This is a genomic window from Pseudoalteromonas sp. Of11M-6, from assembly GCF_022347905.1.
In the GTDB taxonomy this organism is placed as follows: Bacteria; Pseudomonadota; Gammaproteobacteria; order Enterobacterales; family Alteromonadaceae; genus Pseudoalteromonas.
Genome location: NZ_JAKRFW010000005.1, coordinates 1 through 115,343, shown reverse-complemented (window position 1 = coordinate 115,343; position 115,343 = coordinate 1). Strand labels below are relative to the sequence as shown.

Below are 115,343 nucleotides of genomic sequence, written 5' to 3'. Positions count from 1 at the left end.
TTTACTGGGATCCTAAATCTAAGAATAATACTACAATTATTGGTGCTAATTTGGCAAAACATGTTTTGCCGACAGATCATCTCAATAAATAACCTGAGCTTCGGATAATTAATGCCTTCCTAGTAGCCAGTTTTAGCGCTAACTGCGTAAATTCGCCTTGTTTTCCCTAAAACTCTCTGGCTAGACAAGGAAAAAACCAAGTTATTCTTTAGAAGCAATGAGTTGGAACATTCCTTATCCAAACCTCAGGTTAAATTAAGTTGTGCGTTAACAGCAATGAGTTAACTCATTCCTTTTCCAAACCTCAGGTGAAATAGATTTATAGTTATTTGTCTCGAAAGGGGTGCTGATTTACTTTGAAGTCGCTCTGAGTGGTCCCCAAGCTCGTTACTTTCCTCCAAAGAAAAATCTATTTTATTGCTTTTTATTTCAATGCAATAGCATATTTCGTCAATGTTTTCATAAAAAGTGTTTGCTTTTTAGTCTGTAATGTTAAAAAGTAACAGTGTAATCTTTAGTTTTTGTTAGTAAGTAACATGTGATGTGTTAGGGGCGTTTAGAGCACGTCACTGTGTGGTAGGTTTTTGGGCTGTGGTGCTAGAGATGGCATTGCTGGCTTTTTCACTGGTTTTTAAAAAGAAGAAAGGAACAAAAAAATGTCAAAACTAGTCACCGGTATTGGTAAACATAACCCTAAACGAAGCAAACTGAGCCTTGTGGTTTCATCTGTACTTCTTGGGTTTTCTCCACTTTGGGTTGCCGCCGAAACTGTGGGTCAAAATGACAGCGATGTCAAATCTGCGACTGAGAACGAAGCGGTTGAAGTCATTGAAGTTCGTGGGATCCGAGGCAGTATCAATAGTGCCCAAAACATCAAGCGCTTCGCTGATACGGTCAAAGACGTGATCACGGCGTCAGATATCGGGGCATTACCAGACAAATCGGTGACTGAAGCGCTGCAACGTGTACCGGGTGTTACGATTGAGCGATTTGCATCGTCCGATGACCCTAAACATTATGCTGATGAAGGTACAGGCGTGTTGGTTCGTGGCCTAGACAGGGTTCGCTCTGAGGTGAATGGCAGAGACGCTTTTAGTGCAAATCCGTCAGGCGGTCTGAGCTATGAAGACTTTCCTGCTGAATTGCTAGGTGCGGTGGAAGTGGTTAAAAACCAAACTGCGGATCTTATTTCAGGCGGTATATCTGGCACGGTGAACCTTATCACCCGCAAACCATTCGACTCTGATGAGCGGCTTATCTCGTTCAATGCGAAGGCCAACTATGGCGACTTTAGAGAAGAAGTGACGCCTTCGTTTTCTGCATTGTTTTCCGACAGTTGGGAAACCAGTGCAGGTAAGTTCGGATTTTTAATTGCAGCTTCTTCATCAGAATATCAGACTCGAGGAGATGGTGTTGGCCTTGGCAACTTCCACTCTCGAGGCGATTCCTTTATTCCTACCTTGGATCAATGGGGTGGCATAACCGGTGTTGATCCATCATCGCCTGTGGATGGCCCCGCTTTACCAGGGCAACCAGCTGGCAGTGTATGGCATGTGCCTGTCGCTATCCATATGAGCACGGCAACTAATGACCGTGAACGTACCGGCTTAACCTCTTCACTGCAGTGGGCAAATGCCGATGAGACCATAGTTGCGACATTAGAGCACATTCGCTCAGAAGCGTCTCTTGAGTGGAACGAGCGGCAAATAGGACAAGCTGCTCAAGGCTTTAAAGGTTTTATGGGGTCTTCACAAAATTGGACTGAAAGTACGGAAAGTGGCCATCCTCTCACTACAGATGATGGCTTTGTGACTTCCGGTATTGCACTTGGCGTGAGCCCAGAAACGCCATTCTTTTATCGTAGCCGCTGGAATTACAACGAAAATACCGTGAAGGACACTTCATTTAAGCTAACGTTAAAACCAATAGATAGGTTGACTGTCGATTTTGATTACCAGCGGATCGACTCCGACAAAGAGGTGCAAAACTACAGTATGTCGGGTCAAACACGGGGAAACCATGTCCATGTTGTCTCGCCTTATTTCCTCGATATGCGTGGCTCAAGGCCGACAGTAGAGTTTCTCAGTGACAATATTCTAACGGCAGGTTGGTCACCCAATGAAGATTGGAATGGACCTGTGCCTAACCTATTTTTGGGCAGCGGTATGGAGCAGGTTGAGCGCAATACGGCAGAATCAGACAGCGTTAAACTGGATTTTAAGTATGAGCTAGACGGTCATTTCACGAGTGTCAGTTCCGGTTTTTATATGTCAGATAAAGATTTAACGGTACGAGATACCGCTTACGAGGGCTGGTCTGCAATTGGCACCCCTTGGATCCAAGATGACCGAAATGCCGCCGCGGCGGTAAATCGTCCAGAATTATTTGAGCGCGTTGATTTTTCAGATTATTACAATGGTCAGGTATTACAGGGGCCAGTCAATAACTTCTTGTTCCCAAGTATGGATCTGGTGAAAAACTACGCCGACTCTTTGCGCCAAGGTTGTCGTGATGGTTGGCACAATGCCACCAACAGTGCGGCAAACAACGGTACATGCTCTGGCACTTATGTACCTTATGCAGACAAACCCAATCGCGTTGAAGGCCCATTCGCCGCACACAATATAAGTTCGACCAACGAGAAGCGTACTGAATTTTACATTCGCGGTGATTTTGACTTCGAGTTTCAAGACATTCCAGTGGTGGGTAACGTTGGCCTGCGCTATGTAAACTATCAACTAGAGTCTACGGGCGCTTTGGTGCAACCCGCCCTCATCAAACGTGGTGAAGAGGGGACATCACTTAATAATGTGATGCAGCAGGCAGAATATAAGCGATATTATGACATTGCAGGGGGAGAGTCCGAACTCAGTACCGTTGATGGCACAGATTATAGCACTTTGCTTCCGAGCTTAAATTTGAGTTTTGGTGTATCAGAAGACGTAGTGGTGCGATTTGGTGCATCAAAAGCGTTGTATTACCCAAGTTTAGTTGATGCCAGAAATATCAGTATTCTTAACTTGGATTACACTCGCGTGCTACAAACTCCCGGCGCTGATTACGACGAGGCAACTAACCCCGTTGTTGGGCTAGACGATATCAGTCTAACGGCGCTTTCTGGGAATCCATATTTAGAGCCTGAAGAAGCAATTAATACTGATTTAACTACCGAATGGTATTTCGCGTCCGCAGGTTATGTGACGGTAGGACTATTTCACAAAAAGCTAGATAATATAATCCGTAGCCGCGCCTTTGATCTTGATGTTTCTTATGGCGGCGAAGATTATGATGTCTCTGCTTATGGCCCTGCTAACACTGGCTCTGGCACCATTCGTGGGATGGAGTTTTCCTACTCACAATTCTACGACATGTTACCGGGTGCATGGAGCGGTTTAGGTTTGCAACTTAACTTTACCTATATCGATCAAGATGGACTTGAAGATCCAAATGAAGTCTCTAAAGGCACGCTTGGTTTCGATGAAAATGGAAACCCGCTAACCGATAATCGGAATACCTTCCGAGTGTTTGGAGGTTTGCCGCTACAAGGTTACTCTGACCAAAACTTTAATATCATTGGTATGTATGAGTACGAGGATATTTCTTTTCGTCTTGCATACACTTGGCGCTCTGAGTATTTGCTCACACTTAGGGAATCTGAAGAGTACGTCCCTGCCTATGCAGAGGCGTCAGGTATGATGGATGCAAGCTTGTATTACACCATCAACGACCATTGGAAAGTGGGTTTTGAAGCCAGCAATTTATTGGATACGGAAACCAAAACCAAGTATCAGATGGACCAAGCTGGGACAAAAACGCAGGCACTTAACTTTACCACGGATAGACGTTTTGCATTGAGCGTCCGTGCGACTTTCTAACGTCAGCAAAGGCCAAGTGCAGCTTGGCCTGATACCAATCGCAGTAAGTCAATGCGCTATTTTGACGTGGAGAATTAATGTTTAAACTCAAGGATTTGAATAAACGATGACAATATTAGCGAAAGGCACTGGCGACCCACTGCAACTAGAAGATAGCGGCTGGGATATTCTCGCAGAGCAGGTCAGTTTGCCAGTTGCAGTGATAAAGCAAGACGCCATCAACCACAACGCGAATTGGATGGCGAATTTTGCAAAGGAAAGCCAAGTATTATTGGCACCCCACGGCAAGACGACGATGTCTCCAGCGCTATTTACACTACAGCTTGAACATGGCGCATGGGCCATCACGGTAGCGACCGTACCACAAGTTTCCGTAGCCATAGTTGCGGGCGCAAAACGAGTGATCTTAGCGAATCAACTTGTTGGCGAATATCATATGAAGCAAGTTGCTAGCATGCTTACTGATACTGACGTTGAGCTCTATTGTTTTGTTGACTCTATTGCAAATGCCCATGCCTTAGGCACATTTTTTACTCAGCATTCGCTGTGTATTTCCATTTTACTCGAGGTGGGGGTTGAAGGTGGTCGTGCTGGTTGGCGCAATCTTGCAACGATAGTGCAGCTAGTCAATGTATGCCAACAGTATGCTAGTTTAGAGGTAGCTGGCATTGGGTTTTATGAAGGCGTGATCTACGGCCATAACGCCGAGCAAAGGATTGCCACATTCGTTGACTCAGTAATAAAAACGGCGGCAGATTTACGACAAAAAAACGTGTTTTCAAAGGTGTTACCTATTATCACGGGGGCGGGGTCTGCTTGGTACGATGTTGTGACAAAGACACTAAACAAAAGTGAACAGGCTCAGCAATTTCGATTTGTGATCCGTCCCGGTTGCTATCTTATTCACGATACCGGGATCTATCAGGATGCGCAGCAAGCTGTGTTATCACGGAGCAGCCTCGCTTGCGGTTTGGGGGAAAGTTTGGTGTCGAGCTTAAGTATATGGGCTTACGTGCTTTCGACTCCAGAGCCGGGCGTCGCGATAGTTGGTATGGGTAAAAGGGATGTCGCATTTGATGCTGGCATGCCCACACCAGAGCTGATTTACTCTCCGCCGTCAAAGCAGCTGTGCTCATTAGGCGGCGCGGTAAAGGTCGAAACAATCATGGATCAACATGCTATGGTAAGTATTGCATCTGGGTGCGAGGTACAGATTGGCGATATGATCTGCTTTTCGACTTCTCATCCTTGTTTGACCTTTGATAAGTGGCGACAAATTGGTGTTGTCGAGCGAGATTGGGTGATCACCCAAACCATTTCTACCTATTTTTAATTGAGGCGAAGCTGTGGACATTATTAGCAAAATTAAGGAAGGTTTGGGGCACTTTAGCCCTGCGGAAGAAAAAGTCGCTCGGCTTATTTTGGCTGAGCTTAACTTTGCCGCAAGCGCATCCATTAGTGAGTTAGCTGAAAAAGCACAGGTCAGTCATGCCAGCATCACACGGTTAGCGCGTAGCTTAGGCTGTACCAATGTACGTGACCTTAAGTTTCAGCTGACACAATCAGCCGCAATTGGTGAGCGTTTTACAAATCCTGAGCCAATTGAAAAAGAAAAGATTTCTCATGTTTATACCTCTATTCAGGAGATCCTTACGCTCAATGCGGGACTCATCGATGAAGCGGTTGTGGAGCAGGCGAGTGAAGTGATTTGCGCCACACGTCATTGCTTAATTTTTGGGGTTGGTGGTGGTAGCAGCCTGATGGCACAAGAATGTCAAAATCGCTTATTTCGCTTGGACGTACTTAGTAATGCTCACTCCGATCCTATGATGATGCGCATGGTTGCCGCAACGGTGAACAAAGGGGATGTGGTGATTTGCCTCTCGCTTAGTGGTGTTTCTCCTGATGTGAAAGCGGCGGCGCTTATCGCCAAAGAGTATGGTGCTGAGGTTATTGCTATTTGCCCAGTGAGCGACTTGGCGGACATTGCCGATCACCACTTAGCCATCAAAACTCAAGAAAGTGATTACATCTTTAAGCCCAGCGCTGCACGCTATGCCATGATGGCGGCAGTGGATATCTTGTCGAGCGAAGTTGCTATCCGCAATCAAAAGCGCTCAAGAGAAAAGCTTCGACGGCTTAAAACCCAGTTAGATCAGCATCGAGATAAAAACAGCAATATGCCACCTGCCGATAAACGCTTTCCGCTGGGGGATTAATGCTGAGCTCATCTCCTTATGTTGATACCCTCATTCAAGGCGCGACGGTGTATTTTGAACCAGATTCTGAAGCGCAAGTGGTGGATGTCGCGATTAGCAAAGACAAAATTGTTGCACTTGGCAACTGCAGCCATTTGCAAGCACAGCAATGCATCGATGCCACGGGATTAGTGCTCGCGCCGGGTTTTATTGACGTACATACCCATGATGACCTTGAAGTGTTGCGAGGCCCACATATGCTGAGCAAAGTGAGTCAAGGTGTCACCACCGTCATTGCCGGTAATTGTGGCATTAGTGCAGTGCCTTACTGTACAAATCAAGCGCCGCTCGACCCCATTAACTTACTCGGGGAGCAATCAGAATTCGCCTATCGTGAACTACAGGATTATCAACATGCCTTTAATAAGGCCGCTCCGAGTGTCAATTTAGCCATGTTAGTTGGTCATACAACGCTCAGAGCGCAGGTCATGACGGATTTATCTCAAGCCGCCAATGCGCAAGAGCTTGAACAGATGAAAACCTTGCTGCACCAAGCGATGGTGCAAGGGGCGATAGGCTTTAGTACAGGCCTTGCTTATTACAATGCGAAGGGGGCAAGTCAAGCTGAAGTGAATGCGTTGGCCGAGGTTGTTACACCATTTGATGGTATCTATACCACACATTTACGCACAGAATTTCAAGGAGTCATCCGAGCCATGGACGAAGCCTTTGCAACGGCAGAGCATGCCAAACTGCCGCTGGTTATTTCACATATAAAATGTGCAGGTAGAGAGAATTGGGGCAGGGCACCAGAGGTATTAGCGCATTTTGAACAGCATAGGCAAACACACCTAGTGAGCTGCGATTGCTATCCTTACGCCGCGAGTTCAAGCACCTTAGATCTTAATCAAGTGACGGAGGAGACGGACATTTTTATTACTTGGTCGGAGCCTCATCCAGAACTTGCACAGCAAAGCTTGGCAGACATTGCTACACAATGGCAAGTGTTTCAGCGTGAAGCGGCAAAGCGCTTGCAGCCAGCGGGCGCTGTGTATCACTGTATGCTGGAAGATGATGTGCAGCGGTTTTTAAGTTATGAACACAGCATGGTGGGATCCGATGGCTTGCCGTGCGATCCGCATCCGCATCCGAGACTGTGGGGGACATTTCCGCGGGTGCTTGGACATTACTGTAGAGAACAACAATCGCTGCCGCTGGCATTGGCTATCCACAAAATGACAGCGCTGCCAGCGGCGCGCTTTAAGCTGCGGCAACGTGGCAATATTCAAATTGGTTATTTCGCCGATCTGGTGTTATTCGACCCCAACCGGGTGTTAGACCAAGCAAGTTACAGTAATCCAAAACAACTTGCCTCAGGCATTGTGAAGGTTTGGGTGAATGGCAAGCTCAGCTATGTTGAGGGCGCGAATGCAGACACCATTGTCGATTTCGGCCGAGCAGGACGATTTTTAACGCGTCAAAACTAATAAAAATCAAAAATCATCAAGAGGTTAACATGACAATAAGAAGAATAGGTGCTGAGGGCGGCACGGGCACTGGTGGACAACACTTACCCTTTGCACGAGCGGTTGAAGCTGGCGGTTGGTTAAAGGTCTCGGGGCAAACGCCAATGCGAAATGGTGAAGTGGTTGAGGGTGGCATTGTAGAGCAGTCGCGTCTGGCCATAGAAAACTGTATCGCGATTATGACCGAGGCAGGTTATGGCCTTGAGCATGTTACACATGTCTCTGTGGTATTAACTGACGCAAGATATTTTCAGTCCTTTAATAAGGTTTTTGCAGAGTATTTTTCAGCGCATCCTCCTGCGCGAATTTGCATGGTTGCCGACTTAGTCGTGGACTGTAAAGTAGAGGTTGATGTCACCTGTTACAAAGGCGAATAGACGTTATACGAACAACAATGTTCACAGGAGGAGAAGCATGACGGATAGTCAGCAAGTGTATTTGCTTATTTTTCTGTTGTATTTGTCTGCCATGATAACGGTGAGTTGGCTGGCATCTCGGTGGCAACGGTCAAATTGTGACTATTTATTAGCTGGGCGAAAAGTACCGTTGATGCTGACACTAGGCACCACCGTTGCCACTATGGTTGGCACTGGCTCGTCGATGGGAGCGGTAGGCTTTGCCTATCAACACGGTTGGGCGGGCACGCTTTATGGCATTGGCGGCGCGCTAGGTATTTTATTGCTAGCTTGGTTGTTTGCACCGGTTAGGGCTGAGCGCTTTGCGACAATGAGCGAAGAGTTAGCAAGCTATGTAGGCAATCATCAAGTCGTTAAAAAACTCTTAGCGATATTGATTTACGCGGCAAGTGTCGGCTGGCTTGGCGCACATTTGATTGGCGGGGGCATGTATTTAGCTTGGCTCACTGGGCTAGATGAGACCAGCGCTAAACTGATTATTGGACTGGGACTTGCGGTATATGTGACCTTAGGCGGATATTCGGCGGTAGTCTGGACGGATGCTATTCAGGCCGTTATTTTGTTTTCGGGCTTTTTGTTGTTGACCTACTTTGTAGTCGAGGTGGTCGGTGGTTGGCAAACGCTAACCAGCGCTTCGGTTGCAGCGGGAGCTGGGCTCTTTTCATATCAAAATATTGGTTTGTTGCCTGCTATTTCAATGGCGCTGGCGGTGCTGGTGGGCGTATTGGCAACACCATCGTTTAGGCAGCGGATCTACTCCGCCAAAAGCATAAGCAGTATTCGTACGTCGTTTATTATCTCGGGATTACTTTATTTAGGGTTTTCATGTATTCCTGCTGTGATTGGTATTGGTGCTTATGCAGTTAACTCGAGTTTAGACAACCCTTCATTTGCTTTTCCCTATTTGGCGTTAACGGCGATGCCGGTGTTGATTGGCGGCTTTATTTTATTGGCGGGTATTTCCGCAACGCTTTCTAGTGCCAGCTCCGACGCTATTGCTGGAGTCAGTGTGTTGGTTGCTGATATTTATCTGACTTGGTGTAAGGGAAATATTGCGCCACACAATCCGCTTTTGGTCTCTCGTATTGCCATGTTGACTACCGTATCGCTGGCATTATTTATGGCGGTGCTGTCGAGCGACATTATCAGCTATATCACCAAAATGATTTCCGTTGTATTAGCGGGGCTTTGTGTGATGGGGTTATTGGGGCGCTTTTGGCAAGGTTATACTTGGCAAGGCAGTTTAGTCACCTTGATGGCAGGTTCAGTGGCTGCTCTGCTCGTTGGTATGAACGACGATTGGCTGGCTTATTTTGGTAACCCGATTATTCCTGCGCTGATCAGTGCTTTGGTGTTTGGTGTATTGACGAGTGTGGTGACAAAACCCAGTGTTACCGCATCGTCCGAAAAAACGGAAGTGACATCATGAAAGGCGCAATAAAACAGTTGCTGTGCTTTGGTGAATGCATGGTGGAGCATAGAGCAGATGGCACTAGCTCGTTTGGCGGTGATACTTTTAACACGGCTTGGTACATGGCTCAGTTACTCAAGCAAAGCAACGATAACCACATCGCAGTCAGTTTTGCCAGCGCCATCGGTACGGATAAGGCCAGCACAAACTTGCTTGATATGTTATCAAACACCAACATCAGACAAGACTATATTTCGCTTGAACCACATAGCGCGCTTGGCGAGTACTGGATTACGCTCGATGAGAAAGGAGAGCGACGCTTTACCTTTGCCCGTGAGCACAGCCCTGTAAGGCATTATTTTAAGCGTGATGAGACGTTAACTCAGGCACTTCACAACAAGCTTATTGATGCGATTTATCTCTCTGGAATAAGCCTTGCTATCTTATGTGAGTCGCAGAGAAAGCACTTATTTGAGGCGTTAGCTGCGTTTAAAAACAGAGGTGGGCTCATATTTTTTGATAACAACTATCGCCAAACCCTTTGGCGTATCGATAACCCAAAATTGAGTTATCAGGCTGTAATGGCGTTGGCGGACATCGCATTTTTAACCGACGAGGACGAATATGCAGTGTATGGCACCGCAAATGTGGACGAAATAATCGCAGAGCATCAAAAGCAAAGCTCACAACTCTTAGTTATTCGCCAAGGCGCTCAGCCATGTGTGATCGCGCCAGCTGACGATTCTTCACCTATTTATATCGCGGCGCAAAACGTAGCGCCGCAACTTATCTTAGATACCTGTGGTGCGGGCGATGCGTTTGCGGCGGGGTTTCTAGCGCATTGGCTGAAAGGTCGCGATTTGCAAACGGCTGCGTGCTTTGCACACCAAGTTGCCGCCGAGGCTATTCAGCATCACGGCGCGCTGATATCCGCCGACTTTCTGCCAAAGCTTGTTACTCAGGAATAGTGTAATGATGAGAATGTACTTTAGTGTTTTTTTATTCACCGTGTTGTTGCCGATTTTAACTGCAAAGGCAACACCACTGTCGCTTATGCCCATGCCGCAACAAGTGAGTATGACCGAAGGCTCGCTAGTATTTGATAACGAAATCAAGGTTGCGATACACGGCTTTAGTGCGCAGAGGCAGGCATTTCTGCTCGCCAGAATGCAGCAATACATTGAGCGCATTACTGGAAAACCTATTCCGATACGGGTAGTAAAGCGTGGCAAAGCGGACTTAACCATTCGCGTAGAAAATATCGAAACCGAGCTACAGTTTCCTCAGCTGAATATGCCAGAAGACTACCAGCTTCATATTGATAAGGGTGGAATAGTGCTTAGCGCAACCTCCGTTTTCGGCGCGCAGCACGGTCTTGCTAGCCTATTACAACTAGCTCAGAGCAAGGTCTTGGGTCAGTTAACACTCCCTTACACGGCTATCAGCGATGGTCCCCGTTTCCCTTGGCGTGGGCTACTTATTGATAGTGTTCGCCACTTTATGCCAATTGCGACAATAAAGCGCCAACTCGATGGTATGGCCGCGGCAAAGCTAAACGTTTTGCACTGGCACTTAACTGATGACCAAGGCTGGCGAATGGAAAGTAAGGTGTTTCCTAAGCTGACTCAACTGGCCTCAGACGGATTGTATTATCGTCAATCAGAAGTGAAAGAAGTGGTTGAGTATGCAAGCCTTTTAGGGATCCGCGTGGTGCCTGAATTTGGAATGCCGGGGCATGCAAGCGCGATTGCCGTCGCTTATCCAGAGCTGATGACTAAAGCGCAACCTTATGAGATGGAGCGTCATTGGGGAGTATTTAAGCCACTGCTCAATATCGCAAGTCCTGATGTGTACGCCTTTATCGACGATTTACTGGCTGAGATGACGAGTCTATTTCCAGACGGCTACCTGCATATTGGGGGTGACGAGGTAGAGCCTGAGCATTGGTTGGAAAGCCCTGAAATACAGGAGTTAATGGCAAAACATGCGTTGAAAGACGGTCACGACCTGCAAAATTACTTTAATACTCGTGTACAAAAGCTTATTGCTAAGCACCAACGTGTGATGATGGGATGGGATGAAATTTTTCATCCGGCGTTGCCTACGGATACTGTCGTGCAGTCTTGGCGTGGTCATGATTCATTAACTGCAATTGCAGAAGCAGGTTATCAAGGCATTTTATCAACCGGGTTTTATATTGATCAGCCGCAGTATTCATCATTTCATTACCGTAACGACCCACATCCGGTGCTACCGACAGTGGATCTCACTCAACCGCGAGTATTAAGCTTAGCCTTTACGATCCCACGCCTAAAAGGCAGCGCAGTCAAAGGCGAGCTTGTGGTGTTGGGCGAACAAGTGCTTATAAAGCTTAATAACAACCGCCATCAGCTAGCACAAACAGATAAGCCAATTACTAGCAAGACTCAGCAATTTACCGCAGCCATGGATAGTTGGATGGGACCGTTACAGTTTGAGTTTAATACAGCGCAGCAACAAGGCGCGGCAATGATTGGTAATAGCCGTTATCCGCTCACACTTGAGGCGCTTGAAAAACCACAGCCTGTCGAGGTTTCAACACCGTTAAGCCAAGTAAACGACGGGCGTATTTTAGGTGGTGAGGCGACCATTTGGAGCGAAATGGTCACCGAACATAATCTTGATATCAGAATATGGCCGCGACTTTTTGTGATTGCCGAGCGTTTATGGTCTGCTAAAACGCTTACGGATAGCAAGCAGATGTACGCGCGATTGGATCATATAAGCGATTTTGCACATAACGTCATTGGCTTAGGTCATAAAACGCAGCAACAAGCGGGTTTTAGTAGGCTTATCAGCACAACCTTGGATGAGCCAAAGCGCAAGGCTACGCTTGAATTACTCACTCATCTTGCAGAGCTTGTAGAGCCAAGTCACTATTACACGCGTCACCATATTAAGTTCTTAAACGACGAGTATCACCAGTTTGCAGCGCTTGATAAATTTGTCGACTATGTTGCGGTTGAAAGCCGTCAGGTGAGGCTACTTGAGGAGCGAGTCGCAAGCTATATCGCTGGTGATAACACTGCGTTAGCGCACATTGGCGCGATATTGCAACGTTGGCAAGCGGGGCTTGAGGCGTTAACACTGTTACAGCAAAGTCCCAAACTTACAGAAGCACACTCAACGGCGTTAAAGGTGACGCAGTTTATTGAATTGAGTCAGCAAGTGCTTAAGGTTTGTAAAGGGGTTTTACAGGCTCCGCACCTAGATAGCCATCTGCTAGCGCTGCAAAATTTAACGGATGAAGTGGTCATAACTGGAATATATCCAGTTCGAGCGCTTTACCTTCATTGTAAATAGGAAAAACATGAGAAAAGTTATATTCAGTTTATTTTTGCTACAGAGCAGTGGTTATGTAGCTGCCAACACGGTTGTAGATACACAAGATTGGATAACGGATGGGTTTTTCACGCAAGGTATTGAGGGACCTGCGGTGGATGCTGCTGGCGTGTTATATGCGGTTAACCATCAACAGCAAGGCACTATTGGTAAAGTGCCTGCGCAAGGCAGAGCGGAAACCCTGCTGACGTTAAAAAATGGCTCTATTGGTAACGGTATTCGCTTTGATAAGCAAGGAAATATGTATATAGCCGATTACGTCAATCATAACGTGCTCAAAGTCACCAAAGCAGCTCTTGCACAAGGTGGTGATTTGTCACAATCCGTGTCGGTATTTGCTCACGATAATCGCATGGATCAACCTAATGACCTTGCGATCATGGACAACGGAATTCTTTTCGCCAGCGATCCTAATTGGCAAGCCAGTAGCGGTAAACTTTGGCGTATAAATACAAACGGAGCAGTAACCCTATTAGAAACGGATATGGGCACCACCAATGGCATTGAAATTAGCCCTGACAATAAAACACTTTATGTGAATGAAAGCGTGCAGCGTAAAGTATGGCGCTATGAGTTAGACGAACAAGGCAATATTAGTAACAAACAATTATTTATCTCGTTTACCGATTTTGGCTTAGATGGTATGCGCACGGACAACCAAGGCAATCTTTATATCGCCCGTTATGGCGCTGGTGTGGTCGCTGTGGTTTCACCTCAGGGCAAGCTAATTAAAGAAATTAAACTGAAAGGCAAGTACCCGACCAATGTGGCTTTTGGCGGCGAGGAAGGTAAACGCTTATTTATTACCATGCAAAAACGCGGCGCTATCGAGATGGTAGAATTACCTAATGGTGTTTAATTGATATTTATACTTCGAGAAGTATAAATATCAAATCATAAATTTGAAATATGCGCTTTTTGATACTTTAATTACATCATTAAAGTTACAAGGAGTTACATTGTGTCATTGCTAAACCCTAAAGTAGGTCCTGTTATTGGTGTTACTACAGAGCAAACGGTTCGAGTTATGTGTGGTATTCAGTCTGCGGGAAAGGACGCTAAACCTAATTGCGGGTGGATTAGGATAAAACCGGCAGATGGAGATTGGGAGCAGCCAAAGCAGTTCAGGTTTAATCAAAACTTTTTTTATACGGGAGTGATAGAGCTTACCGGTTTAAGGCCAAATACTACTTATTGTTATCAAGTCGGTTATAATCCAACCTTTTCTGAACAGCGCATTGAAAGTGAGTCTAATTGGGCTGATTTACCTGAATATTCTTTCTCAACTCTAGGTAGAGAGGGATTCCGGTTTTGCTTTGGTTCGTGTCTTAGAAATAACGGTGATGAACGTTTTGGAAAAGCGCTTAGAGTAGTGAAAGCCTTTAATGAAGAAAAGCCGTTGGATATGATGCTTTGGTTAGGGGATCAAGTATATAACGACATGTATCTAGGTTTAACAATAAATAACTCAAGTACCAAGGACTTTAAGCGACTTTATCGTAAGTTTTTTGATAATCAATATGTTAAAGATATCTTATGTGCCATGCCTAATTACATGGTTATGGATGATCACGAAGTAGAAGATAGTTTTAAACACGGAGCTATTGACTACCAAGATACTAAAGTCAACTGGTTGACTAAAGATAAAGATAGGCTCATTAACAGCATTAATGCTTTCTATTCTTATCAGGCGTCACATGGGCCAATTTTTGATGTTATACCAAGTGATGTGCCGGGGGTCTCTTACGTTAAAGGGCAGGAGCACAATCAAGTACCTGTTCGCCATTATGCAGCGGTAGATTTTGGCAGCATTGGTCTATTTTTAATGGACTCTCGCAAAGAGCGAAGCTCTCAAGGGCTTATATCAAGAGCTCAAGAAAATGCCCTATTGGATTTTCTTAACTCTCATTATAAAGTTAAGCTAATAGGGACTTCTGTCACTTTTTTGGCTGATAATTATTCCAATGCAGACGCGGCGGATAATTGGAAAAAAGCTGCAGAGCAACGGAAAAGAATTTTAGATCACATGACGAAGAAAAATATTACAAATGTGTTCTTTTTATCTGGAGATGTTCACTCTCACTTCGCTTGTCGGCTTAACTATGAAGGAAAGCCCACTTCAATCCATCAATTAGTTTCTGGCTCATTATTCTGGCCAACTAGCTTTATAATTAACTCTATTCGTTGGTTTAAAGATGATGTTAGGTTTAGCAAAGCCATATATGGAGCCAGTAGATACTCGATATCAGAACCATTATCGACAACAGAATACGACTTTTATGCGAGCAATGGTGTCGCTTATGTTGAAGTTAAAGAGTCCGAGCTTATATTCGAAATAAGAGATACTAAGGGAAACGTGATCATTAGTAATGTGTTTCCCCTTGAGTGATATCTGTAGTGTTTTAAGAAGGTATAGTCCAGATGCCCTCCAAAATCTTGTGGAGGGTACATGATGATATTTTTGCTGTGTCGCAATTTTATCTTATATTTTCCGCATTGTGTCATGCCGAGTTTTATCTTAAAGTCAAAAGGAATCATACAATTGCGCTGCTTTAAAGCTATTTAACCTGAATTCGGGAAAGAAGTTAGTTAAGCTACCAAAATACCAAAGTTTAAAAGTGTAATATCACTCTAGCCAGAAGTTATCCCGAGTTCAGGTTATTTAGTCGACTTTCCTGCAAAATAAGTATCTTTTAGCTTGGTAATGACTTCGGTGCTTACCCAATAAATGTTTGATACATCACCGGGTTCATTATATCTGCCAAAAAACAGGTATTTACCATCGGGTGTAATTCTTGGAACGGTTTCTGAGTAACGGGTATTAACCCCTTCACCTAAATTAATAGGACTAGACCAAGTGCCATCATGCTCCTTAAAATAGACATATAGGTCGTTGTCTTTTCTACTATCATCGCCTCTGTGACGACTATTAACCAATAGGTAATCGTTAGCGGGCGAAATAAAGCCATGAAATCCAAAGTCAATGTCAATGGCTTTGGGAGTCGTAAACGCGCCGTTTTTATTTTCAGCGGTATACATTTTGCGTTCTGACATATTGGAGAAAACAGGTTTGCCATTTGCGCTTTGGTTGAAGTCTGAAAACTTACCCGTATTTATTGCCGAATCGAATCTTTTGGCCTCACTCCAGCCATTTTTGCTACGGGTAACGTACCAAATTCCAGACTCCTTGGGGTCATCTGAACGCGCAGTAAAGTAAATCCGGTTGTCGTTTAAGCTAACGTGGGGAACCAGTTCATAACTCATTCTTCCACGGGTGAAATCTGCGGTTTGAGGTTGAGTCCACTGTCCATTTTCTACCTTTGAATACATGATTTGTGGGCTTGAGTCTACAGTTTCTTGCTCTTTAAAGGCAGTAAAATACACTTCTGTAAGGTCTGGAGAGAACGACACGCCGAATTCATAACGACCATTAATGGAGATGATATTAGGAGCAAAGAGCTGTGCGGTTGACCCTGGTGGTGTCTGACCGAGCCAAGGTCCTTTTAGCCTAGGAAAGGCTTCATTAGCATGGACATCATTGGTGAGCATGATGACTGCAAAAAGCAAAGAGGTGGCGGGCTTTATAAAATTCATCCTGTTCTCCTTAGGCACTTGATAAACCTGCTCACAGTCGCAGGGGGGTTAGCGCTTTACATTATTATTTTGAACAGCGAACACTGTATCATCTTTGAACTAACTCCGTGTCTAAAAAAAAGCTAAGTTGGTTTAAGGACCTCAGGGCCTTTTTTGTAATGGTTATAACAGCCATTGTGTTTGTCGTCAGATTATTGCATTTTCAACCACAAGCTACCTAAGTCCAGCGCTAGTGCACCAGACTTTTTGCTAGGTTTTCAATCAGTAAGAATTGTTTGGCTATGTCTTCGGCCCAGCTGGGATCGTATTCTTTTTGTAGCTTTTTAGGGCTAAATAGGTTGGCTCCATAGTTAAGAGAGATCAGTATATCGCTACCTTCTATAAACATTTGGGCTTTTACTTCGGGGATTTTTAACCCTTTTGGTAGGTGACTGGATGAGAAGAACGTTTTGACTTGCGACAATTGCGCCATATATTCTGGCGTGAGTACTTCGCGGCAGGTTTCTTCATCTTTAGCATAGACTTGATACTCTTTTTCAAAGTCTTTTTGTTCAAATTTAACTCGCTGTAATCCTTTTAAAGATTGACGTCGATTTATCAGCATGTTCCAAAGCCCCGCATCTTGTAACACTACGATTGGAGTATCTACAGGTTCAGGCATACTCAGTTTTATAACTGCACCATTAAACAAACGTTTGCTGTCATTGTTCTGGTGATGCGTGCGTATATGCACTTCAGTAAAGTAAAAGGGAATGCCATTTACTTCGCCGTTAAATCCATCTTCAGCCACAGCTCGGCCTCCTTTGGCTAATATACCTGCACTGATAGCTTCCTCGCAGATAAGTAAATTACCGCCGACTGAATATTCTAAGTTAAGTGCTGAAGCAATTGGCGCCATCATATAAGCTCTAGTTAACACACCCTTAGTGAAAGACTTAAGAGAATGTTTTAACAAAAAGTAAATAGGAATTATTGAGATTAAGAGAAAAGGCGCAAGAAATAGTAAGGGGATTGCAATACCAACCGCCCACCATTTATAGCGCTTAAACGACTTCAATTTATTGTCAAGATCGCTATCAAAGCTGGATGTGGTTTTATCTAAATTGTAATAGGCCTCTTTTAACTGCATCTCAACGCCAGCTAGGCGTGGATCAATATGATGCAGAGACCTCTGTTCTAATAATGGCATAACTTTTCCTTGTAAGTCGCAATGGAGATTGAGAAAAAATTGTACCTTGTAATACTTTATAAAGTAAGTGATAAGAGTGGTGAATATAATAAAAGGCGAGTTCAACTTTTTACGTGACGTCTTTCACTAGGGCGTTTTGACCTTTGCTGTTTGATTTTTATTCTTCTGAGTGTGTTTTGGTCACGACACTCGACTTGCAGGGCATAAACCAGTTCGTACGCAAGCTTTGGCCTATTTAACTCAAACCCATGTCGAACATAAATTGAGTATCCGAATACCTGAGTGTTGTTTACTATCGTCTCGTCAATAAAACCTCGGGATTCCCCGTTGCTTTTAATGGCTTGTTCGCGATAGGAAATGGGACGGTATCAAGATGAATGACGCAAATTTTTCTGGATGCTTAATCCCTTTTTATTATTATCAGTGGTCAAGTGAGGTTTGATTTGGCACTTCGACACAGGCAGCGAAATCTATGATCACAAAAGTATCTGAAAAAGTCATCATCTCACATTGGCATATGGTTCTAAGGTCGTTATTTTCCTTGCCTATTGTTGTTAAAAACACTCTATGGTCAATCTACACCTTATAGAAGCGTCATGGTAAAGGGCCAAAATTTCATAAGGAAATATTAAAAACCCGCATAACTTTAGATGCGTCGGGCTTTTAGTTTATTTATATAAATTGGATAAGATTAAAAATGATAACTGACAAATACCGCGATGTTACTAATACTACTTTTGAAACAAACTAATGGTTGTAGTCAACACTCAAGGCGATAGTGTCGCTCAAATGCCAGTAGGCTATTACTAAAACAATGCACAGCATCCCACCTTGGCTTAGATACACGACTTATTTAACCTCTGGCCTATTGCAACAAATTTAACGCAGTAGAAAGGGATAACAGCTGCTAGAAAACATATTGTTATCCCGAGTTCAGGTTATTTATCAAGGCTGGCAGTCAAATTACCGCTTATTATACAGGTGCATACAGTCTTTTAGTTTGGGTAGTCGTGACTATGGATAACTAACTCATTTATAGCAGCCTGTTTCGGCGCCAACAGCTGAAATTGGTATAACACCTCAGATTTGGTACCTAGACTTTGGCAGGACACGAGAGCGAAACTATCCCTAAAACTCTCTAGTAAAATAAGGAATGCTCTAACTCTTTCCTTATGCAAATCTCTGGTTGAAAATTGTATTTTTTGGAATTTCTTATTGAGAATGATTTTTATTAGTGTTAACTTCTTAGGGAACATAACTCAGAATTTGTTTTTATCGTTTTTCATTTGTTAATATTTTGTTGTTCTGATGCGGTTAATAATGGGTGATGTAATAGATAGCTATATACGACTGAATAACTAAAAGTGAAATTCATTCTTATCTGACTTGTTGATATGGTGAAACATCCGGCTGTTCCCGGTAACTTACATGTTTCTCTAAAGGAAGTATTAGCTACAGATGCCTGAGTGATACGGGGATTGGAAGGGGGGTTAAAAATGACTATGTGTAGTGACATTGAAATAAGTACAGCGAATAAACAGCAGTATATTGATAATGTGGTTGGGCAGAATTTTGTGCAGTTGATGCCAGGGCTTTCTGTGAGCCTATCTTCAGCGCAGGATTTGGGGGCGGCAGATACTAAACATGTATTTCCTGGCGATGACCAATATATTCACATTAACAATGTTCTTGCGGGGAAGTTTGAAGCGACGGTCGGTAATACGCTTTTACAATGTGAGTGCGGAGACTTTAATATTGGTTTTTCGGGTGGGGAGAATTTTTGTGCTTACCATAGTAATGATTTTAGTAACTTAGAGATCATGATAAAACCCGAAGTGCTTAATGAGCTTGCTGGTGAAGAGCTCAGTGGGGTAGATCTAGGGAAAAGTATGTCATTCTTTGTGAAGCAAAGTGGCCCCAGTAGAAAAGTCAGCACATGTGCGAACCGTATTCATAAGTTGATAAAAGATCAAGAAGCCAACCCTCTGCTGCTGCATTCCGCTACGTTAGACTATCTATATTGGCATCTCACTGCACTGAAATCAGTTGACACGAGCAACCAACTCCCGCTTCGAGAGAAAAAGCAGCTTATTGCAGCTAGAGATTTTCTATTATCCGATCTTAGTTGCCCACCTACCATTTCAGATGTGGCTAAGGTGGTTGGATTAAACCAGTGTAAGCTAAAAAAAGGCTTCAAGGTGCTATTTAACAATACGGTTTATGGTTGTTTCCAAGAAGAAAGAATGCACAAAGCAATGAACCTATTAAAAGACAATAATGTAACCGAAACAGCCGTCTCGCTGGGTTATAGCAATGTAAGTCATTTTAGCGTGGCTTTTAGAAAACAATTTGGGGTGTTGCCTAAAGAAGCGAGACTGAACCTCGCTCCCAGTATTGTTTGTGGTTAATCATTTTTGAGTGTGTGCCCTGCGGGCTTTGCCCGCAACACATAAATCCATTCTCCGTCGTCTTTTTCTGTTAACCAACGGCCTGAAGCGTTAGCGTTTTACTCAAAGTGATGTCAACAACACCTTCACCTTTAAAGTTCCAAGTTATGTTCAAATTACTCTGACTGGCTAAAAAGGCTAGTGCTTCTTGCTCCATTTCTCTCACCATGTCTGCAAGCTCAGGGCAACCGAGCTCTTTAAACATAGCAGCATACGCACAGTCGGTGATAGAAATGCAAATCGTTGTGGGGTCAGCCTGTGATTCGCTTAGTGTAAATAGGCCAAGTTTGGCGTAGTTTCTAAGCCAAGTGAGCCAGTATTCTAAAATCACATCCTCTTTGTTTTCGAACATATTAAAGGATTCAGGATTAGGCCATAGCCAGCGCATTTCCATTTTGCCTGTCTCTAGAAACATGTCACGATATAATCGGTAGGCTTTATCCTGTCCTAGTAGTTTCCTCGCGTTGCCATAACCTGAGCTAAACATACTCATATCTTTAGTGATGGACTTCCAGATTTCGGTATATTCTCCTTGGTGTCTATCGCGCCAGTGCTGTAAGCCTTTATTATCTCGACGCCATGCTAACAGCGTAGAAATTACAAACTTTGCAAAGCTATACCTACTGGTGGCCTCTTTAAGTGCTCGCCATATCTCTGATTTATAGAGATATTCTTGTTGCCTTTTTGCCATTTTTGGATGTTGCTTTGTTACTGTATACCAATTTAACCCCAAATTTCTGAGACTATTGATGTCTGATGATACGCTGTCTACCCAGCCAAACTCTTGATCTGCTCGATGTGTGTTCTGGGTGTTTGCAGGTTTTGCCGTGACACCATTTAAAACCAATGTTTGCAGTAGCTTTTGGCGCGTTTTATAAGACAAATGCTCTACGGCTTTGACGCCATAGCTGTCAAAGAACACATTGTTTAGCCAACACTCAACCACAACACATGCCATCTTGGCGGTAAGTTCATAAGAAGAAATAACCCCATGTAACATTAGCCCTGATTGCGGATTATTGTCTGGGTAAACCCATAAACAAGTATCGGGATCTGACTCTTTTTTGGTTTTGAGCTTTTGCCCATTATTAAAAAACATCTTGGAGAAAAATGTATTTTTACGTTCGCCTAAGCGATATTTACTCATAAACTTTGCAAATCCAAGCGTTAGGTGTTGGATGTGATAACGACTATCTAGGTGCTTTATGTCTAGGTCTTCAGCAACATACTCACAACCAAGCCCAGCGACTTCAGGTGTTGCAAATGGAATTAGGTCGGCTGGTTTTTTCAATGCTGGAAAAGTAAATTGATGTTGTGCGTCCTGCCAAGGCGTCTCAACCTGCTTGCGAGTCCCTTCTCGCCAGCAGGTTAAGTGATTGGTAAAGCTTGCTAAAATCGCTTGTGGACTGGTCTCGCCGCCACCATAGGCTGCGCCCATATACAAACGACATTGATAATAGCCCGTTGCAGATGCTTTTTTATGCGCAAGCTCAGTTAACAGTAATGTTGAAATACCAGGGGAGAAGCCCATACCTGTGAGTAGCAAGCGTTGTTTTGATTGGGCCTCAGTATTCAGTGCGTGTATTTGATCTGCAGCCTGTAGGCTGTCATTAATGTCGAGGGCATCTATATTCGCGTTCAAGCACAGTTGATGCGCCTGTAGGGCAAATTTATCCATTGGACCCAAAGCAATCACAGCTAAGTCGAACTTTTTGAGTGTTTCAATGCTTTTGGCTTTGTCATTTATATCAAAAGGAACAAAGTTAATATGCTCTGGCAATATGCCCGCTTTTGGTGTTCGCCGTGCCGCACAGCTTATTTTTAAATCTGAGAGGCGTTCACTGAGTAAGTTGATAATGCGCCTGCCCGACTCACCTGTACCTCCCAAGACGATGATATTTTTACTCATGCAGCCTCCTGCTTAGTGTTGTTGTCTGATTTAGAAAGAATAAGCCCTGCAACGACACCTGCTTGTTCGAGATCTTTTATAAAATGATTGGCATCAACAGCTTCATGTAGCATCATTGGACCTGTTTTGGTGATTTGATTGTTTAATAATTGCTTAGCCGTTATGCCGATGATAAAGCCTGTAGCCTGATAGGTATCTTCTAGAATGATTTGGCCATGGTGTACGCGGTTGTCAGCACATTTAATTTGGGCATCGACGGCGTAAATTGGGTCGAGCTTACGCATATCTTTAGCTGAGGCCTTACATAACCATCGCGCTGCACGAGCGATAGTTTTATGGTTTTTGTACATCTTGAATATCTTCGCAATCATGCAAACAAACATAGCGCGGGGCCCTAGATTAGCACCGTAGACTTTAGCTGTTTGTATGTCATGTTCGTTGGCGAGTTGCACAATTTCTTCTGCATAAATCAACATAGTAGATGCGGTGCCTATGGGAGCAGGAAAGTGTGCTTTAGTACCAGCTTTTGAGAACTTTTCACGTTTAACTTGCTGGTTTTCCAAGTAGCAAAAGCCACGTTCGTGACCAAAGTCTCCTAACCCATTTATAATGTCCCATGCCGAATTGTAGCTCCAAGCGTCTCGGCCAACGTATTGCACTTCTAAGGATTTGATGTCCGCTCCACGGCTACATTGTTGAATAAGATAGGCGGGGAATACGCCTGATAAGCCCGGTAGCAAACCGACGTTGATGATGAGCGGTACTTCACTACTGTGCTTCTTTTCATGCTCGTGGAGAGACGCGTATACTGGATCGTAGCCACCAGCATCAATAATTGGTACGCCTAACTCTTTACAGGCCAATACTATTTGATCGCCAATAATGCCTGAGGGGCCAACACAGGCGACGACCAGATCTGTATTCTTTAACTGAGTTTTTAAATCGTCGGTGTTTTGGACATCAAGTTGTACTGTATTTATTCGGTCTTGATGTTGCGAAATTGCACTGGGTAATGAGGCTTTTCTACGTGAAGCAAACGTAAGTGCGGCTTGTGTATGCTCAAGTAAATACTCAGCTGCTTTTAAGCCTACTTGACCTGTACCACCGAGCAATAACACGGATTGAGCTTGCATGGTAACTCCCTTAATAAGCGTATCAACGCATTGATATTATTTATACAACGTCACGGTGGCGCTTAGTGCGTGCGCCACTTTCCACTCGTCATTGGTTTAGAAATTAGTACCTACAGTGAGGCCTATGGTTCTCGGGTTTCCTGCTTCTGCCGTGACACCGAAACCAAAGTTAAATGCAACTTTTGAGTAATATTCATCAAGCGCATTCTTCACCCATAAGTGCGCGTACCAGCTTTCGCTTTCAAGTCCCACTTTGGCATTTAAAAGGTGATATGCAGGTTGCTTCATTTGGTTACCTGCATCAAAGTAGTGATCGCCCATATAAATGTTTTCTAACTGCGTGAATAAGGTGAAGTCGCTGTTGAGTTCTGTACGATTGCTAATGGACAGGTTGGCACTGATCTTAGGCGTGTTTGGTAAACGATTATCGGAATAATCTTCTATTACACCAGTTGCAAAGTTCACACTTTCATACTCGCTATAAGTGGCGTCAACATAACTACTTGAGAAGCCAATGGTCCAATCCGGGTGAGGCTGGTAGCGCGACTCAAATTCAACACCCCGGCTGGTACTTTCGCCAGCGTTATCAGTGATAATGGTGGTGTTTTCTAACATCTGTTGCACTTGTTGGTCGTCTAAAGAAACGTAAAATGCAGTGATTGAAAAGCTCAGTTGGTTTTCTAGCGCTAGTGCTTTATAGGCGATTTCATAGTTATTACTGTATTCAGGCTCAAAGCTAGGCTTGCTTAAGTTGGGATATAATGTGTCAAATCCTCCTGCTCGGTAACCTTTACTCCAAGACGCGTAAACAAGGTCATTATTGGCAGTTTGATAAGAGAGGGCTAATTTGGGTAGAACTTCGCTGAATTCTTCCTTGCCACCGTGTTGCGAGGTTACTCCAGTGGACTGAGAGTCGATGTTAATATCGGCTTCTCGCTGTTCTTTATGGTAGCGTAACCCTGCAATGACGGTAATATCCTGAGTGATTGCGTAGTCAACCTGGCCAAATACTGCCCAAGCTTGGTCATCTTTCCCGATAATCGAACGATCAACCATGGGTCCACTACCTGGGTACATAGAGGAGAAGTTTAGATCATTTCTTGTCGTACTCTGGGTATCTGATTGATAGGCATAGAACCCGACTAGCCAATGGTAGTCTTCAGTATTTTTAGAGCTCCAACGCATTTCATGGGAGAGCTGATCAAAGTCGTCCTCAGAGTGACTATGGAACTGATATCCTGCGTCATTGCCTGTATCTTGATCCGCGGTGTTCAGGTTATCCCAGTCACGCCAGCTTGTGATCGAGATGAAGTTTACATTGTCACCGCTATAATCCAGTGTAACCGAAGCCCCAAGTGCATCACGATCGTCAACTCCTTCAAAATCATGTTCTATGTGATCTGGGTTGGCTTTGATACGCTCAAGTTGTCCCATCGCATACGAATCGCCACGAAAACGTTCATAATCCACCACAAAATTGGCTTCAAGATTGTCTGACGCGATCCATCTAAGTTTAGCTCTTGCACTCAGATCGTCGCGTGCACCAAAGTCTTTATCTAAGTAGGTATTTTCAAGATGTCCATCGGTGTTGTATGCCGAAGCTGATAAGCCGAGAAATAGATTATCCGCAGTCAAGGGGGTATTCACACCTAATCTAACCCGCTTTGAGCCAAAGTTATCTGCAGAAAAGGCACCTTTGAACTCCGGCATTTCGTCTGGTTGTTTGGTGATGATATTAATAACACCAGCCAGAGAATTGCCCCCATATAGTGTGCCTTGAGGGCCCCTTAGGACCTCAATACGCTCTATATCCACAAGGTCCAAATCAAAAATACTATTGCTACTATAATTCACGCCATCGACGTAAAAACCTATGGTGGGTTCGGTGAATAAACCCGGGCCTATGCCACGAATAAATACATTACTGTCTCTTCGGCCACCCCAGCTATAAACGTGAACACTCGGGATCGCTTGTCCAAGATCTGTGATTGAATAGGCTTCAGAGTCGACTAGTTCTTGTCCAAAAATAGCCGTTACGCTAGAAGCAACTTCCATAATATTCACGGTACGCTTTTCAGAAGTAACCTCAATTCGTTCCAAGTCGATATGTTTGGCTTGATCATCAGCAAATACTGCTGAAGAGAAAACGCCTAAACTCATTGCTAACAAGGTACGCGAAATGTGATAGTTGAGTTTAGAAGTGGAGAAGAGAGGTTTGGCCGCAGACGTCAGCTTATAACGAAACATAGTAAATTAGCTCCTAGTAACAACGAATAGTAGAGTAGTTGGGCATTGAGTTATGCTGCGCTAGAAATGGGTTTTTAGGCTTACTTCTCGTCAGCGTTGACCATTTGGTCGGCCCTGTTTTTATTGCCCGTTATTGTCTGAATAAGCAAGGAGAGCCACTACCCGAAAACGGCCATTACCCCTCTGTGCGGTTTTTTTTAAAGGTAGCGAACAAGGCTGATAGTAATTAGGGCGCTTATGTGGCAGCCCTAATCGTTTGTAATGGGGGTTTACAGAGATAGATTTTGCACTTTTGCGTCATGTAGCGTCATTTGGTGAAATAATATATCTAGTTGTTTTTCATGTTTAGGCTGATTTACGGCTTGCAACAGCTTCAGGTACAAGTGTTGTGCCGATATGGGCTGTGAAGCGCTCTGCACTCGATAATGTGCTAGGGTATCATTGATCACATTGCTAAATTGCTCATTATCAATGAGCTGTGACACTTCATAAACAATAAGCTGCGATTTACTTTTGGCGTATGGTTGGTGCGTCAATGCTAAGGCGTTTTTCTCCACACCGGACTCTTTAGTACGTGCTAATAAGTAGTCATTTTTAATGCTAGCCAATAGTTGTTGTGTTGCTTTGCTACTCAATCTTGATTTGGTCAGCGCAAACCAAGTTGGCACCCCCTCAGACAGTATGGGGTAACCTGCGGTGTTTGCGATTGCGATATTCTGCCACCAAACCTGAGCAACTGCATCGTGTACGGTGTATTCTAACCAGTCGGAACTGGATGGATCATGATAATTGTTTTGCCAAGCGGACATTTCGGGGATAAGCACTAAATTTGCGCTAACCGTTTGTTCTCCCATACCCTGAGGTAACGCTGCTATTTTTAAGCTGTTGTATGGGTAGGTTCCAAATATTGCTTCGCCTTGTTCAAGTGCATGTTTTGCTCGTTGTATCATGGAATTTAGGATGGCTTCATCGGCGTTAAGGTAAAACAGGTCTATGGGAATATCTTGTCCGGTTTTTGCGCTTGTCCATGTAGACTGGTGAATTTTGTATCCGGCGCTCACTATGACAGGATCCCAATGACTCGCAGTCATTGTTTGAAATTCATAGCTGTGGCGCTGTCCTTGTGTTTGGTGTTTCTGCAGATCCCCCGGCGCCACAACTACTTGATTGTTGGGGACGTCAATTTTTAGTTTATAGGTGAGCAGATCGGCGTCGTCGTGTTGGTACAAGTCTAGTGTTTGTGATTGGCTGAAAAAGTCTGGTGCCAGCGGGTCGAGGTTAAACTTCTCTCGTAACACGTTGTCTTTGATGATGTTGTTTTTCTCGAACCCAATGGAGGGCCAAAAACTTGCATCAATATAGCTGGCATTTTTTGTCACTTTGCCAATGTAATCAGTTGCGTGATTACTATAGCCTTGATATTTGACTGAAGCCGTAAAACTGAGCTGACTTTGTTGCTCATGAATGAGAGGCGTACTCAAGCCCCAAACCGAGGCATGATGCGCTTTGTCTAAAGCGAGCAGTGAAAGCGCTTGACCAGAAAGTAAGATTTCATCAAAAGCGGTATAGTTGTTGGTGTTGAGTAGCAACTGCTCGATTGCATTCTGGTGTGAATTAACCAGCGTTAAGTTGGCCGTGTATTGTATAGCGCGCTGATTTGGGTGTAGCGATATGGCAATTTCAGCGTGGCGAATTTTAGGCTGCGGTTGTGTATCGAATTGCCGGTATTGGTTTTCGTAGTCGGCTTGCACAGCATAACCATCGGCTTGTGTTTCAAATTGACCGTTAATGATCATCTCTTGATGAATTGAATAGGCTTGATAGCCAAAAACAGTGCCTGACAACAGCATAATAGCCAGTGATCGCGGTGTAACCTTTTGTGGTAAAGCTATTAATCTTTCTTTAAAAGGTGCAAGCACACCTCGTGTCCACAGCCAGCTACTTAATACTAGCAATACACAATAAAAACTGAGCCAGTAGAGCATAAGATTGAGATCTCTGATGATAAATTGCTCTGTAGATGCAATTTCGGAAAGTTGAGCAATAGATGGCCATGCCCATAAATACATAAAGTTCTCTATCGCGTGAGTTTCATTGAATATCGCAGGAGAAATACAGAGCACCACGGCACATACCTGTGCGGCAACTTTAGACTGCAATAGCCCGTAACTAATGATGGCTATAAACACGTAAGCGAGCATTAATGGCAGCAAAACAAGCATACTCAAATGCAATAAACTTTGCCAATCGGGGTCAAGATAACCTTGTATAAATTGTGTACCCAATAAGCCTGAAATAGGCACTAGCATTAATACGAACGCAATAAGAACAGCGCAGATTATATGGCTTAAAGGAGCTTGCCAATCGGGCGTTGGGCACACAGCGACCAGCTGTGCGGTATTTAGCTGGTGGTCTTTGTGGCACTGATCAACTATAAAAAAAGCGGCGGCAAGCATGGTAAAAATCAAACTGGGATAAATTAACACGGGAAGCCGCGTGTGCGTTCTTGGCAAAATAGCTGCGCTGCCCTCCATGCCCGGCAAACGGTAGCTTAACCCGGCGATGATCAGCATCAACGAAAGCGTCAACATTGATAGGTAAAACGCCTTATTAGTAATGATTTGGCGAGCTTGAAGATAACCGGAGTAGGCGCTGAATTTAAGCCAGTAGACTGTGGCTTTATTGGTTATCAAGGTTAATGGGTTCATATTTAGTTTGCTTGAACTGTGCGTGTGTTGTTGCGCTTTTGCAACGGGTTTTGCTGAGGCTTTTTTGTTGTTACTGGTTCTAAATTTCGTTAAATCGAAGCGCCACCATGAAAATACCAGCAAAGCTAATGCTAGTGCTAAATAAAGCAAACGATTGTAAAGTAATGCGCTCTCTAAGTTCAAAAACTGGGTCATTCTTTGCTGTGCCGTCCAGTAAAAGATTTGTCCTTCAACTGTGACCTTACCCAATGGATCAACAACTTGCAGCCAAGGGGCTTGTGGTGCGCCGTCACCAAACAAAGCGGTGATAATGACAAACGAGCCAACGGCTATCATCATCGCTGCATAAGCTGGTGTAGCGCGTCCAGTGAGTGCCGTGAGCGCAAACGGAATAGCGGTATAAACAATGCAAGCTGGGAGTACCCAAAGCAGTATAGCGTGTAAAATATGGGGCCATGAAGTTGCTATAAAATCACTATCTGGGTAGAGTCCAAAGAGGCTTGAGATCAGAGGTAAAGTCACCATGGCGATGACAACTGAGCTCATGACTAACAGCACAATAGCTAAACTCGCTAAATATTTACCGATAAAATAGTGTTTGCTATTGATATCAAAACTATATAAATAGTCTGCAGTTTTAGAATTAAGATCCCTGAGTAATGTTGGGACTACCAGTGCGCTACCCACCGTGGCAGCCCAAAATGTGTAGTACATAAACAAGTAATAGATTGCATATGGCGAGTTGCGTGCAACCCTGCCACTTTGCATGAGAGTATCCCATTCACCGCCTAACATTTCTCGGTAGCCCATGGCTATCATGGCTATTAAACAACCCCAAGTGGCTACGGAGCGTAGTCGATATTTTAACTCAAACAAAAAACTGGTGAACATACATGCTCCTTAAACCGCAAGTTCAGGGACGTAGCTGAAGTAAAAGTCTTCTAGGTCCGCAGTGCTTTGAATAAAGTTTGCGGTGGGTGCGGTGTCGCTTTGGATAGTGGCTTGGATGTTGCCTTTAACAATACGTGTCGAAATCACTTTGTAATTGTCTCGTAGTGTTTTCAACTCATTTCTTGATACTGATTTGTGCCAAATCTGGTGCTCTATTGAGGCGACGAGCTCATCGGGCTTGCCGCGTGCCAGTAGAGTTCCTCGGTTGAGGATCCCCATATCATCACAAAGGTTGGTGACGTCTCCTACAATATGTGTGGAGAGGATCACAATGGCACTGTCAGTGAGTTGGTGCAAAATACTATAAAAGCGGTTGCGCTCTGCAGGGTCTAGTCCTGCGGTTGGTTCATCAACAATGATGATCTTAGGGTTGGTCAATAAAACTTGCGCTATACCAAACCGCTGGCGCATGCCACCTGAGTATGTATCTACCGCTTTATGACAATGCTCTGTGAGGTTAACCAGCTCCAACAATTCATTAATTCGACTTTTTCGTTCCTTGGCATTGTGAATACCCTTTAAACGAGCGAAATAGTCCAGCATATCGGTGGCGGATGCATTTGCATAAACACCAAAATCCTGAGGCAAGTAGCCCAGTTGACGACGGAACTCAGCAGGGTTTGTGAAGATATCTTGCCCATCAAAATATATTTTGCCACTGTCGGGCGTTTGTAGGGTGGCAATGGTGCGCATAATACTGCTTTTACCAGCTCCGTTGGGACCAAGCAGGCCGAACATGCCCTTGCTTATGGTTAAATTGATATCTTTTAGTGCGTGAACACCGTTTGCATACGTTTTTGATACGTCACGAATTTCTAATTCCATTTCATTAGCTTCTGTTGTTGATTTTAGATTGCGACACTGCGCAGTGGCGCCGCTGAATTAGAGGTAAATTGATCCTCTGTTCCAAGTGGCAAGCACAGCGGCTTAGTTATCTGGCCATAGCACTGAGACACAATAGCAACATCAATGTTGAACAGCCGTTTAATGATTTGCTCTGTGACGACTTGTTGCGGTGTGCCATCAGCTATTATCGAGCCATTGTTAAGAGCGATAATTCGGTCACTGAATTGACTGGCTTGATTGATATCGTGTAGCACCATCACAATGGTTTTGTGTTCATGAATTTGTAACTGCTTAAGTAATTCTAAAAGCTGAAATTGATGACCTAAGTCTAGATAAGTCGTGGGTTCGTCTAGGAGTAAAATTTCAGATTGCTGTGCCAAGGCCATTGCTAACCATGCTCTTTGGCGCTCACCACCAGATAAATGCTGTAACGGCTTATGTTGCAACGCGTCAAGTTTGGTCTTTTTGAGCGCCCAAGTAATGGCATCCTGATCATGTTGCGATAATGTCTTGAACATTCCTAAATAGGGAAACCGACCATGACCAACAAGCTGTTTAACGAGCATACCACTTGGAGCTTGTGGACTTTGGCCAAGTAATGCGAGTTTCTTTGCTAGCGTTTTAGGGGGCCATTGGTGAAGCGGCTGTTGCTCCAAAGAGATAGTCCCTTGCTGCGGTTGAATGAGTCCGCCAAGTAGTTTAAGTAAGGTGGACTTACCACTGCCATTTGGACCGACAATTGCCGTGATCTGATGACGTGCAATAGAGACCGACAAGTCTTTTAGCACCGGCCTATGTTGATAATGTAAGGTTATTTGATCTGCATTTAACATGATAAATCCTAATTTTGGCGGCGGATCAATAACAGCAAGATGGGAATGCCCATCAAGGTGGTTAGCGTGCCTGTGGGGATTTCCAAAGGAGAGATGAGCGTTCGGCTTGCAATGTCTGCCGCCAGCGTTAATGAAGCCCCAGCTAACATACAGACCACCATCAGGTGGGGGAGGCTGGTACCTAAGCCGAGTCGGTTAAGTAGCACTTTGGCAAAGTGTGGCACAATTAAACCAACGAACCCGAGTGGACCCGTGATTGCGGTGGCACTGGCCGCCAGTGCTACCGCAATCAATAAGCTAATTAAACGCCACCTAGTGACGTTTAGCCCTAAAGTTCGTGCGGCATCGCTATCTAATTGCAGTATCGACAAATACTTTAATAATGCGAAGCAACTAAGCACGCCAACAAATGTCCAAGGAAGAAGCAAAAACAATTGACTAAAGTCCCTGCCATACAGGCTACCTGCTAACCAAATCAAACTGGTTTCTGTACGATTCCCTCCCCATGCCAAAATGGCCCACATAACTAAAGCATTTAACACCGCGCCTATCGCGACCCCGTTAAGCGCCAATTGATTAGGCTGTAGTTGCTGTCGCCAACTAAGTTTCAACACCAAAGCCGTGGCTAGCACCCCACCGAGCAATGCTACAGCGGGAAGCCAAGCAAAGTTAAAATTGAAATCACTGAAGCCGAATACATGAAGTTGAATATAATCCACCACAAGTAAACAAAGTACGATAGCTAAACTCGCGCCACCATTGACTCCTAAGATACTAGGGTCGGCAAGTGGGTTGCGGATCACGGCCTGTAAAATTAGTCCTGCCAGCGCAAAATGGATCCCAACCAACATGGCTAACAATGAGCGAGGTAAACGCAGCTGCCAAAGAATATTCGAATCACTATTTTGTGGTATTGAGGAAATCAGTATCTGCCAAACAGATTGCATCGACAGTGGTACAGACCCCATACTTAGCGCGGTAAAAAATAAGCAAATAAGTAGCGCGATGAGTGAGATTAATAAACCATAGAAAGGCCAAGGCTTAATTTCTCGGCAAGCGGATATAGTCATTGTTCGATTCATATAGACGCCTGCTGATAGCGAGATTGGATGAGCCAAACTAAGCTTGGTCCGCCAAACAGCACGCATAGTATACCCACAGGGATCTCCTGATAATTTGCCAGTAAGTCGGACAGACTGACAAGCACAGCACCGCTTAGCGCGCTGCCAAATAAGACATAGCGGTACTCATAAGCCAAGTGCTTGGGCAGTAAAGTGCGGCACAAGTGAGGAGCAACCAGCCCCACAAAAGCGATGGGGCCCGTAACAGCCACGGTGGCAGATGTTAGCACAACGGCAACGGTGAGCGTTTGAATACGCCAGCGTTTTACACTTCCCCCAATACTGTTTACGACATCGCTATCGAGTTGTAAAACGGTGAGCGGACGGGCTAACAGTGCACATAAAATAAGACCGAGTAATGCGATAGGAGCTAATAACGACACATGTTGCCAAGTGCGATTTGCAACGCTGCCAAGCAACCAATAAAACAACCCTCTAGTGTCAGTGCTTACCGAGATTAGTAGCAAAGTTGTTGCGGCGGCGCAAAACAGAGAAACGCATAAACCAGATAGAATAAGATTCACAGGCTCTAGTTTTTGCTTCCAAGAAAGCCATAGTGTGACTGACATCGCCAAAGCACCGCCAAATATACCCGCTATAAATTGGAAGTAGGTACTTAAACCGGTAAAAGTGAGGACCAGTACAATAGCCAATGCGGCTCCAGAAGAGACGCCGACGAGGCTTGGGGATGCGAGCTCATTTTGTGTTACTGCCTGAATAATGGCTCCTGCTATGCCAAGTGTTGTACCTGCAATGATAGCCAATGTTAGACGAGGTAGTCTCAGCTCCCAAACGACAAAACTAGCTTGTGACTTTGACGGGTTAATAAGTACTGACCAAACTTCTTTTAATGTGAGCTGATAGTCGCCGATTGTTAAAGACAGCAGTAGGCTGAGTAGTAACATACATACGCCGATTAGATATAAGCCAGTGGGCGTTGTAGCGAAGCGAGGTCTCTCTGAGTTAATCATAGCGTGCTTACATTACCTGCTATAAATGACCAAATTGCATTGGTGTGGCCCGTGCTTTATTAGCTAGGTCGCTTGGTGGGGCAAATTGGTCAGGGTGCAATAGGTGCGCTAATTCTTGTAAGACGAGCCTTCTAGCAATTGGGCCGTGGGGCATCACGTAATGGTCTGCGACTCGGTAGGCGCGGCCATTGGTAACGGCTTTGAGCTGCTTCCAAACTGGATGTGATTTAAAGGGCCCAGGTTCGCCTTTGAAGGAAATAATTACATCAGGGTTAAGCTTTAACAACGACTCCATCGAAATCGGGGCGGAATCAAGCTTTTTTAAGTCCGGCTGTGGAGAGGTGCCGACGCTATTTTTACCTTTGAGGGTCGCCATCATTTCAACGGTAAAATGATGGTCGTAAAATGCATAAGGTACATCTGACCAATGCCACAAAAACACCACAGATTGTGCTTTTAGAGGTGCAGTTGCAAAATGCTTGAGCTGCTCTGCAAATACTCGATTTAATTCAGCACCTTTTGCTTCCTTGCCCAGCGCTTTAGCCGCAGAGATTATAGCCCGATCTGAGTCGGATTTGGTGACCAAGTCATAAGCTAAAAAGGGACTGATCTCCTCAAATTTGGCTTCAAATGGTTCGGTGTAGGTACGCAGCCCGATGGTGAGATCGGGTTGTAGCGCAGTCAACACTTCCAAGTTCGTCTCATGAATTTCACCAAGATCTAGCATATGTTTAGTTTGCTCACCGAGGTAGGGTGACATCTGATGATTGAGTGTTGAGATCGCTGCAGCTTGCATACCTAGAGCACTGAGTAAATCAGCACCAAATACGGAGACAGCGGCGACCTTTTTGGGTGAAGTGTTAATAGTAACAAGTTTGTCGCGGTCATCTTTCACTACGACAGGAAACTGAGCATTAACGCTGAGAGACGATAATGTTGATAAACATGCACAAAATAGCAATATGAAGCGACGCATTAGCGTTTCCTTGCGAATAATTGAGTTGGTTTAATAGGTACATTTTGCAATGCTTAAAAACCCAGCACTACCCACATCGGATTTGTAATCCCCAAAAGAGATAATTTTAACAGCGCTGGAAGAAGGAGCTGTGGGGCAGCTCCTAGTTTGAACAAACTTTACTCTCAAGGGGGATTAGTTACTAAGGTGCACACAACCATGTTTTTTGCACTGGGAACAGCGTCCCCAAATGGGTCAAAATAGCCTCAACATGATTGGCTAAATAGAAATGGCCACCTTCATAGACCTCAATGTTGATGGGCTGACTACTCACTTGTTGCCAGGCTTGGGCTTCTTCGTAGGTGAGCTCGGTATCAGTTGACCCGAGCATCACGGTGATTGGAAGCTGCAATTTTGGTGCATTAAGGTTTGGTTGATAAGTCTCAATTAACTGGTAATCATTGCGCAGCAACGGCAACATCATCTCTAGTAGCTCTGGAAGGGCATTGAGATCAACCTCCGTACCATTAAGACGTTTAAGCTCATTAAGCATGACTTCATCGGGGGCTTTGTGTACTTCGGTCGCATGGTGGCAACTAGGTCCTTCAACAGCAGACACCACCAGTTGAGTTGGAGGCGGATAGCGATAGGCCTGAATGCGCTCGGCAAGTTCGTAAGCGATACCGCCGCCCATACTATGTCCAAACAAGATATAAGGCTTGTTGAGTATTGCTTTAAGTCCTGTGGCCAAGTTGCCGACCAAACGATCCATGTCCGAAATCAAAGGCTCAGCCATGCGGTTTTCACGACCTGGATATTGTACAACCACGACTTCTAAATCTGAGTCGGCGATATTAGCCCAGTGACGAAAGTAGCTTGCACTGCCCCCTGCATGAGGCAAAATGATTAACCGTTTAGAGGCATTGGGGCGTGCTTTAAAAATGCGGTAACACGCACTGTTGTTGGTGTATGTGGTATTAAGCATTGTTGTACTTCTGTGTAAGTGGCTTGAGGTAATCGCGGCTGACCGCAAAGTTTGGGAGACTGAATTGGGCCAATATGGATTTTAGGTTATCTGTGGCGTATTGGTGGTGACCACCTGAGTCCATACCTTGCTTGAAGTAAAGCTCAACAAAGCTGCGCACAAAGTTGTCATTGAGTTTGTCTTTCCATGTTATAAAATCAATTGGTTGAATATCGCAACCGAGTTCGTTAAACCAATTATAGATCTGTGCAACATCGGTACTTTGGTCTGACACTAAGTGGAAGTTACTGTTTTGGCCCGTCGCACCTTTCACTATGGCCGTGATGCAGGTTGCCACATAGTCTACGGGAACAATGTTTACCGCCAGCTCGGACGCAGGATAGGCGTGAATATTCAAGCAAGCACGATAAAATTTTAAGAATGCATCATCATTAATAAAGGGTGTTTCTGTGGTTGCCCAAGTGATGGTTCCGGGACGTAAAATATTGACTGGTACGCCGTGTCTTCTTGCTTCAGTAAATAAGGTTTCAGCCATAATTTTTGACTGCTCATACGTTAACTCCACTTCACGCCATGGCACCACTTGGGTATGTTCTACCACGGGCTGAGGTACATCACTTGGTAACGCGTGGTGTACTCCGATAGTAGAAATATAATGCACTGGCTTCACTTGATGCGAGCTTGCTAAGCGGATAATTTCACGGGCGCCTTCGACGTTGGTTGGGTAAAGAGCAGAAAGCGGATCCATGAGGTTAATGATCGATGCATTGTGAACTATCACATCCACTTGTGCACTTAGAGCTTGATAGTCTGTATTGCTTAAACCAAAGTAAGGCTCGGACATCGTACCGCTGATTATCTGAATACGCTCGTGAGGTATAGTTGTCGGTAGGCCTTTTTCTGCTGCGGCCTGCTCCAAGCGCGAGAATCCATGCTGAATATCATCACAGCGCATCAAGCATAGAATACGATAATCCGTAGTATCCAATATTTCGCGCAAAACATAGCTACCCAAATACCCCGTGCTGCCAGTCAATAATAGGGTTTTTGGCTCGGAATTCGAATCATACGGTAGGGCATCAGCAAGGCCTTCGAGTGCTTCAGTAGCCATGCTGTTTAAATCAATGCTCTCAAGCCATGCTTGTTTTGCTTCATTTGCTTTTGCCAGTGCTTCGGACATTTCGCTGAATACGGCGTGATTGAAAATCAGGTCAATATCTGCATCAAAGCCTGCTGCTAGAAATGCGCTTAGCAGGTTGATGGCATTTAAGCTGGTACCACCAAGTTGGAAAAAATCATCGTGGCGCGATACCTCCGTCACGTTGAGTAAATCACGCCAGATTTGCGCCACAGTTCGCTTAACATGATTGTCAAATGGTGCTTCATATTGTGTTGTCAGTTGCTGCTGTAATTGCGTCAATTGTACTTTAAGCTGTTTTCTATCAACTTTACTGTTCTGACTAAGAGGAAGTGTGTCTAAGGTAAAGAAATGCGTCGGTAACATGTATTTAGGCAACTTGTCATTAAGTAAGGTGCCCAACTCACTGAAGATGATTTCGCTATCGGTTACTTCTTTGACAACCAGTGCCGCAGCTAAGTTACCATCAGTAGATAGATTGACCACCGCGACGTCTTTTACAGCTGGGTGTGCGGCAATAGTTGACTCTATTTCACCCAACTCAATACGATGACCATTGATTTTGACTTGGCCATCTTCGCGCCCTTGAATGGCAATGATGCCGTCATCCATAATGCAGCCTAAATCGCCAGAGCGATAAAGCCTTTCACCTGTTTGTGGATGTTTAATAAATAGCTCAGCAGTTTTTTGTTTATCGTTTAAATACCCTAATGCCAAACCATCACCTGCAATATACATTTCGCCGGTGACCCAAGTTGGGCAAGGCTCTAGTCGGTCATTTAAAATGTGAATTTGGTGGTTTGCTAGTGGCTTACCATATGGTACTGAAGCAGCATCATCCGCGATGTCTTTGACAGTGTGCTGGACACACCAAATCGCAGTTTCTGTAGGGCCACCTTGGCTGTTCAGGTCAATATGAGGCAGTTGTTGGATTACTTGCTTTGCAAGTTGGACAGGGATCCAATCGCCAGAAAGCATGGCCAGCCTAAGTGTACTGAGCGTCTGATCTTCCGCCCATGGCAAACTGGTCATCAGCATTTGCATTTGCGCAGGCACCGAATTCCACAGACTGACCTGATGCTTGGCTATCACTTGATGCCAGTGGTTTGGATCTCCTCGCAGCTCTTGAGCTGGTAATACCAAAGTCGCCCCTGCTGAGAGTGTACCAAAGATATCCCAAACTGAGAGATCAAAGCCGTAGCTCACCAGTCCTAAGGTTTTATCTTTCGGGTTGATATCATACAGGCGATTAATTTCCAGCACGGTATTCAGTGCTGCGCCGTGCGATAGCTGCACCCCTTTTGGCTGACCTGTCGTACCGGAGGTGTATATTACATAAGCTGGGGCTTTGACAAAAATTTGCTGCTGTCGACGTTGCGTGAATATTTCCAATAAACCTTGAAGGTCCTGCTGCGGAATAGCCGGTAGTAATTGATCTAATGCAATAACAGTGACATCAGAGCCAAAGTCTAGGTTAGCATATTGCAACTCTGTGAGTACGATTTTGGCACCTGAGTTAGCGATGATTGATTGCTGACGAGCAAGCGGGTGTTTTGCCTCAATAGGTACATACACACAATCGGCAAACAATACAGCAAACACTGCTGCAATTTGTTGTGTGCTTTTGTCTGATACGATTGCAATATGGTCGTTCGGTTTTACCGAGTCGACAAAGGTGAGCCTGATTTGAAGTGCCAACTGTGCAAGTTGTTGGTAAGTCATTTCGCCGTTTTGGTCGATCACCGCAATTTGATCTGGGGTATCTAGAACATGTCGTGCAAATCCAGAGTGCAAATATCCTTTAGCTTGTTCTGTTTTGGTGTCGTTTAGCGCGGTGATGTGTACTTGCGTTTGCTTTGGCAAACTCACCGGGCTGGTGGACTGCCATAGTGCTTCATTATTAGCCAGCCCGTGTAATAGTTCACAAAATGCTTGATGTGCTTGCTCAATCACACCGGCTTGGAAAATCCCTTGACGGATATCCCAATCTACGATCAGCTCTCCACTGCGCTCCGTTGCTTGACAATCAAGCCAGACTTGCGGCGTTTGAGTAATTCCGTAACGCAACTGTGCATCATGCATAAATTGGTTGCTGTCTAACTCATCACCTGACAAACCAAGGGTGCTAGTGTAGACAATTGGTACTATGGTATTGCTTTGCTGTATTTGGTTCATAGCTCGTAATACTTCAACGCCAGTAAAGTCGCTGTGTTCCAAATCACGCCAAAGTTGTTGCTGTAACTGACTTGCCCGCTTGGCGAAACCCGCTTGCGGATCTGGCGATACCCCTAACACGTTTACTGCGATAAAGTCGCCAACCACGCCACGGACATCTGGGTGCACATTGGCGCGATTCAACATAGTGAGGTTTAAACAAAAATTAGGATGGCGAGACCAGCGTCCAATTACCTCTGTAAATGCGGCTAATACAAGGCTAGAAGGTGTTAGTTTATGCCTTGCCGCTCGCTCGCCAAGGCGCTGCCAAAGGGTGGGGTCTAACTTAAAATGTAAGCGAGAAAACGCGACGCTTTCCTCGTTGCCTGTACTTTTTGCTCTTGGTATCTCGGGAGGAGCTGGCAGCGTTTTAATGCGTTCTAGCCAATAGGCTTTGTGCTGTTCATAGCGCTGTGCTGTTTTAGGATGTTCTAACAAGGCTTTGCGCGCGATAACAATATCTCGGTACGAAACCCCCAGAGGCGCAAGAGCACGCTCTGGATGGTTATATAATTCACCGAGCTCGGCGAGCATAATTTGAATGCTAGCAAAATCGGCGATAAGCAAGTCGATAGAAAAATGTAGAATTGACCCTTCACCGGTTTGGCTAAGGTGTAAGTCATATTGTGGCCATTTATCCGGTTGATAGTGGCGGTGAGCCAACTGTTCACGCAGGCCTAATAGTTTTTGCTGACGAGTTTGCTGATCAAGCGCTGCAAATTCATGCACGCGGATCGCTTTTGGCGTAACCTGTGCGATAATTTGTTGAGTACCATCAAGGTTGATAATAGCGCGTAGCATATCGTGGCGCTCAACTAACTTGTGCCAAGCCGTTTGCAGGCGTTTTGCATCAACATTCGGTAGGTCTAATTCAATGTAACTATGACAGCCAACACCGCCATACTCAACGGCATTATTACGGCCAACTAAGTAAGCGACCTGTAAATCGGTTAGTGGAAACGGCTGATAGCGGTCTGCATAATTAGGCTCTATAGCTGCCATTACAGGGTCGCTTAAATAGTCGATAAGCGCTGCTTTGTTGTCTTGTAATTGTGTTTTTAGTGCTGCTGTCATTACTCCAGCAGGGGCCTTAAATTTTAAGTTGCCTTGATCGGCCCACAGGTAAACGCCGCGGCTTTCGAAGTCAGCGATAATACTGGCGATTGTCATAATGTACCCTCTTCAAATAGTTCATCTGTGTCAGAGGTTGTGCCGCTTAGGTCACGCCAAGCTTGTGTTATGGCATTAGCGAAGCTGGCAATACTTGGGGCGCTAAATAGTGCTGTAAGTGACACAGATGTTGGAATAATGTGTTGTTGTTGCAGTGTTTGGATAAGCTGTGTTGCGCTCAAGCTATCACCACCTATGGCAAAAAAGTCGTCGTGGCGAGAGAGCTGAGGGCGTTTTAAAAGTGATTGCCAGATTTTTGCAAGCTGTTCTTCAAGCTCACCTTCAGGCGCCTCGAACTCAGCTTGCTTTAGCTCCAATGCCATAAATTCATTGAGCAATTGCTTTCGGTCAATTTTACCGTTGGCGCTTAGCGGTAATGTCTCAAGTTCTAATAAATGGCTGGGCACCATGTATTCTGGAAGTTGCTGTTCCAGTTGTGCAGTAATTACCTGTGTATCTAGCGTGGCTTGGGCTTCCTTAACAAAGGCAGCAACCAGCTTTTTCGGCTCACCAATTGTTAGTGCAACACCGCGACTTAAGCCTTTAACCTGAGCCAAGGCGGCGTCGATTTCACCGAGCTCAATGCGATGTCCGCGCACCTTAACTTGGTGATCAATTCGGCCTAAGAACTCGAGGTTGCCATCCGGCCAGTAACGACCGCGGTCACCAGTGCGGTACCAACGCTTACCATCGGCCATCACAAAGCGCTGATCCGTTAATTTTTTATCTCCTCGATAGGCAGTGGCAAGGCCCACGCCTCCGATCCATAGTTCACCTGCAACCCAATCTGGACAATCACGGCCACATGGGTCTACTACACGATATGTTTGGTTCGGGAGCGGTTTACCGTATGGAATAGATGACCAATGTTCTGGCAGCTCACCTTTTACCTCACAGCTGTTTGACCAAATGGCTGCTTCAGTGGCACCACCCATGGCAATTAATGGGATCTGTGAGTGAGTCTTGGCTTGTAATCTTGGCGGTAAATCTAGGCCAATCCAATCACCCGATAGCATCACTTGCGAAAATGGTAGTGGGCGTGCATCGTTTTCAGCGACGACCAGTAGCATGTCGAGCAATATCGGCACTGAATTCCAAGTAGTGACATGATGTTGATGCACTAGTTCAAGCCACGTAGCTGCGTCTCTACGGCTTGCCTCATTGAGTAATACAACACTGCCGCCAACGCTTAACAAGCCAAATAGATCGTATACCGAGAGATCAAAATCCAATGCAGAAACAGCAAGTACTCGGCTATTGCTGTTGATAGCATAGTGTCGATTTAGCTGGTCAATGGTATTTGCAGTCGCTTGATGACACATTTCGACCCCTTTGGGTTCACCGGTAGAACCTGAGGTAAAGATCACATATGCGGGTGCATCTGTTGCTACTGTCAAGGGGGTTGCCAGTGGCGTAAAGTCCTCTGCATCCGTTACATTGAGGCGAGTGACACCCTGCTCAACGTCTTGGTTGATGTGTGCTTCGTTCGTAAGTATCCAACGGATCCCCGCAGTGCGATGAATTTTCGCTTGACGGCTGGTGGGTTGATGAATACCAATTGGCACATAGCAGCCTCCAGCGGCCATAATGCCAAATACGGCAGCAACCTGATCTACCCCTCTTGGCAAGCTCACTGCCACCGCTTCACTCAGCGATAGTCCTCGTTGAGTAAGTAAGTGGGCGATACGCAGTGCTTTGTCAGCCAATTGGCCATAGGTTACTATTTGCTCATCAGCTATCAGCGCAACGGTATCGGGGTGCTGACGGGCATAGTCAAACATCGCTTGGTGCAAAGTACGAGGCGTTTGTTCAGCGTAGGTGTTGTTTACTCGGTCTCGCACCAACTGTTGAGATTTGGGTAATGCGTGGCTAAATGCTGTATCCGTTGAAATAGATACTTCGTCCAGTAATGTTAAGAAACGGCTAAACATATTGTCTAGCAACTCAGCTGGAAACAGTGCATCGACGGCATCCCAAGATAGAATTAGCTCACCTCTGAACTCATACATTTGATGATCAAGCCAAACCTGTGGGGTTGCTGACAATCCGCCATCGGTAAATTGCGGTAAATCTTCATTGAAAGAGTCTGCCAGTAAGTCGTCAGCCATCCCTAACGTACTGGTAAAGACAATGGGCAATGCAGCTGCGGTGCGCCCCATAGTTCGGCTACGCTCTCTTTGCACCCACACTGATGAAACTGCTCGGTGATCAAGTACATCAGCAAGTTGCTCTTGTAGTTGCTTTGCATGTTGAGCAATTGTGATGTGCTCATCAGGGTGGTAAGCAAGGGGGGCCAGAGACGTAAAATCACCAACAATACTGCCAACTTCTGGATGTACATTTTGACGATCAAATAGAGTTAAATTTAAGGTATGTGCATGGCCACCACTGTACTGACTGAGTACTTCCGCATAGGCACTCAGCACTAAAATACTTGGTGTTACATTTTGCGAGCGAGCCGCTTGTTTAATGGCTTGCCACTTGGCTTTTGGCAATCTTGCACTGCGGCGAGAGAATTCGCTGTGTTCAATTTGCAGTGGATCTTGTGCCAGTGGTAGTGCCGCAGCATCCGGCAAGGTAGGTAAACGTTCTTGCCAGTATGCTTGGGCTTCATCTGTGGCTTGCTGGCTATGTTGAACTTGGGTGACATAGTCTCTAAAGGTTAAGGAAAGTGGCGTTAGTTCAGTATCTGGCGCTTGGTATAAAGCAGCGAATTCGCGCAATAACAACATGATGCTATAGCCGTCTAGTGTCATGTAGTTAAACATCAAAGCAAGACGCGTACGCTCAGTTTCACCCGCTTGATATCTTGCAACTTTAATCGTTATCGCATCATGTAAATGTTGGCTATTTTTAGTTTGCCACCATGCGTGAATTTGCGTTCGTGCTTGCTCTAAACAGGTGTAAGTCATTGGATCGATATCCAATTTTGGTATGCCGCTTTGCTGCAACACAACCTGTTGGTTATTATCGCTCACTTGGGCGCGCAACATATCATGGCGTGCATACAGCTTTTTCCATGCGAGCATCATTCGCTCGGTATCAAGCGTTAAACTATCGAGTTCGAGTAAGTAGTGAGTGCCGCAATTAAGCGGGAAGCCCGGGGTTTGGCCTAACCAATAAGCACTTTGTACTTCAGTCAGTGCAAATAGTTCAAACTGATGTTCGGGTCTAGCTACAATTTGCTTGCACTGTGTGGCTTCATGCATCTCAAGTGTTGCTGCAAATGCACCAAGCGTTGGGTTGGCAAACAAAGTGCGTAAAGGTTGCTTGGTCGACAACCCACGGTGGGCGAGCTGAGTCAGGAATTGGGTCGCCAGGAGCGAATCGCCACCGAGTGCAAAAAAGCTGCTTTCTAGGCCAACATTGGCAACCCCCAGTAAGTCTTTCCAAAGCTGTGCAACTTGAAGTTCGTTATCTGTTTGTGGCGCTGTGACAGCCACTTCAACGCTAAGTTGGTCGTCAAACTGGGTAGCAAGTTGTTTTCTATCTACTTTCCCATTAGCGCTTAGTGGCAGTGCATTTAAGGCTAAAAAGTGACTCGGTACCATATAATCGGGCAAAGAAAGAGCAAGTTCTGTTTTTACTGCATCGAGATCCAGTTTCGTGCTTTCATCCATTACCAGTGCAGCAACCAACATTTTAGGCTCGCTAATGGTTAATGCCACTCCACGAGAAATGCCTTTAATACGGGCGAGAGCCGTATCAATTTCACCCAGTTCAATACGATGACCGCGTACTTTCACTTGGTGATCTATACGCCCTAAGAACTCAAGGTTGCCATCTGGCCAGTATCTACCTCTATCGCCGGTACGATACCAACGAGTACCTTCGTGGTTGACAAAGCGCTCAGCTGTGAGCTTTTTATCTCCCCGATACGCACTAGCAAGGCCTGCGCCACCTATCCATAGCTCACCAGCAACCCAATCTGGGCAGTCGCGTCCGTAGGCATCGACGACACGGTAGGTTTGGTTCGGTAGTGGTTTACCGTAAGGAATGGAGCTCCAGTGAGCTGGAATGTCGTCTCTTACCTCACAGAAATTCGACCAAATAGCTGCTTCTGTTGCGCCACCCATAGCGATAAGTGGAACTTCGGCTTTATTTTTGGCTTGTAAACGCGGTGGAATATCTAGGCCAATCCAATCACCTGACAACATCACTTGTTTGAAAGGCAGTTGCCTGTCATCTTGCTCTGCAACGATGAGCAACATATCCAGCAGGACGGGTACAGAGTTCCAGACAGTGATATTATGTTGGTGCACGAGCTGTAACCATTCGCTGGCATCGCGGCGGTTTTCATCACTGAGCAACACAACTTGGCCCCCCACACCGAGTAAGCCAAAGATATCGTATACCGACAAGTCGAAATCCACTGCAGACACTGCTAATACACAGCTATGTTTATCAATTTTATAGAGTTGATTGATTTGATCTATGGTGTTTGCGGTTGCCTGATGGCACATTTCCACCCCTTTTGGTTCACCAGTCGAGCCCGAGGTAAAAATAATGTATGCAGGTTGTTCTGGTGATACTTCTATAGGCATTGCTTGTGGTGTACTTGCTGTAGCCACGTCCAACCTTATCACTGACTCGATGGATTCGACTTCAAAGTGATCACTGTCAGTAAGAACTAATCGGATCCCTGCTATACGATGTATTTTTGCCTGACGACTCGCAGGCTGATGGATCCCGATTGGCACGTAACAGCCGCCCGCAGCCATAACTCCCAAAATAGCAGCAATTTGATTTATGCCACGTGGCAAAGTGACTGCAACAGGTTCTGCTGGTTCGAGCTGATGTTGCTGCAATAGCGCTGCAATACAGAGCGCTTGCTCACATAGCTGTGCATAACTGACATGCGAGTTTTCAAATACCAGTGCCGTGTCGCAGGGATTTTGCTGTGCGTGCGCAAAAATAGCATGGTGCAAAGTGCGTGGTGTTTGTGGGCGTTCGGTGTGATTTACCGCGAGACGTGTATGCGCTTGTGCATCAGGTAATGGTAAGGACAACGCCTCTTCCCAGCTGCTATGACACAGCTTTTCAAGCGCACCAACATAGCTGTTGAACATGTCATCAATCATACCGGCTGGGAAAAGTGCATCCACCGCATCCCAAGATAGAATAAGTGAACCATCAAATTCGTATAATTGATGGTCGAGCCAAACTTGCGGTGTTTGTGATAAACCTCCAGGTACAATCTTGGGGAAATCGCCGTTTGAGTTTTCAAATAAGCCGCCACCAAGACCCAAGGTGCTGGTAAATACCACAGGCAGCGCTGCTGATGTGAGTGTGCTATGGCGAGCTTGTTCGCGCTGGATCCAAATTGATGAAATTGCTTTGTGTTCAATAGCCTGTGCAATTTGCAGCTGCGCTTCCTGCGCTTGTGCCAATAATGAGTCACCAACATTTTTACGAAATGCGATGGGGGCTAATGTGGTGAAGTCACCAAACACTTTATTGATATCCTCGTGCACGTCTTGGCGGTCAAACAGGGTTAAATTGAGCGTGTGATCACCTTCGCTCCAGCGCCTCAGCACATTGCTGTAGGCCGTTAATAGTAGTACTGAAGGGGTAATGCCATAGGATCTCGCTTTATTTTTAAGTGCTTGCCAAGTAGTCGCATCTAGTTGTGCTTCGCGGCGCACAAATTCAGGTTTAGTAATATTTTGTGGGTCTTGTACCAGTGGTAATTGTGGCGCAGGTGGTAAGGTATTAATCTGTTCTCGCCAGTATGCTTGTGCAGCTATACGCTCTGCATCATTGTGTTGCACTTGGATCACGTAGTCTCTAAACGAAACACTAATCTCCGGCAAGTGATAAGCGGGATCGTTATAACGGCTTGCAAGCTGATCTAGCAGCAATTTAATACTAAATCCATCGAGCGTTAAGTAATCAAAAATGATCCCTAAACGGGTCTTATTAGTACCATAATTTACGGCGCAAATACGGTGATTAGGTAACGTCACTGACTCATTTTGGTCGTGGCTTTGTAGCGCTTGTTCACAAATTCTACGCCAAAACTGGTGGAGATGATCCCGAGCAGCATTGGCGTGATTATTGGTTTCTGATTTCAAGCTCACTTGTGCAATAGACACCGCAGGTAAATGAGACAGCAGTTGTTGCTGACCGTCTGGTGTGATCACTGCTCGCAGCATCTCATGGTGCTCAACCAGTTGGTCCCAAGCTTTTGCCATACGTTGAATATCGACATTTTCTCCCTCCAACTCTAGCAAATACAAAGTGCTGCAGTTAAGCGGCAATCCCGGTGTTTGGCCCATCCAATAAGCACGTTGTACCTCGGTGAGAGGGAATGGTGCATAACGATTATCTAGATCTGCCACTATTTCGAGTTTTGTTATCGGCGCGATGCTTTCTAAACGCGCTGCGTAGGCGCTTAATTGAGGAGATGAGAATAAGTCGGGCAGTGGTTTTGGAGATGCCAAACCTTGTTGTTTGAGCTTTGCAATAAGCTGAGTCGCAATTAAGCTATCTCCACCTAACTCGAAGAAATGGCTTTGCTGACCGATTTGCTCAACCCCCAGTAAAGACCGCCATATATTGGCAAGGCATTTTTCGTTGTCTGTTTGCGGCGCGGTTAAACTCAACGCACACTGCTGCTGCGTGGCAGCCAGCTGGTTGACAAGTGCTTTTCGGTCTATTTTACCATTGCCACTGAGTGGCAGCTGCGGTGCAAATTCGATATGGCTTGGCACCATATAATCTGGCAGTAGCTTGTGTAATTGGCGTTGTATGGCGGCGCTGTCTAACGTGCTTTGAGCAGCTAAAACCACAACACTCGCTAGGCTCTTAGGCTCGCCAATGGTCACGGTAACAGCGCGCTGAACACCATTAATATTGGCAAGGGCTGTATCAATTTCACCCAACTCAATACGATGCCCGCGTATTTTAACTTGATGATCGATGCGTCCTAAAAACTCGAGGTTGCCATCAGGCCAGTAACGACCTTGGTCGCCAGTGCGATACCAACGCTCGCCATGTTGTTCAACGAAGCGTGCCGCCGTTTGCGTGCTATCACCACGATAACAAGTTGCTAGACCAATACCGCCGATCCATAGCTCACCAGGAACCCAATCTGGGCAATCTTGACCGTGCTTATCAACAACGCGATACTTTTGGTTTGGCAGAGGTTTACCGTATGGGATTGAGTGCCAATGCAGTGGCAGTGGTGAGCGAACTTCACACCGGTTTGACCAAATAGCTGCTTCTGTTGCGCCACCCATTGCAATAATAGGTGGATTGGTGGCGCTGATATGTTGTAGCCGAGGAGGAAGGTCTAAGCCTATCCAATCACCAGACAACATCACCTGCTCAAAGTGCAGTTGGCGGCTATCTTGTTCCGCCGTGGTCAAAAGCATATCTAGCAATATCGGAACAGAGTTCCAAATAGTTACCTTGTGTTGATGTACCAGCTCAAGCCATGCTTGTGCATCACGGCGCTGCTGCTCATCAATAACGACTAGCTGTCCGCCAACACTTAACAAACCAAAAATATCATATATAGAAAGGTCAAAATCAAGCGCTGAAACCCCGAGCGCACAGCTATCTTGGCCAATTTGATAGTCTTTATTGAGCTGATAAATGGTATTGGCAGTGGCCTGATGACTCATTTCAACCCCTTTGGGTTCACCTGTAGAGCCCGATGTGAATATGATATAGGCGGGATTTGCAGGGTCTGTGATAACAGCTGATTCTAGTGGCTCAGCTAAAAGCGCTTGTTGAATATCAATACATTTTACTGCTGGGTCATGTTCTGGATCGTCACCAATAGCAATTGCTAGCTTGACCTCTGCGGTGCGATGGATCTTTTCTCGCCGTGATTGAGGCTGGTGAGGTCCTATAGGCACATAACAGCCACCAGCTGCCAGTATTCCAAGTATCGCTATGATCTGCTCAGCGCTTCTGGGTAATGTTACGGCTACAGGTTCTGCACTATTCAGCCCTTGTTGCTTCAAATAAGCGGCTATGCGTAGCGCTTTTTCAGCGACGGTGCGATAGCTTAACCGTTCGGTGTTGAATATTAATGCAGTCTTATCTGGGTGTACCTGAGCACCTCTAAAAAATGCTTCATGCAATGTATGTGGGGTATAAGGTGCATGGGTGTTATTGGCTGCTTTGCGTTGGATTTGCTGATACTCTGGCAGGTCAATAAGATGTAATGCGTGCCATGCACTGCTATTTGCCGCTAGGTTTTCAAGTAATGCAACATAGCTTGCAAACATAGTATCAATTAGCGACTCTGGGAAAATCTCATCCACAGCATCCCATGCCAGCATCAAACCTTCATCGACTTCATACACTTGATGGTCTAACCACACTTGCGGCGTTTGCGAGATCATATAGTTAAATTGACCTAATACCGTGTCTTGTTGCGACAGAAGTGGGGTGCCTAAGTTACAGGCAAATACGATAGGTGCGCTCACACCCTGTGCATAACCGTGTTTTACTAAATCGCGTTGGATTTGAACTGCGGAATAATCACTGTGTGCAACGTTTTGGTGAAATTGGCTTTGTATTGCTTTTGTATGATCAATAAAACCTTTAGCTTCACTAAAATCACAATCTAAAAGCAATAGATTGGTGAAGTCGGCAACCACGTTTTCAATGCCTGGGTGCTGAGTCTTGCGATCAAAAAGTGGTAAGTTCAGCGTGAATTTCTGCTCGGTACTAAATTTGGCAAGTACGTACGCATAACTAGTGACGAGCAACATAGCGGGCGTCACTTGATGCTGTTGTGCGGTATTTTTAAGCGTCTTCCACTGGTACTGGCTCAAGGTGTGCAAACGGCGAGAAAATGTTGGTCGAGTGATCGCTCGAGGGTCGCAACGAAGGGGAAGCTGTGGGCCCGAAGGTAGAGTTGCTAAACGCGTTTGCCAATAAGCTTTGTCTGCTTCAAACTTATCTTTATTTTGTGCATTTTCAAACGCTAGATACTTTGCGAAGCTCCAGTGTGGATCCGTGTTGAGTGTACCGCCATGATAAAGCACCGCAAGATCTTTTAATAAGATATTTAAGCTCTGCACGTCAGCGATCAGTAGGTCTACATCAAAGTGGATCCGACATTTTCCTTCGGGAAGTAAACTCAATTCCAGCCCAAGGGTTTGACCATACTCAATACCTAATTTTCGGTGTGATAGACGGCTGCGGATTTGTTCTGCCGCTTTAGTTGCCTCATCAAGAGTTAGTGACCTAAAGTCGTTAATTGCAAGCCCCGGAGTGGGAAGCTGTGAATGCACTTGCTGGGTACCTGATTCAGTAAACTGCGCACGTAGCATGGGATGATAGTGATAAAGTGCATGCCAAGCTTGTTCGAGCCTAATTGGGTCGATGTCTTGATTGTCTATTTCCAGATAGGCGTGACAACCGACGCCACCAAGCTCTTGCTCATCTTGGCGACCAATCCAATAGGCATATTGCACGTCAGTGAGCTCAAACTCTGCGTAGGGATCTATATCGGGTAGTTTAGGGGCTTCAGTAACTTCGACATCAGTATCTGTTTGCGTGCATAAAAGTGTTATCCAGTCGCTAAGAACTGGTTGTTCAATCAGTTTTGAAAAGGTCACTTTTGTGCCTTGTTTTCGCCACTGATTGACCAAACGCATCATATGCATTGAGTCTAAGCCAAGTTCAATAAGGTTGGCATCTAGCTTGTCTTCAAGCGGTGTTTGCACAAACGCTTGTACATGTTTTAACAGCTGTTTCTTATTTAGGGGGGACTTTACCTGTGCCATGTGTTAGCTCTGCGCCTCTTCTAACGTTTTTTCATCAATTAGGTAGTTGGCGATGCAACTGAGTTTTTCGATGGTTTCTGTCAATTCACGCTCAGGCTTAGATTGGTCAATGACACCAGCGCCAGCTTGTAGCCATGTACTGTTATTGGCGCGATAAATTGAACGCAGCACTAAAGCTGAGTCCATAAACCCGTCATTATCTACAATCATTACACAGCCGCTGTACCAATCTCTGCTATTTGGTTCAAGGCGCAATATGGCTTCTATGGCCTCACGTTTTGGGATCCCTGACGCCGTAACCGCAGGGAAGAGCGCTTGAAATGCATGCCATGGGTTTTTACCATTACTTAGTTGACCGCAGACGCGAGAGGCTAGGTGTTGTACACTGCCGCGACGGCGCACAGCCATAAATTCACTTACCGAAATTGAACTGGGTTCACATATTTGCTCCAATTCTTCTTGGGCTAATTTTACTGATACAGCGTGCTCGGCTATTTCTTTGGTGTCGTTAAGAAGTTCTTCTCGCAGCTGCTGCTCTTCTTGTGGCGAGTTACCTAGTGAGCGAGTACCAGCTAGGGGCTGTGTGCTGATATATCCCTTATTGCTGGCTTCAAGTAGGGTTTCTGGGCTGAAACCTGCAATTGAAAAGTCGTTTAGCTGGTAGAGGAATGAGCGTGCAGGGGAATTATGTAAACGGCCGTAGCGGAAGCTCTTATTCAAGCAAATGCTGTCCGATACATGAATACGGCGAGACAAGATCACTTTTTGATATTGCCTGTTGCAAATTTCTTCAATGGCTTTAGCAACCGATGTTTTATATTCATCTTTATATTGCGTGTTGATCTGTGGTGTTTTTAGAGGCTTAAAGGCAGCCGTACTTTCCGTTTGTACGCATGATGTATCTGCTTTTAACACTAATGTTTCAAGCGCTTTGAGGTCAGCCTCAGTCAACGCGCGCAATATCGCTTTATTTGCTTCAAGGCGTACCTCTAGTTTTGGCACAAATAATTGTAAAGACTTTTCATGCTCAGTGCGTGTTTGAATACCGTGAAATACGCTGGCTAGTTCAAACTTAGCTACGCCATATAAGCGCCAGTTTTCGAATTGAATACTTTGCAGGGCCTGCGCCATCAGCTCGGGAAAAGGCTTGCCATTAAAGTGTTTTGTCTTTTCACCTTGTTGTAAGGTTATTTCGTTGCCGTTAGAGTGCAGTTCAGCTACTTTGCCAAGGCCAACAGACCAAGCAGATTTACACTCGTATACGGCTTTAAATGGATGATTACTGAGCTCAGAAATACTCGGGGCTAACTGCGCTAAAGTTGACTGGACAGAGATGGTTTTTTCAACATAGGGTATTGGTTTTAACTGATTCATGGTGGTCTCTACATACTCATCTTCAGCACGTTTTATTAGTGCTTTTTTATTTATCTTTCCTATAGCAGTGAGTGGCCAAAAGCTGAGCGAAATGATTTGATCTGGATATTTAAAGCGCGCAACCTGCTGTTCTTGCAGTAGTTGATAAACCTCACTGAGGGAAACAGGCTGACTAGAAATAATGCAAGCACAGCTACGTTCGCTAAGATATGCGTCTGGTACGGGCACTAGTATGGCTTCATCAATATAGGGGTGGGAGAGCAGGCGTTGTTCTATTTCTGCGACAGCGATTTTTTCTCCTGCGCGGTTAATCTGTTCTTTGATCCGCCCTTCAACAATTAGGTTGCCAGCTGGGTTCATACGAACCAAATCACCCGTACGGTAAAAGCCGTCAGTGGTAAAGGTTGTTTGGTTATGTGCTTGTGCTTTGTAGTAACCCGCGATGGTATAAGGACCTTTGGTTTGCAGCTCACCAACACTACCTCGAGCGACGGGGTTGTCTTGTTCGTCAACAATGCGTATTTGATCGAGGTCGCAAAGTGGGCGGCCTTGGGTATGCATCACTTCATTTAACGGATCATCCAGGCGGGTGAAGCACAGTAATCCCTCGGCCATACCAAACACTTGTTGCAGTTGACAACCAAGTACATCAGGCACTTGTGTCGCTTGCTCGGCAGTGAATTTAGCACCACCCACTTGCAGCAGTTGCAGGCTACTTATATCGGTGTCATCCCATTGTTTAGCCTCAAGCCATAGTTTCGTTAAAGCGGGTACCAAAGCGGTGTGAGTAACTTTGTGTTGTTCTATAAGTGGAAACGCTTCGTCTGGCCCAGGTGTTGGACACAGCACCACTGTTCCACCCTGACAAAGCGTGCCAATGATCCCGGGACATGCCAAAGGGAAATTATGGGCGATTGGTAAAACCGCTAAATAAGTGGTTTGCTCATCAAATTGACATAGCTTGGCAGAAGCTTTGGCATTGAAGTAATAGTCATTGTGACTGCGTGGAATAAGTTTAGGGGTACCTGTAGTACCACCAGAAAGCAACATGAGTGCCGTGGATGTTGGATCAATATTAGAAACCTGCATGGGCTCGGTGCTGTCTAACTGAGAAAGGGATGTATACGGGGTATCGCTTGGTGTATCACTCGTGACCAAGACATGCTCAATACTTGAACATTTGGACACAATACGTTGGGCCATGGCAATATAATCGTGACCCAAATAACTGCTTGGCACTACGTATGCTACAGGGTTACTGAGTTCACACAACGCTACAATATCGGACTCACGCTGCGCGGGCATGGCCAAAATTGGGATGACACCTAATTGGAACATTGCGAAGCAACTAATTACAAAATCGAGAGAATTAGGCAATTGCATCATCACGTGGTCGCCGGCTTTTAAGCCTAAATTGCAAAATCCAGCACGGCGCGCTACCACGCGTTGCTCAAATTGAGTGTAAGTGAGCTCAGTTTCACCTTCAATCAGGGCGACGTTATCTGAAAATTGAGACCGCCAATCGGCGACAAGGGAACCAAGACTTTGTTGCTGCCAAATATTTTTTTCAATATAGAGGTCTTGCTCAGCCTTCGGTCGGACTGGCGTATCAGTTGTTGTTTTCACTATTGTTCTCCGGTTATGAAGCACGGTCGCGGTTTATTTTTTGAGTCGAGGCAACTGCGAGTGTTATTTGTCATGAAGTTTTCTTGCCCAAAAAATATGTTTTTGGACAATTTGTTCCCACCCCAAAAAGTTGTTGTATGCCCCAATCGGTAATTTTTTCGGGAAAATTTGCGTGGATATCAGAGAACTTATACTTATTTCCGATCTGGGGGATATTGAACTGATAAGGGGAGCGTTGTCAGGGTTGCTGCAATAGGCTTAGCGCTATTTTTTATTGTGCTTAGATAAATCACGGTGTGGTAAAAGTGGCAGCATAAACCAGAGATACAAACTAGGTATTTGTTCTAGTATTTAATGATTGACTCTGCTGTTCAAGTTGCACGTTTGGTTGATATAAACCTGATATCTCTAAAAGCTATGGGATCGGCAAGAGCATATTTGCGTTGTTGCACGATTTTAATACCGCTTAGGGTTAGTTTATACGACAGATTTTTAACCGCATTTAAAGGAGTAGGTATATGCGTGTTGAATCGCATGAAACCGAGGGACATTGCAGTCCCTGGTCAATTATTTTTGCTATCTGTGCACCTTATAAAGGCAAAATGTTGATAGCTTTTAGCCTAATGGTGCTTGTCACTTTGCTTGAAATCGTGCCTGTGTATTTGTTATTTCTTTCTATTCAAGCCTTACTTAATCCTTTATCGGCTTCGATTGAACAATTGTTATGGATTGCTGCAGGGATTTGTGGCGCGATTTTATTGAAATCAGGGTGTGCTATGGGCGCCTATTACTTCAGCCACCAAGTCTCTTTTAAGGCGCTCACTAAAGTTAGAATGACACTCGCAACCCAATTGGCAAATATGTCGTTGCTATGGCTCAGTGCTCAAAACCCCGCCGTTTTAAAACAAAATATATTGCAAGATGTTGAGCATATTGAAAACTTTATAGCCCATCAAAGTGTTGAGTTGTTTAACGCAATCCTTACACCTTGTGTCGTCTTTACGGTGATCGCATTTATAGATTGGCGGCTTGCACTCAGTGCGGTTGTTGTTGTGCCGCTAGCATTTTTTGTTAGTGGTTTATTTATGCATAAAACAGCAGGTCAGTACGAGCGGTTTAGCCTTGTGTCAGAGGATTTGACCACGACACTAAGTGACTACGTTAAAAATATGCCGTTGATGAAGCTATATAATTTAGACAGTAAACGATTTGCCGTTTTAAATCGAAAGTTGGATCAATACCAAAAGTTGGTACTCGAACTCACCGGCCAAACGGTACCTGGCTGGACGTTATACACCGCATTGCTGAGTGGATCTTTTGTTTGCTTGCTACCCGCAGCGATTAGTTTACATAGTGCGCAAAGTGTCACTACTGAGCAGGTTATTTTAAGTATATTACTGGCTGTTGGCATGCTTAACCCAATCATCAAAGTGAGTCGTTTTTTTATGGAAGCAAACGAGTTACTAGCTGGCGTTAAACGGATCACGCCTATCTACATGGCGCGCTTTTCTAATTCAGCTAGCACACCTGTTAAAGTTGATAAAAGGTTGCCGCTGATGCAGTTTCATCACGTGGATTTTGCTTACCAATCTCATCAGGTTTTGGCGGGCGTGCACTTTAAGCTAGTACCCAATTCATTGAATGTTATAGTCGGTGCATCTGGTAATGGTAAATCCACGCTTGCGATGTTGGCATGTGGTTTATTGTCTCCTTCATCAGGTAAAGTGCAACTATTCGGGCAGGATGTGTGTTTAATGAGTGACAGTGTCCGATCACACTTTATGAGTGTGGTGACGCAAGAGTGTTATTTATTTGAGGGTACCCTACGAGACAATATTTTGTTTGGCCGTAACCATATTAGCTCCGATGCGATAGAGCGCGCCATTATGGTCGCTCAACTAAAGCTTTGGATAAGTCAATTGCCTGATGGCCTCGAAACCCAGGTACAAGTACGCGGACAAAATTTGTCTGGGGGAGAAAAACAACGTATTGCTATTGCACGTGCTTTGGTGGCCGAGCCCCCTTTGGTGATTTTAGATGAAGCTGCGGCCGCAATGGATAATGTGACACAATCTAAATTCTATCAGGCTATTCAAACGTACTATCCAAACACCACTTTCTTGGTGATCACCCACAAGTATTTAGGTCTTGAAAATATCGGTCAGATCCTTGTCTTGAAAGAGGGGAAAATTGTCTCACAGGGAACTCATGGCGAATTGTTGTCGAATTGTGATTATTATCGTCACAGCTGGTTGCTACAACAAAGCGAAGGAGAGCAACAAAGTCCGATGAAAGACTCGTCAAATTTCCAACCTATACATTATGAGATTTAAATGGACAGACAAGCATTATTGAGTATTGGTCGTGTGATAGAGCATGCAAGCTCTGGCAAGTGGCGCTTTTATACTGGCGTTGTTTTTCGAGTATTGGAACGCAGTGTGGCAATTACACCGTTGCTGTTATGTTTCCACTGGCTACAACAGCAGTTTTTAACCACGCCAAAAATGATGCCTTGGCTTTCAACACCAATGGATTATTTGATGGCGCTAGGTGGTTGCTTTGTGATGCAACTGATATGTGCATATATAGGCCAATACCAAAGCTTTGTAGGCAGTTATCAGGTTGTTCATGCGTATCGTATTAAATTGATTAATCATGTACGACATCTGCCTCTTGGTCGTGTGCGACGCACCCATAGCAGTGAGTTTTTAGAAATGCTCACTGAGGATATAAAGAAAATTGAAGGTATTTTTTCCCATATCGCTCCCGATCTGATTTCTGCTTTGGTGACACCTGTGATTGGTCTAGTGGTGATGTTATTTATCAATCCTATTTATGCCCTTAGTGCATTGATACTATTGCCTTTAGCATTTTGGGTAATGGAGGTGTCGAAACGAAAGTTTGTGCAAGTCGCTAGCGCTAAGCAGCAATCATATCGCCAAAGTGCCAGCACTATTACCGATTATATTGAAGCGTTAAAAACCCTCAAGTTATATGACCAAGCACAAACATGTTTGTCCCATCTTGCCAAGCAGCTAGAGAAAACAAAGCAGCATAGCCTACAAGTGGAAATGTGGGGAGCCGGCCCCGTATTAACCTATCGTATAGTGCTAAATATGGTGCTCAGTATGTTTGTGATAATGCTAGCCATAACCTTACCCGAGCAGCGTTTTTCAGGCGTAGATTTTACCACTATTCTATTTGCCCTGCTGCTAATCAAACTACTTGAACCCCTTCAAGAAGTTGGCGAATATCTAACGGTTTTACGTCTGGCTATGCAGTCTGAGCGCAAGCTTGAGGTTATTCTAAATGAGCCTGTGTTGGTAGAGCCAGATAGCCCCCAATTACCAAGCAATTTTGATATAGAGTTTGAGCGAGTATCGTTTCAACACGGGGCTAAAAAGGTCATAGATGATGTGAGTTTTTGTGTGCCACAAGGCACGACAATGGCCATTGTAGGTGCATCTGGTAGTGGCAAGTCTACATTATTAAATTTGTGTGCCCGCTTTTTTGACCCTAATTCAGGTTGTGTGAAAATCGGTGGTCTAGATCTTAAAGATATTGGCTCCAAGGGCGTGCATCAGTTAGTTAGTATGGTGTTTCAAGATATTCAGTTAATCGATGCCAGTATTGTTGAAAACATTCGTATTGGTCGGCTAGATGCCAGTGATGAAGAAGTAAAAGACGCGTGCAAAACGGCTAACTGCTTAGAGTTTGTTGATACGTTACCAAATGGCATAAATACCCGAGTAGGCGATGGTGGTTTATTGCTATCTGGCGGTCAAAGACAGCGTATTGCAATTGCCCGAGCACTATTAAAAGATGCACCTATTGTACTGCTTGATGAAGCCACAGCCTCACTTGATCCTATTACTCAATCAGAGGTAATCATCGCCATGAATAACCTGTTGCAAAATCGTACCGTGGTGACCATTGCACATCGGCTTTCTAGTATAGAGGGTGCTGATCACATTATTGTACTTGAGCAAGGTAAAGTAGTGGAGTCGGGTTGTCACCATCGCCTGTTAGCGCAGAGGGGACACTATACATATCTTTGGAATACACAGGCTATGCAATTTGTGTAAAAGGAATTTGTATTGCCATCATCAAAAGGAAACCAAATGACCAATTTAGTCAACAATGAGGGGATGCCAGAGGCGGTTGATGCATTTAGTCTGAAGCCGCTGATGTTTGAGACATTTGTTTGTACTATGGCTGTGATGGGGTTTACTGCGTTAGCAGGTCCTATTGCTCATGTGATTGGGCTCAAAGCATGGCAAATTGGCACGGCGATGACCGTTGCTGGAATTGCTTGGGTTATTATGGCACGGTTCTGGGGAAGCCTTAGTGACCGAAAAGGTCGGCGCCCGGTGATACTCTTTGGGCTTACAGGTTTTGTCATTAGCTATGCATTTTTAGCAGTCTTTATCGACTTTGCGATGCAGACCGCATTAGTGCCCGTGCTTGCATTTTCAGGCATAGTGGTTGGACGTGGATTCGCTGGGATGTTTTATGCTGCGGTACCTGCGACTTGCGCCGCTTTAGTCGCGGATCATGTTGTGCCTAAACAACGCGCGGCAGCGATGGCGGGGATTGGTGCGTCAAGTGCGGCTGGTATGGTGATTGGTCCTGGGTTTGTTGGACTACTTGGGCCTTTTAGCTTAAGTATGCCTTTGTATATTTCCGCAATGTTGCCCCTTATTGCCCTGATTGTTCTTTGGCGGGTACTGCCAAGGTACGAACGACATGCAAAACCCAGCAACAATCGCGTTCGTTTAACGGATGTAAGGCTACGTCGACCTGTTACCGTGGCTTTTATAGCAGCTTTTAGTGTGGCTGTTGCGCAGATCACAGTTGGCTTTTTTGTCCTTGATAGGCTTAAGCTTGACCCTGCTGACACTGCACGTGCTGCAGGGATTGCACTTGCGACTGTTGGTGTGGCACTGATTATCGCGCAAGTAGCACTCCAGAAGCTTGAATGGCAGCCTGCGCGACTAATCCAATTCGGCGGAGTCATCGCTGCCACTGGATTTGTGTCTGCGATTTTTGCATCAGCGCCTATCTTGCTCTGGGTTTGCTATGGTGTCGCTGGCTTTGGTATGGGATGGATATATCCGTCTGTCTCTGCTTTGGCTGCCAATTCGGTGGAGGCTGATGAGCAAGGCGCGGCTGCCGGAACGATATCAGCGGCGCAAGGACTGGGTATTGTAATTGGCCCGATTATTGGAACTGTTATTTATGAAATAGAGATTGGGTTGCCGTATGGACTAATAGCAGGAATGCTATTATTAGTCGCTCTGATCCCAGCTCGCACTCGCGCTTAATCACTCAAAACTTGGGATGGTAACTTGCTCTTTAGCCGTTGATATCCCTTAGGGTAGCGTCCTTCAACTTCTATATGCCTTGAATACACGCACATAGGTCAGCAGGTGTGCGTATGATAAGAGTTTTAAGATGAAGCGCGGGGCAAAGTCAGAGTGAATTTAGCACCGCCGAGTTCGGAGAATCCAACATGGCAAGTGCCGCGATGCCAAGTGGCGATTTTGCGTACGATAGCCAGCCCTAGGCCATAACCACCGTTATCTTTGCTGCGACTTTCATCTAAGCGTGAGAAGGGAATAAAAACCGATTCCCACTGAGATTTAGGGATCCCATCGCCATCATCCTCAATATGAAGATAAGCGTTGCTTTTGTCACATTCAAGACTAATTTCGATATTTGAGCGACCGTATTTATCGGCGTTTTGCACAATATTTTGAATGGCTCGAGAGAGGTAGTGAGCGTTACCTGAGACGATAACCTGTGTGCTCTTTTTATTAAGAGTTATTTGTTTATCGGTGAGCTTACGGAGTTTGTTTATCTGGTCGTCGACAAGCGCGCAAAGATCCAGTGGTGTTACTTCAAGTTTATCTACTTCAAATTCAAGCCGTGCGTAGGCCAGCATTTCATCTATCATGGCTTCCATTTCGACCACATCATCCGCCATATCGTTTGCTTGCTCACGGCTTTGCTCTGGTAACATGGCTAAAGCAAATTTGAGTCTGGCAAGTGGGGTTCGCAGGTCGTGAGAAACCGCATTAACGAGTAGTTTTTGATTTTCAATTAGCCTTGCGACTTGAGATGCCAAATCGCGGATCTGCTCGGTTAAATTTGAAATAGCAGAAAACCGGGAATGTCGGGTCGCTTTGGGCAGTTGACCTTGAGTGAGATTTTCGGTGATATACCTCAGTTGCAATAAATCAAGCCACAAGGGCCGTATCCACAGCATAAGTAAAAATGCGAGCACGGCATAAGAAAGCAATTTGATGACCCATTGTTTATTGGCAGCTGAAGCGGCTGGTGCTAATGGCCCTAGCTGCATCAGTAATGTTGAATCAGGTACTTTGAAAGTCAGCCATGCGCTACCTTCATCGTCAAAGCTCGTTAAAATACCACCTTGAACTAAAGTGCCGGCTTGCTCTGGAAGCCAAGCGACATCGTCCATGTTGAGTATTTTCACGGTTTCCGACTCTTGGGGTAAGTTGTGTGAGGAAATACTCGCTTTGAGCGTATTAGCAACTGCTTTTGCGTGTCGTAACTCATCGGGCGCGGAGTGCACCCAATGAGACCAAATAGCTTCGCTCACTTGGTTAATAACGACAATGCTGGTAAACACAGCCAAATAGAGGCTGAGCAATAGTTTTAGCACAAATACACTAGCCCCAAGCAGACTTAGAGCAGAGGTAGCCCTTGCCCCACACGGTAATAAGCCTTGCAGGTTGCTCTAGATTGTCGCCAAGTTTTTTACGTAAACGGCTAATACGTACATCAACGCTTCTATCTAATCCGTCATATTCGCGGCCAACAACATGTTTATAGATATAGTCTCGACTCAGCGTTTCGCCCGCATGGCCTGCCAATGTCTTTAGTAAATCAAATTCATAACTGGTTAGTTCAACTTCGTCACCTGCCAAGTAGACCTTACGGTCCGATTTATCTATTTGTAATTCCCCTAAGGTAATGGAGTCAGACTGAACTTCATCATTTTGTGTGCGTCTTAATAGCGCATTCAAGCGGGCGAGTAGCACATATGGCTCAACGGGCTTGATAATGTAATCATCAGCACCGATTTCAAGTCCTTTTACATGGTCGAAGTCGCTATCTTTGGCGGTAAGAAATAAAACCGGCCCTTTAAAATCACCGCGTGCAGCTTTGCAAATAGAAAAACCATCAAGGCTTGGAAGCATAATATCTAAAATTAAAATATCTGGTTTTTCGGCTTCTATCGCTTTAATGGCGTTAATACCATTGTGTAATTGAACGACTTCAAAGCCATTATGGATTAAGAACTTTGCGGTTAACTCCGCTAGTTTTACATCATCTTCGACAAGTAATACCTTGGCCATTAAAACACACTCCAATCGCTTCTGAGTTTGCGTCTATATTGTTGGTTGACGCTTGTGTGTACTTCAATATTTTGTTTTGCAACAACGTTATTTTTAGCATCTTTTAGGGTAAAGAGCATGGACTTTGAGAGGTGGATAATTTGTGTTGATTTTGCCTCCTTGGCCTGCTCCCAGCATTGTAATTTTTGTTTTTCCTGAAATAAACAGAGGTCCATTTTAGCGGGCGATTGCCAAGCAATTTTTGCCGTCATTTCGCAGCGTTGCCCTGCTTGTTTCACCATACATGTAATAGGTTTTATTTCTAATTTAATGCCATTGTTGGGTTTGGTTAAAGCTTTACTTGGTGCGCTGAAAATTATAATTGTGATTAAGTACAGCCTAAAATTCATATTTTCCCCCGACAAAAACCGTCGCGGTATAGCTATCCTCGACTATCGGGCTATCTGTCGTTGTGCTATCAAGTTGCTGATATTTAGCGTTAAATTTGAAGGTCCAAGACTCACTTACGGGATAAGAGTAGGCAAAGCTAACATAAGGCTGGAAGCTTGAACTGCCTTTATACCATAGCTCACTATTCGGTGTATCCGCTTTGTCTATGCCGTAGTAATAGTCCACCAGTTGTCGACTTTTCCATTTTAGCCCTGCTTTAATAAACACATAAGTGTTAGGTGAATTATTGAACCTAAAACGATAGCTAACCCCAACATCGGCATTATAACCTTGATAAGTGTTGGTGATATCGGTGAGCCATGATGCGCTGATTTTTACGCTATCACTTATTATCCAGTGGGCTAAAACGCCGCCATCTATGGCCCATTTTCTCGATTCGATATCGTCTAAGGAGATAGCGGTTTGCTCTGCGGCAAATTCACCGCCAGGTAGCTCATTGCTGGCATCAAACCCCATTTTTTGCACGAATATATTACTAGGGTGAAATTTTTCGAAATAGGCCTGCTCGGTATTAAACGTGCCGATCAAGCTAAGATCAAATTTATCAGTGTAGTGAAAGGTATAGCCCAAAGTCCCATTATCAAGAAAGAGGTGTTCACCGTAATAACTAATATAGGGCACAACAACCAAGGGAATATTTTCACCGTCATGGAGTGGGTTGGAGATCACGCCGCCGCCAAGCGCAATGCCAAATCGCCATTCATCGACTGGCGTACACTCGCTGTCATTGGCGTCACATGGCACCACCGTGGCATTTACCTGAGTGGTAACCAGCAAGGTTAAGGCCATTAATAACTTATTCAACTTGGAACTCCAGTTCTGAATTTGGGCTTTGCACTGGCTTTTTAGAGGTGTCAATCAAAGCGCATTATTACTACCAGTGTAATTTACCAGTCGCTGTACAAATTACCAGAAAGGGTAACATTAAATAACAAAACAAGTTGCCAAGATAACAGAAATTTTAGTGTGAAAGTTTAGGCTTACGTTGGCACTTAACTTACAAGGAAACATATCATGAGATGCAAAATTTGGCTCAGTCTTCCGCTTGCCGCTAGCCTTTGCGCATGTGGTGGTAGTAACGACAATGATGAAGATAAATTACCAGAACTTAACGCGCTTAATAATAGCTCTGCGCCGTTGAAGTCAGCTTCATCAGCTCAGTTTAGTCAGTTTATCAAAAACGGCATTTTCGTTGCCAGCGGTGGGTTGAATAATGGCGATGATTTAGAAAATCCATCAGCAACCACAGATAATGCACCCTACTCAGGCACCAATCAACTGGTTGAAGGGGTATCAGAAAGCGACCGGATTAAATTCGATGGCCGTTACTTATTTATCGGCGGCTCGACCAGCGTTGCATACACGGATACAGACAGCAAAACCTTCGTTAGGATCTTGGATACTGAGGCTACGGATGTCCCTACACAAGTTAATGAATTAGCGGTATCAGATTCAGAGTTTGCAAGCCAAAATCTTTACCTTAAAAACAATCAACTCATCAGCGTATTAATGGACTATGAGTATGACTTTGCTGATGGTATGTCTGAACTGGATGTTCAACCTGAAGTAAATTATCAAGGCGTGATTGAGCTTGCTTTTAGTAACGTATCCCTACCCGCACAGGCTGAGGTCGAAAAACGCTTTCAAATTGATGGTTCATTAGTTGGCAGCAGATTAATCGGTGACAAACTCTATGTTATCGCCGACCACACTATACGCTACAATGGTTTTAATAGCGCTGACAAAGTAGCAAGCTACAATCGCTTAATGGATACTAACATTAACGATTTATTACCCCAATTTAGAAATTTAAAGCAAGGAAGTGTAGCGCCACTGGTTGCCGCAGATGGCTGTTATTTGCCAGCAGATGCTACCACGCAAGATGGATATAATGGCTTAACAACAGTCACGGAAATTGACATTCGCAATCCTGATGAGGTGAAAACAACTTGCGTCAGCACGCGCACCTTTGGTTTTTATATGTCTGCAACAGCAGTGTATCTTTACAATTACTCGTTTAATGGCAGTGATGGTGATGTCAACACATCAATCTGGGATCCATCAGGCATAGTATTACATAAGTTATTGTTAACGGACGAAGGGGTGACATACCAAGCAACAGGTGAGGTGGAAGGTCAACTTGCTCGTGTCAGCGAGACGATGGCTGCGACTCGATTTGATGAAAAAGATGGCGTTCTGCGCGTAGTAACGAGTCAGTATGATACAGATATCGGTAATAGCCATAAGTTGTATATGCTCAAACCAGAAGGGAATGAACTCAACACTGTGGCGACGCTACCAAATAGCCAAAATCCAACCCCTATTGGCAAGGTTAATCCGGATACGGGGCTTGTGGATGAAGATATTTATGCGGTTAGATATTTTAACGATACAGCTTATATCGTGACCTTTAGACAAATAGATCCTCTCTACGTTCTGGACTTATCTGACGCATCACAGCCTAAAATCGCGGGAAGTATAGAGATCCCCGGTTTCTCTTCTTATTTGCACCCTGTTGGTGACGGTTTGCTTCTTGGGGTAGGTCAGCACCTTGGAGACCCTGATGGAAACGTGCAGCCCGGCACCAAAGTGAGTTTGTTTGATGTTGCAAATCCTGCTGAACCCAAGCTATTAAAAGATCATACATTTGCAGGGGGGTTTACACCGCTGGAATATGATTATCGCGCTTTGGCCATGCTAAAAGACAATGCCTCAGTAACTCGGTTCACTTTGCCGATTGTTTACTGGAATACAGAACAAGTGAATGAAAGTAGTTATAACTGGTATAGCCAAAACGATCTCGCCGCATTTGAAATTATCCACGGCGTGGACTCAACACTCAGTTATCGCGGGAGTAGCCGTGCCGAGGTAGCAACGCCCATAGCGAGTGACAAAGCACTCGGATATACCGAAGCAGATAGAGGGCTTATTCAGGCGGATAAACTGCTTTATATCCATGGCAACTACGTGTGGCAGAGTAATTGGCAAACGCCTGCAGACAACAGTGGACCACATTAACCTAACTCCCTTTGAATATTAGGTTGTTGTACACTGTTCCGTTGCCAAGCGGTGAACTGTAGCACTGCTTACCACAGCTTCAGAGTTAACGTTACTTTTGCTGAGTCTGTATCAGCGAAACAGTGATTTTGGCCCCGCCCAGCGCGGGGCTTTTTTGAATTACGATGGTACCACCAAAACGAGTGACTATACGTTGCACAAAGGCCAAGCCAATTCCATACCCTGATTGTGATTGAGAACTGTCGCGATAAAATGGTAGTAACACTTTGTCTCGAACCTCGTTACTTATACCTATCCCGTCGTCTTCAATAATAAACTTAACCTTGTCATTATCGACTCGGGTTTCTAGTGATATTTTACCGTTGGCATATTTTATCGCGTTAGATAATAAGTTATTGATTAGCATGCGTAAGTACTGACCTTCACCGATTATCCAGCAAGGTTTTGACGAAAGTTTTAGTGTTAAGTCATGATGGTGGGCGTTATTGGCTAACTGGTGAGCCATAGCATTCAAGTCAACAGGCTGAAGTTCCACGTCGTCAAGGCGGTGCTGCAATCTTGCGTAATCTAAAATAGCATCAATCACTTGCTCCATTTCATCAAGGTTTTGGTTGATCCTATCTTCGTACTGTGCCCGCAGCTCATCATCATGAGTTTCAACCAGTGTGTCTAGCCCCATTCTTACCCTTGCAAGTGGCGTACGTAGTTCATGAGAAAGTCCGCTGCTTAATAGCTTCATGTCAGTCATTAACCCGGCTATTTGTCGTACCATTTGATTAAACGCTTGCTCAATATCCTTTAAGTACCATACCGTACCGACTTGCACGCGGGCGTTGAGTTCGCCTTTACCCAGCTGATGTGCGGCATTTTTGAGCTTTAACAGCCTAGCAATAAATGGGGATAAAAAGGCGACGACAACAATCAGAACGATAGTGTAAAACAACAAGGTCATGAGCAGGCCATATTTAGTCTGAAATTGCTTCGGCATTGTCAGGATGTATATGTTATCTTGGCTTGTAAGTATGCAAGCGCTTACTGATGATTCGCTTTCGAGGTAAATAAGTCGCTGTTGTGAGAGTGTGCTGCTTAAGCTCGCAGGGAGTGGATAGTCGGCCCTTGGTATAAGTTGAGCGGTTATTGTTTGGTGCAGTGGAAGCGCAGTAATTTGTGACTCAGGTATGTTGTCTTTAGCCATTGCGGCAATAATTGGTGCGGTTGTGCTAAGTGGATCGTAATGCGCTTCATTACTCTCGGAGGATGCGGCGATAAGCTTATCAAACACCTGACCTGTGATAACGCTTGTAAGCGTTAAGATGGTCAGTAAAGCAAACACAAAGCGCCACATTACCACACGTCCTTCGCCAACTGATATCCTTTACCCCATACCGTTTTTATTTTAAATGGGTCTTGGCCATCGTCACCTAGCTTCTTTCTCAAGCGCGAAATACGCAAATCTATAGAGCGGTCAAACCCATCATAATCAAATCCTCTGAGTGCTTTAGTAAGCTCATCTCGGGTAACAATTTGTCCGGCTTTACTGGCAAGTACCCAAAGCGCATCAAACTCATTGCTGGATAAGTTAACTGGCTGCTTTGCAAGGGTAACGTTCCTATCTTCTTTATTAATGTAGAGTGTGCCAAACTCAAGTGTTGCTTTGGGCGCTTGGTGTTGAGGTTGATGACGCCTTAATAGCGCTTTGATACGAGTTTCTAATAACCGGCCTCTTACAGGTTTTTTGAGGTAGTCGTCAGCCCCCATTTCTAAGCCGATAATTTCGTCAATTTCCTCATCCCGTGCGGTGAGCATCAAAATTGGGATGCTGAGCGACAGACGCAGTTGCTTGCAGACTTCAAAGCCATCTAAACTTGGCAGCATACCATCTAAAATCACCAAGTCGGGGGGAGAGGCTAAAACGTGCTCCAGCCCGTCTTGACCATCATGATATAGCCGCACTGAAAATCCTTTGGTAGAGAGGTAATCACTCAGCCACTGGGCCAACTCTTTATCGTCTTCTATTAGGACTAACTCGGCTACCACAACTACTCCTAGAAAAGTCGCCAACGCACGGCGTTACTTTTTTGTTGTTTAAACACCCAAGCATATTGCAGAGCATAGCTTGCGAGAATATCCTTGTTATCTTCTAAGGTAATGAGCAAATCTTTCTCAACTAAAATCTCGCCTTGCCAACTCGCGGTTTTTTGCTGCTGCCAACAAACCAGCTCTTTTTCATCGGCATGGAGACAAAAGTTACCGGTCACAGAGGTTTGCCAGGTCACTGAGAGGTCGATAAAACATTGCTGACCTTGTTCGAGCGCAACACATTGCCCTGGTTTTACGGTCCATACGGGGACCTTAATTTCTTCTTTCGCTTGAGTTTGCATTGCGAGTAGGGCTAAGCCAAATAGTCGTTTTTTCATATTTAGCTCCTTAAAATACGTAGCTAAGTGACAAGCCAATGCTTTCACCGTGCTCAATTCTATCGTTAAAACTGACAATTGCTTTAGTGATAGGGCTATCCATAATACCTGATGCATATTTGGTGTAGCTGACGTGGCCATCGACTATCCAATTTTCTGTTAAAGCGCGTGAAAATCCGAGCTTTACCCCAAGATTAGCCCCACCTTTGGCATCGTAATCTTTAAATGGTGCGCCACCGTAGTAATAATCTAACATGGCCGAGTTTCGGTATTGTGCACCGACTGCGCTATAAAAGTGCCAGTTTTTGTATTGCCAAGGCTTAGAGATCCATAATGAAGCGTAGCGACCATCTGAATAATCTGAGTTAATCACTTTTGGTGCAACAATAGCTCTAATTTGTAAGCCAAATACATTCCCTGTAGCTCTTACCCCAAGATAAGACGAAGTGTTTAGCTCATAGCGAGTCCCGCCAAAACGGTAATTTATTCGCCCATGAGCGGTTGAGAGTAGGGCATCAAATTCCCAATTTTCTGTTTCATAAAACTGATAACCGAGTGCAAGTGCTGGGTCATACTTCTCAGCGCGGCCTGGAAACTCGACAAATAGACCATTACTAAAATAGTAGGCGCCATGTACAGTGGGCGAAAGCGAGGTCTCGGCATTATTGTAAATATCGCTGTTGTAATTTATCCCGTAACCAATGGCCAAATAGCCGTGACCTTCTTTTTTTGCGTCAGTGCTTTTGGCCTGCGCTGCACTTGCGGCCATAAGTGAGGCTGCAATCAATAAATGTGTTTTCATAGCAATTTCTATTAGTTATTAATTTGCTAGTTACTGTAGTGAGTGTAAGCGAGTATAGCTGTATCGACTTTCTGCAAGTTGTATCGAATTGTATCAAGCTTGTTCTGGCCTTCCATAATTAATGGTCTGACATTATGCATGAAAATAAAGGAAGTCGTTACTGTTTGATACATTTTGAAAAAGTCAGAGACAGCATGGCGTACATACCTTAGTTATTGTTTTATCACTTAAACGAAACGAGGTATTTCTCATGAGAACACTAAAACTGGTCACATTATTGTGTGGTGGACTGTCATTATTTGGCTGTAATGATAGTCAATCGACGTCTAACCCTAAACCGAGCCCTGTCTCTCCTCCCGTAGCCGAAGTTGATTTTCAAGCGATGCTCGAACAAAGTGTTGAAGCGGGTATCCCTGGTATTGTGCTCTATATTGATTCGCCTACGCTTCAATTTTATGGTGCTGCCGGGTTAGCAGATAAAGAAAATACGATACCCATGACCACGGACGCTAGGATCCCAAATGGCAGTGCGGGGAAAAAAGTAACTGCGCTCTTAATGGCGATGTTGCATGAACAACAGTTATTAGATCTAGATGCACCGATAAGTGATTATTTGTCTGACGAACTTTTACAACAGATAGAAAACAGTGACGAAATGTATGTTCGGCAGTTACTCAATCATACGGCTGGATTATATGATTATCTCAATGATGCTAACGGTGAATTTTTTGCTGCAGTATTACAACAGCCAGACTTAATAAAAACGGACAGCTTTGCACTGCAGTTTGCCCTCAATCAAGACGCCAATTTCAAACCCGGAGCTGCGTGGAAATATTCTAATACCGGGTATTTATTGGCGGGCCTAATTATGGATAAAGTTTTAGGGGTGCATCACTCAAAGGCGATGCGTGAGTATATCTTTGAACCATTTGGCTTAAGTAGTATGAGTTATGGAGGAATCGAAAAGGCATTTGGTGAAATTGCATCAGGGTACTTTGTTGATGGTGAGGGTAATGAAATTAATACGCAACCTTACTATGCCAATATTGGTGTGGCTGATGCGCCGATTGTATCGACGGCTAAGGATCTTGTTGACTTATTTAAAATCATGATAACGAGCCCAGATATTCCCGCTAATGTGCGTGAGCAATTGCTAGGAGAATCCGTATGGGTGGATACTGATGTCACCGGACAGCAATACAGCATGGGTATCTTTAGTGAGCACGTCGGAAATGAACCTGTTTATCATCATAACGGTGCTGAGATTGGGTATGCGACGTTAAATTGGTATCTGCCGTCAAAAAACATGGTTATGAGTGCAATTATTAATTGCCAAGGCTACAACCAATGCAATGCAGAGATTGACAAAATCTCAGATAAGTTACGCGATACACTTTTTGGTTTGTAAAGATAAGGGGCTACTCAGTGGTAGCCCCTTGGATCAATGCAGAAGTCTAAAACTGGTATTTTGCTCCAATAAACGCAAAACGGCCAACACCTGAGCCATAGGCGCTATCAAAATTACCTGTACCGCCGACGATGAACGGACCTTTTTCGTCGAACAGGTTATTCACACCACCATAAACAGAGAGAGTGCGGTTATCGCCTAGCTCCATGCTGTAGTTTACCGTTAAGCTATGAGTCGTTACTGATGGCAGCGCACCTTGCCAGAGCGGCTCTGGATCTGCGATACAGCTTGTCTCACCAGCTGTACAGCGCTCGTTATTTTTGGCGATTGCAGCTTGCCAGTCTTCATATCTCGAACGGCTGGCTTCCACTGCACCTTTATATTTTGTGCTAAAGCGTACACGCCAGTCATTCTTATACCAAGTTAGTGAAATAGCGCCTTTGTCTTCAAAGATATCGGTGCTGAGGTAGCCTTCATAAAGGTCTTCGTATTGTCCATCAGGACCCGTACTGGTGATTGAGTATTCAATAACGTGTGTCCAATCGGCTTTCACCTTAAAGCTACCGTAATCGCTAGCGTCATACACATATTCTAGTGCGATGTCGTAACCTTTAGTGCGGATCTCATCGGTATTAATGACACGTTGATTAACTTCATAAATCTGGCCTTCTTCATCGCGTTTAACATCACGACAAAACTCGTTACCGTCACCGAATTCCATTGATGATGCATAACAGAACTTAATGATGTCTTCGTTAGCAAGTGAGCTTACCGCATCATCAATTTGAATGTCGTAGTAATCTAGCGCAATTCTAAAATCCGGTGCAAAGGAAGGCGCTAAAGATAAGCCAATGGTGATAGTATCTGCGGTTTCCTCAAACAGCTCGCTATTTCCTGAATTAGGTGAGTAGCCGTTATTTTCGTCTTCAAAAGTACCTTCAGCGGCGATAGCGGCTTGTATTCCCGCATCTTTGCGGCAGTTGTCGTGGCCTGCATCTGTTGACGTCGCGGTAACACCATCACAGATATCATCAAAGCTATCATAGTCTCCACGAGGTGGTGACATTAGCTCTGTTATTGTTGGAGCTCTCATTGCTCGAGCCCAATTAGCACGAATAGAGTAGCCTTCGATTGGTTCGTAAATGAAACCTGCTTTGTAGCTTTGGATTAATCCTGTGTTTGCCCAGCTGTAATCTGCGATACGTGCAGAAACCTCGGCGCTAAGTGACTTGGCCATCGGTGCGTCTTTTAATAGTGGCAGTGACAACTCACCGAAGATTTCACGAACACTCACATCGCCTTCAAATGTAGGAACATAGTTAAATGTTACGCCACCATTTGGCACGTTAGTTGATACGCTCTGCGTGTCTTTTCGATATTCAAAGCCAAATGCCGAGCCAACAGAGCCCGCTGGAAGTTCAAATAAATCACCAGTAATAAAGCCAGAAATAGTCACTTGGTCTATATCAGTCGTAATAGCGGGATTAGCGCGAATATAATCCGCCGCTTCAGGTGTGATCGAGCCTTCGCCGAAAAGGTTGATTGGTACACAGCCTTGGCTACGTGCTTGCTCATCTTTACACTGAACCGTACCATCATCAAGGCGTTCAGCATTTAGCGCTTGTTTGACTCGTGCAACGTAAATTTCGTTACTGCGGGTTTGCTCTTGCTTAAATTTGCCGTAGCCAACAGAAACGTCCCACTCCCAGTCATTCCAAATATAACCACGTAACCCACCCCAAGATCTGATAGTTGTTCTCTCATTACTAGTGATTATATTTCCCACTTCGGTGAATAGCCGATCCCACTTCACGCCTTTGGAGCTAGCCTCTGCACGAATTGCTTCTGGCATATAGGGGTTATCATACGGAATCCGACCCATACAGTCTGAGCCAAATTGACTGCTATTTGGATCATAGGTAACAATCGCATCACATTCATCCTCGCTTTCAGGCGACTTTACGTTGCGCGAGGTATTTCGGCTGTATTGCATTTGAAAGTAAGCTTCAGTACCCGAGTCAAACTCATACTCTGTTTTTACTGCCGCAGAGAGGTCTTTGTCCGGTACTCTCAACATAGTGAACTGGTTGATGTGGATACCATGGAGCTCTTCTTGCCAATCGTCGCGTAAGGTTGTGCCATCATACCAAAAACCTGAGTTTGGCTTAGTGCTACTTGACTCATCAAATACACCACCAGGGATAGAGTCGCTCAAACTAGTCCATTGTGATTTATCAATATCTTTCATGCAACGGTAAGCGCTTTTGGTATCTGGATCGTAGTTTGCTGTGAGCATTACATTGCACATACGATCATCATCATAATCCCAGCTATCTTGTTGCTGAGCACGTTTCCTGTCCCAGTAGCTCAATCCTTTTTCTTCGTCGTATGAGGTACTAATGAAAAGGTAGCCTCTGCCATCATGGTAAGTTGTGCCGTAGTCCGCACTTATTGTGTATTCCTGAGCGCCACCTTCGGTACTTTCACCGCCTCGGGCACTAAATGTTGCCCCTTCCTGGTCTTGTTGAGTAATAATATTAACGACACCTGCAATGGCATCGGAGCCATACGCTGCAGAAGCGCCTCCAGTGATAATTTCAACTCGCTCAACCATACCTTTAGGGATGGTTGATAGGCTGACATAGTTACCCGAATAGCTGTTGGATACGACTCTTCTTCCGTCGATCAAAGTCAGTGTTCGGCTAACACCCAATTCGCGCAAGTCGATAGTTGAAAGTCCGGTATTTTGCACACTGCTTTGCGAGTTACCATTACCGGTCCCCTCACTCACTTGGGGCATTTCTTCAAAAAGAATATCTGAAAGCGAACCTAAACCTGCATCATTTAGCGACTCGGCTCCCATTGTGGCGATAGGGGTTGACACTGAAAAGCTATCACGTTTGATGCGGGAACCGGTGACGACGATCTTTTCTAGTGATTTATCTTCATTTTGTGCTTTAACTACCGCATTATTTTGTTCAACTTGCTGACGGTCGATTTGTTGCTCTTCGGCAGTTGCCATATTGCTGCAGGCGAGCGCGATAGATAGGGCGAGTAATTTAATATTATTGTTAGGTGACACGGGAGTCCCTCTTTTTAATTTCTGATTGTTGTTTATTTTTGGGGCTTGAAGAAAGAAGTACGTATCTTATTGTGCTGATTAAACTACAAAAAACTACGGCTTCTCATTTTATCCATTGTGACTATCGCTAATGTTCACGCAATAAATTCGACATCTATTCTTTGACGTTTTTATCTCTATTTAATATCTATTGAAAAATAAGTATTAAATTCAATTGTTTATATTGTTTTTTGAGGGTGGGAGTGAATTTCTATCATGATGTTTATCGCGTTAATTTTGTCTTTTGGTCGCTAATTTAGGTATGATTTACATCGTGTTTACTCATGGTTGGAAAAATGCAGCACAGCGCGACTTATCAGTTACTACATGTCAATATTGATCCGGTTGGACATATACTATCCAGTAAAGGACAGGTATGTTGCGTGCAACCAAAATTTATTGAAGTGCTGACGGTACTAGCGCGTGCTTATCCGAACGTTGTTGCGAGAGAAGAAATAATAAAAGAGGTTTGGGGAGGGAATCTATTTGTTGGAGAGAAAGCACTTACCAATGCCATTTGGCATCTTCGCAAAACTTTCAAAGCACTGAGTAGCGCCAGCGAAGATGGGAGTGACAAGGAAGATTACGAAATAATAGAAACGATAAGAAAGTCTGGATATAGATTAAAGATTGAACCCATTTTTATAGAAGCCTGCGATACACCCACTAGGCAAAGCTCGACTTTATCGACGCAAGCAGTTGGTGTTGTGGCAATATTATTGATTGTATTTATTGCCTTTCTTTATTTTCAAGTTTTCCAGCCTAAGCAACAACTTGAAGAAGTAACAGACTTTCCAGGTCGTGAGTTATTTCCTAGCACCTCTCCGGATGAACGATACTTGGCATTTGCGTGGCGTAAGTTTGGGAGCCATGCAGGGTTATATTTAAAGAACTTACTGAAACCAGAAGCCCCTCTCAAGGCGCTAACTGATGGTCCTGAAAATGCATCCGTGTCAGTATGGAGCCGAGATAATCAAACTTTATTTTATATAGAGAAACATGCAGGGAAATGTACCATCAAGTCGTTACATGTAGTGACGGGTAAAAAGTCAAAAATAGCAAGCTGTGTTGCAGACATAACAACCGTTTTAACTTATTCCGCAGAGAAAAACCTCCTTGGATTTATCGCCAAGCAGCCAGCTGGTAACCCAAAAGTAACCTTATTGAATTTAAATGATAAAACAGCAACTGAGTTGGGCTGTGAGTTAGATTGTCAGGGGAGTGAGCTTGAGAGCATAGCTCTTTCACCCGACGCCAAGCAAATAGTGATTAGTCGAAACCTACCCAATGGGCTTGAGAATTTATATTTAAAAAGTCTAGAGACTGGGAAGGAAGTTACTCTACTAAGCGGGCATGACGATTTACGGGGAATAAGCTGGCATCCAACTGATGATTATTTAGTTGTATCATCAATTGAACATGGTGCTCGTACGGCATATAAACTGGCGCTCGATGGTAAAGTGTTAGGGACGCTACCATTTGATGGCCTAAGTTACCCAAGCTTTAGTCGTTCTGGATATTTGTATTTTCATGATTGGAATATTAATACCTCCATTATGAAGCTTGACCTTAATGCGCAAGTTGCCAGTTCACCCTTTCCACTACTACAGTCACAAACTAGTTTTCGTTATCCCAGTTACTCATCGGTATCGGAGCGTTTACTTTTCGTGTCCAATCAATCAGGATTTGATGAAATCTGGGTTTCTAATTTGGAAGGTGATCAACGAAAACAGCTGACTGCGCTTGGGCTACAGGCAATGCATCCTGCTTGGTCCCCGGATGGTACTAAAGCGATTTTCACGACAAAGTCACATAAAGGAAGTCAACTTCAACTTTTGGACATGGTTACTCAACAAGTGACACGGTTAGAAACAGGGCTTAAATATCACGGTAAACCCAGTTGGTCTCAAGATGGCAGCTCAATTTATATTTCTGATGGTAATAATGTATTTCGCGTTTTTGTTGATTCAAAAAGCGAACCCGTGAAGTTAACGGCGGGCACCACCGTAGTTGAACATAATGGGGTGTTGTATGTATATAAAAGCGAACCGCAAGAAATGTGGCGTATGGAGATTACAACTGGAGACAAAACGCTTTTATTTAAAAATGCACATTTGGCCTCAAGTGCAAGTTGGTCTGTTTCTGATTCAGGGCTCTATTATTTGTATGTTCAGCGTGGTGATTTTCGTATTAGCTATTTTGACTTTGCCAATAATGCGCACAAAGATATTATCCGAGTTCCAGAGCGCAGCTTTAGCCGAAGTCGCGGTCTTACATACATAGCAGAAAAACAATGGCTGCTATTTACCGGTTATGAAATCCCGCAAGTGGATATAAAACGAATCCAAATGTAGCACTAATAGTGACTTTTGGTTAAGTAACAAAATATAGGCATTTAGCCCTAATTTTAAGGACGTAAACAATGATTGAAGTTGGAAAAAAATTACCACATGCAGAGCTGAGCGAGCTCACCTCTGACGGTATGATTCATCATGAAGTAACGACACTTTTTTCAGGTAAGAAAGTTGTACTTTTCGCAGTTCCTGGTGCCTTTACACCAACTTGCTCAGCATCTCATTTACCTGGTTTTGTCGTGAATGCAGATAAGTTTTTTGAAAAAGGTGTTGATATTATCGCATGTATATCAGTAAACGATGCCTTCGTAATGAAAGCTTGGGGTGATGCACAAAATGCAGAAGCAATTATGATGCTTGGAGACGGCGATGCAAGCTTTACCAAGGCGTTGGGGCTCGAAATGGATACCGCAGCATTTGGCGGTGTGCGTTCGCAGCGTTACGCTATGATTATTGAAGATGGTGTTGTGACAAAGCTCAATGTAGAACAACCTAAGCAATTTGAAGTAAGTAAGGCTGAAGTCATTTTAGACGCGCTGTGATTGCAAAATTTAAAAGCTAGAGTCAAACAGCGAAGCAATCAGCCTGCAATCCGTAAATGATGCTTTAAAACTATATGCTCTAAGGTTGAAGCCAATTGTTTCATGACTCTTGCAACAACATTACCTTGTTTATATCACCAGATAAACCCCATGATATATGATGTTGGTAATCCAAACCTCAGGTTAAACACACTCCATAAATGGAAGAGTACGATATGAGGCAAAATGAAATTGGTTTAGTTATCGGAGAGTTTTCTGCAATGTCAGAGGTCGATAAGTGATGGGAAAGTCGGTTCATAATTTTGATGAGTGTGGTTACGTTCTAAAACCCAAGTTTATATCCTCCACTGAGCTTAATAAGATAAAGCAGGTTGTTTTAGCATTCCATCGAGCCTGGCAGAATGATAATAGTGACTTTTATCAAAATAAGGCAGTCAATTCTGCTTATCTTACCGCACCAAAGTATCTAGACGAACAGCAAAGGCTTGTCCTTTTTAAATTTATTGCCTCTGCTTCACTCTTTAAGCTCGCGTCAACGATATTCACGCGTGAGTTTGGGTTTATGAATACTCAACTATTCTTTAATCCCGTGAATGCAAGCCAACTAAATTATTGGCATCGAGATCCTCAATATCATTTAACCATTGAGGAGCAAAAACAAGCATTGTTGTTGGGGCCTGAAGTTGTTCATTTTCGGTTAGCATTGGAAGATGAACCAGGAATAGAGCTGATCCCGGGTACTCATAAACGTTGGGACTTACCTCAAGAGCTAAATGTCAGGTTAGAACAGGCAGGGTATCGAAACCATAACAATCTACCTAACAGTGAGGTTATAGCGCTAAAGGCCGGAGATCTTCTTGTATTTTCAGCCAATATGATACATCGAGGTGTGTATGGAAAAAATCGTTTAGCATTGGATGTGTTGCTATGTGAGAAGCGCCCAGAACTAATGACTTTTATGAGAAATGATTGCCTGCCAAATAGTATGCAGCTTGCTGAAGTAGATTACCCCAATTTATTTTCTTAGTTTGGTAAATAAAAATGAAGCTTTATATGAATGCAAAGCTTCATTTTTATCCATTGACACTATCTAGAACGATTTCCAGTTCCATACAAAGCTTGTGCGCATTCGTTAGTGTCTTTCCAAGTTCCATCTTTGTATAAAACTCGGGTTACGCAAGCTCTAGCATCTCTGAAACTACTCGAGTCTCTACCGTTATCTTTAAACTGACAGTATTGTGTTGTACCACAATCCCAAACGCCTGTAGCGGACGCACTGTAGTTCCATCTAACCTGCTCAATCGGTTTTGTCGATTGAAAACGGAAGCTTACAGTAGGCTTTGGTGACATAACATCATGAGTTACACACATATCTTGCCACTCTTGTGGGGTACTCGTAGGGCTAATTACACATTGTACACTTTCTGAGCTTGAGGCGTAGCCTGAAAAGACAGAAGTCGTGAGAAATACCAAGGCTGATATTGAAAATTTCATACGCATAACCCCTTAGAATGGATTGCTTGACTGCTTTGAGTAATGCCCATTAGCGCAATGGTTTGTATTTTCCCACGTCCCATCTTTATAAAGTACTTTTGTTACACAGGCCGAAGCATTGTAGAACAAATCGTTATTTTGTCTGCCATTATCGCGGAAGCTACAGTATGTACTGCTACCACAGTTCCAGCTCCCTGTAGCGGATGCACTATATGACCAAACCACATCTGCAACATCTTTGTCTGCGATGAATCTAAATGCAACGGAGGGACGGTCTGTGTTAGCCATCGCTGAACAGAAGTCGGGTTCAAAAAACTGTTGTGTACTAGTTCCACCGATCAGGCACTCAACGTGTGCTGCTTCAGCTTGCTGTGAGTAGGTAGTTGTAGCGAGTAAAAGTAGTGTGCTTGAAATTATCGTTTTTTTCATTTTTATATTCCTTATAATTCAAATTATTATTGGTTTGTGATGAACTCTAGAACCTAGAACCTAGAACCTAGAACTTAAGTTATAAATCGCAGTTGCGCATTCGTTCATACTTTTCCATGTGCCATCTTTGTAAAGTACTCTGGTGACACACGCTGTTGCATCTCTCAAAGGTGAGCTGTCGAGCCCATCATCATAAAAAACACACTCAGTGCTTGGACCACAGTCCCATCTACCAGATAATGGTGTGCTGAAACGCCACGTCACATGCTCTACAAGTTTGGATGGTTCAAATTGAAAGCTTACGTAGGGTCTCGAGGATGTTACTCTTTGGCTCCCACAAAAATCGGGTTTCATTTCCTGAGGGGTGCTAGTAGGGCTTACAGCGCACAGCACTTGATCTGCTAGTGCATTAGTCGAACAAATTGCTAATCCGAATAGAGCGGAAGTAAGTAATAACTGTTTTATCATTTTTTCTCTCCTTGTTTTTGTTTTGTTACATTTATTTTATTTTGTGTGCGATTGTCAATTTAACTTTAATTACATAAATTTGATTGGGTTGGTTTTTGTACTGAAAAGCGGGACTCTAGATTGAAAAATAGCCAGTTTAAAGATGGAGATAAATTTTATTGTGCTTCTTATTTAAATAGTAAATGATTGTAAATGGTCAAAGTTTTTTAACGATCAAGAGATGGCCTTAATGAAAGTGATTAGCTCGGGTTACTAATACTTGCCAAGCAAACAGCTTTAGTGCGTTTACTTTCAACTGCTCGTTTACTGTATGTAATGTGATTGTATCGATTTCTCTGATTTAAATATCAGTATGCTAGGCGTTTTCTAAGTGCTCTGGCTAGACAAAGATAAATTATGGGCCCGTTGCGTAGGCCCATATTTGAATTAAGCTGACGTTAGAAGTCGCATTCGTAGGATTGGGTAAGGCTTTCCCATATCGTCAGTTGGTGAGCGCTCATACACTTCAAAACCTTTAGCTTCATAAAAGCCGACGGCTTCGGGGTTTTGCTCATTGACATCGACGAACTGCACATTTTGTGTTTCAAGCGCAAAGCGAAGTAACTCAGTACCGACACCTTGTCCTCTGCTCTTATCGAGTACAAATAACATTTCGATTTTTCGGTCATGTACACCGATAAAACCGACAATATTCGAGTCGCTATTTTTTACACAGTGCAGCGTAACGTTTGGAAATGCCTGTTCAACAATAATAGGTTTAAAATAAGCGATATCCGCCTCAGTGATAAAATCATGAGTGGCTCGCACAGAGTCTTCCCAAACAGCCAATAGTTCTTGGTGATCGCTTGGTGTAACTGGACTTATCATCATTTTTCCTTTTGTCTAATAAAACAGTCCAAATGGGCAAAGCGATAAACAAAAGGAAGATTGGCCAGCGGGACGAGCATAACATACCCGATGCATTAAGGGTACAACGGGTATATTCAGATAAATTACTTGTATGTGGTTGTATAGATAGTGCGCCCTTAACTATTCATCTAGTTGAAAAAATGCAACTTGATCGGTAAGTAGTTTGGCTTGATTTTCCATATTTCTACCTGAACGAGATGTTGTTTCAACCAGAGTAACGTTCTGCTGAGTAATATTATCCATTTGCGCGATGGTGGTGGAAACCGCAGCTATCCCTTCAGCTTGCTCTTTCCCAGCGTTATCTATGTCAGCCACCATTTTGCTCACCTCGGCAATTGATTGCATTAGCTCATCGAAAGTCGTGCCAGACTCGTATACAAGTTTGCTGCCTTGCGCCACAGCATCAACGCTATTTTTGATCAATGCTTTGATTTCACGTGCCGCTGATGCACTACGTTGAGCAAGGTTTCTTACCTCTCCGGCAACCACGGCAAATCCGCGTCCAGCCTCACCAGCCCGGGCTGCTTCAACGGAAGCATTGAGTGCTAAGAGGTTGGTTTGGAAAGCGATTTCGTCAATGACACTGATAATGTCAGAGATTTTCGTGCTGTAAGATTCGATTTTACCTACTGCTGAAATGGCATCATCAATCGATGCTTTACCTGAGTGTGCTTTTTCTCTAACAATAGTCGCTTTCTCTGCGGCATTACTTGCGCTACTCGCATTCTTTTTAACCGTAGCGGTAAGCTCTTCCATAGTGGCGGCGGTTTCTTCTAAGCTCGCCGCTTGATTTTCAATGCGGCTATTGAGTTCTTCGTTGTTATTCGCGATTTGTTTAGCCACATCAAACACTTGCTCTGCACCGTTGTTTATGGTGTTAACTAAGTCGCTTAATTTATCGAATAAGCCGTTCATCGCTTGTTGCAGCACCGAGAACTCGCCACCTAAGTGGTGGGTGATCCTATGTCTTAAATCACCTTGTTCCATTGCCAAGATAGCATTTTTAATATGTTCAACCGCTTGTTTTTGTTCTGTGATATCCGTTGCATATTTAACGACTTTAAAGGGACGGCCTTGTTGATCGAGGATAGGGTTATAAGACGCTTGGATCCATACCTCTCGACCTTGTTTTGCCAATCTTAAGTATTGTCCTGAGTCGAACTCTCCTCGGTTGAGCTTTTGCCAAAATTGCTGGTATTCAGAGCTAGTGGCCTGTTCGTGTGTAGCAAAAATACGGTGATGTTTACCTTTGATTTCGTCAAGTGAGTACCCCATCGTATCTAGGAATGACTCATTGGCCCATAAAATAGTACCATCCATTGCAAACTCAATGACGGCTTGTGACTTACGAATGGCTTGAAGCTGACCATCAAAATCAGCAGCAGTGGCCTTTTGCTCGGTAATGTCCGTTGCGAACTTAACAACTTTTATCGGCTTGCCTTGCTCGTCTAAAATGGGGTTGTAGGTGGCACTAATCCAGATTGCTTTGCCACCTTTGCCGAAACGGTGAAACTCTCCGGCTTCAAATTGGCCCTGTTTTAAACGCTGCCAGAATGCTTTGTATTCACTGCTTTGCGCGTAAAAGCTGTCGACGAACATGCTGTGATGCTTGCCAATGATTTCTTCTTTCTTGTAGCCCATAACAGACAGGAAGTTTTCATTTGCTTTTAAAATATTACCTTGCAAATCAAACTCGATAACAGCTTGCGAGCGATTGATGGCTTTGAGTTGTCCGGCAAAGTCGAAAGACGCCAGTTTTGCTTGAGTAATATCCGAGGCATATTTGACGATTTTGTCCAACTGGCCATTTTCGTCATAGATGGGAGTATAGGCTGCTTGGATCCACAGAGTGTTTCCTGATTTGGTTAGACGTTTAAACTCACCTGATTGATGTTTACCTTGTCGTAAAGCGTGCCAAAAGTCTTGATATTCGCTGCTCTCAGCTTCTTCTTGTGCCACAAAGAGTCGATGGTGTTGACCTTGTATTTCACTTAATGTGTAGCCAACCGCATTTAAAAATAGCCTGTTTGCAGTCTTTACGTTGCCGTAAGGGTCAAACTCAATAACGGCTTGAGTTTGTTTGATGGCATCAACTTGCCCTTGAAAGTCAGCGGCTTTTGATTTTTGTGCGGTGATATCTGAGGCATATTTTACGACTTTAATAGGTCTATTGTGTTCATCAAAAATAGGGTTATAGGTGGCTTGGATCCATATCGTTTTACCCGATTTTGTTTGCCTTGCGAATTCACCTTCAAAAAATTCGCCATTATTTAAGCGTTGCCAAAATGCTTGATATTCCTCACTGGCTGCGTAGTCATCCTTAACAAACAGACTGTGATGCTTGTCTTGTATTTCTTCTAAGCTGTATCCCATAACGGACAAAAAGTTGTCATTCGCGCTCAGCACTTTACCGTGCATGTCGAACTCAATAATCGCAAAGGACGCTGATAAAGCTTGTAAATTTGCACTCATGTTGGCAATGTTGGTGAGGTAATGACCGATGTCAGTCGCAATAACTAAAATTCTGCCTTCTTGAGTACGTGATAGCTCCAGTAACAACTTCTTCGGTTTGTTGTCATTCGCTGTATTGAAAGAGAGCTCAACTTTTGCATGTGCTTGGTGCTCAAGTTTAGCGAGTCCACGCTTAAGTACGGCGGCATCGGTTGAGGTGTGACATATAAAAGCGAGAGATTTCAGCTCGTGGGTAACTGGGTATCCGAGTAAACGGTTAAAGGCCGAACTCACCTGAAAAATATCTGTTTGATAATCCACTTCTAAGTAAGGGGTTGTTGCCTTAAAGTGTTGAAATAGCGCTGTATCTTGTCCATCTTGCTTTTTTGCTTTTCCCAAGCCGAACGTAATCATATATAAGCCACCCGTAGCGGTAAATTTTAACAATATTAACTATAGTAAAGTTGCTTAGGTCCGCCACAAAATAGCCACAAAACAAGCATATAATCGTGTGACTTAAAGCAAATTACCATCACGGATAATAAGGGTATAGCCGTAACTCAAATGTCTTGGTAAAATCTTCGCCAATTTTTATAAAAACGAGCATTAAGATGGGCAGAGCATTTGAAGTCCGCAAAAACGCCATGGCAAAAACGGCGGCGGCAAAAACAAAAGTAAACTCAAAATACGGAAAAGAGATTTACGTTGTTGCTAAAAATGGCGGCGCAGATCCTGAAACGAACTTGTCACTACGTCGTTTAATCGACAAGGCAAAGAAAGATCAAGTTCCTGCACACGTTATTGATAAAGCAATCGAAAAAGCGGCAGGCGGTGCAGGTGAAGATTACACGCCAGCGCGTTACGAGGGTTACGGTCCTGGCAACAGCATGATCATCGTTGACTGTTTAACAGACAACATGAACCGTACTATCAAAGATGTTCGCTTACCGTTTACCAAAACTGGTTCAAACTTAGGTAACCCAGGTTGTGTGGCGCATATGTTTGACCACTTCGCAATCTTAGGATTTGCAGGTGATGACGACGAGTCAGTTTTGGAAGCGCTAATGATGGCTGATGTTGATGTTACTGACGTAGAAGTTGAAGACGGCCAAGTTTCTGTTTTCGCACCTCACACTGAATACTTCAAGGCGAAAACTGCACTGACAGAAGCGTTTGAGGGGATCACGTTTGAGGTAGACGAAATCACTTGGGTGCCGCAAACTCACGTAGAAATTGAAGATCCAGAAGCAATCGAGACATTCGAAAAGCTAATCAATATGCTTGAAGATGTGGATGACGTACAAAACGTTTACCACAATGCGATTGTCAAAAGATAAGCAGCTTATCGATATAGCGCACAAATAGTTAAGGCCGACATAGTTCGGCCTTTTTATTGCTTATGCTTTACACCTCGCAACATTAGTTTTTATCATGGCAACAGGAAACAATAATAGTAGCGTTTGCGAGCCAATATAGATGACCCAATTAACGTGCCTTGCAATGGGAAAGTAGCCATCCCCTTGGTTTGCGAATAGCCAAAATTGACCGATAACAGCATCCGCTAGCATTGCTAGGATAAAGCCGCTTGCAACTGCGTAGTTGGTTTTTTCTTTGAGTTTAAGGTTTTGAAAAATAAGCAAAAAACCAAATACACCGAGCAAGGTCACTAATAAGCTATAACTTGCGCTCAACAGCAGGGAGTATTGGCTTATGGTGGGTAGGTACATCATTTGATAGCTAAGCGACGATAACGTAATAGACACCACAACCAACACGGCCGCGGTTGCCAATGTTAATGCAAATTCTCGTCGTAAAAATCGAATAAGCAGTCCAAGTAAAAGCCCATAGCCAAGGGCAAAAAACCAAATGGAGTCGATCAAGTAGTCATGCCTTATGGTTTGATCTTGACGATGATAAAGCTCAAAGAAATTGAAGTTGACGATATCTCCGCAAGTACATAAGAGCAGGGCTATCCAACAGAGTTTTATGTCTTTGTGTAAACTGCTGGGGCTAGTAGCCAAGCTTGTTTTACGAACATGCCACCCTAATCGCAGCACAAGAAGTAGTACGGCTGATGGTAAAATCCATTGAAATAAGGCTTGGTGACTTTGCCAAAGTGGGCTGCTGCCAAGCAATGACGTAACCGTTGCAATGCCAAGTAAAAGCAATGTGATAGGTTTATAGTGGACGGTTTGCAGTATATTATTCACAGTCATTCCTTGTTGGCAATAATGACAAGCTGTTTAGAGGCTCGTTTTTCACCTTATGCAAAGTGTAATAATTATCTGCGTAATTGCCTCTTGCTGTATCAATTTACAGTACAATCATTTACAGTATTTGTCTTGCAGATCTATTACATTGCTACTTTTTATAAGGGTAACTCGTTCATGTCTAATCTTAAACTCAATATAGCGCTTTCATGCTCAGTTCTTGCATTGGCTTTTTCTGGGTTTAATGTCATTCAAACCAAATTAGCAACCTCTCCTGTGGCAACGCACGTGTATCAGAGTCCTACTCAACAGCCTCACTATAATGCAACTCAGTATACGCAGGGCACTCAGATTTCAACTGACGAGTCTGAACAAATTGCTCAGTTAATGGCTCGGATCAATAAACTTGAAACGAGGTTACAGGCGTTGTCGATGGAAAAGTCAGATTTACTCTCTGAGCAGGCGCCGGATGAGTTTGAGTCTTTAATCTTCTCTTTGATAGAAAAGCGTGAACAGCAGAAAATCGACGAGATGAAAGCAGAAAACCCCATTTATGGCTTTTATGAAGACTTACCCGAAGACTACGAAATGCGGATCAAAACTGATCCTGAGTACGCAAGTCAAATCAGCAACGACTTAAAACAGAAAATTCTAAATAACAGTTTGCCGGCGGCAGAACGTTTAGCGGCAATGAGTCAGCTGCAAATGAACATGTTTATGCTAAATCGCAATGAATTAGAGCAATATGATTATCAAGCAGTAGAATCTATCCTCAATATGACGCATAACATGAGTGATGAAAAGTTGAGGCTACAGGCGCTTGAGCTCGTGTCGCGTACACCTATCGTTGATGAGCGTTTGTCACAGTCATTCGTGAAAATGCTAGAGCAAGAACCTAATGATTACGTGAAAAGTCTCGCAGCAGAAGGGTTGATGTCACAGTACTTTCAATCAGGCGCCGATCCAAAGCAGCAGCAAAGGATCGCACAAGATTTGCTGTCTCTCTACGAAAATGCATCGGACCCTAAGGTTAAAGCTATCCTCAAAAACTTGATGGGCGATGAGCGTATGCTAGAAGAGCTAAAGCGCCAGTCTAATGGCTGACGTACATGGAGTTAAAACTTGGAAAATAAGCAGTTAGATACCGAATACGAAGTAATCAAGGAACATATCAATGAGTTTCCGACCCCCATCACGTTTAAACAAGGTGCGAGATTGACCGTTGGTGAAGAATATGAGGGCGAGGAGGGGTGGGACAATTGGTTTTTCTGTGAAACTGAGGAGCAAGTGTCTGGTTGGGTACCTGCTCAAGTATTTCGCTTAGTCAATCCCAAACAAGGTGTTGCATTAATGGACTATACCGCTCAGGAACTATCGGTAGTTCAAGGTGAACACCTGTTGGGGCATAACCAACTCAATGGTTGGGTGTGGTGCTCAAGTAAAAAGTCAGAGCTGCAAGGTTGGGTACCGCTTCGTAATCTAACACCAATCTAGCGGATGTTGCTTTTTAGCAACACTCCTCTCTTTTCTCTACTACTTTTTTAAAATACTTGTGTTTTTCGTCAGTTTCCCGCCCACGCTGTCACTTTTATAGCCATTACTTTAAGATGGGTTTTAGTTTTAATCTATTGATTTTTATATGGTTTTGTTTGTTTCCTGGTTTCTTAGAAACTATAAGAAAAAATTTTCGATATTTTTATAAAAATTTTTTCTGGCGACTCTGCTCAATACCGAATGTGAATGATTGTCGCATGAAACTTAATCGCTTTGGGCTGCACTTACATCCTAATTTTTTAAGGTGTTGCTTTTATGCGACAGTTTAACTTATTGAAAATAAATAAGTTTTAATTTTATCTCGACATCTCCTGTTGCTAAATGGCAACAATCTCACTGAATCCATCCTTAATGAAAATTCATCTTTGTTTTTAACTTGTTGATTTTTATATTCTTTTAAACTTTGGCATCAAAGTTGGAATAGTTATCTCGAAAGCAAAAAACATTCGCTTCAACACAAACCAACGTAGAGAAGCAGAAACGACAAGTTTAGAAATATGAGAGGAACTGATTATGAAAACTTTAGCAATCGCACTATCAGCAGCTGTACTTTCTTTCGCATCAGTAGGTGCTCACGCAAACTCTGAGTTTGATAAATACGATGTTGATGGAGATGGTTACATCTCACTAGGCGAATCAAAAGCAAATCCAAATTTGATGGCGCAGTTTAAAGACCTTGACGCCGACCAAGACGGCCAATTAAGCCAGTCTGAGTTTGATAACTTTGAAGGCTAGTCACAAGCCGACGACATAATAGCAGAGTTTAAAATATACCCCAATTTAAGGAAAAGATTATGAAAAACGTATTAGCAGCACTATCTATCGCAGGTTTATCAATGGTTTCAGCATCAGCACTAGCTGGTGGCGATTTTGAAAAATTGGATACTGATGGCAACGGTTCAATCAGTGTAGCAGAAGCAAGTGTGAGCGCTTCATTAACTGAGCAGTTTGCAGATCTAGACACTAACGCAGATGGTGAGCTAAGTAAGTCTGAATACGCAAATTACGAAGGCTAATTTAGCACTGAGTTTAACAATGAGTTAGGCCACGTGCCTGACTCAAAAAATAACACAATTGAAGGATTAGATTATGAAAAACGTACTAGCAGCACTATCTATCGCAGGTCTATCAATGGTTTCAGCATCAGCACTCGCTGGTGGCGATTTTGAAAAACTAGATACTGATGGCAACGGTTCAATCAGTGTAACTGAAGCAAGCGTAAGCACTTCGTTAACTGAGCAGTTTGCAGACTTAGACACTAATGCCGATGGCGAGCTAAGCAAATCTGAGTACGCGAACTACGAAGGTTAATCGCTAGGTGGGCGTAGCGCCCACTGCCTTTAACACCATTACGAAAACGACAGAAGGATTGGACTATCATGAAAAACGTATTAGCAGCACTTTCAATTGCAGGTTTAACATTCGCTTCAGCTTCTGCATTAGCTGGTGAAGATTTCACTAAATATGATACTGACGGTAACGGCACTATCAGCATGACTGAGGCAAAAGTAAATCAGTCCCTTGCAGAGCAATTTACGCAACTAGACAGTAATGCCGACGGTGAGTTAAGCGAGTCTGAATTCGCAAATTACCAAGGCTAATCAAGCCGTCCAAAAGCAAATCATATTTAGGAAATTTTAGGAGCAGAATGATGAAAAATGTACTTATCGCACTATCAATCACAGGTCTAACATTGGCTTCAGCAAATACTATTGCTGGTGAAGATTTCGCAAGCTATGACACAGATGGCAACGGTGCTATTAGCATGAGCGAAGCAAAAGTAAATACAGCGCTTATCGAACAGTTTAAAGACTTAGATGTAAACGCTGACGGAGAACTAAACGAAACTGAGTTCTCTAACTTTAAAGGTTAATTTGCGACTAGAGCCGCAATGAGAGACGGGCATAGTGAGGAGAATGGCTATGAAACTTAGAACGGTATGTGCAACGACCATAGGTGTATTGGTGAGTACGATGGCACTGGCAGCAACCTTGTCATTTCAAGATGTAGACAAGGATAAAGACGGGCAGATCAGCCAGCAAGAAGCATCAGTATCATCAACACTACTCGGTCAGTTCGAGAAGCTAGATGCAGACAAAAATGGTCAGCTAAGTGCTTCTGAATTCTCTAACTTTAAAGGCTAGGAGGTCACAATGAAAAAGTTAGCAACAGCAATTACAGCCGCCACAGTACTTTTTGCCGGCTCAGCAATGGCAGCAGAATTTAACGATTTTGACTTAGACAAAGATGGTTTTATTTCTAAAAGTGAAGCGTCACTGTCAGAATCTCTTGCTTCAATCTTTGATAAGCTCGACAGCGACGGAGATGGCAAACTGTCTGAGAAAGAATTTAATCAGTAAGCAAGTGGCAATCCAAAGCGCCACGCCTCCCCAAGCTCGACTTTGTGGTCGGGCTTTTTTATTTCGAGCTACTAGACAGCTTAAGGTGTAGATAGGGAATGGATTAACTTAATTCATTCATTGATCCAACGAAGCTCGCGGATCCATTGCTGCATTTTAGGAAAACCTTGCTTTGGGCAAGTCATATCCCACGCACTGAGTAATGGGTAGCCGAATCCGTTTCCTTCCCTAAAAGCAATTACGAAGCTAGCGCTAGCGCCTTTATAGCCATCCTTATGTAATACGACCTCTAGAGGCAATCCAATATATTGGATTGCAGCAACCGACCAAGCAATGGCGGCCATTTCTTCGCCTTGCATGGCTTGTTTCTCTCGGCCATTTTTTAGGCCATTTTTATACACATCTTCATGAAGTTGGCCGCGGAATATTGGCTCGCATACGGCGATATGGCCAGCTTCGTGCAATATATCACCTGGATATCGCAATTTCTCATTATCAATATAGAGCGTGCCCATTACCGTTTTTAGACCCGGTAAAAACGTATTTTCCTCGACTTCATGAAATCGAAAAGGTAGCTGGATTTCGGTGAGAAAATCACAAATGCGTTTAGTATGCTCGTGCATGGTAATTCCTTTAATTGGCCAACTTACATTTTTAAGTGAGTTTAACCTAATGTTTCATTTGCGCAAATTACCATTAATTACAACTTATTATAGAGGTAGCTTGATCACCGCTAGCATTTCACCATCTTCTTCATTGATTCCAATTTCTTCAAAGCCAAAGCTCGCGTAAAACGATTTTGCAACGGGGTTGCTCGGTACATAACAGATTTCTATGGTGGTAAGGTTTGGTGTCTGCTTGATTTCTTCGAGTGCGAGGGTGAGCGCTTTACGCCCAATCCCTTGTTGCTGAAATTGCTGATCAACCATAAAGCGCCAAATGGAGATGCGCTCTATACTCTCTTGTACCCACATTAGCATCCCAACAGCTTCATCATCTTGATAAATTGCGCGTGTGGTATAGCCATCATTAAATGTTGATTCCACGATGGAAAACATATTGCAGGCTACCAAATCTTGCTGCTCAGGGCTGACATCTAAATCGCAAATGGCTTCGTAGTTTTGTTTATCAATGGCTCTTAGAGAGATATTCATCACGGCGTCCTTGTATTGTTATAGAAACACTATTTCAAATATGGTTGTTTTGGCAAGAGAAAGTTTGCTTTATTAGCCGCACAATCATTGACCGTTAAGCGCTTCTTCCCCACACTGGAAAGCACCTTCGGCTTTATGTCGTTTTGCCTAAAACAAGGACCTTGTGATGCAGCTTACCAGATTACTTAATATCTCCATTCCTATGATCCAAGCGCCAATGGCAGGTGTGCAAAATTGGCGCTTAGCGGTCGCAGCGACCAATGCCGGAATACTCGGCTCAATCCCTTGTGGGATGCTGAGTAAAGAGCAGGTCGTTGTAGAAATTGAGCATTTTAAAGCATATGCTTCAGGCCCATATAACCTTAACTTTTTTTGCCATGAGATGCCGGAGCCTGACCCTTATCAGCAAGACAAGTGGAAGAAAAAGCTGGCTTCATATTACGATGAGCTTGAGTTAACACCTACTGATGAAATGGGGATCTTAAGACGCCCATTTGATAGGGAAATGGCTGAGGCCATTGCGCCTTATAAACCTCCCGTGATCAGTTTTCATTTTGGGCTTCCTGATACTGAACTGGTCGAGCTCGTAAAATCGTGGGGGACGACTATTTTGTCTTCCGCAACGACCTTGGAAGAGGGAATATGGTTAGCTGAAAATGGTGCAGACATTGTGATAGCGCAAGGGATTGAAGCGGGTGGGCATAGGGCAACCTTCACCGAGACAAAACTTGAGTCTCAACTGCATACTCGACAATTAGTAACTATCCTTAGTGATGCGCTATCTGTGCCTGTAGTGGCTGCCGGGGGGATTGCTTCTCATCATGATGTTACTATGATGCACGAATTGGGTGCCTGTGGAACACAAATCGGCACCTGCTTCTTACTGTGTGATGAAGCAAGCACCTCTTTGGTACATCGTGATGCACTTAAATCACTGGCTGAGCCGTCTGCCGTGACCAATGTGTTTTCTGGTCGCCCTGCCCGTGGGATTGAAAATCGGCTAATGATAGATCTTAACTTCATTAACGAAGACGTACCGACTTTTCCATATGCATCAGCTGCTTTGACGCCATTGCGCGCTGCTGCTGAAAAGCAAGGATGCGGCGATTTTAGCCCCCTTTGGGCAGGCGTTAACCGCCAAGGTTGCATGGAAGTCAGTACACAAGAGATGGTAGAACATCTATGGAATGTTAAATAAAACATTTGAGTTAACAAATTTGACACATTTCGAGTTTATGCTCTAGCGTTTTATGACAAGGCCAACTCTGTTGTGCCTTGCTCTTTGTTACCTACGTAAGTCGATTATTTGCTTGGGTGACGTATTCGTTATGACAATAATAAACACGGAGTCGTGCATGAGACATTCTATTTTAACCGCAGCGTTATTTGCCTCTTTTTCATCACTGGCAACCCCTACTTGCCCAAGTATTACCGCATTAGAAACCCATTATGCTGCACCTAATATGGTCAAGCGTAGCTTTTCTAGCTCGTTTAACAAATACTTATCTTGGTTGCCGAGTTACCATATGGTGCACGATCAAGTAACCGCTGCCGGTGCTTCAACTCAGATCACTGCTAAATTTGACTACGGTAGCATCACTCATAAAGACTTGGAATTCGAGTCGGTGGAGTTTTACTACCGTGCTGAGTCGGACACAAATTGGCAGTATCTTGGTGAGCAAACAACCAATGGCGATGGCAAGGCGTTTATCACCTTGCCCGAGTTATCGGCAGGTCAGTATCGTATATACGCAGGCGTACCAGCTGATGGCACCGGTGCACAAGGTTATGTCACGGTTGTTGAGCCAGGCACTCAAGCGGTCCTGTTTGACATCGATGGCACATTGACCGAATCCGATGCCGAGCAAATTGGCGACTATACCGGAATAGATCATGCCGACCCCAAAGATGGCGCTTATGATTTAGTTCGCCACTATCTTGATTTGGGCTATCAACCCGTATTTTTGACAGCCAGAGTGTATTGGTATGCTAAAGGGACGCGCGGTTGGTTAAATTGGATGGGCTTACCGCAAGGCTTTCTACGCACATCACTCAGTAATGAAACCAGTTTGTTTAAAACAGCAGAATATAAAACTGCGGAGATTAATCGCTTAAAGGTGCAGGGCATTGATGTCGTTCGTGCTTATGGTAATGCCAAAACAGATGCTGAAGCCTTTATCAAAGCCGGGATCCCAGCTTCAGAGGCGTTTACTATTGGTTCTGATGCCGGGTATTACGGTACCACAGCTATTACCGGCAATAGTTACCAAGTGCATTTAGGTGAGCTCACAACTTATCCTTATGCTGACTGCTTGTAGACCTTACCCTCGATTGAATCTAATTTTTAGAAATTCGCAAAAGGAGCCGTATTTTGGCTTCTTTTGGGGGTACCCTGTGCGTGCTAACCTCTGGGCCTAGGTACTAACTTACGCTGCCATTATTTACTTTTGTTTACGTAACATTCATCAAAATTTCATTTTTCACACTATTCTGGCTTGACCTCTGACCATTGTAATCTAAAGTTTATTTGTTACTAAATTGTAATAATTGGAGTAAGTACATGAAAAGGTTAATTCTCAGCGCCCTGCTTGGGTTGCTATCGGTCGTTACCTCTCCCGCCCACAGCGGTGAGGAATTAGAGTATCCCGTGGTATTAGTCCACGGTCTGTTTGGTTTTGATAACCTGCTCGGAGTAGATTATTTTTATCGCGTACCACAAGTGATCCATGATGAAGGTGGGCAGGTTTATGTTGCAGAAGTATCATCAGCCCATAATTCAGAATTGCGTGGTGAGCAACTACTAGAGCAAGTTGCGTTGGTTCGAGCATTAACGGGTAAAGACAAAGTTAATTTAATTGGTCACAGCCAAGGCGCGCAAACTATTCGCTACGTTGCCTCAGTTAAACCTGAGTGGGTGGCCTCAGCGACTAGTATTGGTGGCGTAAACTGGGGTAGCCGTTTTGCTGATGTTGTTCGCGGTGGAGTAGACAGTGGTTCATTTTCGGAGCAGTTTTTAGCGTCGCTTGCTAACGGCCTTGCGGGGTTGATTGATTTGTTATCTGGTAAAGCCACCGCACCAAAAGACGCACTCGAAGCACTAGGTGCTTTGACCACGGCTGGCACATTAGCATTCAACCAAAAATACCCAGAGGGTGTGCCAAGTCATTATTGTGGCGAAACGCAAAGTCTAGCGAGCAATGGCGTGCATTATTTTTCATGGAGTGGCAGCAAAGCATGGACCAACGTATTTGACCCTGCTGACAACGCACTTGCACTGTTCTCTCAAGTTTTTGATGAGGCCAACGACGGCCTAGTATCAGCTTGTTCTAGTAATTTAGGTCAGGTGATCAATAACCAATTCAAAATGAACCATTTAGATCAGGTAAACCACACCATTGGTATTCATCACTTGTTCGAAACAGACCCATTAACCGTTTATCGCCAGCATATTCGCCGTTTAAAAGGTTTGGCGCTATGAAAAAGTGGGGCCTTTTGCTAATCATTTTGACTATGCTGTCGCTGGTTTATATCGAGAGTGAACAGCAAGAGACGCCGCGTCATGTTCCCCGGTTCGCGGAGTTATCTGAGCTGAAAAATGATGCGCATAAGGTCCCACAACCCACAAGGAGTGCATCTGTAAGCGTACATTGTGAGACCATTAATAAACAGCATAAGCATCAAATCGACGATTGGCTTTTTGAGCTACAAAACCATAACCAAGCCGAGCAGTGGCAAGCTTATCTGGAATTATTACCACAATGCCTTCACGAAGTTGCAGGTCTCTACGTGCAATTTAAGCAGGCCTTAATTGATGTGGATACGCATCTTAATCTACTAGAACGTGTTGAGCTGCTACACGCACTGCAGCGGCAATTTTTTACGGATGAAGTGATAGCAGTTTGGTTTGAAGATGCTAATGCGTGGGATACGCAAGCTTTGAGTCGCTGGCAAATTTTGTCAGACGCATCTATATCTGAATCGCAAAAGCAGCAATTAATTGAGACGCATATCAGTGGGCTTCCAAAGCGTGAACAAGTGTTATTTCAAACCTCAGCCCAGTTACACACCCTAAACGCAAACTGGCAGCAAAAACACTATAATGAACTAAGTGCTGAGTACGGCGATGAAGCCGCAACGCGTATACTTGAAGTCCAGAAGCAACAACAGCATTGGCAGCAAAAACTACAAAGCTTTATGCTGCAAAAGCAAAATATTTTAGCCGAGCTTGGTGATAGCCAAATCGCAAAAGAAAAAGTCGAGTCACTACTCAAACAAACCTTCACGGAGAACGAGCAAAAGCGAGTTGCTGTATTGGTTAAGTGATAATTTTTTAGTTATTGATAAGATGTATAGGCCGGTTACATGGAGCAGCCAAACCTTCAACCATGAGCCCATCTTGATAACTGGTAAATACAATCAAACAAGCAGTAAAACATGAAAATTGAACCAAACCTGTGGCAGCTTTATTTACAAGTATATTTTCAACCAATACAACCAATCTGCTTTGATACACGGGGCGCTATCTTGAGCCTTTGGAATCCACATGGAAAGGTACTTTGTAAAGATAAAAATCAGCGCTTATCACGATTTTGGCAAGGGGCTTTACAGCGCGCAAATGTGCCTTATCAGTTGCTGTGGGGCGGTGATCAGCAAATGCAATATCGAGAGTTAAGTGTTTATATAAAGTGTGATTTAGCATCGGGGTTTCGGTGGGCGGCACGATTAAACCAATTGGGATTTTATTTTGTCGAAAATAATCACTTGCACCTCTATAACAGTAGCGATAAAGCACAAAGCGATGTGGTGACGGATAAGTTCGCATCTCGGCTTTGCTTTGTAGCATTGCCTAAAAATAACTCTGGATGTCTAGCTGCGCGAGGCGCTGTTTAGCCGTTTAATAACAGGGCTATCGATAAAGATAATGCTCAGTTGAGAGATCGAGTGAAGAGGCGATTCAATCAAGTTGCCTCACGCTGTTTCACCGATTTCTTCATCCACCAAGCTTTTTATTTCCTGCCTCACCCACTGGTGGATTGGGCTATTGTGATGAATGAGATGCCAAAATTGTTCAACTTGAAAATCGGCAGTGTGGAACGGTAAATCGGCTACCGTGATGTCATAACGTCTACTTAAATGAGTGACCAGACGCTTTGGTAAAGTGGCAATCAGATCCGTGTTAATCAATAACTCCGGCACCATCGAAAAATGTGGCAAAGATGCCACTACTTCTCGCTGAGCATCCAACCTTTTTAGCTCATGATCCATATCCGTTTTGCACAAGCCATTACCAGAAACGATGAGATGTCGGCTCTGGCAATAGCGCGCTAACGTCATAGGCTGATGAGCCCATTGATGCTGACAACACATTACTATGGCATAATTGTCATTAAATAAACGCTGTTTAAATACGTTGGTAGGTGTCTCATCTGTGGAATACAGTAATAAATCCGCCACCTTTTCCAAGTAGTCATGAAGCGGTATAAACGAGTTGTAAGACACAATTTGTAATTTCAAATTTGGAGCTCGCTGTTGAAAGCGCGCCAACAATTTCGGCACAATCATCATCATTTCGAAATCCAGCGCCCCTATAGTGAACACGCCTGAGTATTGCAGGGGGTCAAACTCATCATCCACCAACATATGACGAATTGTAGTGAGTGATAGTTCCAGTTCGCTACGAAGGCGCTCACCTTTTGCAGTTAAACGATACTCATTTTTCACCTTTACCAACAATGGATCACCAAATTGCTTTCGTAAGCGCATCAGGGCTCGGCTCACTGCTGGCTGGCTCATGTTTAATGCTTGAGCGGCTTGACTAATATGCTTGTGGATCAACACCTTCTCTAAGATCGTTAACAAATTTAAGTCAATACTGCGTAGATTCACCTCAGGTACACCCATGCCATCACCGTATAAAATTATGCGTAAATGATCTACATACTATAACAAACATGCATTTTTGATATGTTTGTTTTTGTTTTATCTTTTTTTCATCTTATTGAGGAGAGAAAAATGAAACTACCCACCCTAGCTTTAACCCCTATTGCTGCTGCAGTGTTTACTTTTAATGTCAGTGCATTGGGCCATGACCATAATAACCAACACGCGATTTTATTCCCTGGTGAAACGGCTCAAATCGAAGTTGAACCATCAGCAAAGCACTCGCTGAAAATCGGCCAAAAAATCAATAACCTTTATGAACGCCAGTTTGATGACAGTAAATTCACTGTACAGAAACTGGGTAAAAACACCTACTGGATTGGAGTAAATTACTACAACGCTACCGTTGTGGTGTCCAAAGACTCGGTGTTACTGATTGACCCTCTTGGTGATGGTCGTATTGATGCGCTGTTTCGAGGTATTCAATCCATCACCAATAAGCCGATCACTGCTATTATGTATTCTCATTATCACCTAGATCATGTAGGTGGAGGTAATCAACTTATTGACTTAATTAAGAAAAACTACCCAAGAGTGGGTCATGTCCGTGTTATCGCTAGTCAAACCGTTGCTGACAAGATCAACCTTCACGCTGAATTGAACGAAAACGGTGTGAGAACCCCTAAAGTTCCTGCACCAAATGAAGTGTACGATTTGAAAAGAGCTAGAACGGTCAAATTTGGCTCAATAAGGCTGAAGATGATGGCACCAGAAGGTTCTGGTCACACACCGGATAACACGATGATTCTAATTCCAAGCGATCGCGTGCTGCATTTCGCCGACATGATTAACCCTGATCAGCTGCCGTTTTACAATTTTGCGGGAGCGGAAGATTTCCATGGTTACGAAGTGGATCTACAAAATCTTCTGAGGAAACCGCTCAGTAAGCACTGGAACTTTATTAATGGCGGTCATGGCAATATAGGCTCAAAAAAGGACGTAAAAGACCTGCTGGAATACATTGCTGATGTTAGAACTGAAGTCGGTAAACAATTAGAAGTTGCGCCCTACACCCCAATTTTTAGTGACGGCAACCACTTCATTTGGTTCAAACGCTGGCAAGAAGAGATCATCAATAATGTGCATTCCGAGCTAGCGAACAAATATGGGCACATGTATGGTTTCGATTCAGGTGCGGTGGAAACCCACGCAGCCATCATTTTGGCTGATATGATTGATCATTAAGTTCACTCGGCGCGCTAAGCGCCGATTTTTTGTGCATCAACTAAATTGAAGAATCGGCTCTCTACCTGTTGCATAAAGCCAACTCCCCATGGTCAGTCAGGTAAATTATCAACCATATTTGTCTACCCGGGTCTCTAGTACCTGAAACTAATTTACAAATTGTCTGGTGAAAACACTGCGGGCATGTGGTGCGAAAATGCATGTTGGCTAGATTTTGACTTTGGTAGGTGTGCAGCACGAATAAAAAACAGGGCCTGAATTAGGCCCTGTTTGCGCTACTTAATTGGTTTATTTTAAGTCAAAGCGGTCTAGTTGCATTACCTTCACCCAAGCGGCGATAAAATCGTCTACAAACTTCTGTTTGGCATCGTCCGATGCATAGACTTCGGTAATTGCGCGAAGTTCAGAGTTAGAACCAAAGATTAAATCAACCGGTGTTGCCGTCCATTTTATCTCTCCAGTTTTACGGTCACGACCTTCATATAAGCCTTCTTGCCCCTCTACTTTTGACCATTTAGTCGACATATCTAGCAGGTTAACAAAGAAGTCGTTGCTCAACTGACCTGGTTTGTCAGTAAATACACCGTGCTCTGAACCTTTGTAGTTTGCGTCTAAGCTACGTAGGCCGCCTAATAGTACCGTCATTTCAGGTACAGATAGGTCCAACATATTGGCTTTGTCTACTAACATTTCAGTTGGTGACATAAACGCTTCATCACTGTAATAGTTACGGAACGCGTCTGCCTTTGGCTCAAGATAGCTAAATGATAAGACGTCCGTTTGTGCTTGTGAGGCATCGGTACGGCCCGGTTTAAACGCTACATTTACTTTGTAGCCTGCGTCGTTTGCGGCTTTTTCAACTGCCGCAGAACCACCTAACACAATCAAGTCGGCAATAGAGACCGCTTTTTTACCAGCGCGCTTATTAAAGCGGGTTTGAATGTCTGTCAATGTAGCTAGTACTTTGTTTACCTCGTCAGGGTTGTTTATCTCCCAACTTACCTGAGGCTCGAGGCGTAAACGGCCACCGTTTGCACCACCACGCATATCAGTAACACGGTGGCTAGATGCTGCCGACCATGCCGTTCTGATCAGTTCTTGCTTTGTTAGACCTGAGTTCAAGATTGATTTTTTCAGGGCGCTTATGTCCTTATTATCAATCATCTTGTAATCCGCTTTTGGAATTGGATCTTGCCAAGTCAGTACTTCGCTCGGTACTTCTGAACCCACATAACGGGCTCTTGGACCCATATCACGGTGGGTCAATTTGAACCAAGCCTTCGCGAACGCCAACTCATATTGCTTTGGATCTTTGCGGAAGCGTTCAATGACCTTACGATATTCAGGGTCAAATTTTAATGCCAAATCCGTGGTGAACATTATTGGTGCGTGGCGTTTACCTTCAATGTGGGCGTCTGGCACTAGGTTTGCCGCAGCTTTGTTGTCAGGGATCCATTGGGTCGCGCCTGCTGGGCTTTTTGTCATTACCCAATTGAAGTTCATTAGGTTGTCGAGATAATTGGTTGACCATTGAGTTGGCGTGACCGTCCAAGCCCCTTCTAAACCACTTGTTGTGGTGTCTGCACCTTTACCCGTGCCGCATTTATTTTTCCAACCTAGGCCTTGCGCTTCAATCTCTGCAGCGGCTGGTTCTTTACCCACACAATCTGATGGCTTTTTCGCGCCATGTGCTTTACCAAAGGTGTGACCACCTGCGATCAGTGCGACCACTTCTTCGTCGTTCATGGCCATGCGACCAAATGACATGCGAATATCTTTTGCGGCAAGTAATGGATCTGGTTTACCGTGTGGACCTTCAGGGTTGACATAAATAAGACCCATTTCAACAGCTGCCAATGGGCCCTTTAGTTTGCCTTTTTTGTCACGACGCTCGTCTTTTAAGAAAGCATCTTCTGGCCCCCAATAAACTAAATCAGGTTCCCAATCGTCTTGACGGCCACCGGCGAAACCAAAGGTCTTAAAGCCCATTGACTCAAGCGCAACGTTGCCTGCTAAGACCATTAAGTCTGCCCACGATAGGCTACGGCCGTATTTTTGTTTAATCGGCCACAATAATCGTCTTGCTTTGTCTAAGTTCGCGTTATCAGGCCAGCTGTTTAACGGATCGAAACGTTGTTGGCCACCTGCCGAGCCACCACGGCCATCGTGTACACGATAGACCCCAGCGCTATGCCATGCCATACGGATCATAAAGGGACCATAATGGCCCCAGTCGGCAGGCCACCAGTCTTGCGAATCAGTGAGTGTTTGCTCAATGTCTTTTTTGACTTGCTTAAGATCTAGTTTGCTAAATTCAGCGGCATAGTCAAAGCTTGCGCCATAAGGGTTGGATTCTGGGCTGTGTTGTCTTAATGGGCTTAGGTTTAGTTGTTCTGGCCACCAAAATTGGTTGGTTTTCGCTTCGCTCATTGCAGCAAAGCTCGGGGCTGATAGCGTTGTTGTTACTGCGAGCGCTACGGCAGACAACATCGTTCTAGATTTTCTATTCATGGGGTTTTCCCTCGTAATTAAAGTGTGTCTCAAACTGCGTGTTAAACTTTAGTTCACAAATTAAAAAGAGAAAATCCAGAAAAACAAATTGGTATGTTCGGAAAAATAAATCGATAAAAAATCTAACTTATCAAAGTGTTATATTTATTTTCTATAGCAAGAATATTTTTGAAGTAAAACTTTAATTTAGTCTTTTGCAATAATTGGCTTAAAACAGAAAGCTTGTAAGATCATATTGAATTTTGGTAGCTAGCTAGGTGCGCAAAGATAGTGCTTAATAGTCTCGTAATTGTATTGGGTATGAAAAAATATACGGCGGAGTAATGAGTCCTACTCCGCTTTATTCGCCAATATTGAAAATAGCAATGGAACTTGATGCCCTTTACTCAATAACTGAAAGCCTTGTCCAGACACTGTCTCTAAACCTTCAAAGCAGTTATATGGACTAAAAGGGTGCTCATCGAAGTGGGTAATTGTAAGACCAGCTTGCATTAAGGACTGCATCACTTCGGCGATTGAGTGTGGCCAAGTCGCAATGGTTTGTTTGCTATCTTGGTGGTTCTCAGTATAGGTTGATTCTTCGCTAATATCCGGCTGAGTTTGTGGGAAATAAGGGTAACCCAAATGAAGGTCAATGCTTGGGTGAAACTCCACGAAACAAAACTGACCGCCGGGCTTCAATGCACAGGCAATCGTGGCAGCCCACTGAGATAAATCTTGTAACCAGCAAATGGTGCCATAGGATGCAAAGACAATGTCGAATTGTGTGGTATTCTCAAGCCCAAATTGCGCGATATCCTGACAGATAAAACTGGCATCAAGCCCAGTTTGCTGAGCCAATGTATTTGCTCGGGTAATGGCTTCTGTCGAAAAGTCGACACCAGTTACCTTAGCCCCCAGCCTTGCGAATGATAGGCTATCTAGGCCGAAGTGACATTGTAGGTGAAGCAGACTCTTGCCTGATACATTACCAAGTAGCTCACATTCTATGGGATTGAGTGAGGAGGTACCTTGTAAAAAGCGATTGACGTCATAAAACTCAGAATCAAAATGTGCCTTGGCTCGTTCTTCCCATGCCGCACGATTGAGAGAGACATAATCCATATTGAATTCCCTATTTTTGTGGATTTTCTTTAACAATAAACAAGTTAGATAAATTAGTAAAGAAACCGAGGCAAGGCTGCCCCGTCTTGGTTGGGATCCCGTTTATTTCTTCGGATCGTGCTTGTCGAACCACCACTGAATATAAGCCACTTTGTTTAGCAGGTTGGATGGCCTTTTGGTGATTCCGTGTGAGGCATCTGGAATTCTGACCATAGCTGTTTCTACACCTTGTAGCTTAAGCGCCTGATAATACTGCTCGGTTTCTGAAATTGGCGTACGATAATCCGCTTCACCTGTCAGTAGCATGGTTGGGGTTTTTACATTACCCACATAGCTAATAGGCGAGCGTTTCATATAATGTTCCATGTGCTCCCATGGTTTTCCTGGGAACCAGTAGTCCGCAAAAAATGGATAGAAATCTGCAGTTAATACAAAGCTATACCAGTTAATCACCGGCTTTGCTACGACCGCTGCTGCGAATCTATCCGTGTGACCGACAGTCCACGCAGTGAGTACGCCGCCACCTGAACCGCCCGTAACAAACAAGCGGTCTTTGTCTATATAGCCTTCGCCAATCAGGTGATCGACACCTGTCATTAGGTCGTCAAAGTCATGGCTTGGGTAGTTATGGTGGATAGTTTGAGCAAACTCTTTGCCGTAGGAGTCGCTGCCTCGTGGATTCATGTAAAGCACGACGCTGCCTTGGGCGGCAAAAAGTTGTACTTCGGCGCTAAAATGTGGGCCATAGTTTGCAACTGGGCCACCGTGGATCTCAAGTACGAGCGGATACTTTTTAGATTTATCGAACCCAGGAGGGTAGGCGACCCAAGCTTGAATTGGCAGTTGATCATGTGTCGACTTTAGCCAAACTTCTTCAACTTTTGCCAGTGTTTTATCGCCAAGGGCATCTTCGTTAAGCTTTGTAATTGGTCTTGGCTCGCCGCGTTTTACAATTGCGACATCGGCAGGGCGCTGGGTATCTGCAAGTGTAAAAGCCACTAGTCCACGATCACTGATGGCATAGTCACCACCTGAATAGGGGCGACCAAAACTAACACTACCAATGGCATCCGTTATCTGCTCAAAACGCCCTTTTAACGGCTGGTAGCCAAGTGTGGTTTTCCCTTCACTGTCGTAACTTACATAGACACCACGGCTGTTGGCGGCCCAAGTGACAGAGGCAAGGCTTCTATCTAAATCGGCTGCATAGGTTTTGGTTTCGCCTGATTTGAGATCTTTGACATAGAGTAGGCTATTCTCGTAATTGGTTTTTTTATCATCATAACCAAGGTAAGCCAGATAGCGGCCATTAGGTGACACCTCTGGGTGATTATCTGGGCCAACTCGGTCAGTTACCGCTGTGATTTCGAGCGAGTTTAGGTCTAGCTTATAGACTTCGCTGTTGGTTGGGTTTAATTGGTTATCCTTGTGGCGATTAGCCGAAAAATACAGTGCCTTTGCGTCATCAGCAAAACTCAGTTCGCCGCCATGATCAAAGTTGCCTGAGGTTAACTGTTTTGCGTTGCCACCGTTGGCGTCAATTTTGAAAATATGATTAAAGCCCGGTTCGGTATAACCAGCACCGTCGGCGCGATAATATACCTCATCGATAAATACGGGTGGTTTTGCCCATTCTGCCCCCTTGGGTTTTCCTGTAACAGATACCGGTGGTGCCTTTTGGCTGGGAACAAACTGGCTAAAGTATAAGCTTTTACCATCTGGTGACCAATGTAGTCCTGATGGTCCATGAGCTAAATTGCTGATCTTGGCAATGGCACCGGTTGCTAACCATTTCACATAAATTTGGCTGCTACCGTCGCGAGTAGAAACAAAAGCGATGCGATCATTACTAGGCGACAGCACAGGAGAATAATCCATGTGCAATCCAGAGGTAACTGGCTGCATTGCGTTGGTAGCAAGGTCTACAGACCAGATATTACCGACTTTTCTATCACTTTTTATATCCATGCGGTTGCGCACGAAGAAGACTTTGTCACCGTCATTGGTGATGTCAATTTGATTAGCATATTCAAGATTAAATATATCGGTTGGCTCAAGCGATGCGGCTTGCACAGCGCAAGCTGAGCTCGCAATCGCGACGCCTGCTAGAAAGTATTTCATGACTCATCCTGTTTCTAATTATCATTTCCACTATGCGCGATATTGCAGCTTAATCAACTCTTTGCGGTGAACAAATTAAAAGTCTATAAAAAAGTGCTTTACCTCAACTTAGCTTGCGGTTTTATCGTTGCCAGCAGTTAACGAAATTTATAATGAAGAGGATGATATGTACTTAGAACACGTAAATTTGGTAGTTAGCGACCTAGAAGAGGTGCTTCACTTTTATCGCGCCGCATTTCCTCACTGGAAAGTTAGAAGCAAAGGGCAAGGCGAGTGGTACGGCAAAGCACGAACATGGCTGCACTTTGGTGATGACTATCATTATATAGCGTTTAGCGATCACGGTGAGGGTCACAACAGAGCACTCGAAGGTCACCAAGTCGGCTTGGCACATTTTGCCTATGTGGTTCAAAGTATCGAGCGTGTCGTTAATAGGCTAACCGAAGCGGGTTATGCGGTCGATAAAGTCGGGGCGCAGCATCCACACCGAAAAAACGTTTACTTTATTGATCCAGCTGGATATGAAATTGAGTTTGTGGAATATATGAGTGATCTGCCTTCTGAGCGTAATAGTGATTAACTTGCTAAGAAGCGTAAGTGTTACCCATGTTATAGCTATAGCGAGTGGTTAGAATGAGGGAGATCTAGTGTTTTTAAAAACAAATGATCCGCCCTCATTTGGTGAGCACAGCTCTGTTATTACTTAACCTGAGGTTTGGATAAGGAATGAGCTAACTCATTGTTTTTTAATCACCTTAAACTATCTTCTTATCTAGCCAGAGAGTTTTAGGGATAACTAGGCAAATTTACGCACCAATAGCTGGCTATTGGAAGTGAATTCAACGCAGTTAGCGCTAAAACTGGCTGCTAGAAAGGCATTAATTATCCGAAGCTCAGGTTACTTTAGCAACCCAAACTTCTCGTCATTTACCCACTCACCGTTAATTTGGAAGTTATGTTTTAGCGTGCCTTCAAGCTCAAATCCTAGTTTTTTGAGTAAATGGTGAGAGGCATGATTTCCTTGGGTAACGGTGGCGATGAGCTTGTGGTAATTACATTCGTGCAAGGCAAAATCAATGACGGCTTTAGAAGCTTCAAGGGCGTAACCCTTTCCTTGAAATTTGGGAGAGAGCATAAAACCTAACTCGGCCTGTTGAAATGGGGCCCACATACTTAAAAATCCGTGTAGCCCGATTGGGGTCGCTGTGGCCGTTTCTTCAATCACTAAGGTGAGCCAGGTGTTATCTTCTTTGTGCCACTGCCCAAGTCCGGCGCTTAAACCACGGTTAAACTTTTCACGCAGCGTAGCTTCATCGGTAATCTCACCGACAAAACGCATGACATCTGGTTGTTGATGAAGTTCTGCCCAAAGCGACCAATCTGTATTAAGTATAGGTCTTAAGGTAAGTCTACTCGTATTTATTTGAATCATTATTCTAACTTTTATTTGCCGTAGCTGGAGTATTCTAGTTTAGTCTTTATGCTAACCACAAAATGTACTAACCTCAACTTGTGATTGACTTGTGGTTGTTTCTTTTCTGTTTGCTTTTTGTTTCTTTTTTGTGTACGTTTTGGGTGTTGGATTTTTTCTGACGCATACATACATTTTAAACACTTAAAGGAGTAAATGTGATAAATTTTAAAGTTATAGGGGCCGCACTCTTATTAGGGGCTTGCAATGTACAAGCTGCAGTAGTGGACACTTTTTCTTGTGATACATGTACTGAACAACAAGCTATAAACTTAGCAAGATCAAAAGCGCCGCCACTACATTGTTATTGGAATAATGAACCAGGAACAATACCAGGTGTCGATGATCAAGTGTGTGATGGTTCAGCAAAAACATTTATTATTGCTAACCCTGTTGCTCGACAAAGTTATAAATTCCGAGTTCAATCTATACCTAACGGTCATCTTGAGAAAATAGTTCGCGTTAATAATTTAACCCTAAGTAATGATGAAATCACCATGCTTAATAAGTTTTACGAACTAGATTCAGAATTTTATAGTGTAAGTAACTTTTCAATCCCAGGACAAGACTTAAATCAGAATTCGGGTTTTACTACTCGTGAGAGTCTTGAAACTTTGATAGGTCCTATGCGGCTAACCGATGGAGACCAATGCGCCGGGCATCCAAGTAAATATTTAAAATCAACCAGAGCCCAGGAGCAACTGTACAATCAGCTGGCTGCTAAGGTGTATGCGGACATGAACGGGCAAAATTGGAGCGACTATACTACGGAAACCAGATTGGCTGGAGGGGGGATTAATTTAGAGTTAAGGCGAGGCCTAGGTTTAAATATCTCATTGTCCCATAACAAAAGACAAGTTCACGCCAATACCGTTTGGGATGAGAACAACAGGTTGGTTTTTGATGTTACATATAAAGGGCAATATACTATAGGTACCCAGAATAAGCTTCTGCTTGATTTTAAAGTGGCAAGAGGTGTTAGTAGAATCGATGGTCTATCGTTAGAATACTGGTCTTTGAAAAAAGTAGATTTAACTAAAGAGCCTAACGTGAGTGAGTGTATGAAGGAATACATCGACTCAATAGCAGAGAAAAGTGTAACTGTTCCTGGAAGACCCCCTGGTGATTACGATCCTCCTGGTGGAGATCCTAGTCGGTTATGCACTAAGCGTGTGACTGCTTACTCTTGCACACCTTGGAGCTGTTTACGTCAGGAGTTTTTGGTGCCAAATCAGTGTTAGCTTAGCATTTTGAGCTTGTAGACTTTGATAAATGGCACCGTCTTGATTGGATAAGGCACACCTTTTACCATTGAATGAGCTTTTGCTAAAGATCTAAGGCATTAAACGCAGTATGTTTAATGCCTTTTTAACTAATCGTCACTCGTAAGTGTATGGTTTTTCGAGAGTGGACTAGTTTGTTGTGGTATTGACATTCAACTACTCTGTTTTATTAAACATGTACCGCCAGACTATCACAAATTATTGATTTATCACGTTTCTTATTTCTTCAATTAAGGCAATGCTCGCCTCGTTGTCACCGTGAACGCATAAGGTGTCGGCACGTAAGGAAAGTGACTTCCCACTTGCAGTTGTAACACTGCCTTGCTGGTGTAATTGCTTAACTTGCGCAAGTAGTGCTGATTTGTCATGCACTGCGCCCGCTTCAGAGCGGGGAGTCAGTAAGCCTTCATCGGTGTAAAGCCTATCGGCAAAGGCTTCAAAAATCAGTGATACGTTATAGTCGTCGGCGAGTTGTTGGTGACTTGCTTGTTGCGCAGTGGCTAGCACCATCAACTTAAGCTCACTTGGATAGTGTGAAATGGCCTTGATAACACAGCTTAATATCCTTTGTGACTTCATCATATCGTTATAAAGTGCACCGTGTGGTTTTACATAACTTAGCGTCAAGCCTTGCACCTTTGCCATCCCTTCAATTGCGGCAATTTGGTAATGTAAGGCGTTGATGATCTCTTGCTCTGAGAGTTGCATTGAGCGGCGGCCAAACCCTTGGCGGTCTGGATAGCTTGGATGTGCGCCAAGCGTCACTTGATGCGTGTTGACCAGCTTTAGTGTTTGCTCGAGTACATCAGGATCTCCTGCGTGAAAACCGCAAGCGACATTGGCCATGTCGATATGTGGCATTACGTGTTCGTCTAACCCCATTTTCCAAGCGCCAAAGCTTTCACCCAAGTCGCAATTTAATAACATGCTTATTTCCTACTTCGTTACTGCAAGCTCTAAATCTTGTCTATCTGTCACCAATAAATGGTGTGGACTATTCATAATACAAAACTCAGGTGCCGCTTTTGCTATGGCTAATTGAGCTGTCAGGCTAGAACCCCAAAAAACCGGAAGCTGCCCCTCTTTACAAGTCAATGGCTCGCCAAAATTAGGCTTGCTAAGATCTTTGATTCCGACCTCATTTGGTTCACCAAAATGAAGTGGCAACGCATAGGGAAGTCGGCTCAGTGTTGCCGCTTGAATGGCACTAATAAGATTTTGCTTGGTTAATGGGCGCATCGCCAATATTTGATTCGCCTCGTACTTATCTACTGAGTTGCAAGGCAAATTACTGATGTAGAGTGGTAAAGGCGTGGTTGGATTCGCTGATGGCGGGTTTATTCCATACTGCGCGAGTAAGTTATCAAAAGAAAGATAACTGGCAAAAGCAAAGGTAACTAAATCGTCGCGCCAGTGCTCTTCTATATTATGGCATTCTTGGGCGAGCTGGCCATGCTTTAAAATCTGATACTTGGGGAGGTGGTAGCGAATGTCTATATCTTTCCCCAAAGTGTCAAAGTTAAAATTACCCGGCTCGCTGGGCGGAATAATTAGCTTGCAAACAGATTGATTACTCTCACAAAAGCGAAAGAATGAATATGCTTCGCTTTGTGGCAAAATAATCACATTACATTGTGTGAACCCAGGCACGAACCCTTTAGTAGGGCCCGTATAATCACCATCCTTGATCAATTTTCTTATTGCATGTGGTGCACTTAAAGAAGCACTGGGATCCATAGATTCCTCCAATTAGTGGTTTACTGTAACAGGCAGTGAACCTTCCGCATTCGCTATTCCTAAAATCACTTTGGCCAGCGCCGTGTAGGCAGGCCCAGCTACTTTTTTATCATGATTTACGTCTACATTATAAGCATAACTTGCTAATACTGCGTTACTAAGAGGGCCAAAGGTACTAATTTCGTATGGTGCTCTTAGGCTGATAAATAGCTGCTTTTTACCCAGTTTCTGACCGTATTGCAGTAATGCTTTCAGCGCCTCAGGTTGTACATTACGCGCCACCCCATGCTCTCGTAACTTTTTTACATCGTCCATGCCGCCAATTTCTACCGCACTTTGCGGTGGTGATGCATGTGCGGCGATTATCACGTCGGCCTGTTTAATTGCATCATGTGCAATGTTTGGGTCGTAGGCTTGTAGGCTTGTACAAGAAAGTGTGAGCGAGTTTTTGCTGTGTGTTTGTAATGCTTGTTCAAGCGCAAAACATTTTTGTCTGTCAGGCATGATAAGGTGAACAACTTGAGCGTTACCTCTGAGCGGTAATACACCATCGTTTTTTACTTCGGTGATAGCTGCTAGTGCAAGCTCTGCTTCTAAGCGACGATGACTTGGATTACCCAGTGTTGAATTGGCAATGGCCAAAGAAGCGCTCGATTGTAGCAGCTTTGTCTTGAGCTTAGCGATACGCGCCATAGAACTGCTAAGTTGTTCTTGGTTTAGTTTATTGGTATCCAGTGCTTCGCCTAGCTGAGCCATATATTGCTCAAAGCATTTGATGTCTGCACGATTGCGAATAGCAATAGGCATTAGCGCGATATCCACGCCGGCATTAAACGTTTCAATTGTCGCATCGACTGGATTAAAAAAGTCGCTGATCCCAGCCATATCTAGCGCATCGGTGACGGTCACGCCTTGGTATCCCAACTCGTGTCTCAGTAGTTGTGTCATGATCTGATAAGACATAGTCGCGGGCCTTATCATGCTCTCACCTTGAGAGTTAACAACTTTACTGTTGTCGAGCGCCGGATATTGAATATGGGCGGTCATTATCATGCCAGGAGGCGATGCTTTGATTATCTCGGCAAAGGGCAATAAATCTTGCTGGTTAATTTTGTCGCGGTCGTGATCAACGCGAGGTAGTCCCGTGTGGCTATCAACATGTGTATCACCGTGGCCAGGAAAATGCTTTAGCGCAGAGAGAACGCCTGCGGCCTCAAATGCTTTTACCTGAGCAAGACCTAATTTGGCGACCACTTTTGGATTTTCCGAGAATGAACGCACATTGATCACCGGGTTGTTCGGGTTGCTGTTCACATCTACCGTTGGGGCGAAGTTTACGTTGATCCCTAAGCTATTTAGCTCCTTTCCAATTGCGCTTGCCACTTTGGTTGCGTAAGTATCACCCTGTTTTGGATAGGTTGCTCCAATACTCATATTGCCGGTAAACGACGTTGCTTGTTCACGATTTATTCGCGCAACACGGCCACCTTCTTGATCTATGGCAATAAATAAAGGAAGTTGACTTTTACTTTGTTGTGCCGCACTTTGCAAAGCATTGGTTAGACTGACGATTTGCGCGGTGTTTTGCACATTTTCGGCGAACAAAATAGCGCCACCGATGTCATATTTACTAATTAATTCGGACAGCTCAGGCGGTAAAGTTGTCATCGCTGCTCTACAATCTCCACTTGGCCTTTTGCTTTCACCGCAGTAATAGCGGAAATCGAGCATAAGCTTTTGTCCAAGCATTTGCGAAGTGGTCAGTGGCACTTGTGCTGCTGTTGCGTGAGCTGAAGTGATGAAACTCATGAATGTGATAGTTCCTAAAGTAGTGAGCAGAGATAATAATCGCACAATCAATAATAAACGCTGAATAAAATTGCCTACACTTTAACATTGATTTAGAAGCGACTACAAAATGCTTTCTATTAGGCGATAACAGCATAAATGAAGCACAGATTTTAAAAGGAATAAAAAATGAACAACCATATAAATTATGTAGAATTAGCAGCAAAAGACTTAGTAGCAACACAAGCTTTCTTCGAGCAGGTGTTTGATTGGCAATTTGAATCTTACGGGCCAGATTATATTGCGTTTGCAAATTCAGGCCTTGATGGCGGCTTTTTCCGAGCCGATGTGTCTTCTAAACAAGCGCAAGGTGGAGCGCTCGTAGTGTTGTACAGCGATGAATTGGAAGCCGTGCAAAGCAAAGTAGAGCAAGCGGGCGGAGAGATAAGCAAGGCTATATTTGAATTTCCTGGCGGTCGTCGCTTTCACTTTATTGAGCCGAGCGGCAATGAATTTGCAGTGTGGTCTAAATAACTTGAGTTTAAAAATAATTAGTTGACATATTCCTTATTCAAACCTCAGCTTAAATAACCAGGCGATATGCTGTAAAGCCCCTTTACAGCACACGTAAATACTGAGGTTTTATTGTAACAATCTTTCGTTTTCAGAACAGATAAAAACTTGAATTCGTTGCTATTGTGAACAATAGTTATTAAACACTGATGCAAACATCTCTTTGTGTTTGATACCTACTTATTGCGTGATCAGCCAATAGACTTATCTAATGGGTTTAGGTTTAGCGTAGAAGTGCCGATAGTAAGGGCAATAATTGTACAAAACACCGCTAAATGCATCATCACCATACTTAGGTTTGATTAGGCAATGAGACGGATATTCTTAGTTGTTGGTATTTTACTCTCCTTAACCATGCTTATGGCCGATAAATTGGGCCTATTCTTATTGTTGCCTATTACTTTTATTGCCATCAGCGCTTTAGTTTTTTTGTTTGTAGCACTGCTTTGGTGGCAAGCTCAAGATACTAAAAAAATTATGGTTGATGATGACTCTACCGTGCCACAAGCGGTGTTAGACAGCGATGGCGTTATTCTACAAGCCAATGACCAAATGCAATCCATACTGGGTGTTGGCAGCACAGTAATAGGGTTAAAACTTGAAAATTTAATCGCGGTGAGCGGTAACATCCATAGCGAGGGCAAGAGTGGTGCAACAAGCATGTTCGAAGCGCTCGTAACGCAAAGCTATGGTAATTGCACGACCAAACACAGTGGCAAAGTTATTAGTCCTGTTGCTTTACCAATTAAAGTCGCGGATACCGTTACAGGGTATCTCTGTTATTTTAATACTAGCAACAGAGAAAATCGCCTCGCTCAGGCACTAGAAGAAGAAAAAGAATTGCTCGAAGTGACGCTGAGCTCTATTGGTGATGGCGTGATCTGTACAGACGTAAATGGCGTGATCACTTATATTAACCCTGTCACAGAAGCCATTCTCGCGATGTTAAATGAAGAAGTGGTCGGGCGGCGATTTGATGATGTGATGTCTATGTATCACGAAGAAACCAAAGCTTCGGTCAATAAATTTCCTGAGCTTTGCCTAAAGCAAGGCCATACCATTTGTTTACCTGAACTCACTTCCATTACCAATCATCTTGGCCTTACCTTTGCTATCCAAGATTCCTTCTCTCCTATTATAGCTAAAGATGGCAGCTACCTTGGCACTGTAATGGTCTTTCAAGATGTGACAGAGTCGAGATTAATGGCGAAAAAAATGAATCACCTTGCCCATCACGATGCATTAACTGGACTACCCAATCGCTTATTGCTGCATGACCGTTTAGTGCAGGCTTGTAAACGAGCCAAGCGCATGAGTCATCAATTTGCTTTGGTATTTATTGACGTCAACAAATTCAAAAAAATCAACGACTCACTGGGGCACGATTATGGTGACTTATTACTCAAAGAAATTGCGAGTCGATTAACTCAGCAAATTCGAGGATGCGACACCGTTGCCAGAATGGGAGGCGATGAATTTGTGTTACTCATTGACGGGATCCAAGATAAAAAATATGTACGTAAGGTGGTGAGTAAAGTATTGAGTAGCGTTAATGGACAATATTGTTTGCGCCAAGTTAGCCTAAAAGCCACGGTGAGCGCTGGCGTTGCAATTTACCCTGATGATGGTGACAACACGGAAGCTTTGTTAAAGCATGCTGATACCGCAATGTATCGAGCTAAAAAAGCCACACAAACGGAATTTCAATTTTATAACGCACGCCTAGATTACGAGTCGGAACAGCGTTTAGTGCAAGAAAGTCGGATCATTCAGGGGTTAGATAATCGAGAATTTATTCCTTATTACCAGCCTATTGTCGATGCGCATACCCGTAAGATTAAAAAACTTGAAGTGCTAGCAAGGTGGCAGCAAGATGAACAATTGTTGGTACCTGAAGACTTTTTTGAAGCGGCATGTGATGGCGATCTGATGGTAGAAATTGGGCAACAGCTCAGAACCCTGGCCTTTCAGGCGATGAAAACATGGTTTTACGAGTACGATAATCTCGTGGTTAGCTTTAATTTTTCGCTTGCTGAACTCACCAATAAAACAGTAATAAAAAACTTTATGGAGCAGGCTGCGCAACATCAGTTGCCATCTCGGCAAATTGAAATAGAAATCAAAGAAGTTGACCTGATAGAGCTACTTGATAAAGCACCGGAAGTGATGGCGGAATTGGAGCAAACCGGTATGCGGATCTCGATTGATCATTTTGGTGTCGGGCATACCAGCATGCTGTACTTGCAGAAGCTCACGTTTGAAACCATTAAAATTCCACCGGCTTTCCTTGCTACCCCTCAGTCGGTTGCCTCACAAAATGATATTGCAAAACTGATTGTACAGATGGCAAAGAGCTTGGATGTAGAATGTGTGGCAGTAGGTGTTGAAAGTGCGTTGCAAGCTAAGTCTCTTAATCTCAATGGCTGTCACCTTATCCAAGGCAACCACCTTTTCGCTCCCGCTACAGAGTCCGAGATCACCCCGATTCTCAGTACCCATATGAGCATAGAACGGCGAAGATTAGGTCAAAACTAAATTTAACGGTTTCTTTAATTGTACGCAAATTCAAGCCCCGAGTGCATCATCTGCTAAATGCATAACACTTTGTCGATGTCTGGATGAGAAAATATTAATATTCAGGATCGACTAACGAGGCGTACCTACACCTTACCGCCCAAATTGGTTAAATTTTAGGAGTGGCAACTACCCAGCGATAAGGAGGCATGACGCGGTGAAACATTGTCAATAAGCTCGATTTGAAACAGGCGCTTTTGTGGTGTTTGTGTAGTTGGTTTTATTTTTCCACTCAAATTGGAATGTTTTGTAGTACGATCGTTTAGATCTTCAAATAATTCAACAAATTAAATTGGTTTCAGGATAAAATAAGATGATTTGGACTTGGTTGTTAACGTTTTTGACTTGTCCTGATCTAATTCTCATAAACTTGTATTTAGTTAAAAATCTAAAGCAGTAGCACGGAACTATAGTTTATTTTTTCGTTATTAATTTTCCAAATATATTGCATAAAATCCACTAGAACAACTAATGTCCTTTGTTTTTTCAAAACTTTCAATATTAATATAGTGATCTATTTTATTATCGAGTGTTGTTGAGTGCATATTTGAATAATTTATTGTGCAGATTCCCTCGTTAATTAATCTAATCCTTATCTTAGTCAGCTTAGGTGCCATCATTTTAACTATAAAACCAGCTTCCGATATCGCTTGATTATACTGGGAAATAGCTTTGGTTACTTCTTTAGCTTTTAGTGTACTTGAGTTATCATTTTTTATCAACATGTCTAGCCCAATGTGAACTCTACCTTTACCTGTTTTATTTAAATATGCTTTTGGATTCTTCTTATATAAATTTTCTGAAATTTCCATTTCTATATTTCCATTGTAATCAGCATTGAATTTACGCTCCCAATCAACTCCCTTTAAAGTTAGTATTAGTTCATTTTTATTAAGTTTTTGGTCTTCTGGTGTCAACCTTATTTTGAAAGAAAGTTTATTAAATTTTCTTAAATCTTGGTCGAATAACAAATTAATTGAAGTGGATTCAATAATTTGTTTATACTCAATGTGGCCTTCATTGGCTCTTAACAAAAATGCAGATAGCAAAGTTGAAAATAAAATTATAAATTTAATCATTGATAACTCCGTTTATAAGTTTCCTAAATATACTTAATCCATTTGTTTTTGATAGTGAAGTGTCTAGTGATATTATTGGTAATGAGGGCTCTTGTGCTAATTCACACGCAATTTTAATTGCTGAAAATAACCCACCTAAATAGTCTATGTAACCCAATTCATGGCCTATCTTTGCATTTATAACTTCTCCATTTTCTAATATTTTCAACCTGTTAATGTCAATGGGTCTAAACTTCTTTATACTATCTATAAAGTTATTGTGGTTATTCTTTATAACGGTTGTGATAGAACTCTTCTCATCTTTATTAGTAGAAAAATAATTTAGAGAGTCTTTTTCAACCCCACTACTTACAACTTCATACTCAACCCCAAGTTGTTCTAGGAGGGAAGATATATTAAATTTCCTATATACCGCTCCCATATTTCCAATAAGAGATGAAGGAGAGGCTACTACCTTGTCACATGCCATCGCGATATAAAAAGCAGATGATAAAGCACTATCCGTTACAAGCCCAATAACAGGTATATCCAATTCTTGCTTAACAAACTGTAAACCTTCAACTAAACTCTCTGCTGCCCCTAAACTCCCTCCTGAACTCGAGATTCGTAAAATAATAGCTTTAATTTCATGGCTATTTGAAGGTAGCGCCCTGATCTTAAAAAGCATATTCAAAGTATCCTTTTCGGATACATTGTTCACTATTGATATCATAGCTATTGCCTTGTTCTTTTTTGATTTTTTTTTAAACATCTTAAATATTCACTATAAGATAAAATACAGCAATGTCTGTAAATATATGGATTAATAACGGTATGAAAAGTGAGCCTGTTTTCCTCGCAAGAAGAGTTAAAGTACAAGCATATATAAAAGTCATTGCAAAGCCAATATTTCCACTAGGAAATCCGAATTTATAATGAGCAATAGCAAAAGTGGAAGCTTGAATTAAAGTTGATAAGTTGAAACTAAAATTTAATTTTAATAGAGTTTCTTGGAAAACTCCTCTAAACAACCATTCTTCAAGAAATGCATTTGCAATTGAAAATAAAAAGGCAGTAATTAAAAGTTGTGTAAAAGGTAAATCTGGGATCATCTTATTTAAAAGCTCAATATCAGAATTTGAGTTATAAGCCCATATAAATAAGGATGAAATAGATGCAAATAAAACTGCTCCTCCAAAAAAAAATCCTTTTTTTTGCTTGTAAATGGTGAAGTTCAAATAGTATTCTTTTTCTTCGCTAAAGTAAGTTATTACTACAAACGCCAAAAGTGGAAAAATTAAATGGATTGGCCAGGTGAAGAGGTGTGGGAAAAATATAACAACTGTATATTTAACTAAGATTATAACTGATATGTTTATCAATTTAGTTCTAAAAATAAAAGTTAATAGCGATGATGAAACAATGGTAATATAAATTATGGAGTAATTGTTTTTTGAAATATATAATGTTCCAAAAAAATCAACTATTAAAAAAGTGTAGGTTAAAAACAGCTCAAGCCGGTGATTAAGTTTCAATTGCGTCATTCATCTGCTCTTCAAAAATTTTATAGTAGTTTCTTTTCCTTTTTACCAAAAGTTCATGATTTCCAGATTCTATAAATTTACCTCTATCCATAACTATAATTTTATCAGCATGTCTAACTGAGGATAATCGATGTGAAACGATAATGACTAATTTTATAAATTTACTATTTTTAATTAACTTATAAAGTTCCTGTTCTGACTCAGAATCCAAAACAGCTGTAGCTTCATCTAAAATTAAAATTGGCTTCTTTGACAAGATAGCCCTAACAAATGCAACTTTTTGCTTCTGCCCTGTGGAGAGTGCGCAAGTTAATTTTTCATCATAGATATCTATGTTATTCTCTCCAAGCTTACTCAGCATGAGTTCAATCAAGCTTTCATCACACCTACCTGAAAGTGAAATATTTCGCTCTATACTGCGATTTAATAAAATTGCTTCTGATCCTAAATAATTGATAAAAGGAGATAGTTCAAAATATCCACTGCACGAACCGTTAAAAACGATACTGCCATCATTTGGTATATTCCACCCTCTTATTAAATTCAATAAGGAACTTTTTCCAGAGCCACTTTGCCCAACGATAGAGTATATTTTATTTTTATTAAATTTGAATGATAAATTTTTAATGTGAAAGTCAGAGTTAGGATAAAAAAAGCTAACGTTTTCGAAAGTTATATTGTGTTCAAAATGTTTTATTTGAGTTTTTTCTACTTTAAATTCTTGAGATATAAATTTATTGATATTATCAAAAGAGCATTTTGCTCTCCTGATTGAGGAGTAGTTTGACGAAAATTGGTTGAACGATCTTCCCGCTAATAATATGTAACTAACAAATCCAATAATTGATCCTGTTGATATGTTTCCAATAGAAACTAAATAAGAAGATAAATTTATAAGTAGGACCAATAGGATTAAAGAAAATATTAACAACCCCCCTCCAAATACTGCCTGAAATTGATTTTTCTTGTAAAGAGCTATGAGTGAATTTTTTTGCCAATCAGTCATGTTGCGAATTTCACTATCTATCACATTAAATGACTGAATCAAATCAACTTTATTTATCAATTCTAAAGTTCTTTCTGTTGCCTGATTTGTTGTTTTTTGAAGAATTATTGTAAGGTTTTCAATCTTTTTCTCTAAGAAAAGATTTAATAAGGCTAATCCAGATATAGAAATTATGATTACAGCTGTTAGTGAAATGGAAATAAAAGAAAGGAATAGTAATGAAAAAAGCAATAGTGAAAAATTAAAAATAATTGGTATTATTGAATTTCCAATTGCTACAGATAGTATTGAAATATCATTCAAAAATATAGAGTTTGGTTTAGGTAGGTGATTCTCTCTATCAATTGGAGGCGTTTTTAACCACTTTTCTATGAACTCTATTTGGATTGAGGCTCCTATTTCACTCGATAATTTTGAAGAAAAATAGAAATTAATATTTGCGACCCCTCCCATAAATATAAGGTAAGTACATGCTACTAGAGATGTTCTCGTATCTACATAAGAAAAGCTTTTAGACATTAAAGACTGAAGAATGCTTGGTAAATAAAGCAGTAGCATGGCTAGCAAGAATGATGTAAAAAGGCAAATTATAAAAACCTCTTTTTGTTGAACGTATTTGCTTATAACATATCTAAAAAGCTTAGATGTCATTTTTAATTACCTCAACTTCGAGAGATTGAGCAAGCCTAATTTTATCAAGTAAACCAGCCCATCCACTATATTTATATGGTAATTCGCTGACTTTATTAAACATTTCAAAATCAAGTTTTTTTGAGATGACACCATAATCTTCATTTTTTAGCTTGTTATCTAAATAAACTGGTTTTCCAAACTCTGTAACATATTTGTCATCTTGTAAAAAAATATGAAACGGGAGGATAGTTGCATTAAATTTTGCAGCTAACTCAAGAATGCTTAACGGGAATACAGATTTCTGATTTGATATATTTGAGAAGACAAATCTGTTAGTTTGAGTAGGAAGACTATCTACTCTCATAGCAAGTATTTCATTTTTTTTCAGTGATTTAACAAGCTGTATTCCAACTCTTTTGCTATCAGCTTCGATTCCTGATATAGAATTACCAGAAACAATAGATAGTTTTTCATAAAATCCCACTTTATTAAGAATATCTAAAGCCAACTTAGGTTGTACGACCTTAATTTTACGATCTATATTTGAATTCTTTAGTAAACCTAAATAATGAACTGTAAATGAGTTTAATAGTAGTATTATCGGCTTATTTCGATTGTCGGCATCCAGAAAGTTTTCATACTTGTTATATCTGATATTATTTTGGCTCCAGACTTTAAGTTGCTCGATATCCTTTTCATGTAAAAAGCAGTTCAATACAACATTCTTTGCATCGTTAACCTGCAAACTCCAATAACCTTTAAAAGCCTTTAAACTTCTTAAACCAAGTAAAATTCGCATAGCTTCTAATGATTTTGGTGTACCTTTTTTAATAAACAAACTATCAAAAAACCAATAAGAACCAACAATATGTGAGACTATAGTCCAAAATGGTTTAGGAAGCTTACAGGCAATAATTGCCCATTTCGGTAACATTAGCGAAGTTGAATCATCCATAACTGCTCCAGAAATAGCGAGCATTACACGCTCGCTAGAGATATTAAATTTTTTATTAGTTTTAGTTCTCAGGATCTGGCTGAGGTGGTTGTGGTGGTTGTGGGAAGGAACAATTATCTCGACAAACACATGTTGCTGATGACGAAACAGACGTTAAGTTAGAGCCTTCTACTATAGAAGCTTTATCACCGTTAATTACCTTAACTTTTCGCTTCATATTTGAAAGTCTTTTTTCCATAATTTCAATCCTTTTCTTTGTGTAATAATAATTTTCCTTTAAGTCCTTTATTATGAACTTACAACAAAGGAATTTCAGGCTCTCATATAAATAAATATATGTCAACATCAATTTTGATCCTACTGTTTTAAGGGCGTTGGTGTTTTAAAATAGAAAATTACTAAAGCAAGTTTCCTATATTTCATAATGATTCTCTATATTTTTTTGTTTCTTAATACAATGTTTTTCAACATTCATACTTAGGAAGTAATTAGAAGAATCACTTCCTTTTAGGCTGTGTTTCCTTGTTTCATCACATTATCAACACACTCACTCCAATCACCTGAAAGAGGAGTTCTGCATTTCAATTAGTAAACTATCTAGTTCAGCTTTAGCTTGAACAGACCCTCATTTTTAGTGTGATTTACCAGTGCGCAAGTACAGAATGTTAGGGTAATTAAAGTAAATAATACTTTAATTTATGATTTTGTTATTGTGGATTTCACAAAGAATTAAGGTTGAAAAATCACTGAGTTCTGTATTTTTTACCTTATTTATGTGAATGTATTTTATGGACTGTTGAGAGTTTTTATGCTTCTTTTAGTTTGTTGCGAATAATTCTGTAAATTGAAATTGTAAAATGTTAGGAGGGTAGGGTTAAGTAATAACTGTTGGCGATTTTATTTTTTATCTCTTAGTATAAAAAAGTTGCCCAACTAATTTTATATTATTAAAAATATTTCAATAAACTAAGCGCCACAGGGTGAGAGCATACTTTGTTAACTACCATTAACCAAAAATAAGCTTTGCCCTGAATTCATCGTCAAAACTGGCGAACACACTTGCTACGTATCGAAACTTTACGTCCTGTGTGCTGTTTTACAAGTTGCGAACAACCCGTCTGAACAGCGCCATATTCTACGCCGAAATAGGCTTACTTATCTGGCAAGCCTCCTCCTTAAACACGACATCCAATACCCAATGCTGCTGGTTCTCGATGTGCCAATGGTGGCGGATAGCTTTTTGTAACATCTGTGCACCAGGCTCAACTGAAGTAACATAAAAGTGTGTGTCTATTTTTGTTGTTGAGCCGGACTTACTGTGCCTTTCGACGGCGACCAGCGAAGTGAGTCCAGGCCATTTTTCTCTT

83 protein-coding genes and 1 pseudogene are annotated in these 115,343 nt (G+C 43.4%); 39 read left to right on the top strand and 45 right to left on the bottom strand.

The features are described from left to right. Positions 1–656: 656 nt before the first annotated feature. The 10 genes from MHN32_RS04290 to MHN32_RS04245 all read left to right on the top strand — a co-directional run bounded on the left by MHN32_RS04290 (position 657) and on the right by MHN32_RS04245 (position 15,196). The gene (locus MHN32_RS04290; protein ID WP_010603926.1) at positions 657–3,875 is read left to right on the top strand and encodes a TonB-dependent receptor; all 3,219 of its coding nucleotides are present in this window, start codon (positions 657–659) and stop codon (positions 3,873–3,875) included. 106 nt (positions 3,876–3,981) lie between these two features. Beyond that, entirely contained in the window at positions 3,982–5,208 is a 1,227-nt protein-coding gene (locus MHN32_RS04285; RefSeq protein WP_239421019.1) for an alanine racemase, read from the top strand. A 13-nt stretch (positions 5,209–5,221) separates the two neighbouring features. Beyond that, positions 5,222–6,094: a MurR/RpiR family transcriptional regulator gene (locus MHN32_RS04280; RefSeq protein WP_010603924.1), complete on the top strand. Its 873-nt coding sequence runs from the start codon at positions 5,222–5,224 to the stop codon at positions 6,092–6,094. Next, positions 6,094–7,560, top strand: a complete 1,467-nt coding sequence (locus tag MHN32_RS04275; protein WP_239421018.1) for a D-aminoacylase — start codon at positions 6,094–6,096, stop codon at positions 7,558–7,560. Before MHN32_RS04280 ends, MHN32_RS04275 begins: the two co-directional genes overlap by 1 nt. Before the next feature lie 29 nt (positions 7,561–7,589). Continuing rightward, positions 7,590–7,976: a RidA family protein gene (locus tag MHN32_RS04270; protein WP_102058244.1), complete on the top strand. Its 387-nt coding sequence runs from the start codon at positions 7,590–7,592 to the stop codon at positions 7,974–7,976. 37 nt (positions 7,977–8,013) lie between these two features. Further along, positions 8,014–9,444, top strand: a complete 1,431-nt coding sequence (locus MHN32_RS04265; protein ID WP_174169673.1) for a sodium:solute symporter family protein — start codon at positions 8,014–8,016, stop codon at positions 9,442–9,444. After that, on the top strand, positions 9,441–10,394 hold the full coding sequence (locus MHN32_RS04260) for a sugar kinase (RefSeq protein ID WP_239421017.1): 954 nt from the start codon (positions 9,441–9,443) through the stop codon (positions 10,392–10,394). Before MHN32_RS04265 ends, MHN32_RS04260 begins: the two co-directional genes overlap by 4 nt. A 4-nt stretch (positions 10,395–10,398) precedes the next feature. Continuing rightward, positions 10,399–12,768: a family 20 glycosylhydrolase gene (locus tag MHN32_RS04255; protein ID WP_239421016.1), complete on the top strand. Its 2,370-nt coding sequence runs from the start codon at positions 10,399–10,401 to the stop codon at positions 12,766–12,768. Between the two features lie 7 nt (positions 12,769–12,775). Then, a complete protein-coding gene (locus MHN32_RS04250; protein WP_239421015.1) occupies positions 12,776–13,666 on the top strand; it encodes an SMP-30/gluconolactonase/LRE family protein in 891 nt (296 codons plus the stop codon). Positions 13,667–13,768: 102 nt separating this feature from the next. Beyond that, positions 13,769–15,196 carry an alkaline phosphatase D family protein gene (locus tag MHN32_RS04245; protein ID WP_102058248.1) on the top strand — a complete coding sequence of 476 codons (1,428 nt, stop codon included), beginning with the start codon at positions 13,769–13,771 and terminating at the stop codon, positions 15,194–15,196. Between the two features lie 269 nt (positions 15,197–15,465). On the opposite strand, the gene MHN32_RS04240 is transcribed toward MHN32_RS04245, so the two are convergent. Continuing rightward, on the bottom strand, positions 15,466–16,401 hold the full coding sequence (locus MHN32_RS04240) for a hypothetical protein (RefSeq protein WP_239421014.1): 936 nt from the start codon (positions 16,399–16,401) through the stop codon (positions 15,466–15,468). Positions 16,402–16,630: 229 nt separating this feature from the next. Continuing rightward, positions 16,631–17,590 carry a DUF3137 domain-containing protein gene (locus MHN32_RS04235; RefSeq protein ID WP_239421013.1) on the bottom strand — a complete coding sequence of 320 codons (960 nt, stop codon included), beginning with the start codon at positions 17,588–17,590 and terminating at the stop codon, positions 16,631–16,633. Between the two features lie 1,496 nt (positions 17,591–19,086). Between MHN32_RS04235 and MHN32_RS04230 the strand changes: the two genes are divergently transcribed. Further along, complete coding sequence (locus tag MHN32_RS04230) at positions 19,087–19,998, top strand: AraC family transcriptional regulator (protein ID WP_239421012.1); 912 nt, start codon at positions 19,087–19,089, stop codon at positions 19,996–19,998. A 70-nt stretch (positions 19,999–20,068) separates the two neighbouring features. On the opposite strand, the gene MHN32_RS04225 is transcribed toward MHN32_RS04230, so the two are convergent. The 13 genes from MHN32_RS04225 to MHN32_RS23825 all read right to left on the bottom strand — a co-directional run bounded on the left by MHN32_RS04225 (position 20,069) and on the right by MHN32_RS23825 (position 51,967). Beyond that, positions 20,069–21,946, bottom strand: coding sequence for a hypothetical protein (locus MHN32_RS04225; RefSeq protein WP_239421011.1), 1,878 nt, complete (start codon positions 21,944–21,946; stop codon positions 20,069–20,071). Beyond that, positions 21,943–23,079 (bottom strand): NAD(P)H-binding protein, encoded by a 1,137-nt coding sequence (locus MHN32_RS04220; RefSeq protein ID WP_235368438.1) that lies wholly within the window; start codon positions 23,077–23,079, stop codon positions 21,943–21,945. The genes MHN32_RS04225 and MHN32_RS04220 overlap by 4 nt, the downstream gene beginning before the upstream one ends. Positions 23,080–23,175: 96 nt before the next feature. Next, a complete protein-coding gene (locus MHN32_RS04215) occupies positions 23,176–25,326 on the bottom strand; it encodes a TonB-dependent receptor (protein WP_239421010.1) in 2,151 nt (716 codons plus the stop codon). Positions 25,327–25,595: 269 nt separating this feature from the next. After that, a complete protein-coding gene (locus MHN32_RS04210; RefSeq protein WP_239421009.1) occupies positions 25,596–28,925 on the bottom strand; it encodes a hypothetical protein in 3,330 nt (1,109 codons plus the stop codon). A 9-nt stretch (positions 28,926–28,934) separates the two neighbouring features. Further along, the gene (locus MHN32_RS04205; RefSeq protein ID WP_239421008.1) at positions 28,935–29,810 is read right to left on the bottom strand and encodes an ABC transporter ATP-binding protein; all 876 of its coding nucleotides are present in this window, start codon (positions 29,808–29,810) and stop codon (positions 28,935–28,937) included. 23 nt (positions 29,811–29,833) lie between these two features. Then, positions 29,834–30,664 (bottom strand): ABC transporter ATP-binding protein, encoded by an 831-nt coding sequence (locus tag MHN32_RS04200; protein ID WP_239421007.1) that lies wholly within the window; start codon positions 30,662–30,664, stop codon positions 29,834–29,836. 8 nt (positions 30,665–30,672) lie between these two features. Further along, a complete protein-coding gene (locus MHN32_RS04195; protein ID WP_239421006.1) occupies positions 30,673–31,746 on the bottom strand; it encodes an iron ABC transporter permease in 1,074 nt (357 codons plus the stop codon). Further along, positions 31,743–32,690 (bottom strand): iron ABC transporter permease, encoded by a 948-nt coding sequence (locus MHN32_RS04190; RefSeq protein ID WP_239421005.1) that lies wholly within the window; start codon positions 32,688–32,690, stop codon positions 31,743–31,745. Before MHN32_RS04190 ends, MHN32_RS04195 begins: the two co-directional genes overlap by 4 nt. An 85-nt stretch (positions 32,691–32,775) precedes the next feature. Then, the gene (locus tag MHN32_RS04185) at positions 32,776–33,732 is read right to left on the bottom strand and encodes an ABC transporter substrate-binding protein (RefSeq protein ID WP_239421004.1); all 957 of its coding nucleotides are present in this window, start codon (positions 33,730–33,732) and stop codon (positions 32,776–32,778) included. A gap of 181 nt (positions 33,733–33,913) precedes the next feature. Next, the gene (locus MHN32_RS04180) at positions 33,914–34,696 is read right to left on the bottom strand and encodes an alpha/beta fold hydrolase (protein ID WP_239421003.1); all 783 of its coding nucleotides are present in this window, start codon (positions 34,694–34,696) and stop codon (positions 33,914–33,916) included. After that, a complete protein-coding gene (locus MHN32_RS04175; protein ID WP_239421002.1) occupies positions 34,689–39,218 on the bottom strand; it encodes a non-ribosomal peptide synthetase in 4,530 nt (1,509 codons plus the stop codon). Before MHN32_RS04175 ends, MHN32_RS04180 begins: the two co-directional genes overlap by 8 nt. After that, entirely contained in the window at positions 39,215–48,967 is a 9,753-nt protein-coding gene (locus MHN32_RS04170; protein WP_239421001.1) for a non-ribosomal peptide synthetase, read from the bottom strand. The genes MHN32_RS04175 and MHN32_RS04170 overlap by 4 nt, the downstream gene beginning before the upstream one ends. 3 nt (positions 48,968–48,970) lie before the next feature. Beyond that, positions 48,971–51,967 (bottom strand): salicylate synthase, encoded by a 2,997-nt coding sequence (locus MHN32_RS23825; RefSeq protein WP_239421000.1) that lies wholly within the window; start codon positions 51,965–51,967, stop codon positions 48,971–48,973. Between the two features lie 518 nt (positions 51,968–52,485). On the opposite strand from MHN32_RS23825, the gene MHN32_RS04160 reads away from it, so the two are divergent. The 3 genes from MHN32_RS04160 to MHN32_RS04150 are packed head-to-tail and all read left to right on the top strand — an operon-like array spanning position 52,486 to position 57,291. Continuing rightward, a complete protein-coding gene (locus MHN32_RS04160; RefSeq protein WP_206471754.1) occupies positions 52,486–54,300 on the top strand; it encodes an ABC transporter ATP-binding protein in 1,815 nt (604 codons plus the stop codon). Continuing rightward, entirely contained in the window at positions 54,301–56,052 is a 1,752-nt protein-coding gene (locus MHN32_RS04155; RefSeq protein ID WP_239420999.1) for an ABC transporter ATP-binding protein, read from the top strand. It abuts the gene before it with no gap. 36 nt (positions 56,053–56,088) lie between these two features. Further along, a complete protein-coding gene (locus MHN32_RS04150; protein WP_239420998.1) occupies positions 56,089–57,291 on the top strand; it encodes an MFS transporter in 1,203 nt (400 codons plus the stop codon). Positions 57,292–57,416: 125 nt separating this feature from the next. On the opposite strand, the gene MHN32_RS04145 is transcribed toward MHN32_RS04150, so the two are convergent. Genes MHN32_RS04145 through MHN32_RS04130 form a run of 4 tightly spaced genes read right to left on the bottom strand, consistent with a single transcriptional unit; the run spans position 57,417 to position 60,606 of the window. After that, a complete protein-coding gene (locus MHN32_RS04145; RefSeq protein ID WP_239420997.1) occupies positions 57,417–58,655 on the bottom strand; it encodes an ATP-binding protein in 1,239 nt (412 codons plus the stop codon). A gap of 7 nt (positions 58,656–58,662) precedes the next feature. Beyond that, a complete protein-coding gene (locus tag MHN32_RS04140) occupies positions 58,663–59,352 on the bottom strand; it encodes a response regulator (RefSeq protein WP_239420996.1) in 690 nt (229 codons plus the stop codon). After that, on the bottom strand, positions 59,352–59,756 hold the full coding sequence (locus tag MHN32_RS04135; protein WP_227388036.1) for a DUF3019 domain-containing protein: 405 nt from the start codon (positions 59,754–59,756) through the stop codon (positions 59,352–59,354). The genes MHN32_RS04140 and MHN32_RS04135 overlap by 1 nt, the downstream gene beginning before the upstream one ends. After that, positions 59,731–60,606: a MipA/OmpV family protein gene (locus MHN32_RS04130; RefSeq protein ID WP_239420995.1), complete on the bottom strand. Its 876-nt coding sequence runs from the start codon at positions 60,604–60,606 to the stop codon at positions 59,731–59,733. The genes MHN32_RS04135 and MHN32_RS04130 overlap by 26 nt, the downstream gene beginning before the upstream one ends. Before the next feature lie 210 nt (positions 60,607–60,816). Between MHN32_RS04130 and MHN32_RS04125 the strand changes: the two genes are divergently transcribed. Beyond that, positions 60,817–62,820, top strand: coding sequence for a beta-propeller domain-containing protein (locus MHN32_RS04125; protein ID WP_211865297.1), 2,004 nt, complete (start codon positions 60,817–60,819; stop codon positions 62,818–62,820). A 91-nt stretch (positions 62,821–62,911) separates the two neighbouring features. Here MHN32_RS04125 and MHN32_RS04120 read toward each other — a convergent pair whose 3' ends face one another. The 4 genes from MHN32_RS04120 to MHN32_RS04105 are packed head-to-tail and all read right to left on the bottom strand — an operon-like array spanning position 62,912 to position 66,039. Next, on the bottom strand, positions 62,912–64,165 hold the full coding sequence (locus MHN32_RS04120; protein ID WP_239420994.1) for an ATP-binding protein: 1,254 nt from the start codon (positions 64,163–64,165) through the stop codon (positions 62,912–62,914). Continuing rightward, positions 64,165–64,857 carry a response regulator transcription factor gene (locus MHN32_RS04115; protein ID WP_237117156.1) on the bottom strand — a complete coding sequence of 231 codons (693 nt, stop codon included), beginning with the start codon at positions 64,855–64,857 and terminating at the stop codon, positions 64,165–64,167. The genes MHN32_RS04120 and MHN32_RS04115 overlap by 1 nt, the downstream gene beginning before the upstream one ends. 8 nt (positions 64,858–64,865) lie before the next feature. After that, positions 64,866–65,237, bottom strand: a complete 372-nt coding sequence (locus MHN32_RS04110) for a DUF3019 domain-containing protein (RefSeq protein ID WP_102058272.1) — start codon at positions 65,235–65,237, stop codon at positions 64,866–64,868. A 10-nt stretch (positions 65,238–65,247) separates the two neighbouring features. After that, on the bottom strand, positions 65,248–66,039 hold the full coding sequence (locus MHN32_RS04105; RefSeq protein WP_010603906.1) for a MipA/OmpV family protein: 792 nt from the start codon (positions 66,037–66,039) through the stop codon (positions 65,248–65,250). Between the two features lie 250 nt (positions 66,040–66,289). On the opposite strand from MHN32_RS04105, the gene MHN32_RS04100 reads away from it, so the two are divergent. Continuing rightward, complete coding sequence (locus MHN32_RS04100) at positions 66,290–67,447, top strand: serine hydrolase domain-containing protein (RefSeq protein WP_239420993.1); 1,158 nt, start codon at positions 66,290–66,292, stop codon at positions 67,445–67,447. 46 nt (positions 67,448–67,493) lie between these two features. On the opposite strand, the gene MHN32_RS04095 is transcribed toward MHN32_RS04100, so the two are convergent. Beyond that, a complete protein-coding gene (locus tag MHN32_RS04095) occupies positions 67,494–70,529 on the bottom strand; it encodes a TonB-dependent receptor (RefSeq protein ID WP_239420992.1) in 3,036 nt (1,011 codons plus the stop codon). Positions 70,530–70,864: 335 nt separating this feature from the next. On the opposite strand from MHN32_RS04095, the gene MHN32_RS04090 reads away from it, so the two are divergent. From MHN32_RS04090 to MHN32_RS04080, 3 genes are all read left to right on the top strand, one after another. Further along, positions 70,865–72,922: a winged helix-turn-helix domain-containing protein gene (locus MHN32_RS04090; RefSeq protein WP_239420991.1), complete on the top strand. Its 2,058-nt coding sequence runs from the start codon at positions 70,865–70,867 to the stop codon at positions 72,920–72,922. A 68-nt stretch (positions 72,923–72,990) separates the two neighbouring features. After that, positions 72,991–73,464: a peroxiredoxin gene (locus MHN32_RS04085; RefSeq protein WP_010603902.1), complete on the top strand. Its 474-nt coding sequence runs from the start codon at positions 72,991–72,993 to the stop codon at positions 73,462–73,464. Between the two features lie 280 nt (positions 73,465–73,744). Then, positions 73,745–74,491: a phytanoyl-CoA dioxygenase family protein gene (locus MHN32_RS04080; protein ID WP_174169645.1), complete on the top strand. Its 747-nt coding sequence runs from the start codon at positions 73,745–73,747 to the stop codon at positions 74,489–74,491. 59 nt (positions 74,492–74,550) lie between these two features. Here MHN32_RS04080 and MHN32_RS04075 read toward each other — a convergent pair whose 3' ends face one another. The 4 genes from MHN32_RS04075 to MHN32_RS04060 form a co-directional block, all read right to left on the bottom strand. Then, positions 74,551–74,958, bottom strand: a complete 408-nt coding sequence (locus MHN32_RS04075) for a hypothetical protein (RefSeq protein WP_239420990.1) — start codon at positions 74,956–74,958, stop codon at positions 74,551–74,553. 12 nt (positions 74,959–74,970) lie between these two features. After that, complete coding sequence (locus MHN32_RS04070) at positions 74,971–75,387, bottom strand: hypothetical protein (RefSeq protein ID WP_010603900.1); 417 nt, start codon at positions 75,385–75,387, stop codon at positions 74,971–74,973. An 894-nt stretch (positions 75,388–76,281) separates the two neighbouring features. Beyond that, positions 76,282–76,722, bottom strand: a complete 441-nt coding sequence (locus MHN32_RS04065) for a GNAT family N-acetyltransferase (RefSeq protein ID WP_239421029.1) — start codon at positions 76,720–76,722, stop codon at positions 76,282–76,284. Between the two features lie 162 nt (positions 76,723–76,884). Continuing rightward, positions 76,885–79,629, bottom strand: a complete 2,745-nt coding sequence (locus tag MHN32_RS04060) for a methyl-accepting chemotaxis protein (RefSeq protein WP_239420989.1) — start codon at positions 79,627–79,629, stop codon at positions 76,885–76,887. A gap of 197 nt (positions 79,630–79,826) precedes the next feature. On the opposite strand from MHN32_RS04060, the gene MHN32_RS04055 reads away from it, so the two are divergent. Next, a complete protein-coding gene (locus tag MHN32_RS04055) occupies positions 79,827–80,552 on the top strand; it encodes a YebC/PmpR family DNA-binding transcriptional regulator (RefSeq protein ID WP_010375669.1) in 726 nt (241 codons plus the stop codon). A gap of 60 nt (positions 80,553–80,612) precedes the next feature. Here the strand turns inward: MHN32_RS04055 and MHN32_RS04050 are convergent, their stop codons facing one another. Beyond that, positions 80,613–81,431, bottom strand: a complete 819-nt coding sequence (locus MHN32_RS04050) for a hypothetical protein (RefSeq protein ID WP_239420988.1) — start codon at positions 81,429–81,431, stop codon at positions 80,613–80,615. Positions 81,432–81,602: 171 nt separating this feature from the next. Here MHN32_RS04050 and MHN32_RS04045 point away from each other — a divergent pair, with 171 nt between their 5' ends. From MHN32_RS04045 to MHN32_RS04005, 9 genes are all read left to right on the top strand, one after another. After that, positions 81,603–82,529, top strand: a complete 927-nt coding sequence (locus MHN32_RS04045) for a hypothetical protein (protein ID WP_102058280.1) — start codon at positions 81,603–81,605, stop codon at positions 82,527–82,529. Between the two features lie 18 nt (positions 82,530–82,547). Beyond that, positions 82,548–82,919 (top strand): SH3 domain-containing protein, encoded by a 372-nt coding sequence (locus MHN32_RS04040; protein ID WP_239420987.1) that lies wholly within the window; start codon positions 82,548–82,550, stop codon positions 82,917–82,919. 573 nt (positions 82,920–83,492) lie between these two features. Next, positions 83,493–83,714 (top strand): calmodulin, encoded by a 222-nt coding sequence (locus MHN32_RS04035; protein WP_010375679.1) that lies wholly within the window; start codon positions 83,493–83,495, stop codon positions 83,712–83,714. Between the two features lie 59 nt (positions 83,715–83,773). Next, positions 83,774–83,995 (top strand): EF-hand domain-containing protein, encoded by a 222-nt coding sequence (locus MHN32_RS04030; protein ID WP_010603892.1) that lies wholly within the window; start codon positions 83,774–83,776, stop codon positions 83,993–83,995. A 73-nt stretch (positions 83,996–84,068) separates the two neighbouring features. Further along, positions 84,069–84,290, top strand: a complete 222-nt coding sequence (locus MHN32_RS04025) for an EF-hand domain-containing protein (protein ID WP_010603891.1) — start codon at positions 84,069–84,071, stop codon at positions 84,288–84,290. 68 nt (positions 84,291–84,358) lie between these two features. After that, a complete protein-coding gene (locus MHN32_RS04020) occupies positions 84,359–84,580 on the top strand; it encodes a calmodulin (RefSeq protein ID WP_017218753.1) in 222 nt (73 codons plus the stop codon). A 50-nt stretch (positions 84,581–84,630) separates the two neighbouring features. Next, positions 84,631–84,852 (top strand): EF-hand domain-containing protein, encoded by a 222-nt coding sequence (locus tag MHN32_RS04015; RefSeq protein WP_010375683.1) that lies wholly within the window; start codon positions 84,631–84,633, stop codon positions 84,850–84,852. A gap of 49 nt (positions 84,853–84,901) precedes the next feature. Continuing rightward, positions 84,902–85,123 (top strand): crotonobetainyl-CoA--carnitine CoA-transferase, encoded by a 222-nt coding sequence (locus tag MHN32_RS04010; protein ID WP_010375684.1) that lies wholly within the window; start codon positions 84,902–84,904, stop codon positions 85,121–85,123. Between the two features lie 9 nt (positions 85,124–85,132). Beyond that, positions 85,133–85,339 carry an EF-hand domain-containing protein gene (locus MHN32_RS04005; protein WP_010375685.1) on the top strand — a complete coding sequence of 69 codons (207 nt, stop codon included), beginning with the start codon at positions 85,133–85,135 and terminating at the stop codon, positions 85,337–85,339. A gap of 113 nt (positions 85,340–85,452) precedes the next feature. Here MHN32_RS04005 and MHN32_RS04000 read toward each other — a convergent pair whose 3' ends face one another. Continuing rightward, positions 85,453–85,962, bottom strand: coding sequence for a hypothetical protein (locus MHN32_RS04000; protein WP_206471765.1), 510 nt, complete (start codon positions 85,960–85,962; stop codon positions 85,453–85,455). An 87-nt stretch (positions 85,963–86,049) separates the two neighbouring features. Next, positions 86,050–86,493 carry a GNAT family N-acetyltransferase gene (locus MHN32_RS03995; RefSeq protein WP_206471766.1) on the bottom strand — a complete coding sequence of 148 codons (444 nt, stop codon included), beginning with the start codon at positions 86,491–86,493 and terminating at the stop codon, positions 86,050–86,052. Between the two features lie 166 nt (positions 86,494–86,659). On the opposite strand from MHN32_RS03995, the gene MHN32_RS03990 reads away from it, so the two are divergent. The 5 genes from MHN32_RS03990 (at position 86,660) to MHN32_RS03970 (ending at position 91,383) form a co-directional block, all read left to right on the top strand. Further along, on the top strand, positions 86,660–87,691 hold the full coding sequence (locus tag MHN32_RS03990; RefSeq protein WP_227388054.1) for a nitronate monooxygenase: 1,032 nt from the start codon (positions 86,660–86,662) through the stop codon (positions 87,689–87,691). Positions 87,692–87,848: 157 nt separating this feature from the next. Further along, positions 87,849–88,811, top strand: a complete 963-nt coding sequence (locus MHN32_RS03985) for a phosphatidylinositol transfer protein (RefSeq protein WP_239420986.1) — start codon at positions 87,849–87,851, stop codon at positions 88,809–88,811. 242 nt (positions 88,812–89,053) lie between these two features. After that, on the top strand, positions 89,054–89,971 hold the full coding sequence (locus MHN32_RS03980) for a triacylglycerol lipase (protein ID WP_017218747.1): 918 nt from the start codon (positions 89,054–89,056) through the stop codon (positions 89,969–89,971). Beyond that, positions 89,968–90,816, top strand: coding sequence for a lipase chaperone (locus MHN32_RS03975; RefSeq protein WP_239420985.1), 849 nt, complete (start codon positions 89,968–89,970; stop codon positions 90,814–90,816). The genes MHN32_RS03980 and MHN32_RS03975 overlap by 4 nt, the downstream gene beginning before the upstream one ends. 111 nt (positions 90,817–90,927) lie before the next feature. After that, positions 90,928–91,383 carry a hypothetical protein gene (locus MHN32_RS03970; protein WP_239420984.1) on the top strand — a complete coding sequence of 152 codons (456 nt, stop codon included), beginning with the start codon at positions 90,928–90,930 and terminating at the stop codon, positions 91,381–91,383. A 78-nt stretch (positions 91,384–91,461) separates the two neighbouring features. On the opposite strand, the gene MHN32_RS03965 is transcribed toward MHN32_RS03970, so the two are convergent. After that, a complete protein-coding gene (locus MHN32_RS03965; protein ID WP_239420983.1) occupies positions 91,462–92,394 on the bottom strand; it encodes a LysR family transcriptional regulator in 933 nt (310 codons plus the stop codon). A gap of 111 nt (positions 92,395–92,505) precedes the next feature. Here MHN32_RS03965 and MHN32_RS03960 point away from each other — a divergent pair, with 111 nt between their 5' ends. Beyond that, on the top strand, positions 92,506–93,618 hold the full coding sequence (locus tag MHN32_RS03960) for a VarG family subclass B1-like metallo-beta-lactamase (RefSeq protein WP_239420982.1): 1,113 nt from the start codon (positions 92,506–92,508) through the stop codon (positions 93,616–93,618). 288 nt (positions 93,619–93,906) lie between these two features. Here MHN32_RS03960 and katG read toward each other — a convergent pair whose 3' ends face one another. The 3 genes from katG to MHN32_RS03945 all read right to left on the bottom strand — a co-directional run bounded on the left by katG (position 93,907) and on the right by MHN32_RS03945 (position 99,354). After that, the gene (gene katG, locus MHN32_RS03955) at positions 93,907–96,129 is read right to left on the bottom strand and encodes a catalase/peroxidase HPI (protein WP_239420981.1); all 2,223 of its coding nucleotides are present in this window, start codon (positions 96,127–96,129) and stop codon (positions 93,907–93,909) included. Between the two features lie 330 nt (positions 96,130–96,459). Further along, on the bottom strand, positions 96,460–97,233 hold the full coding sequence (locus MHN32_RS03950) for a class I SAM-dependent methyltransferase (protein ID WP_239420980.1): 774 nt from the start codon (positions 97,231–97,233) through the stop codon (positions 96,460–96,462). A gap of 102 nt (positions 97,234–97,335) precedes the next feature. Next, positions 97,336–99,354 carry a S9 family peptidase gene (locus MHN32_RS03945; protein ID WP_237117430.1) on the bottom strand — a complete coding sequence of 673 codons (2,019 nt, stop codon included), beginning with the start codon at positions 99,352–99,354 and terminating at the stop codon, positions 97,336–97,338. A gap of 166 nt (positions 99,355–99,520) precedes the next feature. Here MHN32_RS03945 and MHN32_RS03940 point away from each other — a divergent pair, with 166 nt between their 5' ends. Further along, positions 99,521–99,934, top strand: coding sequence for a VOC family protein (locus tag MHN32_RS03940; protein ID WP_174169629.1), 414 nt, complete (start codon positions 99,521–99,523; stop codon positions 99,932–99,934). Between the two features lie 318 nt (positions 99,935–100,252). Here the strand turns inward: MHN32_RS03940 and MHN32_RS03935 are convergent, their stop codons facing one another. After that, positions 100,253–100,786 carry a GNAT family protein gene (locus tag MHN32_RS03935; RefSeq protein ID WP_237117431.1) on the bottom strand — a complete coding sequence of 178 codons (534 nt, stop codon included), beginning with the start codon at positions 100,784–100,786 and terminating at the stop codon, positions 100,253–100,255. A 197-nt stretch (positions 100,787–100,983) separates the two neighbouring features. On the opposite strand from MHN32_RS03935, the gene MHN32_RS03930 reads away from it, so the two are divergent. Continuing rightward, entirely contained in the window at positions 100,984–102,066 is a 1,083-nt protein-coding gene (locus MHN32_RS03930; RefSeq protein WP_237117432.1) for a hypothetical protein, read from the top strand. Positions 102,067–102,306: 240 nt separating this feature from the next. Here the strand turns inward: MHN32_RS03930 and MHN32_RS03925 are convergent, their stop codons facing one another. From MHN32_RS03925 to MHN32_RS03915, 3 genes are read right to left on the bottom strand one after another with little or no spacing between them, the layout of a single operon-like run. Continuing rightward, positions 102,307–103,035, bottom strand: a complete 729-nt coding sequence (locus tag MHN32_RS03925; protein WP_239420978.1) for a 5-oxoprolinase subunit PxpA — start codon at positions 103,033–103,035, stop codon at positions 102,307–102,309. Between the two features lie 9 nt (positions 103,036–103,044). Further along, positions 103,045–103,845 (bottom strand): DUF1445 domain-containing protein, encoded by an 801-nt coding sequence (locus tag MHN32_RS03920; protein WP_010603874.1) that lies wholly within the window; start codon positions 103,843–103,845, stop codon positions 103,045–103,047. A 12-nt stretch (positions 103,846–103,857) separates the two neighbouring features. Next, complete coding sequence (locus MHN32_RS03915; RefSeq protein WP_239420976.1) at positions 103,858–105,654, bottom strand: glycoside hydrolase family 3 N-terminal domain-containing protein; 1,797 nt, start codon at positions 105,652–105,654, stop codon at positions 103,858–103,860. 168 nt (positions 105,655–105,822) lie between these two features. Between MHN32_RS03915 and MHN32_RS03910 the strand changes: the two genes are divergently transcribed. Continuing rightward, a complete protein-coding gene (locus MHN32_RS03910; RefSeq protein WP_010603872.1) occupies positions 105,823–106,167 on the top strand; it encodes a VOC family protein in 345 nt (114 codons plus the stop codon). Positions 106,168–106,515: 348 nt separating this feature from the next. Further along, positions 106,516–108,741 carry an EAL domain-containing protein gene (locus MHN32_RS03905; RefSeq protein ID WP_239420974.1) on the top strand — a complete coding sequence of 742 codons (2,226 nt, stop codon included), beginning with the start codon at positions 106,516–106,518 and terminating at the stop codon, positions 108,739–108,741. A gap of 467 nt (positions 108,742–109,208) precedes the next feature. On the opposite strand, the gene MHN32_RS03900 is transcribed toward MHN32_RS03905, so the two are convergent. The 6 genes and pseudogenes from MHN32_RS03900 to MHN32_RS03875 all read right to left on the bottom strand — a co-directional run. Then, a complete protein-coding gene (locus MHN32_RS03900) occupies positions 109,209–109,859 on the bottom strand; it encodes a hypothetical protein (protein ID WP_239420958.1) in 651 nt (216 codons plus the stop codon). Continuing rightward, positions 109,852–110,610 (bottom strand): S49 family peptidase, encoded by a 759-nt coding sequence (locus tag MHN32_RS03895; protein WP_239420957.1) that lies wholly within the window; start codon positions 110,608–110,610, stop codon positions 109,852–109,854. Before MHN32_RS03895 ends, MHN32_RS03900 begins: the two co-directional genes overlap by 8 nt. A 1-nt stretch (position 110,611) precedes the next feature. Continuing rightward, positions 110,612–111,382, bottom strand: a complete 771-nt coding sequence (locus MHN32_RS03890) for a CPBP family intramembrane glutamic endopeptidase (protein WP_239420955.1) — start codon at positions 111,380–111,382, stop codon at positions 110,612–110,614. After that, the gene (locus MHN32_RS03885) at positions 111,363–113,039 is read right to left on the bottom strand and encodes an ABC transporter ATP-binding protein (protein ID WP_239420949.1); all 1,677 of its coding nucleotides are present in this window, start codon (positions 113,037–113,039) and stop codon (positions 111,363–111,365) included. Before MHN32_RS03885 ends, MHN32_RS03890 begins: the two co-directional genes overlap by 20 nt. Beyond that, positions 113,029–113,976 carry a hypothetical protein gene (locus tag MHN32_RS03880; RefSeq protein WP_239420944.1) on the bottom strand — a complete coding sequence of 316 codons (948 nt, stop codon included), beginning with the start codon at positions 113,974–113,976 and terminating at the stop codon, positions 113,029–113,031. The genes MHN32_RS03885 and MHN32_RS03880 overlap by 11 nt, the downstream gene beginning before the upstream one ends. Positions 113,977–114,982: 1,006 nt before the next feature. Beyond that, a pseudogene (locus tag MHN32_RS03875) lies at positions 114,983–115,343 on the bottom strand (ISAs1 family transposase); the annotation flags it as partial.

Excerpts from the sequence above, each read along its gene's own strand:
- MHN32_RS04290 (WP_010603926.1), top strand. The coding sequence starts at position 657 with ATGTCAAAACTAGTCACCGGTATTGGTAAACATAACCCTAAACGAAGC.
- MHN32_RS04285 (WP_239421019.1), top strand. The coding sequence starts at position 3,982 with ATGACAATATTAGCGAAAGGCACTGGCGACCCACTGCAACTAGAAGAT.
- MHN32_RS04275 (WP_239421018.1), top strand. The coding sequence starts at position 6,094 with ATGCTGAGCTCATCTCCTTATGTTGATACCCTCATTCAAGGCGCGACG.
- MHN32_RS04270 (WP_102058244.1), top strand. The coding sequence starts at position 7,590 with ATGACAATAAGAAGAATAGGTGCTGAGGGCGGCACGGGCACTGGTGGA.
- MHN32_RS04265 (WP_174169673.1), top strand. The coding sequence starts at position 8,014 with ATGACGGATAGTCAGCAAGTGTATTTGCTTATTTTTCTGTTGTATTTG.
- MHN32_RS04260 (WP_239421017.1), top strand. The coding sequence starts at position 9,441 with ATGAAAGGCGCAATAAAACAGTTGCTGTGCTTTGGTGAATGCATGGTG.
- MHN32_RS04255 (WP_239421016.1), top strand. The coding sequence starts at position 10,399 with ATGATGAGAATGTACTTTAGTGTTTTTTTATTCACCGTGTTGTTGCCG.
- MHN32_RS04250 (WP_239421015.1), top strand. The coding sequence starts at position 12,776 with ATGAGAAAAGTTATATTCAGTTTATTTTTGCTACAGAGCAGTGGTTAT.
- MHN32_RS04240 (WP_239421014.1), bottom strand. The coding sequence starts at position 16,401 with ATGAATTTTATAAAGCCCGCCACCTCTTTGCTTTTTGCAGTCATCATG.
- MHN32_RS04235 (WP_239421013.1), bottom strand. The coding sequence starts at position 17,590 with ATGCCATTATTAGAACAGAGGTCTCTGCATCATATTGATCCACGCCTA.
- MHN32_RS04230 (WP_239421012.1), top strand. The coding sequence starts at position 19,087 with ATGACTATGTGTAGTGACATTGAAATAAGTACAGCGAATAAACAGCAG.
- MHN32_RS04225 (WP_239421011.1), bottom strand. The coding sequence starts at position 21,946 with ATGAGTAAAAATATCATCGTCTTGGGAGGTACAGGTGAGTCGGGCAGG.
- MHN32_RS04220 (WP_235368438.1), bottom strand. The coding sequence starts at position 23,079 with ATGCAAGCTCAATCCGTGTTATTGCTCGGTGGTACAGGTCAAGTAGGC.
- MHN32_RS04215 (WP_239421010.1), bottom strand. The coding sequence starts at position 25,326 with ATGTTTCGTTATAAGCTGACGTCTGCGGCCAAACCTCTCTTCTCCACT.
- MHN32_RS04210 (WP_239421009.1), bottom strand. The coding sequence starts at position 28,925 with ATGTTCACCAGTTTTTTGTTTGAGTTAAAATATCGACTACGCTCCGTA.
- MHN32_RS04205 (WP_239421008.1), bottom strand. The coding sequence starts at position 29,810 with ATGGAATTAGAAATTCGTGACGTATCAAAAACGTATGCAAACGGTGTT.
- MHN32_RS04200 (WP_239421007.1), bottom strand. The coding sequence starts at position 30,664 with ATGTTAAATGCAGATCAAATAACCTTACATTATCAACATAGGCCGGTG.
- MHN32_RS04195 (WP_239421006.1), bottom strand. The coding sequence starts at position 31,746 with ATGAATCGAACAATGACTATATCCGCTTGCCGAGAAATTAAGCCTTGG.
- MHN32_RS04190 (WP_239421005.1), bottom strand. The coding sequence starts at position 32,690 with ATGTTACTACTCAGCCTACTGCTGTCTTTAACAATCGGCGACTATCAG.
- MHN32_RS04185 (WP_239421004.1), bottom strand. The coding sequence starts at position 33,732 with ATGCGTCGCTTCATATTGCTATTTTGTGCATGTTTATCAACATTATCG.
- MHN32_RS04180 (WP_239421003.1), bottom strand. The coding sequence starts at position 34,696 with ATGCTTAATACCACATACACCAACAACAGTGCGTGTTACCGCATTTTT.
- MHN32_RS04175 (WP_239421002.1), bottom strand. The coding sequence starts at position 39,218 with ATGACAATCGCCAGTATTATCGCTGACTTCGAAAGCCGCGGCGTTTAC.
- MHN32_RS04170 (WP_239421001.1), bottom strand. The coding sequence starts at position 48,967 with ATGGCACAGGTAAAGTCCCCCCTAAATAAGAAACAGCTGTTAAAACAT.
- MHN32_RS04160 (WP_206471754.1), top strand. The coding sequence starts at position 52,486 with ATGCGTGTTGAATCGCATGAAACCGAGGGACATTGCAGTCCCTGGTCA.
- MHN32_RS04155 (WP_239420999.1), top strand. The coding sequence starts at position 54,301 with ATGGACAGACAAGCATTATTGAGTATTGGTCGTGTGATAGAGCATGCA.
- MHN32_RS04150 (WP_239420998.1), top strand. The coding sequence starts at position 56,089 with ATGACCAATTTAGTCAACAATGAGGGGATGCCAGAGGCGGTTGATGCA.
- MHN32_RS04140 (WP_239420996.1), bottom strand. The coding sequence starts at position 59,352 with ATGGCCAAGGTATTACTTGTCGAAGATGATGTAAAACTAGCGGAGTTA.
- MHN32_RS04125 (WP_211865297.1), top strand. The coding sequence starts at position 60,817 with ATGAGATGCAAAATTTGGCTCAGTCTTCCGCTTGCCGCTAGCCTTTGC.
- MHN32_RS04120 (WP_239420994.1), bottom strand. The coding sequence starts at position 64,165 with ATGTGGCGCTTTGTGTTTGCTTTACTGACCATCTTAACGCTTACAAGC.
- MHN32_RS04110 (WP_102058272.1), bottom strand. The coding sequence starts at position 65,237 with ATGAAAAAACGACTATTTGGCTTAGCCCTACTCGCAATGCAAACTCAA.
- MHN32_RS04105 (WP_010603906.1), bottom strand. The coding sequence starts at position 66,039 with ATGAAAACACATTTATTGATTGCAGCCTCACTTATGGCCGCAAGTGCA.
- MHN32_RS04100 (WP_239420993.1), top strand. The coding sequence starts at position 66,290 with ATGAGAACACTAAAACTGGTCACATTATTGTGTGGTGGACTGTCATTA.
- MHN32_RS04090 (WP_239420991.1), top strand. The coding sequence starts at position 70,865 with ATGCAGCACAGCGCGACTTATCAGTTACTACATGTCAATATTGATCCG.
- MHN32_RS04085 (WP_010603902.1), top strand. The coding sequence starts at position 72,991 with ATGATTGAAGTTGGAAAAAAATTACCACATGCAGAGCTGAGCGAGCTC.
- MHN32_RS04080 (WP_174169645.1), top strand. The coding sequence starts at position 73,745 with ATGGGAAAGTCGGTTCATAATTTTGATGAGTGTGGTTACGTTCTAAAA.
- MHN32_RS04075 (WP_239420990.1), bottom strand. The coding sequence starts at position 74,958 with ATGAAATTTTCAATATCAGCCTTGGTATTTCTCACGACTTCTGTCTTT.
- MHN32_RS04070 (WP_010603900.1), bottom strand. The coding sequence starts at position 75,387 with ATGAAAAAAACGATAATTTCAAGCACACTACTTTTACTCGCTACAACT.
- MHN32_RS04065 (WP_239421029.1), bottom strand. The coding sequence starts at position 76,722 with ATGATAAGTCCAGTTACACCAAGCGATCACCAAGAACTATTGGCTGTT.
- MHN32_RS04060 (WP_239420989.1), bottom strand. The coding sequence starts at position 79,629 with ATGATTACGTTCGGCTTGGGAAAAGCAAAAAAGCAAGATGGACAAGAT.
- MHN32_RS04055 (WP_010375669.1), top strand. The coding sequence starts at position 79,827 with ATGGGCAGAGCATTTGAAGTCCGCAAAAACGCCATGGCAAAAACGGCG.
- MHN32_RS04050 (WP_239420988.1), bottom strand. The coding sequence starts at position 81,431 with ATGACTGTGAATAATATACTGCAAACCGTCCACTATAAACCTATCACA.
- MHN32_RS04045 (WP_102058280.1), top strand. The coding sequence starts at position 81,603 with ATGTCTAATCTTAAACTCAATATAGCGCTTTCATGCTCAGTTCTTGCA.
- MHN32_RS04035 (WP_010375679.1), top strand. The coding sequence starts at position 83,493 with ATGAAAACTTTAGCAATCGCACTATCAGCAGCTGTACTTTCTTTCGCA.
- MHN32_RS04030 (WP_010603892.1), top strand. The coding sequence starts at position 83,774 with ATGAAAAACGTATTAGCAGCACTATCTATCGCAGGTTTATCAATGGTT.
- MHN32_RS04025 (WP_010603891.1), top strand. The coding sequence starts at position 84,069 with ATGAAAAACGTACTAGCAGCACTATCTATCGCAGGTCTATCAATGGTT.
- MHN32_RS04020 (WP_017218753.1), top strand. The coding sequence starts at position 84,359 with ATGAAAAACGTATTAGCAGCACTTTCAATTGCAGGTTTAACATTCGCT.
- MHN32_RS04015 (WP_010375683.1), top strand. The coding sequence starts at position 84,631 with ATGAAAAATGTACTTATCGCACTATCAATCACAGGTCTAACATTGGCT.
- MHN32_RS04010 (WP_010375684.1), top strand. The coding sequence starts at position 84,902 with ATGAAACTTAGAACGGTATGTGCAACGACCATAGGTGTATTGGTGAGT.
- MHN32_RS04005 (WP_010375685.1), top strand. The coding sequence starts at position 85,133 with ATGAAAAAGTTAGCAACAGCAATTACAGCCGCCACAGTACTTTTTGCC.
- MHN32_RS04000 (WP_206471765.1), bottom strand. The coding sequence starts at position 85,962 with ATGCACGAGCATACTAAACGCATTTGTGATTTTCTCACCGAAATCCAG.
- MHN32_RS03995 (WP_206471766.1), bottom strand. The coding sequence starts at position 86,493 with ATGAATATCTCTCTAAGAGCCATTGATAAACAAAACTACGAAGCCATT.
- MHN32_RS03990 (WP_227388054.1), top strand. The coding sequence starts at position 86,660 with ATGCAGCTTACCAGATTACTTAATATCTCCATTCCTATGATCCAAGCG.
- MHN32_RS03985 (WP_239420986.1), top strand. The coding sequence starts at position 87,849 with ATGAGACATTCTATTTTAACCGCAGCGTTATTTGCCTCTTTTTCATCA.
- MHN32_RS03980 (WP_017218747.1), top strand. The coding sequence starts at position 89,054 with ATGAAAAGGTTAATTCTCAGCGCCCTGCTTGGGTTGCTATCGGTCGTT.
- MHN32_RS03975 (WP_239420985.1), top strand. The coding sequence starts at position 89,968 with ATGAAAAAGTGGGGCCTTTTGCTAATCATTTTGACTATGCTGTCGCTG.
- MHN32_RS03970 (WP_239420984.1), top strand. The coding sequence starts at position 90,928 with ATGAAAATTGAACCAAACCTGTGGCAGCTTTATTTACAAGTATATTTT.
- MHN32_RS03965 (WP_239420983.1), bottom strand. The coding sequence starts at position 92,394 with ATGGGTGTACCTGAGGTGAATCTACGCAGTATTGACTTAAATTTGTTA.
- MHN32_RS03960 (WP_239420982.1), top strand. The coding sequence starts at position 92,506 with ATGAAACTACCCACCCTAGCTTTAACCCCTATTGCTGCTGCAGTGTTT.
- katG (WP_239420981.1), bottom strand. The coding sequence starts at position 96,129 with ATGAATAGAAAATCTAGAACGATGTTGTCTGCCGTAGCGCTCGCAGTA.
- MHN32_RS03950 (WP_239420980.1), bottom strand. The coding sequence starts at position 97,233 with ATGGATTATGTCTCTCTCAATCGTGCGGCATGGGAAGAACGAGCCAAG.
- MHN32_RS03945 (WP_237117430.1), bottom strand. The coding sequence starts at position 99,354 with ATGAAATACTTTCTAGCAGGCGTCGCGATTGCGAGCTCAGCTTGCGCT.
- MHN32_RS03940 (WP_174169629.1), top strand. The coding sequence starts at position 99,521 with ATGTACTTAGAACACGTAAATTTGGTAGTTAGCGACCTAGAAGAGGTG.
- MHN32_RS03935 (WP_237117431.1), bottom strand. The coding sequence starts at position 100,786 with ATGATTCAAATAAATACGAGTAGACTTACCTTAAGACCTATACTTAAT.
- MHN32_RS03925 (WP_239420978.1), bottom strand. The coding sequence starts at position 103,035 with ATGTTATTAAATTGCGACTTGGGTGAAAGCTTTGGCGCTTGGAAAATG.
- MHN32_RS03920 (WP_010603874.1), bottom strand. The coding sequence starts at position 103,845 with ATGGATCCCAGTGCTTCTTTAAGTGCACCACATGCAATAAGAAAATTG.
- MHN32_RS03915 (WP_239420976.1), bottom strand. The coding sequence starts at position 105,654 with ATGAGTTTCATCACTTCAGCTCACGCAACAGCAGCACAAGTGCCACTG.
- MHN32_RS03910 (WP_010603872.1), top strand. The coding sequence starts at position 105,823 with ATGAACAACCATATAAATTATGTAGAATTAGCAGCAAAAGACTTAGTA.
- MHN32_RS03905 (WP_239420974.1), top strand. The coding sequence starts at position 106,516 with ATGAGACGGATATTCTTAGTTGTTGGTATTTTACTCTCCTTAACCATG.
- MHN32_RS03900 (WP_239420958.1), bottom strand. The coding sequence starts at position 109,859 with ATGATTAAATTTATAATTTTATTTTCAACTTTGCTATCTGCATTTTTG.
- MHN32_RS03895 (WP_239420957.1), bottom strand. The coding sequence starts at position 110,610 with ATGTTTAAAAAAAAATCAAAAAAGAACAAGGCAATAGCTATGATATCA.
- MHN32_RS03890 (WP_239420955.1), bottom strand. The coding sequence starts at position 111,382 with ATGACGCAATTGAAACTTAATCACCGGCTTGAGCTGTTTTTAACCTAC.
- MHN32_RS03885 (WP_239420949.1), bottom strand. The coding sequence starts at position 113,039 with ATGACATCTAAGCTTTTTAGATATGTTATAAGCAAATACGTTCAACAA.
- MHN32_RS03880 (WP_239420944.1), bottom strand. The coding sequence starts at position 113,976 with ATGGATGATTCAACTTCGCTAATGTTACCGAAATGGGCAATTATTGCC.